Below are 112,343 nucleotides of genomic sequence, written 5' to 3'. Positions count from 1 at the left end.
CTCGCCCTTGTAGCGCAGACGCTGCGTGCTTTCCGTCTTCAACAGCTCCAGTGCACCGCCAAAATCCTGATCCGCCGGCACGAATGCCGCGTTTGCAGCACCGTTATAGCTGGGAGAGCCCGGCGTCCCGTCGCTACTGGAATATTGGTCAAGCCCGTTCGCATACGGAGACGGTGTCAGTTGAATCCCGTCGGTGATCGCCTTGTTCATTGAAATCCCTTTCCCACGTGGTCCGGCGCGACAGGGCCGGTCGGGGAAAGGAGATATCAACGTGCTCTTAACGCGGGCCTAGGCGCCCGTGACGGTGGGTGTTGCGTCAGACCGCAGCGCCCGGCGCATCGAGGATCTGCACGCCGTTGATGCGCCAGCCGCTCTCAAGCTGCTGCATACGGTATTCGAGCACGTGAAACCGGCCCTTTTTGTCGGTGATCTGCACCTTTTGCCAATAGGTACCGCCCTCTTCGCGCAGTTCCAGAAACATCACCTGCGCGGGGCGCCAGACCATGGGATAGCCTTGGGTGACCATGCGGCCAAAATTCTCGGGCGTTTGAAAAAACGTCTGCAAGGTGGGGCTGGCAAATTCAAAGGCGGAGGCAAAATCATCCGCCTTGAATGCCTCGAATTGCTGGCTGATCGTGCCTTGGATTTCCGCCTCCTGAGCTTGCGCGCCAAATGCGCCCAGTACACAGAAAACCATCGCGTGCAGTACCGTTTTCATCGCCGTCTCTCCCGCTGCTGACCTGACTTGAGGTAATTCACGCGGCAAAGACGGCAAGAGTTTCAGCCTGTCACCAGCTCTCCGGCCAGTGCGGCGTCGATCAGTGCGATGGTCTCCTCGACGCCGTACAGCGCGATGAAACCACCAAATCGCGGTCCCTGGCTCGCGCCCAGCAGCACTTCGTACAGCGCCTTGAACCAATCACGCAGAGGGTCGAACCGCTCACGGCCGCAGGCAAAGACCTCCGACTGCAACGCCTCCGCGTCAAGGCCCCCGTCCCACGCAACCAACCGCGCGCGCAGATCCTCCAGCGCCTCGCGCTCCAGATCGCTGGGCGCACGGTACACCTTGGCCGGTTTCACGAAATCGTTGAAGTACCGCACCGCATAGCCCGCCGCCGCGTCCATACCGGGATTGCCCTCGGGCGTCGCTTCAGGCGCATAACGCTGGATAAAGCCCCACAGCTGCGATTTGTCCTCCGCCTGCGACACCGACGCGAGGTTCAGCAGCATCGAGAACGGCACAACCATGTCCGACACCGGCACGTCCCCGCCGTGGATGTGCCACACGGGGTTTGCCAGACGGCCCTTTTCGTCTTGGGTCTCGTAGGCGCGCAGTTGCTGGTGGTATTCGTCCATCGCCTTCGGGATCACATCGAAGTGCATCCGCTTGGCGGTCTTGGGTTTGAGAAACATGAAATACGACAGCGATTCCGTGCTGGCATAGCGCAGCCATTCATCAATCGAGATCCCGTTGCCCGAAGACTTGGAAATCTTCTGCCCGTTTTCGTCCAGAAACAGCTCATAGCTGAAATGCTCGGGCTTCTTGCCGCCGAGGATTTCACAGATCCGGTCGTAGATCGCCGTATTGGTCGCGTGCTCTTTGCCGTACATCTCGAAATCAACGCCAAGTGCTGCCCAGCGCGCGCCGAAATCCGGCTTCCACTGAAGCTTCACATTGCCGCCGGTGACGGGCAGCGTCATCTCCGTGCCGTCCTCATCATCAAAGGTCACGGTGCCCGCTTCCGCATCGACGTGTTTGATCGGCACATACATCACGCGGCCCGTTTCGGGATGGATCGGCAAAAAGATCGAATAGGTCTGGCGCCGCTCCTCGCGCAGGGATTTCAGCATCACCTCCATGATCTGATCGTACCGCTCTGCCGCGCGCAGAAGGATCTCGTCGAAATGCCCCGCGCGGTAGAACTCCCGCGCCGAGTAGAACTCATATTCGAACCCGAAAGTATCCAGAAACCGCCGCAACATCGCGTTGTTGTAATGGCCAAAGCTCTCAAACTCGCCGAAGGGATCAGGCACGCTCGTCAGCGGCTTGTGCATGTGCTCGGCCAGCATATCCTGCTGCGGCACGTTGCCGGGCACCTTGCGCATCCCGTCCAGATCGTCGGAAAAGCAGATCAGCTTGGTCGGGATGTCGCTGATCTCTTCGAACGCGCGCTTGATCATGGTGGTGCGCAGAACTTCGCCGAAGGTCCCGATATGCGGCAGGCCCGAGGGGCCATAGCCCGTCTCGAAAAGAACAAACCCCTTCTCGGGCGGCTTGTTCTGATAGCGTTTGAGCACACGGCGCGCCTCTTCAAAGGGCCAGGCCTTGCTTTGCATCGCGGCGTCACGTGTGGTGGACATATCAGTTCCCAAATTCATCGCCGGAGCCCCATCGCGCCCGGATCGGCATCATCTATTGCGTAGCCCCCGCGCCGTCAATATTCTGCACCGCAACATAGCTCCCGGCCCCAAGGATCCCAAAATGCCAGATGACCCATCTCTCGCGCTCAGCGCGCAGGACTGCCTTGTTGCTGTAATGGTCGCCGTCTCCGCCTCGGACGAGGATATCGGCACCACCGAGCTGATCAAGATCCAAGCCGCCGTGAACCTGCTTCCCATCTTCGCCGGATACGACGCCGACCGGATCAAGGTCGTCAGCCAGATGGTGTTCGATTTGTTCGAGCAGGAAGACGGGCTCGACGCGCTGTTCGGTCTCGTGCGCGAAGGGCTGCCCGAGCGCCTGCACGAAACGGCCTATGCGCTGGCCTGCGACGTCGCCGCCGCAGATGGCACGCTAGAGGAAACCGAACTGCGCCTGCTCGAAGAGATGCGCTATGAGCTGACCATCGACCGGCTGCACGCCGCCGCGATCGAACGCGGTGCGCGCGCGCGCCACCTTACCTAAGCGCCGTAGAGGACGCCCCAGCGTTCGATCAACGCCTGTTGCAGCCGCTTTGATCGCCGGTTCCACGTGCGCCCGCCCGCCGGGCCTTCCCGCTCGGCACGCGTGATCGTGGCGCGGATCGCCGGATCGGCGGTGAAGATCGCGAATGCCATCTCGGTCCCGTCCGGCCCGGTAAGATACCCCGCGAGGGTCGAGACGAAATTCAACGTACCGGTCTTTGCATCCACGCGGATCGGATGATCCTGGATCACGCGCCGGTTTTCATCGCGCATCGCAATCGGTTTGAGGATGTCGCGCAGACCCGTATCGCGGACCTGCACCAGGGCAGTGACCATGTCAGCCGTGCTCAACAGGCTGTCATCGCCAAGGCCGGAGTGATCGACCAGCGCAGGAGCCTCCATCCCCAGCGCCGTCTGCGCCCAGGCGTTCATCTGCGCGGCCGAGGCTTTCAACGTGTCGACCTCGACACCGCGTGCGCGTGTGGCCGCAAGCCCCAGCATCTCGGCGGTGAGGTTCGTGGACCACTTCAGCATCTCGCGCGCGATGGTACGCAGATCGCGGCTGCGATCGGTCACGATAGCATCCGCTTCCGGGAGGGTGTCGACGAAACCCGGAACGCCCAGCGCGATGCCTTCCGCCCCGGCCAACACCGCAAAGACCTCTGCCGCGTAGAGCCCCGGCTTGCGCACCGGCAGCCAGCGCGCGCCACCGTTGCCCAACGCGGGCCGCGCAACGGTCCAGTTATCGCGCCCTTCGCCGTCGGCGTAGGTGTAGATCGGGCTTTGCCGATCGACCACGCGCATGGCGGCAAATCGCACGGCGGGGCGCAACCTCTCCGATCGGCCATCCATCGTCACGGCATAGCCGTTGCCGCCGCGCTTCCATTCGAAATGCACCCGGTTGTAGTTCAACGCCAGCCCCGAAACCCCGGGGTTATAGCCGACCTGATCTGGCTGCTCTGGGTCAATGCGGTCAAGACGCGGCAGCGCTTTGTCAAAAACCTTGAACGCGCCCTTCACCCCGGTGACGCCCAACGCCTTGAGCTGCGCAGCCATTCCGGCAAGACGATCCGTGTCGAGCGTGGGATCCCCCCCGCCCGCAAGGATCAGATCGCCCTGAACCACTCCGTCGACAATGCCGCCCGTGGTCATCAGCCGTGTCTCGAACCGGTGTGTGGGACCAAGAGCGTCCAGTGCATACAAGGCGGTCAACGCCTTGGCGACGCTTGCCGGGGGCTGGGCCACGCCGGCGGTGCGCTGCTCCAGTCGCAGGCCGGTCGCCGCATCGGCCACGGCGAACGAGACATCACCGCTCAGCTTTGCCTCGCGCAGGATCTCATCGACCGAGCGTACCGCGCGCTTGAAAAAATCTTCGCCCCGCAGCACGGGCCGCAGGGATGCGGCAGGAGGTGCCGCATGCACCACACCGGCCATCACGGGCCAGGCGGCTGCTGCGCCAAGGAATCTGCGTCTGGAATACTCTTGAGCCATGGCAAAGACATAGCGCAGGGTCCCGCGACTTCACAAGCGCCCGATATTCACGATACCGCAGCCCGCGCAATCGTGATAGCGCGGCGGCCATGCACCGCGCCGTACTCATCATGTTTGTTGCCATGTCGCTGATCCCGGCGGGCGACAGTGCGGGCAAATTGCTCAGCGGAACGCTGGGCGTCGCACCCATTTTTGTTGCGTGGTCACGCTTTGCCATCGGGATGGTGTGCCTGATCCCGTTTGTGCCGCACGATGCCTATGGGCTGCTGCGTGACTGGCGCATCTGGGTCCGCGCCGCCACGCTTGCCGCCGGGATCAGCTGTATTCAGGTCGCCCTGAGTACCGAGGAAATCGCCACCGTTTTTGCAGCGTTCTTTGTCGGTCCACTGGTGAGCTACGTGCTAGCCGTGATTTTCCTGCGCGAAAGCGTCACGTGGCTGCGCTCCGCGCTGATCCTCGCGGGCTTTGCCGGGGTGCTGATCGTGGTCCGACCGGGCGGGGAGACGGGCATCGGACTTCTTTGGGCGCTCGCCGCGGGCGGATGCTACGGCGTTTTTCTGACCCTGTCTCGCTATCTGGGCGGCGTCGGCACACCGCTGGCCCTGACCCTGACGCAACTATTGATTGCCGGTCTGATCCTGTTGCCCTTCGGCCTGTCAAACTGGCCGCAAATCACGCCACAGATTGCTGCGCTGACGCTTGCCTCGGGGCTCTTTTCGATGCTGGGCAATCTGCTGCTGCTCTTTGCCTACCGTCTTGCGCCCGCCACCCGACTTGCCCCGCTCGTTTACTTTCAGCTGATTGCGGCCGTCACGCTGGGGTGGCTCATCTTCGGTGATCTGCCTGATGCGGCTGTCTGGACGGGTCTGGCCCTCATCATCGGCGCCGGTCTCGCTTCGGCGCGCCTACGCTGACCACGCGCCTGCAGCACGGATCGCCGAAGACGACACATCCATCATCGGCACATTCACAAAACACCACGCGGGCGCCTGTGCGGTGCGAAGCGTGCGCGACATCCGCCCCGGGATCCGCGCGGGCGCATAGAGCGCAGCCGCCCTGCTCATCCGCGCCGAGATCCGCTCGCCCGGACGCGCGAGCACGCCGACGGGCGTCGTGTCCATGATAGCTCGCCAGTCCTGCCACAGATGGAACTGCGCAAGGTTGTCGGCCCCCATCAACCACACAAAGCGCTGCGTGGGATATAGCGCCGTGATCGCCCGCAAAGTCTGCGCCGTGTAGCGCGTGCCCAACCGTGCTTCGATCCCCGTGATGGTCACGCGCGGGTGCTGCATCACCGCGCGAGCATGCGCCAAACGGCGCTGCATCTGCGCGGGCCCGCGTTCTTTCAACGGGTTGCCGGGCGAGACAAGCCACCACACCGCGTCCAGCCCGAACCGTTTGAGCGCCTCGCGCGTGATGTGTACATGGCCCGCGTGCGCGGGATCGAACGATCCACCCAAAAGCCCGATAACCTGACCGGGTGCGGCAAAGGGAATGTCATGGCGCACCAGCACGGCCTCCGGCAAAAACAGCGCGAGCGTGCGGGGATCGCGCGGCCGTTGTCAACCGCCTCAGCGGACTTGTTGCGCCTGCGCGATCCCGCTATTGCACACCCAAACACACATTCGCACCAAGGAGGACCGTCATGGCGGCCTATCAATACGTCTACCACATGCAGGGCGTGTCCAAGACATACCCCGGCGGCAAGAAATGTTTCGAGAACATCCACCTCAACTTCCTCCCCGGGGTCAAGATCGGTGTCGTCGGCGTCAACGGCGCGGGTAAATCCACCCTGATGAAGATCATGGCCGGCCTCGACAAGGATTTCACCGGCGAGGCATGGGTCGCCGAGGGCGCACGCGTCGGCTATCTGCCGCAGGAGCCAAAGCTCGACCCGGAACTGACCGTGCGCGAGAACGTGATGCTCGGCGTGGCGAGCAAAAAGGCGATCCTCGATCGCTATAATGAGCTGGCGATGAATTACTCCGACGAGACCGCCGATGAGATGGCCGCGTTGCAGGATCAGATCGACGCGGAAAATCTGTGGGATCTCGACAGCCAGATCGACGTGTCGATGGAGGCGCTGCGCTGCCCGCCGGACGACGCCAACATCGCCGATCTTTCGGGCGGGGAAGCGCGCCGCGTGGCGCTGTGCAAACTGCTGCTCGAAGCGCCCGAAATGCTGCTGCTCGATGAGCCGACCAACCACCTTGATGCGGAAACCATCGCGTGGCTGCAACAGCACCTGATCGACTACAAGGGCACGATCCTGATCGTCACCCACGACCGCTATTTCCTCGACGACATCACCGGCTGGATCCTTGAGCTCGACCGCGGGCGCGGCATCCCCTACGAGGGCAACTATTCCGATTGGCTGGAGCAGAAGGCCAAACGCCTCGCCCAGGAAGCGCGCGAGGATAAATCCCGCCAGAAAACGCTGGAGCGCGAATTGGAATGGATGCGTCAGGGCGCCAAGGCGCGACAATCCAAATCCAAGGCCCGGATCAAATCCTACAACGAGATGGCCGATCAGTCAGAGCGTGAAAAGCTGGCCTATGCCCAAATCGTCATCCCCTCGGGCCAGCGCCTCGGCTCCAAGGTGATCGAGGTCGAAGGGCTGACAAAGGCGATGGGCGACAAGCTGCTGGTCGAAGGGCTCGATTTCTCTCTGCCGCCCGGCGGTATCGTGGGCGTCATCGGCCCCAACGGCGCGGGTAAATCGACGCTCTTCAAAATGCTGACGGGTCAGGAAAAACCCGACGCAGGCACGGTCGAGATCGGCGACACGGTCGAGCTGTCCTACGTCGATCAGTCCCGCGACGATCTGAACCCCGATGACAACGTCTGGCAGGCGATCTCAGGGGGGGCCGAACTGATTCAGCTGGGCGATGCGGAGGTAAATTCCCGCGCCTATTGCTCGTCCTTCAACTTCAAGGGCGGCGATCAGCAGAAAAAGGTCGGGCTGCTGTCGGGCGGGGAGCGCAACCGCGTGCACATGGCCCGTCTGCTCAAATCCGGCGGAAACGTGCTGTTGCTTGACGAGCCGACCAACGATCTGGACGTCGAAACCCTGCGCGCGCTCGAAGATGCGCTGGTCGATTTTGCCGGCTGCGCGGTGGTGATCTCGCACGACCGCTTCTTCCTCGACCGGATCTGCACCCACATCCTCGCGTTCGAGGGCAACTCCCACGTGGAGTGGTTCGAAGGGAACTTCGAGGACTACGAGGAGGACAAGAAACGCCGTCTGGGTGCCGACGCGCTGGAGCCAAAACGCCTCAAGCACAAGAAATTCGTGCGCTGACCGTGCACCGGGGGGCGGCCAGGCGGCTGCCCCTTTTTTTCGGTTCTATCCGGTGAGCAGTTTGGACGTCAGCCGTTCGAACAGACCGTTCACTTCCACAGGCTCGGCAGGCTCCGTCAGGTCGGCGCGGCCCTGAAAACTGCGCAGGGCTTCCGCAGCCGACAGACCGGACCACAATCGCTGCTCTCCGATCTGTGCCACGTTGATCGCGGGCGCATCCCCTGCCCAATGCGCCTCAAGCGATGCTTGCGCCATCTCGCTCAGCGCTTCTAGGTCCACACGTTCCCGGCTGTAGACGACCGCCACAAAGGTGCCACGCCCACCGTGGGCAAAACGGGTTGTGTCACTATCGATTGCCTCTGACACGGCGCGCGCGGTGGTCTGCATGCCATGGCGGTAAGCCGTCGCGGATTGCGCGCGAAACAGATCCTTCGCACCAGTAAGCTCGACCCGAAACAGCGTCATCGCATACAGTGCCTCTCCACGGCGCAAGAGATCATTCTCAAGCGTCAGGAAAGGTTTGAGACCCGGCGTTGCCATCAAATCGAAACGGTCGTCAAAAGAGATTGTCGTCAGATGCGTCAAGGCATCAAGCCGGTCCTGGCTTTCCCGCTCGCGCCGCAGACTGTCGGTCAACAGGGCGGCCATATTGATGCGCGTCCCCAGTTCCAGACCGTCGAACGGCTTGCTCACATAATCCGTCGCTCCCGCATCAAAGGCGCGCGACATGCTGTCGTGTTGGCGGTCGCCCGTGATCATGATGATCGGCGCGCTGCGGTACTCCGGGAGGGCGCGCAAGCGCTCGCACAGGGCAATCCCGTCGATTCCCGGCATCATGATATCGAGAAGGAAGGTATCGAACGGCTCTGACGCGTCCGCAACCGCCTGCAACGCCTCTTCACCGCTCGCGGCAAAGCTGATGGCGCCAAATCCCGATTGCCGCATTGCACTGTCCAGCAAGTCCCGGGTGACCGGGTCATCGTCCACGGCAAGAATACGCATAAGGTCTCCTACATTCCTGCATGGCTCGTCCTTCTGGCACGCGCCACGCATCGTTCCCATCAGGGTCGCTGGGAAAAAGGGCGCCTTTACGGCGTTTGAGAGGAGTCTTCGGGGGCTCACCGTGGCAAGAAGCGGTACTGTACCTCATGGCTGTAGACTTCACCGGGGAGGATCGTGATCCCGGGAAAGCCCGGATTGTTTGGCGCGTCGGGCCAGCCCTGCGCCTCAAGAGCGAGGCCCGCACGCGGGCCAAGGCGGCGACCGTCAGCGGCGCGCGCGTCAATCCCCGCGCCGTCATAGACATGCAACGCGGGCTGGGTTGTCCAGATCTGCAGCCGTGGCCCGGCCCCGGCCGCCAGCCCGGCGGCAAAGCGCAATCCGCGCGCCCGGTCCCGATGCAGGCACAGGCTGTTGTCATAGCTCTGCGCGGCGACAGCGCGCCCGGCACGGAAATCGAACGCCGTTCCCGCGACCGGCGCGATCTCTCCGGTCGGCAGCGCATCCGCATCGGCGGGCAGATACTGCGTGGCCGGGCATTCCAACACGTGCCCCGCAATCGTTGGAGCGCCATCAAGGTTGAAATACGGGTGGTGACATAGGTTCATCAGGGTGCGTCGCGTGCAGGTGGCCGTCAGCGTCAGCGCAAGCGTACCCTCGCCGGAAACGCGATATCGCGCATAAACGATTGTCCCCGCCGGGTAGCCATTTTCCCCCGCGCGCATCCGCGCCCGCAGGGTCAGCGCATCCGGGGTTACCGCGACAGGCGTCCACACCCGGTGCGACAGCGCGCCGGATCCTCCGTGCAGATGATGGGCGCCTCCGTTGCGGTCAAGGGCGACCGACCGGCCGCCGATACACGTGCGCGCCTGCGCTATCCGCCCGGCCACAGGCCCCACAATCGCACCGGCATAGAGCGACGCTGCCGCACCGGGGTAATCGCCATCCGGCAGGCTCAGCACGAGGGGATTCGCAATGCCGTCGAGCCTCAGGTCCTGCAAACTTGCCCCAAAACTGAGGATCCGCGCCCGCAAACCACCCGCAGAGATGACAAAGGACGCGGTGCCATCACCCGGCATCATTGCATTATTTTGCATATACTTATCCAATTCCGCCTCTGTATACCGGCCGCCTGAGCCCGGCCATTTGGTCCCCGGCGTGATGCGAAATACTTGATATGCCGGAATCGCGCTGGCATATTTTTCGGGCTGACGTTTGATTTATCAAGACCACTGCCTGCGCTACCGCGATCAGTCTCTCGATGACAGACTTGATAAGCCGGGCCATCGCATATCGCGGATGGCAGCAACAGGAGAGGACGACATGGCCACAGGCACAGTCAAATGGTTCAATACGACAAAGGGTTACGGGTTTATTGCCCCCGACGGCGCGTCAAAGGATGTGTTCGTGCACATCTCGGCTGTCGAGCGCGCGGGGCTGACCGGTCTGGCTGACAATCAAAAAGTGACATTCGATATCGAGGCCGGCCGCGACGGTCGCGAATCCGCCACGAATATCGCCTTGGCCTAGGCGCGCGCAGTCGGCCAAACACCCGCCTCGGGCGATCACACGCTTAAGTGATCGGACAATCTGCAACGGTTGTCCGGTTTTTGATCATCAGCCTTGAAAAAAGACCTCTTTTTACGGCATGAAAGATGTGAATCTGCCAGAAAGGGTCTCTCATGCGCCGTCGTACGTTCCTCGCAAGCTCACTTGCCGCCACCGCAACGCCACAGCTCGTCTCGGCCCAGGCCGCGGCTTTCGATCCGACGCCACAAGCCGTTCGGATCAAAAAATCATATCAGGTCGGTGAATTGCTGATCCTGCCGCGCAGCTATTACCTGTATTTTGTTACCGCACCCGGTCAGGCAATGCGCTACGGCGTGGGCGTGGGCCGGGCCGGTCTGGAGTTCACGGGGACCGCCACCATCGCAGTGAAAAAGGAATGGCCAACCTGGCGTCCGACCAACGAGATGATCGAGCGTGAGCCTGCCAAATACCAACGCTTCATCGGCAACACCGAAGCGCAGCCCGGTGGCCCCGGCAACCCACTCGGCGCGCGTGCGCTCTATCTTTTTCAGAACGGTGTGGACACGTATTTCCGCATCCACGGCACCACGGCGCCCCGCTCAATCGGGCGCTCGGTCTCCAACGGCTGCATCCGGATGCTGAACGAACACGTCAAGGACCTTTACCAGCGCGTGCCAATCGGGACAAAAGTTACCGTCCTCTGATTCACACAACGCAAACGCACAAAGGGTCGGCATGATCGCCGACCCTTTTTTTGTTGGGCATCCCGCACGCGCATAGCGCTTACCACAGGAACAATCAGATGAGTGGCCCCGAAGACCCACGCTGGAGTGACGCCTACTACAGGTCTGGAATGCAGACCCTGCATGCCCAACAGGCCGACGCACGAAAAAGACAGCAGTTGATCGAACAAGAACGCGAAAAGCACCTTGCAAGGGCCGCAAGCGCTCAGGGCAACCGCACCGCCATCACCGCCCGATCTGACTGGGCTTTTCGCGGATTTGAGCGCTGGATCGATTGCGGGCGTGGCAGGATCATTGTCCTTGTGATCTTGGCGCTCGCGGCCCTGTCAGGCGCAGTCGTTCAGACACGGCAGGCGGCGGCTTTCGACTGGGGTGAGGTTCTGATTGCCGCGTTTCTCGGCGCGCTGGCGGTTCCGTTGCTGTACGCTCTGCTCCGGCTTGTCGTGGCACTGGCGACCGTCCTCGCCGTTGCGCTCTGGCGATTGCTGGTCTTTGCCCTCGTGTTGGGGGCCGTCGTCATGGTCATCGCAGGGCTCAGCGGCGTTGAGTTCTGAATGTAAAAGGGGCCGACACGCAGGTGCCAGCCCCTCTTTTTCACGTCGTGCGTCGCTTACTGCAGCGCCTGATCCGTGATGACGCTGGTCCACGCGCCTTCGGGCGCCTTGGAGATCACCGGGTCAGACCCGCCTGCCAGCAGCGTATCGACCGTGCGCTGGTAATCCGCCTCATCCAGCGATCCGTCGGAGCCTGCCGTCAGCTTTGCAATTTCCTTCATCATACGGATCTGTGCCTCCTCGGACTGGGCACCCGTCTCATCGTTTTCGACCACGATTCCACCCGCCTCTTCCGGGTTTTCCTCGGCGTATTTCCAGCCCTTCATCGAGGCACGCACGAACCGCACCATCTTGTCGACAAACACCGGATCCTCGAGGTTCTCTTCGAGCACGTAGATGCCGTCCTCCAGCGTCGCGACGCCCTGATCCTCGTACTTGAACGTCACCAGCTCGTCTGGGTTCACGCCCGCATCCAGCACCTGACCGTATTCATTGTACGTCATGGTCGAGATGCAGTCGGCCTCGCGTTGCAGCAGCGGATCGACGTTGAAGCCCTGCTTGAGAACCGTCACACCGTCCTCGCCGCCCTCGGTCGAAATCCCCTCCTGGCTCATCCAGCTCAGGAACGGGTATTCATTGCCAAAGAACCAAACGCCGATGGTCTTGCCCTTGAAATCGGCCACTTCCGTGATGCCGGTATCCTTCCAGCAGGTCAGCATCAGGCCAGATGTCTTGAACGGCTGGGCGATGTTGACGACCGGAAGGCCTTTTTCGCGTGCGGCCAGCGCCGAGGGCATCCAGTTCAGCATCGCATCCGCGCCGCCGCCCGCAAGCACCTGCGGCGGTGCGATATCAGGGCCGCCCGGCAGGATCGTCACATCCAGCCCCTCTTCTTCGTAAAATCCCTTGTCCTGCGCCACGTAGTAGCCCGCGAACTGGCTCTGCGTGACCCACTGCAGCTGCAGCGTCACGGTATTTGCGTGGCCGTCCGCCATCAGCGGTGCCGCCGCCAGACTGGCCGCAAAGCTTGCGGCGATCATCATCTTTTTCATTGGTAACCCCTCCAGGTTGGTTGATGCCCCGTTCGGGGCGTTTTGTTTATCTTTGCGACGGATGCCAGAACGTCACCCGTTTCTCGATCAGGACCATGATGCCATAGAACGCCGATCCCGCCAGCGCCGCCACCACAATTTCGGCCCAGACCATGTCGAGCGCAAGCTGCCCGAAACTGGTCGAGATGCGAAACCCCATGCCCACCGTTGGCGAGCCGAAAAATTCAGCAACAATCGCGCCGATCAGCGCCAGCGTCGTGCCGATTTTCAGACCGTTGAAGATGAACGGCGCGGCCGACGGTAGCCGCAGCTTGAACAGCGTCGGCCAATAGCCCGCCGCGTAGGTGCGCATCAGATCGCGCTGCATGGCCGACGTATCCTTAAGCCCCGCCACCGTGTTCACCAGGATCGGAAAGAATACCATCACCCCCACCACGGCGGCCTTGGATTCCCAATCGCTGCCCAGCCACTTCACAAAAATCGGCGCCGTCCCCACGATCGGCAGCGCCGCCATGAAGCCCCCGACAGGCAGGATGCCGCGAGTCAAAAACTCCGACCGGTCCGCAAGGATCGCCACGGCGAAGGCCGCAGCAGCCCCCAGCACATACCCCACAAGCGCCCCTTTGAGGATCGTCTGCCGGAAATCGGCCCACAGTGTCGCACCGGAAGAGCCGATCCGTTCGATTACATCCGTGGGCGCGGGCAGGATCACCGGGCTGACCTCGAACCCGCGCACCATCAGCTCCCACACGACCACGATTGTCAGGCCAAAGATCAACGGCACGGCGACCCGTGCGCTCACGGTGTCCGACGCGGCCCCGTTGGCCAGTCGCACATTGATCCACCAGCCAAGGATCCAGACGGCAATGCCCAACGCCACATACATCATGCCGCCTGCATCCCCATGCGTTTCAGGGTCATCCGCTCGATCAGGCCGAACAACCCGACAAGCGCCGCCGCCGTCAGCGCCGCGGCAAAAAGCGCGGCCCAGCTAACCAGCGGCTGCCCGTATTGATCCCCCACAAGCATCCGCGCGCCAAAGCCCGCGCGCGCGCCCGTCGGCAGCTCCGCCACGATTGTGCCCACCAGAGAGGCCGAAATCCCGATCTTGAGCGAGGCGAACAGATACGGCACCGACGCGGGCAGGCGCAGGTTCCAGAACCCCTGCGGCTTGGACGCATTATAGGTGCGCAGCAGATCCAACTGCATCGCGTCAGGGCTGCGCAGCCCCTTCACCATGCCCACGACAACAGGGAAGAACGACAGATAGGCCGCAATCAACGATTTCGGGAACAAACCTTGTATCCCCATCGACCCCAGCACCACGATCACCATCGGCGCCAGCGCCAGAATGGGGATCGTCTGGCTGACAATCGCCCAGGGCATCACGCTGCGGTCCATCACCCGGCTGTAGACGATGCCCACCGCCAACAAAATCCCCAGCCCCGTGCCAATCGCAAACCCCAGCAAGGTCGGCGCCAGCGTCACCCAGCCATGATACACCAACGAGCGTTTCGAGGTGACGCTGCGGCCAAAGATCGTATCCACCATCTCGCCGGCGACTTGCTGCGGCGCGGGCAGGCGCGGGCGTTGGAAATCATAGGTCAGCGGGATCAGATGCACGTTTTTCAGTGCCAGCCCGACGCCGCTCAAATCCTGCCGCGCGGTCGGCGTATCGGGCGTGACCACGGCCCCGTCGCGCTGCGCCTGATCAGCCACCAGATGCATGTTCATCGGAATGACGGCCAAAAGCCAGAACCCAAGGATCCCGGCCACCACCGTCAGAACGGGCAGGATCGACCTCATTCGCGCGCTCCCTTGCGGGAGGGCGGGCGGGACGTCGCCGCAGGCGCGTGTCGCGCGGCCTTACCCATCTGCATGCCCCGCGCGCAGCCCCTCGCGCACCCGGTGCGCGATCTCCAGAAACTCCGGACTTTCGCGGATCTCCAAAGGGCGCTCCTTGGGCAGCGGGCTGTCGATCACATCCGTAATCCGGCCCGGTCGCGGGCTCATCACGACGATCTTGGTGCTCAGATACACCGCCTCCGGGATCGAATGGGTGACAAAGGCGATGGTCTTGCCCGTGCGCTCCCAAAGCTTGAGCACCTGTTCATTCAGGTGATCGCGTACAATCTCGTCCAGCGCGCCAAAGGGTTCATCCATCAGCAGGATATCCGCGTTGAAGGAAAGCGCGCGCGCGATACTCGCCCGCTGCTGCATGCCCCCCGACAGCTGCCAGGGAAACTTGCGCTCGAACCCGCTCAGCTCCACCAGATCAAGAACGCGGGCGACCCGTTCCGCCTGCTCGGCCTTGGGGATCCCCATGATCTCAAGCGGCAGGCGGATGTTGCCGCCAATCGTGCGCCAGGGATACAGCCCCGCCGCCTGAAACACATAGCCATAGGCGCGCGCACGCCGCGCCTCGCCGGGTGAGACCCCGTTGACCGTGATCTCCCCACCCGTCGGCTGCTCAAGGTCGGCCATCACCCGCAGGAACGTCGTCTTGCCGCAGCCGGACGGCCCGATGAAGCTGACAAAATCCCCCTGCGCGATTTCAAGGTTCACACCCTTGAGCGCGTGCACGGGGCCGTCGTTGGTCTGGAAAGTCAGATCCAGATCGCGCGCACTGATGACACTTTGCGGAGGTCTCAAGACAATTCGCCCTTCTTGATCGGCAATGCCTCAGATCCCCGCCGGGATGTTCAACGGATCACGCTTGATCATCTTGGGAGAGTTCAGCTCTTTCCACTTGCTCAGCGCGACATTGGCGGATGGGAATGCGGGCCGCGGGATAAACTTCCCCCGTCCCGGATTGGGCTGGCTGTTCTGCCCCCAGGCCCAGATTACCTCCCCACGGCTCAAGGTAAAGCGCGATTGCGCCGTGACCTCAAAACCCTCGAAGACATTGTAGTCGAGCACCGAATGGTGGTTCGCGGGCGAAATCGTCTTGGTGATCTTCGGATCCCACACGACGATATCCGCGTCGGCCCCCTCAACAATCGCGCCCTTGCGCGGGTAGATATTGAGGATTTTCGCCACATTGGTCGAGGTCGCCGCGACGAACTCGTTCGGCGTCAGACGACCCGTTTCCACCCCTTCGGTCCACAGAACCGACAGGCGCTCCTCCAACCCGTTCGAGCCGTTGGGGATGATGCGGAAATCATCCCGCCCCGCGCGCTTCTGCTCGGTCGAGAACGCCGCGTGATCCGTCGCGACCACCTGCAGCGACCCGGCCTGCAACCCCGCCCACAGGCTGTCCTGATGATCTTTGGATCGGAACGGTGGCGACATCACGCGGCGCGCGGCGTGGTCCCAATCCTTGTTGAAATACTCACTCTCGTCGAGCGTCAGGAACTGGATCAGCGGCTCACCGTAGACGCGCATCCCCTTCTGGCGCGCGCGGCGGATGGCTTCATGCGTCTGCTCGCAGCTCACATGCACGATATAAAGCGGCACGCCCGCCGTATCCGCGATCGTGATCGCCCGGTTCGCCGCTTCGCCTTCCAGCTCCGGCGGGCGGGAATAGGCGTGCCCCTCCGGCCCGGTGATGCCCTGATCGAAATACTTCTGCTGCAACTCGGCGACCAGATCGCCGTTCTCGGCGTGCACCATCGGCAGTGCACCCAGCTCCGCGCAGCGCTTGAAGGAGGCGAACATCTCGTCGTCCTCGATCATCAGCGCGCCCTTGTAGGCCATGAAGTGCTTGAACGAATTGACACCCATGTCCACGGCGTCCTTCATCTCGTTAAAGACGTTCTCGTTCCAGCCGGTGATCGCCATGTGGTAGCCAACGTCCGAGCAGATCTGCGGCGCGCTCTTGCGGTGCCATTCGTTGATCGCGTTCTTGATCGAGCCATCGGCGCCCGGCAGGCAGAAATCCACGATCATCGTGGTCCCGCCACAGGCGGCGGCCCAGGTGCCGCTCTCAAATGTCTCGGCGGCGGTGGTGCCCATGAAGGGCATCTCCAGATGCGTATGCGGATCGATCCCGCCGGGGATGACATAGGCGCCCTCGGCGTCGATGTATTCATCCCCAGCCAGATCCTCGCCGATACGCACGATCTTCTCGCCCTCGATCAACACATCCGCTTTCCACGTGCGATCTGCCGTGACGACCGTGCCGCCCTTGATGACCTTGCTCATGTCCCGTCTCCCCGTCCGTTCCGTCTCAATTCAGTTGCACCAGGCATCGGAATTTTTCAAAAATTCCGGCCGTTTTCTTTGAAAGAAAACGATCCTTGCCTCACCCGACAATCTCCGCCGTCTCCACGACCGCGTGCAGCAGCACATCCGCGCCCGCCATGGCCCAATCCTTGGTGATCTCTTCGGCCTCGTTGTGCGAAAGCCCGTCCACGCAGGGGCACATCACCATCGCAGTCGGCGCCACCCGGTTGATCCAGCAGGCATCGTGCCCCGCCCCCGAAATCAGATCCATGTGGCTGTAGCCCAGCCGCTCCGCCGCGTCGCGCACCGCGCGTACGCAGCCTTCGTCAAAGGCGACGGGATCAAACCCGCCCACCTTCTCGAATGCGATCTCCAGCCCCATGTCATCCGCGATCCGCTGCCCCTCGACCCGCAGCCGCGCCTCCATATCTTCGATCACGCTCAGCTCGGGAGAGCGGAAATCGACGGTAAAAACGACCTTGCCGGGGATCACGTTGCGCGAATTTGGATAGACGTCGATATGGCCCGCTGCGCCCACCGCGTGAGGTTTGTGCGACCACGCGATCTCGTCGACCTTGTCGAGGATCCGCGCCATGCCAAGGCCCGCGTTGCGGCGCATGGGCATCGGGGTCGATCCGGTATGCGCGTCCTTCCCGGTGATCGTCACCTGCGTCCAGCTGAGGCCCTGTCCATGGGTGACGACCCCAATGTCCTTCGCCTCCGCCTCCAGGATCGGCCCCTGTTCGATGTGCAGCTCAAAGAACGCGTGCATCTTGCGCGCGCCCACCTCTTCCTCTCCGCGCCACCCGATGCGACTCAGTTCATCGCCGAATGTCTTGCCTGCCGCATCCGTCTTGGCATAGGCCCAATCCTGCGTGTGTACCCCGGCAAAAACGCCCGACGACAGCATTGCGGGGGCGAAGCGTGTGCCCTCTTCATTGGTGAAATTCGTCACGACGATCGGGTGCTTTGTCTTCACTCCAAGATCATTGAGAGTGCGCAGGATCTCCAACCCACCAAGGACACCAAGCACACCGTCGTACTTGCCGCCCGTTGGCTGCGTATCGAGGTGGCTGCCGACATACACCGGCAACGCTTCGGGATCAGTCCCCTCGCGCTGCGCAAACATATTGCCCATCTGGTCAAGACCCATCGTGCAGCCCGCCGCCTCGCACCACCGCTGGAACAGCGCGCGACCCTCGGCATCCTCGTCCGTCAGGGTCAGGCGGTTGTTGCCGCCCGCCACGCCGGGCCCGATCTGCGCCATCTCCATCAGGCTATCCCAGAGCCTGTCCGGGTTGATCTTGAGGTTCTCTCCGGGCGCTGGCATCGGCGGGCTCCTGTGCTATAGGTTGAGCGGGTGATCGCGATCAATTTTTTACCAATTGGTAAAGCCACGATTGCGCGCACCCCGGTTTCTGTCAAGAACTGCTTTGAAAACTTATATAACAGCCCGCCAAGATCGCCTAATTTGGCAGCACACCTCCGGAGCCCCCCTTGACCGAGACCGAGCCGAAACGCCCCAGCCGAATCCAGATGCGCAACCGCAGGCTGATCCTTGATTCCGCGCTCGAAGAATTTTCCCGCGACGGCTACGGGGGCGCCACGCTTGACGCGATCGCGCGGGGCGCTGGGTTGAGCAAGCCAAATCTACTCTATTATTTCGACGGCAAGACCGAGATCTACGTCACGCTTCTCAGCCAGTTGGTCGAAACCTGGCTGGACCCGCTGATCGAACTCGACCCCGACGGCGATCCGGTCGAGGAACTGCTCGGCTACGTGCGCCGCAAGCTGGAAATGTCCCGTGACATGCCCGCCGAAAGCAAACTCTTCGCCGGGGAAATCCTGCAAGGCGCGCCGCGGATCGGGGACCATCTACGCAATGAGCTCAAACCCCTGTTTGAGAAGAAATGCGCGGCGATCCAAGGCTGGATAGACGACGGACGCCTTGCTCCGGTGGATCCGGCGCATCTGTTGTTCACGATCTGGTCGACGACGCAGCACTACGCGGATTTCGAGGCACAGATCAGCGTTTTGCTCGGCGGCGATGCACCGCATGCCCGGGCGACGGCGCATCTGGACCAGATGTTTCGCCAGCTTCTGACACCGGCCAACAATTAATCGAATCTTCACGCTTTGGATCTTACGGTGCTGCTGGGTGGTGGGCTCTGTTCTTCTTTGGAAGGGGCTCTCATGTCTATTATTCTCGCAACGCCAGTCGCATCCGCCCAACCGGCAACGCTGCCGCCTGTCATCGCTGCACCCGATACCTCTGTGGCGCTCGCCCCGGATCAGGTCGTCGCCTCTGCATCCGGTGGCGCCGCCGCAGACGGGCAGACAGGGTTTGAGCGGGGACGCAGCCCTGCGCTAGACCTCACACGTTACGGACAAAAGGGCCCCGGCAGCGCCACGTCCGCATCGATCGTCAATGCACAGATCTCCGACGCCCCGCCGCGCGACATCTTCGAAAAACTTGCGCTGCCGGATCCTTTGCCGACAGCGCCCATTCTCAAGAACCTCGCGCAGACCGAGGGCTGATCACTCCGCCGCCGTCGAGGCAGGGTTATTGGGATGGGTCGTCCAGTTGGCATACTCCGGCTGGACGGTCTTCCCGGTCCGCGGGTCTACCGTCCCCGCCGCCATTGGCACCATGGTGATGCAATCCTCAACCGGGCAGACCTCAACGCACAGATTACAGGCCACACATTCGGCATCAATCACGCTGAACGTACGGTCATCGGACATGGCGATCGCCTGATGCGAGGTATCCTCACACGCCGCATAGCAGCGCCCGCATTTGATGCAGTCATCCTGATTGATCGACGCTTTCGACACGTAATTGAGGTTAAGATACTGCCAGTCGGTCGTGTTCGGCACCGCCGCCCCGCAGAAATCGGCAATTGACGTATGCCCCTTTTCGTCCATCCATTCGCTCAAACCCGAGATCATCTCCTGAACGACCTTGAAGCCATAGGTCATCGCCGCGGTGCAGACCTGCACGTTGCCGCAGCCCATGGTGATGTATTCTGCCGCGTCGCGCCAGGTGGTCACGCCCCCGATGCCACTGATCGGCATCCCGGCGGTGGCCGGCGCGCGGGCGATCTCGCTGACCATGCTCAGCGCGATGGGTTTGACCGCCGGGCCGCAATAGCCGCCGTGCGTGCCTTTGCCGTCAATTGACGGGTGCGGCGACATGGTGTCCAGATCGACCGAAACGATGGAGTTGATCGTGTTGATCAGGCTCACCGCATCGGCGCCACCGCGCCGCGCCGCCTCCGCCGGTTTGCGGATGTCGGTGATGTTGGGCGTCAGCTTCACGATCACCGGCTTGGAGTAATATTGCTTGCACCAGCGCGTGACCATTTCGATGTATTCGGGCACCTGCCCCACGGCAGCCCCCATGCCCCGCTCGCTCATCCCGTGCGGGCAACCAAAGTTCAGCTCGATCCCGTCGGCGCCCGTCGCCTCGACCTTGGGCAGGATATCCTTCCACGCCTGTTCCTCGCAGGGGACCATGATGCTGACGATCATCGCGCGGTCGGGGTAGTCGGCCTTCACCCGCGTGATCTCATCAAGGTTGGTTTGCAGATCGCGGTCGGTGATCAACTCGATGTTGTTGAGTCCCAGCACGCGGCGGTCCGCCCCGTGGATCACGCCGTAGCGCGGGCCGTTCACGTTCACCACAGGCGGCCCTTCGGAGCCGAGGGTCTTCCAGACGACCCCGCCCCAGCCCGCTTCGAACGCGCGGCGCACATTGTATTCCTTGTCCGTCGGCGGGGCGGAGGCCAGCCAGAACGGATTGGGGCTTTTGATGCCCAGAAAGTCGGTTGTCAGATCAGCCATGTGCTTCACCCTTCGTTTGATGAGATGCGCAGAAATAGGACGTGCGCCCGCCCACTGTTTTCTTTTCGATTGTCCCGTCGCAGCGTGTGCAATCGTCACCCGCGTTGCGGTGGTGGATCAGCCAGTCGCCCGGCAGTCTGGAATAATCCGCACCCGTATCGACCACCGCTTGCAGGATATCGCGCGAGGCTGTGTGCATCTCGCCGATGCGGCCCGCGTCCAGATCACAGGCCCGTGCCTCGGGGTCGACGCCAGTCCGGTAAAGCGTCTCATCCGCCCAGAGATTGCCGATGCCCGCGAGCTTGCGCTGGCTCAGCAGCGCCGATTTCACCGCCCCGCGCGTACCGCCAATGGCTTGGGCAAAGGCGTTGTCCCCGATGCTGAGCGCGTCCGGCCCCAGCCCCTTGCCCCCGATAAAGGCATCGACGTCCTCGATCAGTTCTACATGGCCAAACTTGCGCGGGTCGCGGAAGTGCAGCCGGTGATCGCCTTCGAACACAACGGTAAAGCGCACGTATTTCGGCAGATCCGCCCCCGCCTCGCACACCCGGATGGAACCGGCCATGCCAAGGTGAATGTGCAGCCACGGCCCGCCCTTTGAGCCGACAAAGATATACTTCCCGTGGCGATGGGTGCGGGTGAATTGCGTGCCGATCAGACGCGCCCGCGCGTCCGCGTCGGGCATGTCCATGTGGCTGACCTCGCCCAGCTCAATCGCCTCGATGGTGCGGTTCAGCGCCCCATCCGCGATGCGCGCCCGCGCCGCTTCGGCTTCGGGAAGCTCAGGCATCGCCCGTCAGCGCCGCGTGCATGTCCATCGCGGCATCGCGCCCCTCGGCCACCGCCGTCACGGTCAAATCGTCACCGCCTGCGGCGCAATCGCCCCCGGCCCAGACACCGGCGACAGAGGTGCGGCCTCTGCCATCCACGGCGATCTTCTTGCCGTCCAGCTTGGGCAGGCCTTCGCCCACCAGTGTCTGGCCAATCGCCTTGAACACCTGATCCGCGGGCAGGCGGAGCGTCTCACCCGTGGGCGTCATGTCATCGCCGACATAGTCGAACTCGATCTCGCGCACGGCACCGTTGCCATGCACGGCCTTGGGCACGGCATGGGTCACGATGCGCACGCCCTTGGAGGCCGCCAGATCCTGCTCGAACACGCTCGCGTTCATCCGGTCCCGGCCCCGGCGATACACCAGCGTGACGTTCAGCGCGCCCAGCAGTTTCGACTGCACCGCCGCGTCCACCGCCGTCATCCCGCCGCCGATCACGACCACGTCGCGGCCCACGGGCACCTGCGCAAAATCGTTTGCTTGCCGCAGATCGGCGATGAAATCCACCGCGTCCAGCACGCCGTCTTTCTCCTCGCCCTCGGCGCCCAGCGCGTTCACACCGCCCAGCCCCATGCCCAGAAACACCGCGTCGAAATCTTCGCGCAGCCCGTCCAGCGTCACCTCAGCGCCCAGCGCCATTTCGTGCTTCAGGGTGATCCCGCCGATCTTGAGAAGCCAATCGACTTCCTCCTGCGCAAAGCCGTTCGGCGTCTTGTAGGTGGCGATGCCGTATTCGTTCAGCCCGCCGGGTTTTGCGCGGGCGTCAAAGACGGTGACGTCGTGGCCCAGCATCGCGAGCCGGTGCGCAGCACTCAGGCCCGCAGGGCCTGCGCCGACAACCGCAACGGTCTTGCCCGTCGCCTCGGCGCGGGTGAACGGATGGATCCCCTGCGCCTGCAGATGATCGGTGGCATAGCGTTGCAGCTGCCCGATCAGCACCGGCTTGCCCTCGGCCACCTCGCGCACGCAGACCTGCTCACACAGATCCTCTGTCGGGCAGACGCGGGCGCACATGCCGCCCATGATGTTCTGACTCAGGATCGTCTTGGCAGCGGCGTCAGGCGTGTCCGTCGCGATCTGGCGGATAAAGAGCGGGATGTCGATGTCCGTCGGGCAGGCCGTCACGCAAGGCGCGTCATGGCAGAAATAGCACCGGTCGGCGGCAACCATCGCTTCATGCGCGTCAAGCGGCGGATGCAAATCCGAAAACTGGTCCTTGTAGGACTGTGGCTCCAACCGACCGGCCTGCACGCCGGGCTCAAACATCTTCTGCGCCATGCGCGGCTCCTCATCCATGAAAACTCTAGGTTGAGTGAAACGCTGGCACGGAGCTGAAATTTTATCAACTGGTAAATTTTTGGCGAAAGCGTTTTTTGGCGACGCTGCTCAATTTTGCGGCAACGCTTCGGCAGCCTCGATCAGATCCAGAACGCTCGGCCCCATTCCCGCAACGATCCGCTCCACCCCTTCGGCGTTGGGATGGATGCCGTCGCTTTGAAACCATTCGCGCAGCGTTGACGGATCCGGTGCCGCGTCGCCCTGCGTAAGGCCGACAAAGAAGCTGCTGAGGTACAGCGTTCCGAATTCAGCCGCCAGCTCGGGGTAAATCGCGTCGAACGCCTCCTTATAGGCGGCGCCAAAATTGCCCGGCGCCTGCATGCCGACCAACAAGACCTCGATCCCCTGCGCCTGCGCCTCCTCAAGGATGCCGCGGATGTTGGCGCGCGCCTGCGCCGGATCCAGCCCGCGCAGCAGATCGTTGCCTCCCAGCGCCACGATCATCGCGTCGACCTCGGGCGTGAGCGTCCAGCCCACGCGCGCGAGCCCGCCCGCCGTCGTATCGCCTGACACGCCCGCGTTGATCAGCGCCACATCGACACCCTGGGCCGTCAGCCAGTCCTCCAATTGCGGCACCAGACCATCCTCGGCGGGCAATCCGTAGCCCTGCGTTAGGCTGTCACCCAACGCGGCGATGGTGACCGTCTCGGCCACCGCCGCCACGGGCATCAGCCCCAAAACAATCGCCAGTCCAGCCTTGCGCATCCGCTCGATCCCTCCATATCCCAAGGGGACAGCAAAGGCGGCCCCGATGAGTGATCCGATATTCTCCCTTACAGATGCATCCCTGCGGCTCGATGGCAATGCCGGCCCGGTCGAGATCCTGCGCGGCATCTCGCTTGAGGTTGCGGCAGGGGAGAGTGTCGGGCTGATCGGCCCCTCCGGCTCCGGCAAATCCTCCCTGCTGATGGTCATGGGCGGATTGGAGCAGGCAACCGGCGGGAAGGTGCACGCCATGGGCCAAGATCTGACCGCATTGGACGAGGACGCGCTCGCCCTATTTCGGCGCGACCGGATGGGTATCGTGTTCCAGTCGTTTCACCTGATCCCCACCATGACCGCGCTTGAGAATGTCGCGACCCCGCTTGAGCTTGCCGGTCACGCGGATGCCTTTGCGCTTGCCGAGGCGGCGCTGGATACCGTAGGGCTTGCGGCGCGCGCGGGCCATTACCCCGCACAGCTGTCGGGCGGCGAGCAGCAGCGCGTCGCACTTGCCCGCGCCACCGCCCCGCGCCCGGCGATCCTGCTCGCGGATGAGCCGACCGGCAATCTCGACAGCACCAATGGCAGCGCAATCATGGATCTGCTGTTTGATCTGCGCGACCGGCACGGCGCGACCCTCGTGCTGGTCACCCATGACGACCGGCTGGCCCAGCGGTGCGACCGGGTTATCAGCCTGCGTGACGGTCGCCTCGCATGAGCCTTGCGCAGGCCTCCCGCCTCGCCCGGCGCGAGCTACGCGGCGGTTTGCGCGGGTTCCGCCTGTTTCTCGCCTGTCTCGCCCTCGGGGTGGCCGCCATCGCCGCCGTCGGCTCCGTTCGATCCGGCATCGAGGCGGGGCTGGCGCGCGAGGGTGCGGCCCTTCTGGGTGGCGACGCTGAGCTTGAGCTGACCTACCGCTTTGCCGACGCGCAGGAGAGCGCATGGATGGCCGCGCGCGCCACTGCGGTGTCCGAAATCGCCGAGTTTCGGTCCATGGCCGTCGCGGGCGACGACCGTGCGCTGACACAGGTGAAGGCGGTCGATGATCTTTATCCACTTGTTGGGTCCGTCGCCCTGTCACCAGAAATGTCCCTCGACGCAGCACTCGCTGTGCAGGACGGCACCCCCGGCGCGGTGATGGAGCGCGCGTTGATCGACCGCCTTGGCCTTGCCGTGGGGGATACCTTCCGACTGGGAGAGCAGGCCTTCCGTCTGAGCGCGGAAATCACGCGCGAGCCCGACAGCGCCGCGGCAGGCTTTGCCCTCGGGCCCCGCACGCTGGTGCGGCGGGGTGCGCTTGATGCTTCCGGCCTGCTGGCGCCGGGCACGCTTTTCAACAGTAAATACCGGCTCGACCTGCCCGATGGCGCCGACCTGCCCGCGCTTGAGGCCGACGCCAAGGCGCGGTTTGCAAATTCAGGCATCCGCTGGCGCGATGCGCGCAACGGGGCGCCGGGGGTGGCGCAATTCGTTGACCGGCTCAGCGCGTTCTTGATCCTTGTGGGGCTGTCCGGCCTTGCGGTGGGCGGCGTTGGCGTCTCAGCGGCGGTGCGCAGCTATCTTGCCCGAAAGACCGAGGTCATCGCGACACTCCGGGCGCTTGGTGCCGACCGGCGCACGATCTTTGCGACCTATTTCATCCAGATCGGGCTGTTGACCCTGCTGGGTGTGACCCTTGGCGTGGTCCTGGGCGGGGTCGCGCCGATCCTGCTCTCCCCGATCCTTGAGGCGCGCCTGCCCGTGCCCGCCGCCTTCGGCCTCTTCCCCGCGCCGCTGGTCGAGGCGGCGCTGTACGGGTTGCTGACTGCGTTCATCTTCACGCTCTGGCCGCTGGCGCGGGTGGATGAGGTGCGCGCGGCAACGCTGTTCCGCGATGCCTGGTCGGGTGCGGCGCGCCTGCCGCGTCTGCCCTATCTGCTGATCACCGGCGGGGCCGTGGCGGCCCTTGTGGCCCTTGCGGGCTGGTTCAACGGCAGCTGGTGGCTGACGCTCTGGACGCTGGGCGGGATCGCGGGTGCGCTGGTGCTGCTGGTCATCGCCGCCGCCGGGATCCGTGCGCTGGCCCGCCGCCTCGCCCCGCGCCTGCACGGACGCCCCAGCCTGCGCTGGGCCATGTCGGCCATCGGCGGCACCGGCGAAGGGGCGGGCGCCGTTGTGCTCTCGCTTGGCCTTGGCCTGTCGGTGCTGGCTGCCGTGGGCCAGATCGACGGCAACCTGCGCCAGGCCATCGCGGGCAACCTGCCCGAGGTCGCGCCCTCGTATTTCTTTGTCGATATCCAGCGCGACCAGATGCCCGGCTATACCGAACGGCTGGAAAACGACCCCGCCGTGCGCCGTATCGATAGCGCGCCGATGCTGCGCGGCGTCATCACCCAGATCAACGGCCGCCCCGCGCGCGAGGTCGCGGGCAATCACTGGGTGCTCGACGGCGACCGCGGCGTCACCTACGCCGAGGCGCCGGGCGAGGACGCGATCATCACACGCGGCGACTGGTGGGAGCCGGGCTACAGCGGTCCGCCGCAGATCAGTTTCGCCGCGGAAGAAGCCGGAGAGATGGGGCTCACGCTCGGCGACCGCCTCACCGTCAACATCCTCGGGCGCGACATCACCGGAGAGATCACCTCGTTCCAGGAAGTCGATTATTCCAACGCTGCCATCGGCTTTATCATCACCATGCCGCCTTCCGCGCTCGCGGGCGCGCCGCATACCTTCATCTCGACCGTCTATGCAGAACCCGAGGCCGAGGCCGCCATCCTTCGCGATCTGGTGCAGGCCTACCCGAACGTCACCGCCATCCGTGTCAAGGACGCAATCGACCGCGTGGCCGATGTGCTGGCGGGGCTGGCGGCGGCGACATCCTACGGCGCGGCGGCAACCTTGCTCACCGGCTTTCTCGTGCTGATCGGCGCAGCGGCGGCGGGGGCCGACGCACGTACCTTTGAGGCGGCGGTGCTGAAAACCATGGGCGCCACCCGGCGCAGCATCGCCATCAGCTTTATCCTGCGCGCCGCCTTTCTGGGTCTCGCCGCCGGTGCAGTAGCGCTGCTGGCAGGGATCCTCGGCGGCTGGGCCGTCTCGACCTTCATCATGGAGACCGATTACGCCGTCATCTGGCCCTCGGCGCTGATGATTGTCGCGGGCGGGATCACGGCGACCGTGCTCGCGGGCCTGGGCTTTGCCCGCCGCGCGCTCACCGCGCGCCCCGCAGGCGTTCTGCGGGCACGGGAGTAGCCCATTCCCCTTGAACCCCGCAGACCGTCACGCGATACCTGCGCCAACCTCAGGAGGCCACTGCCATGACCGATTCCCCCACCGATGACCTGCCTGCCCCCCTGCCCCCGGCGCTGACGCCCGCGCAGCGGCAGAACGTCGTCAACATCGTGCGCCGCGCAGCCCGCGCTGAGATCGTGCCACGCTTTCGCCGCCTGTCATCGGGCGACATCGCGACAAAATCCTCCCCCATCGATCTGGTGACCGAAGCCGATACCCGCGCCGAGGCGATGATTACCCGTGCGCTGCAAATCGCATTTCCCTCCGCGCTGATCGTGGGTGAGGAAGCCTGCGCCAAAAAGCCCGACCTGCTGGACAAGGTTGCGGATGCCGCGCTCGCCTTCATCATCGATCCCGTGGACGGCACATGGAACTTCGCTCACGGGCTGGCAAATTTCGGCGTGATCGTCGCGGCGACACGGTTCGGCAAACCGGTGTTCGGCCTGATCTATGATCCGATGAACGACGACTGGGCCATCGCTGACGAAGAGATGACGCCGCAGATGCAGCGCCCCATCGGCGCGCCGAAAACGCTGGCAGCGGCACCGGCAAAACCGCTCGACGAGATGACCGGCAACTTCCCGGTGCATATGTTCGACAAGGCGATGCAGCCACGTCTCGCCGCCCTGATCCCCGATTTCAGGGCCATCGTGAACCAGCGCTCCTCGGCCGTCGAATACCGCCTGCTGGCGCAAGGCCATCAGGATTTTGCGCTCACCGCGCTGCTGCACCCGTGGGACCACGCCGCAGGTGCCCTGATCTGCCAGCGTGCGGGCTGCCATGTGCAAATGCTCGACGGCGAGGACTACACGGCGGCCCGGCACGAGGGTTTCCTGCTGGTGGCCCCCGACAAAGCAAGCTGGAGCAAACTGAAAAAGAAATTCGCCTTCCTGCTGGAAGACAGTGCTGCCCCTAGCGAATGAATTTCTGGTAGGCGCCCTCGCTCATGAGGGCGTCCATCTCGGACGGATCGTCCAGCACCATCTTGAACAGCCATGCCTCGCCCTGCGGATCCTCACTGATCACCTCTGGCGCGTCGATCAGGCGGGTGTTGACCTCCACGATCTCCCCGTCGAGCGGGGCAAGCACGTCCAGCGCATCCTCACTGCCCTCGATCACCGCGACCTGTTCGTCGGCAGAGACCGTATCGCCCTCTTCCGGCAGCTCGATGAACTTGGCCTCGCCCAATTCGGCGGCGGCAAAAGCCGACAGGCCGACGCTGACCTCCTCCTCGCCATCCTCAATCCGTAGCCACAGATGCTCTTCGGTGAATTTCATGACCGGTCTCCTCGCTTGCGCAAACTTTTGCCAAAGGCATCGGCTTTTGACAACATCGCAGACGCAGCTTAGGGCAGGATGAAACGACACGGAAAAAGGTTCCTCCCCATGCATCCCTGCTTTTTCGGCTACGGCAGCCTCGTGAACCGCGACACCCATGTCTACGAGAACGCCCACCGTGCTCGGCTCAAGGGCTGGCGCCGCGCGTGGGTCAAGACCGAAGGTCGGGATCTCGCCTACCTCAGCGTGCTCCCCGACGCGCACACCACGATCGAGGGACTCATTGCCGAAGTACCCGGCGGTGACTGGGCCGCTCTTGACGCGCGCGAGCATGGCTACGCCCGTCTGCTTTCGGGCAGCGCGGTCGAGACCGATCTAGACCCGCGCCCGGACGTCTCCCACTACAGCGTCCCGCCTCAGACCCACGTCACAACCGGCCCCCACGGAATCTTGCTCAGCTATCTCGACGTGGTCGTTCAGGGATATCTGCGCGAGTTCGGCGCCGCGGGCGTCTCGCGCTTCTTTGACACGACCGATGGATGGCACACCCCGGTGCGCAACGATCGCGCCGCACCGCACTACCCGCGCGCACAACGTCTGAGCACACAGGAAACCGCGCTCGTCGATCAGCACCTCGCCCTGCGCGGCACGCCGGTGACGTCACTCTAGCGCGACACGCCCCCTGCACCCTTTTCCAAATACCTGAATCCGACCGCACCCCAAAGGCATACCCCACGAAAAAAGGGCCGCCCTCTCAGGCAGCCCCCTATTTCGGTGTGGCAATGTCTCAAACCGCGTCGCGCGCCTTGACCACCTGCAACAGCGGCATCATCTGGCCCATGTCCGGCCCGTTGGGCATGCCCGTCAGCGCGTGGCGCAGCGGCATGAACAGGCCCTTGCCCTTGCGCCCGGTCTTTTCCTTGACCGCCGCAGTCCAGCTCGCCCAGGTATCGTCGTCAAAGGCACCTACGGGCAGCAGCTCCAGCGCTTGCGCCACAAATTCACGGTCCTCATCGGCGATGACCGGATCGGCGCCCTGGGTGAACAGCGTCCACCAGCCCTCCAGATCGTGCAGGGTGGTGATGTTTTCGCGGGTCACGGCCCAAAACCGCTCTGCCTGATCGGCAGGCACGCCCAGCGCCGCGATCTCATCGGACACATCCGCCGCACTCAGCGTCTGCAAATAGCGCGCGGTCAGCGGCTTGAGGTCTTCGGCGTCGAATTTCGTCGGGGCAGAGCCAAAACGCGAAATGTCGAAGCCGTCGATCAGCTCCTGCATCTCGACGCGCAGCTCGACCGGATCACTCGATCCAAGCCGCGACATCAGGCTCAGCAAAGCCTGCGGCGCGATGCCCTGCTCGCGCAGATCCTTCAGGGCCAGTGTGCCAAGACGTTTCGACAGCGCCCCGCCCTGCGGATCGGTCAGCAGCGAATGATGCGCGAACGACGGCGGCGTGCCGCCCAGCGCTTCCATGATCTGGATCTGCGTGCCGGTGTTGGTGACGTGGTCAGACCCGCGCACCACATGGGTCACCCCCATTTCGGTATCGTCCACCACCGAGGCCAGCGTATACAGGATTTGCCCGTCCGCCCGGATCAGCACCGGATCGGACACCGACGCGCCGTCGATGCTGACCTCGCCCAGGATCCCGTCCTGCCAGACGGTCCGGCTTTGATTGAGCTTGAACCGCCAGGCCCCCGCACCCCGTTCGGCGCGCAGCGCGTCGCGTTCTGCGTCGCTAAGGTTCAGGGCCGCGCGGTCATAGACCGGCGGGCGCCCCATGTTCAGCTGCTTCTTGCGCTTGAGGTCCAGCTCGGTGGGCGTCTCGAACGCTTCGTAAAAGCGCCCCATCTCCCGCAGCTTTTCCGCCGCTTCCTCGTATTTCTCCAGCCGCGCCGATTGCCGCTCCACCCGGTCCCAGGTGATGCCAAGCCATTCCAGATCCCGCTTGATCCCGTCGACGTATTCTTCTTTGGAGCGATTCTGATCCGTGTCGTCGATGCGCAGGATGAACTCGCCGCCCTGCTGCTGCGAAATGAGATAATTCATCAGCGCCGTGCGCAGGTTGCCCACGTGGATCCAGCCGGTAGGGGACGGGGCGAAACGGGTAATCACTTTGTCAGACATAGGGGCCTCCTGTTGCGAGGCTGACTGTCATAGCGCCGCAGAATTGTCCAGCAACGCACGAAATACACCCCCCACGCCAATGTGATAAACTTCACACCGGAAAAGTTTGGGGACCGGGCTATGTGTGGTCTGTCACAACAGGAGACCGGATAATGAACACCCCCTTCAGACTTTCCCGACGCGCGGCCCTCACAGGCGCCGCCGCCCTTCCGCTTGCCGCCGCGACAGGCCAGATGGCGCGGGCAGCCGCCCCGATGATGGGCGCCGGCGGCGCGCCTTTCCAGCGGGTGACGCTGGGCCAGTTCGAGGTCACGACCCTGCTCGCAGGCACCCGCGCGGTAGAAAATCCGCACAGCATCTTCGGCCTCAACGTCGATGATGCCGCCTTTGCCGAGGCGTCCGAGGCCGCGAACATTCCCACGGATGTCTCGCAGTTCTTCTTTACCCCCACTGTGGTGAACACCGGGGAATCGCTGATCCTTTTCGATGCGGGCCTGCAAGGCGCCGCTACCGTCGCGGCCCTTGAGGCGGCAGGCTACACCGCCGATCAGGTCGATACGGTCGTGATCACCCACATGCACGGCGATCACATCGGCGGGCTGACGGGCGACGACGGCGCGCGCACCTTTGCCAACGCCAGCTATGTCACCGGCTCGGCTGAGTTCGACGCCTGGGCCGCGCAGGGCAGTGATCCGTTCGAGGCCAAGGTCCGCCCGCTGGCCGATGAGATGACGATGCTCGACGATGGCGGAAGCGTCGCATCGGGCGTCACGGCAATGGCCGCGTTTGGTCACACGCCCGGGCACATGACCTACATGCTGGAGTCAGACGGTCAGCAGCTTGTGCTGGGGGCGGACTTTGCCAACCACTACGTCTGGTCGCTGGCGCATCCCGACTGGGAGGTGAAGTTCGACATGGACAAGACCGCCGCCGCGGCCACCCGTCGACGCATCCTCGGGATGCTTGCGGCCGACAAGGTGCCGTTTGTGGGCTACCACATGCCCTTCCCGGGCATTGGCTACGTCGCGTCAAAGGACGACGCTTTCGAATACGTGCCGCACAGCTACCAATTGTTGCTGTAACATCCCGCTCCCCGTCCCGACAGCGGGATGGGGAGCGCCCGGCGGGCAGCGATCGGCCTGCGGCCTAGAGCTGCCCCGCCGCCTTCAACCGCTCGATCCCGTGGGAAAGGTATTCGGTCCGAAACGAATGGCCCCCTCGAAAAGGCAGAACTCCAGTATATCACCACGCGCGTTCCCGCGTTCCTCGCAGCGCAGATCGCCGTGCCGCGCGCTCTGCGCCGGGCCGAAAGCACCGATCGCGACGTACTGCGCCAAAGCTGCCGACACCTCGCCCTGCTTCGTCCCCCCGATGGGGCGCCCGTTCAGCGGTACGGTGCGGTCACTGTCACCGTGGATGTGCACAAGGCTCGCCGCGGGTGTTTCGCAGCTGTCGGGCGGGCGCAGCCAATAGGTGCCCGAAACGGGAATGAACCCGGCAAAACTGTCCGGCCGCTTGCACGCCAGATACCATGTCACCATGCCGCCCGCGCTGAACCCGCTGGCGATCAGGCGGTCGGTATCGACGGCAAACCGCTGCGCCGCATCGGCGATAACCGCCTCGAAATACGCAAACTCCTCCGCACCCGTGCTGTCAAAGGTACGCGGGCCCAGTGGCAGATCCCACGTGCCGCCCACACCCTGCATCGCGATCAGCGCAAGCCCGTGATCGTGCACCATCCGTTTGAGCGACCCGTTGCGCATCACCCCAGCCGACGAGCCGCGATAGCCGTGCGACCACAGCAGCGCGCCGATCGGCGCGCCCGCCTCGTGCCCTTCTGGGAAGGAAATCTGATAATGCCGCTCACCGACCGGGCAGACGCTCGTCTCTCCGCAGGCCAAGGCCTGCGTGGCGGCGCATAGGGCGAAAATTGCGGATAGCACGCGGATCATCGGCATGTTCCTTCCTCTGGTTCCGGTAAGGGTGCGGCAGCCCCGGACGGATGGCAAGTCACGCGCCCGTGTGCGCGTTGATCCGCGCGGCGACGTCTGTTGCGGCAACCGGCAAGGCCCGCGCCGATACGAACGCGGATCCCGGCATCAACGCAGCGTTCATCTGCGCCCATCGTCTGCGCAACGGCCCCATCCGCGCAAGATATGCACCGGGATCACGGGCGTGCAGCACCAGAAAAATCTCGCCCGAAGACCGGTATACCTCGGCGCCGCCAAATTCCTCCCACCCCATGAAGGGATACTGCCAGATGAATATCCCCGCATCGACAAGCGCGACAATCGGCTTGCGCCGCAGCGCGCCTGCGATGATTACCGCCAGACACGCGCCAAAGAACACGATCCCCGCAATGCCCACCGGCGGCATCACCAGTGTGGCCACGCCGGACACCGCGATCATGACGACAGCAAGCCCCACCAGAACCCACATCCGCGCACGCGGCGCGTACCAGGCCACGGGCGCGCGCATCTCAGCTGGGATCGCGCCAGCGGTTCACGATGGGATAGCGACGGTCAAGCCAGAACGCCCCCTTCGTCAACCGCGCACCGGGCGCGGACTGAAAGCGTTTGTATTCCGAGATATAGACCAGATGCTCGACCTTCTTGACCGTCTCGCGGGCGAACCCGGCTGCAACCGCATCGGCCACCGATCCCGCCTCATCCACGAGGATTTCCAGGATCGCGTCCAGTTCGGGATAGTCGGGCAGGCTATCGCTGTCCTTTTGATCCTCGCGCAGTTCCGCCGAGGGGGGTTTGTCGATGATCGCGGGCGGGATGACCTCGCCCGCGGGGCCCATCATCCAGTCATGGTGGTTTGCGTTGCGCCAGCGGCAGGTCTCGAACACCCGCATTTTGTACAGATCCTTGATCGGGTTATAGCCGCCCGACATATCGCCGTAGATCGTGGCATAGCCCACCGCGACCTCGGACTTATTGCCGGTGGTCAGCAGCATCTCACCGAATTTGTTGCTCAGCGCCATCAACAGCAGACCGCGCAGGCGCGACTGGATGTTCTCCTCGGTCAGCCCTTCGTCGGTGCCTTCGAACAGGGGGGCGAGGGTATTGGTGATCGCCTCGCGTCCTTCCTTGATCGGCACGAAGTCATAGCGCGCGCCCAGCGCCTGCGCGCAGGCCTTGGCATCGTCGAGCGAGCCTTGCGAGGTATATTCCGATGGCAGCATCACGCAGCGCACGTTGTCTGCACCCAGCGCATCCACGGCAATCGTCGCGACCAAGGCGGAATCGATGCCGCCGGACATCCCCAGTAGCACCTTTTTGAACCCGGTCTTGCGCATGTAGTCGCGCAGCGCCGTCACCATCACCCGGTAATCCTGCGTCCAGTCGTCGGGCTGCGCCACGATCTCGCCCTGCGCGATGCGCCAGCCTTCCGGGCCGCGCTCGAGATCAACGTGAGAGATGGCACTATCGAACGCAGGCATCTGAAACGCCAGCTTGCCGCCGGGGTTGAGACCAAAGCTCGCCCCGTCGAAAACCTGATCGTCCTGCCCGCCCACCATGTTGAGGTAGATCAGCGGCAGATCGGTCTCTACCACCCGGCTGACCATGTGGCTCAGCCGCGTGTCGAACTTGCCCCGGTAGTAGGGCGAGCCATTGGGCACCAGCAAAAACTCCGCGCCCGTCTCCGCCAGCGTTTCGGCCACGTCCTCGTGCCACGCATCCTCGCAGATCGGGGAGCCGATGCGCGTATTGCCCACCGAATAGGGGCCGCCCAGCGGGCCACTGTCGAATATCCGCACCTCGTCAAAGACGGTCTCGTTCGGCAGATGATGCTTGAGCACGCGGGACGCAATCTTGCCGCCCTTGAGAATGAGATAGGCGTTATAAAGCGCGGCCCCCTCGGCCCAGGGCGCCCCGATGGCCAGCGCGGGGCCGTCGGCACAATCCGCCGCAAGCGCCTCGATATGCGTCATCACATCCAGCTGGAAGGCCCGGCGCATGACCAGATCCTGCGCGTTGTAGCCGGTGATAAACATCTCGGGCAGCGCCACCAGATCGGCACCCGACTGCTTGCCCGCCTCCCACGCCTCGCGCGCAAGGGCGGCGTTGCCCGCCAGATCCCCGACGGTCGGGTTCAGCTGCCCCAGGGTGATGCGAAACCGGTCTGCCATAGCTGTCCCTTCCTCGTGCGTTACCGCTGATGTAGCAGATCACGGGGCCGGGGAAACCCCTGCGGCACCGCACCGCCGCCGCACGCAAAAGGCGTTGCCCCCCGCGACCGCCCCGCTTACTCTTGCGCTGACCCAAGCGGCGCACCGGACGCCCGCCAGACAGACGACAGGACAGCCATGACCCTTCGCCCGATCCTCTTCGCGCTTGCCGCGCCCCTCCTGCTCGCCACGCCCGTGCACGCGCAGAACACACAGGTGCTGAGCAAGCAATACGACGATGGCGGCGTCTATGAGGGCACGTTCAAGGACGGGTTGCAGCACGGCACGGGCACCTACACCCTGCCCAACGGCTACCAATACACCGGCCAATGGGTCGAAGGCGAGATCCGCGGCAGCGGGGTGGCGCGGTTCGCCAACGGCTCCGTCTACGAGGGCGAATTCGCCAAGGGCAAGCCCGAAGGCATCGGCAAGATCACCATGGCGGATGGCGGCACCTATGAGGGCGAGTGGCAGGCCGGCACGATCGTCGGTCAGGGCGTGGCGATCCACGCCAGCGGAGAGCGTTACGAAGGCAGCTTTCGCAATGGCAAACGCCACGGGAAGGGCGTGCTGCAACTGCCCTCGGGCTACGAATATCGCGGCGATTGGGTCGATGGCGCGGCCACCGGACAGGCGGTCATCAAGGACGCCGAGGGGGCGGTCTATGAAGGGACGGTCGTGAACGGCACCCGCTCGGGGGAGGGCACGCTCACCCACCCCGACGGCTTCACCATGAGCGGCCAGTGGTCGGGAGGGCAGCTCAACGGCAAGGGCAAGATCACGCAGGCCAATGGCGACACCTACGAGGGTGATTTTGTCGACGGGCGCCGCGAGGGCATCGGTACCTCGACCACGGCTGCCGGTGACACCTACACGGGCGCCTATCTGGACGATCAGCGCCACGGCACCGGCACGTTCACCGGTGCGGATGGCTATATCTACGAAGGCGAATGGGTCGAAGGCCGCGCCGAAGGGCAAGGGACGGTGACCTACCCCGATGGATCGGTCCAGACCGGCCAGTTTCGCGATAATCTCGCCGAAGGACCGGGGAAGATCACCTATCCCGACGGCTCCACCTACGAAGGGGATTGGGCCGCCGGCGTGATCGAGGGGCAAGGCACGGCAACCTTCCCCAACGGCATGGTCTACGAGGGCGGTTTCGTGAACGCCCGCAACGAAGGGCAAGGGCGGCTCAGCTACCCCGACGGGCGTGTCTATCAGGGCGGTTGGAAAGACGGTCTGCGCCACGGCACGGGTGTGGCAACCTACCCCGATGGCACGGTCTACGAAGGCGCGTTCCGTGACGGGCTGCGCCACGGCGAGGGCAAGATCACGATGCCTAGCGGTTTTGTCTACGAAGGATCCTGGGCGGACGGGCAGATCGACGGCGACGGCCGCGCAACCTACGCCAATGGCGACATCTACGTGGGCAGCTTTGCCGACGGCAAACGTCAGGGCGTGGGCACCATGCGCTACGCGAGTGGCGAGGAAGCTTCAGGCAACTGGGAAAACGGCGCGCTCACGTCGCCCGCACCCGATGCGGAAACCGAAACCGAGAGCGAAAGCGACGGCTGACGCCCTCCAAAACGTCCTGATCGCAGAACGCCTGATCCCGCTCTCCCCAGCATACCGGTGAAACGCTAGATCCGGAACGCCGCCTCAAATGCCCGCGCGCCTTCGGGGGTGAACAGTACCGCCCGGCTGCCCCGCGCGCGCCGCGCCCAGCCCAGCGCCTCCATCCGCGCCAGCATCGCGCGGCCCAGACTGCCCGCCAGATGGCTGCGCCGGGCACTCCAATCCAGACAGGGGCGGCATAGAACGGCGCGCCCCTTGCTCAAACCCTCCAGATCAACGCCGAATTCCGCGACAAAGCTGCGCCCCCGCTCGGTGAGGTCAACAGCGTCCCGGTCCAGCCGCAGATCCCCCCGCGCCACCATCGCATCGAACATTGCAATGCCCCGCGCGCCCGCAAGATGATTATAACACACCCGCGCCTCGCGCAGTGCCGCGTCGCGGGGGCCGGTGCGCGTGCGCAAATGACCCTGCCCTGCGGCCAACCCCATCAGCGCCTCCAGCACGGCACCGACCTCGGGCCCGGCGAGCGAGATGTATTTGTGCCGTCCCGACCGCCGCACGTGTGTCAGCCCGCCGCGCTCCAACTGCGCGAGGTGGCTGCTGGCGGTCTGTGCGCTCACCCCCGCCTCGGCGGCAAGCTCGGTCGCGGTCAGGGCCTTTCCGCTCATCAACGCGGCAAGCATATTGGCCCGCGCGGGATCCCCTATCAGTGCGGCGATGCGCGAAATGTCCGGCCCTTCCTTCATACTTCGAGCGTAGCCGAAGCATCTCCGCGCCACAATCCGCTATTCCTGACGCAGCTCAAAAAGGAGACCGCCATGCTGACCTGCATCATCCGCTACCAGATCGATCCCACGAAACGCGCCGAGTTCGGGCAATACGCCCGCAACTGGGGTCAGGCGATCCCGCGCTGCGGTGCGGATCTGATCGGCTATTTCGCCCCGCACGAAGGATCCTCGACACTGGCCTACGGGATCTACAATATCCCCTCGCTCGCCGCCTATGAGGTCTACCGCGCCCGCCTGGCGGAAGATCCGCTGGGCCGCGAAAACTATGCCTTTGCGCAATCGCAGCGATTCATCTTGCGCGAGGACCGAACGTTTCTCAAACTCGCCTCGACCCCACACGGAGCGCCCGCATGATTGCCGTTATCTTCGAAGTCGAGCCGCACGCCGACAAGAAACAGAACTACCTCGACATGGCCGCCGAAATGCGGCCCCTCGTCGAGGAAATTGACGGGTTTCTGTCGGTCGAACGCTTCCAAAGCCTCACCAACCCCGAAAAGCTGCTGTCGCTGTCGTTTTTCCGCGACGAGGCCGCACTTGACGATTGGCGCAGGCTGACGAAACACCGCGCCGCCCAGCGCGCCGGGCGCACGGATTTCTTTGCCGACTACCACCTGCGCATCGCCCATGTGATCCGCGACTACGGCATGTTCGACCGCGATGAAGCGCCCGCCGACAGCCGCGCGCTGCACGGTTAGGCCGCGCGCGTGCCCTCGAATGTGCCCTTGGCAAAGATCCCGAATTTGACCGTGCCCGACAGCTGATCGCCGTCAACGGTGCCGTCGAATTTCATCTTCATCGGCATCGGTTTTTCGATCTGTGTAGCCCAGCGCAGGCTATCGCCGTCTTGCTGCAAATCGAGCATCGGGCCTGCGCCATTCTTGCCCGCCATCTCTCCGCCGTCGTCGGTGATCCGCAAGGTGGCACGGAAATTGCCCGTCGGTGCGGTGATCTCGATATTCCAGATTTGCATGGCGTCTCCTTTGGCTGGGGGCTTGGTGCGGCCCTAAAGCGCCGCGTGCAAGCCTGTCGCCGCGTCACGCGCCCATAGACATCCAGCCAAGTGTCGCATCGGTATCGCCACCGGGCTTGTACTCAGCCCCCAGCGGCGCGTCCCAGCCCAGCCGCGCCAGTTCGGCAAAGACGCTGGCATAATCGACCTCACCGTGATCCGGCGCCCCCCGGTCGGGGACGGAAGCGAATTGCACGTGACCGATCAGCGGCAGATGCGCATTGAGCCGGTCAATCACGTCGCCCTCGGTCCGGCCCACGTGGTAGCAATCGAACATCAGCCTCAGGTTGGGTGCGTCAACCTCCGCAATGATATCTGCCGCCAGCGCGGTGTCGCGCAGGAAATAGCCCGGTGCGTCATGGGCGTTCAGCGGCTCAATCAGGATCGTCAGCTCAGCGGCCTGCGCGCAGGCATGGCGCAGGTTGCCGACAAACGCCGCGTGGGCCTGCGGGCCCTCGGCAAAGCCGGCCATGACGTGGATCGCGCCCGTACCCGTCGCCCGCGCGTAGGAAATCGCCTCGTCAATCGCCGCGCGGGCCTCCTCTTCGCGTCCGGGCAGCGCCGACAGCCCGTTCTCCCCGCCCGCCACATCGCCGCGCCGGGTGTTGAGGCCCAGCATCGGCAGGCCGGTCTCCTCCAGTGCTGTGCGCACATCGGCGGCGGGCGTGTCATAGGGCCAGTGGCATTCAACCGCGTGAAACCCCGCAGCCTTTGCCGCGCGGATCGCATCCGGCAGGGGGCGGTCCATCCACAAGAACCCCAGGTTGGCCGAGAATCGCGTCATCCATCCCACTCCACATCAAATTTGGTCACCACCGCGCGCAGCTGGTCGTCGGTCAGCCCACGCGCCTCTACCCCGCGCAGCATCATGGCGAGCCGCGCGGTCTCCTCCAGCTCTTCGACGGCGTTGCACGCGGCCTCCACGTCCTTGCCCGCAACGACGGGTCCGTGATTGGCCAGCATCACCGCGCTGCGCTTGCCCGACAGGCCACGCACCGCCGCCCCCATTGCCGGATCGCCCGGCAGAAAGAACGGCAAAAGCTTCACCCGCCCCAGCTTCATCACCGCATAGGGCGTGAGCGGTGGCAGAAAATCATCGACATCCGCATCCGGCATCATCGACCAGGCGACCGAATGGCAGCTGTGCAGATGCACCACCGCGCCGGCACTGCTGCGCGTGTCGTAAAACGCGCTGTGCAGCGGCATTTCCTTGGTCGGTGCATCGCCTGAAATCAGCGTCCCGCCCGCGTCAAACCGGCTAAGCCGTCCGGGATCCAGCCTGCCAAAGCTGGTCCCCGTCGGCGAGACAAGCAATCCGCCGTCCCCCGTGCGCGCCGAGATATTACCGGTGCTGCCGTGGGTCAGCCCCCGGTCAAACAGCGATTTGGCCAGCAGGCAGATCTGTTCGCGCAGCCTCGCCTCGCTCATGGGGTGCCCCCAGCACGCGGTCCGCCTTGGCAAAGAAATCCTCGGCCCCGAAGTTACCGGATTTCAGCGCGACCACCAGATCGGGGCGCGCGCGCAGCGCAGGCACGCCGGGGTCGATCTCTGGTCCGATTTCGAGCGTTTCCAGCGCCAGCCCCTCGACAACCGCGCCAGAGGTTTCCCCCCCGGCGGTGATGATCCGCGTGGCGCCTTTGGCGACCGCGTGCCGGGCCACATCGGCAAAGAACGCCTCCAGCGCCTCCGACGCGCGCGCGCCGCCAAAGGTCTCTTGCACCTGTGCCACGGCCTGTGGATCGGCAGAGCTGTAGGCCAGCGGCACACCCTCGGCTGCGATCAGCCAATCGGCGATTTCCTCGGCGCTCAGGCGCCCCTCGATCACATCGGCGGCGATGATTTCGCGCGCGGGGTGCGTGCGGGCGTGATGCGCCACCTGCGCGCGCGTCGCGTTTGAGCATGATCCCGACAGCGCCACCGCCTTGCCCCCTTGCCCGGTCCATGGCACCTGCGCGGCGGTGCAGCCGAAATTCGCAGGCAGCCCCAGCGCCACGCCAGAGCCGCCGGTAATCAACGGCAGATCCCGTGCCGCCTTCCCGATCTCAAGCAGATCGGCGTCGCGGATCGCGTCCACCACGATCAAACGGTGCCCCGCCTCGTGCTGCGCCTCCAGCGCCGTCCCGATCTGGGCAGCCCCGGCAAAGACATCCCCCGCCCCGACATGGCCGACCGAAAACCGCGTCTGCGGCGCGAGCCAGCGGCGAATGTCGGCGTCAGTCATGGGGGTGACGGGATGGTTCTGCATCCCGCTTTCGCTCAGCAGCGTGTCGTTGACGAACAGATGCCCCTGATAGATCGACCGCCCCGTGCCCGGAAACGCGGGGCAGACGATCACGCGGTGCGCGTCCAGCGCGTCCGCCAGCGCATCCGCGACGGGCCCTATGTTGCCTAGAGGGGTCGAATCAAAGGTCGAGCAGTATTTGAAGAAGAACTGCGTGCACCCCTGCGCCCGCAACCACTCCAGCGCCGCCAGCGATTGCGCCACCGCCTCGCGCACGTCGATCGAGCGGGATTTGAGCGCGACCACGCCCGCCTGCACATCCGCCGCCGCGTCCCGCGTGGGCACGCCGGTATATTGCACCGTGCGCATCCCGCCCTTGGCCAGCGTGTTGGCCAGATCGCTTGAGCCCGTGAAATCGTCGCCAATGCACCCCAGCAGCATCAGCCCTCTCCCGGCAGGGTCAGACCCGCGTTGCGCGCATAGACCTTGGCGACGGCGGCGTCATCCTCGGCCCCCAGCCCCATGCCGGCGGCGGCCAGGTATTGCTGCATCGCCGCCGCCGTGATCGGCGCGCTGAATTGCGCGGATTTTGCGATATCCAGCACGATGCCCAGATCCTTGGGCCAGATGTTTACCTGACTGTGCGGGGTATAGTCGCCCTCGACGATATGCGGCGCGCGGTTCTCCAGCATCCAGCTGGTGCCCGCACATTGGCTGATGACCTCGACGAACTTGTCGGGCGCCACGCCCTGCGTCATGCCAAAGGTCAACGCCTCGGCCATGGTCGCGATATGCACGCCGGCAAGCAGCTGATTTACCGCTTTCATCGCCGATCCGGGGCCGGCAGTATCCCCCAGCGTGAATACCGTCTCGGCCACCGCCTCCAGCGCCGGAGCGGCGGCGGCAAAGGCTGCGCCCGTCCCCGCCGCCATCACCGACAATTGACCCGTGGCCGCCTTGCGCGCGCCACCCGAAATCGGGGCGTCGAGGTAATGTACGCCAGCCTCGGCGCAGCGCGCTTCCATCCTCTGAGCGAATTCCGGTGGTACCGTCGCGCAGGCAATCACGACCGCCCCTCGCGCAGACCAGCGACAATCCCGCCCTCACCAAAAAGCACGGCTTCGGTCTGGGCCGCGTTCAGCACAACGATCATCGCCGCGTCCAGCATGCCCAGATGCCGGGCAAGCCCGCCGTCCGCCCCGCCCTCGGACCGGAAACGCGCTTCCTGCGCCGGTACAACATCAACGCCGATTGTCTGATGACCCGCGCGCAGACACGATTGCGCCATCCCGTATCCCATCGATCCCAGGCCGATCACGGCTGTCTTGGGGGTGTCGGCCATTTTGCTGATCCTTTACTGAGACAATTCCGGTGCATGTTAACGCTGACGGGATACAAGCCAAGCCCACCGTCGGAAAAACTTTGCGCCGGACAAACCCCGGCGCGCCCCTTTGCAGCCGACACCCGCACGGCTATACCTGTTTGCGCACGCAAAGGAGCCTTGGATGAGTAAAATATTCACCACCACGAGAGAACTGCGATTTGGTGATTGCGACATCTCCGGCACGGCGTATTTCCCGGCCTATCTCGACATCCTCAACGGCGTGAACGAGGAATTCTGGACCCACATTGGCTATCCTTGGCACGAGATTATCTGGAAAGACCGCTGGGGCACACCGACCGTGCATCTAAGCTGTGACTTCTCCAGCCCGTCGCTTTTCGGGCAAACGCTGACATTCGAGCTGCGGGTCGTCAAAGTCGGTCGCTCTTCGGTGACGCTCAAGCACGAGATCAGCTGCGAGGGGGAGCCGCGCTGGCGCTCGACCCAGGTGCTGGCCGCGTCGGATCTCGACAAACACACTTCGGTGCCCTGGCCCGATGACGTCAAGGCCACGCTGGATGGCTGGTGCGCCGACGACTAGCCGCCGCGCCCGCGTTACACCACCTCGCCCGCATCCAGTCGCGCAAGAACCTTTTCCGCGTCGGCCAACACGGTCTCGCGGCGCTCTTCATCCATGCGGTCCCATGTGCGGTACATGTTGCCCATGCGGGCGTTGTTGGAAAACCGCGCCCGGTGGGTGATGAGGAAATGCCAGTAGAGCGTGTTGAACGGGCACGCCCCTTCACCCGTCTTCTTTGTCACCGAGTAATCGCAGCCCTTGCAGTAGTTCGACATCCGGTTGATGTAGGCACCCGAGGAAACATAGGGCTTTGACGCGATCACACCGCCGTCGGCGAACTGGCTCATGCCTACGACATTCGGCGCCTCGACCCATTCGTAGGCATCGGCGTAGACCTCAAGATACCATTCCGACACCTGCTGCGGATTGATCCCCGCGATAAGGGCAAAGTTTCCGGTGACCATCAGACGCTGAATGTGGTGCGCGTAGGCATGATCGCGGGTGGCCTCCACCGCCGCCGACATGCACGCCATCCGGGTCTCGCCGCCCCAGTACATTTGCGGCAGGTCGCGGGTCTGCTCCAGCCCGTTGCGCGCGGCATATTCGTCGCCTTCAAGGAAATAGATCCCCCGCATGTATTCGCGCCAGCCGATGATCTGGCGGATGAACCCTTCGACCGCATTGATGGGCGCATGGTCGTCGTTGTAGGCCCGCTCCGCCGCCTCGCAGACCTCCACCGGCCCCAGCAATCCGCAATTCATGTAGAACGACAGGATCGCGTGGAACATGAACGGCTGATCCTCGATCATCGCGTCCTGATAGTCACCGAAAGTGGGCAGGGAGTGTTCGATGAAATGATCCAGCGCCTGAAGCGCCTGCGCGCGGGTCGTGGCAAAGGTGAACGGGCGCAGGGTGCCGAAATGATCGCCGAATTCCGCCTCCACCAGTGCCAGCACGTCGCCGGTGATGTTGTCGGGCTCAAACGTCAGCGGCCCCTTGGGATCAATGTCGCCGGGGGCGGGCTTGCGGTTGTCGTGATCGAAATTCCACTGGCCACCTGCCGGGTCGTCACCCTCCATCAGCAGGCCGGTCTTGCGCCGCATCTCGCGGTAGAAATACTCCATCCGCAGGGCCTTGCGCCCCTCGGCCCAGTCCTCGAATTCCGCGTGGGAGCAGATGAACCGATCGTCCTGCAGGATATGCGTCTTGATCGGCGCGTGGGTGAGTTTGCTGATCAGGCGCCATTCACCCGGTTCGGTGCAGATCACGCCCTTGGCGCCCGTCTCCTCCGCACGGCGCAGCAATTCCCCGACGATGGAGCCCGCGTTGTCGGGATCATCGAGCCGGGAGTAGAGCACCGTCCAGCCATCATCCTCCAGCTCAGCCGCGAATTTGCGCATCGCGGCAAAGATCAGCGCGATCTTCTTGGGGTGGTGTTTGACGTAGGTCGCCTCCTCGCGCACCTCGGCCATCACCACGGTATCGCTGTCCTTGTCGGCCTTTTTCAGCGCCGACAGGCCCGGCGACAGCTGATCCCCCAGAACCAGAACCAACCGCGTCACCAGACGATCTCCTTGCCCGCGTAGTCATAAAAGCCGCCGGTCTGCGCGGGCGTGAGGGTGTCCAGCACCTCCAGCATGTTCTGAGCCGCCTCTTCGGGCGGCACCGAGGGGTGGCGCCCGAGGTATTTTTCGGTAAAGGGCGTGGCGACCGTGCCCGGGTGCAACGCGATCATCACCGCCTCGGAGTGGGTGCGCGCCAGCTCGATCGCCGTGGTGTGCACGATCTGGTTCGCCGCGGCCTTGGCGGCGCGGTAGCTGGTCCAGCCGCCGATGCGGTTGTCCCCGATGGAGCCCACCCGCGCCGTCAGCACCGCACAGACCGACCGCCCCTCCCGCGGCAAAAGGCGCGGCGCGTGGCGCAGGATCAGCGCGGGGCCGATGGCGTTGACCGCGAATTGATCCGCCATCGCCTTGGCGGTGATCGCCTTGACGGTCTTTTCCGGCTCCGCCCCGTCGATCTCAAGCGCGCCGGTCAGCACGAGGAGTGCGTCAAACGGCCCCTCAAGCGCGCCCAAATGCGCCTCGACCGACGCTTCATCCGTCACGTCCAGCCCGTCGCCCGACCGCGACAGCCCCGTCACCCGCGCGCCCCGCGCCTCAAGTGCGCTCACCATTGCCGAGCCGATACCGCCCGACGCTCCGATCACCAAAACCTGTTTCATATCCCGCCAGCTAGGGCGTCACCGTTTCACCGCAAGCCCCACAAACCCCCTTTCCAATCGCCGCGGCGTTTGTATAACTATCCCCATGTTGATCGCAGCCCATATCCCGACCTCCGCACGCCTGCCCGTGCGCGCGCTGCGCCCCCTGCTGCTAGCCCGCCTCTGAGCGTGCCGTCGGGCGCGCCCGCTCAGAGGACCCGTGCCGCGCGCCAGACATCAGCAAATCAGACAAATCGAAAGCCAGACCCATGACAGACCAGACCCAAGACCGCGTCTTGATCTTTGACACGACCCTGCGCGACGGCGAGCAATCGCCGGGTGCCACCATGACCCACGCCGAAAAGCTGGAAATCGCGCAGCTGCTCGACGAGATGGGCGTTGACGTGATCGAGGCCGGGTTCCCCATCGCCTCCGAAGGCGATTTTGCCGCCGTCTCGGAAATTGCGCGCCAATCGCAGAACGCGCAGATCTGCGGGCTCGCCCGCGCGCAATTCCCCGACATCGACCGCTGCTGGGAGGCGATCAAACACGCGCGGCGCCCGCGCATCCACACCTTTATCGGCACTTCGCCGCTGCACCGCGCGATCCCGAACCTCGATATGGATCAGATGGCCGAGCGGATCCACGATACCGTCACCCACGCGCGCAACCTGTGCGACAACGTGCAATGGTCGCCGATGGACGCCACCCGGACCGAGCTTGACTACCTCTACCGCGTGGTCGAAATCGCGATCAAGGCGGGTGCGACGACGATCAACATCCCCGACACCGTCGGCTACACCGCGCCGCGCGAATCCGCCGATCTGATCGCGAAACTGCTCGAAAACGTGCCGGGCGCGGATGAAATCATCTTTGCCACCCATTGCCACAACGATCTGGGCATGGCGACGGCCAACAGCCTCGCCGCGGTCGAAGCAGGCGCGCGCCAGATCGAATGTACCATCAACGGTCTGGGCGAGCGTGCGGGCAATACCGCCCTTGAGGAAGTCGTGATGGCACTGAAAGTGCGCAATGACATCATGCCGTTCCAGACGGGCGTCGACAGCACCAAGATCATGAACATCTCGCGCCGGGTCTCCTCCGTGTCGGGCTTTGCCGTGCAGTTCAACAAGGCCATCGTGGGCAAGAACGCCTTTGCCCACGAATCCGGCATTCATCAGGACGGCATGCTCAAGAACGCCGAGACCTTCGAGATCATGCGCCCCGAGGACGTGGGCCTGACCGAGACGAACATCGTGATGGGCAAACACTCCGGCCGCGCGGCCCTGCGCTCCAAGCTCGAAAACCTCGGGTTCGAGCTGGGGGACAACCAGCTCAAGGATGTGTTCGTACGGTTCAAGGAACTGGCCGACCGCAAAAAAGAGATCTACGACGAGGATCTGATCGCCCTGATGCGCACCGCCGCCGACCCGGAGGCGGACCGGATCAAGCTGAAATCCATGCATGTGGTCTGCGGCACGGACGGCCCGAACGAGGCGCGCATGACGCTGGTTGTCGATGGCACGGAGCACAGCACCGAGAAATCCGGCGACGGGCCGGTCGATGCGTCGTTCAACTGCATCAAGGCGCTGGTGACCCACTCCGCCCGCCTGCAGCTGTATCAGGTTGCCGCGGTGACAGAGGGCACGGACGCGCAGGCGACGGTGTCTGTCCGGCTCGAGGAAGAAGGGCGCATCGTGACCGGCCAATCGGCGGATACCGATACCGTGGTGGCCTCGGCGCGCGCCTATATCCACGCGCTCAACCGCCTGCTGGTGCGGCGTGAGCGCGGCGGCACCGACGCCAAGGATATCAGCTACAAGGTCGTCAGCTGAGCGCGGGGCAGACTTTGCCCGCAAAGTCTGGACACAAATCTTCGCCGAAGATTTGACACCGCCCGACAGAAACGCCGTGGCCGGAGTGATCCGGCCACGATCACGTCAAGCATAGGGATTTCGCGCGCCCCGGTCCTCGCTCAGCGACCCTTGGGAACGCTCGACGATCATCACGCAGGCATCGGCCAGATGTGCGCGCAGGATGTTGTTGTCGCCCCGCGCGACACGCAGCTTGTGCGCCTCCAGCATCACCTCGGCGTGGCTGGATCCGCGCGGCGGGATGAAAGTATAGCACGCAAGCTCGATCAGCAGGCCCAGCGGATCCTTGAAATAGATCGAATGCATGAAACCGCGGTCCTTCACGCCCGAATGGCCCACGCCCCGCGCCTCCAGCCGGTCGATCACCTGATCGAACATCGCGCGATCCACCTCGAACGCCACATGATGCACGCAGCCGGGATCGGTGGGCGTTCGGTCGTGCACGGGACGGCGCCCCTCATTGGTGAAGATCGTGATCAACCGCCCGTCACCGGGGTCGAAATACAGATGCCCCTCGTCGGGGTCATCCAGATTTGGCTGATCGAACAGGAACGGCATGCCCAGCGTGCCCTCCCAGAAATCAATGCTGGACTGCCGGTCCGCCCCGGTGAGCGTGATGTGATGCACGCCAAGTGTCTGAATTTTCTTCACGGTCGTCTCCTTCAACTTTTCCGGCACCCCGGCCTGTCCAACTCAATCTAGCGCAGCGGCCAAAACATGCCGAGCGGCTTTTGCACGCCCCCTTTAACCCGCTCCCGCCGGGCCCTATAAGGCCCCTAGCCAGCGCCTCGTCAGAGTCGCGGGACAATGGAATTTTATGCGCCCTTCGGCGTCTGTCAGGTGAGCCATGTCAATCTTCGGAAACTTCCGCGGTCTGTTTTCCTCAGATATCGCGATCGATCTCGGCACCGCAAATACGCTCGTCTACGTCAAGGGGCGTGGGATCATCCTGTCGGAGCCATCGGTGGTGGCCTATCACGTCAAGGACGGCGTGAAAAAAGTGCTCGCCGTCGGGGAGGATGCCAAGCTGATGCTGGGCCGTACGCCGGGCAGCATCGAGGCGATCCGCCCGATGCGCGAAGGGGTGATCGCGGATTTCGACACCGCAGAAGAGATGATCAAACACTTCATCCGCAAGGTGCACAAACGCTCGACCTTCTCCAAGCCCAAGATCATCGTCTGCGTGCCCCACGGCGCCACCCCGGTGGAAAAGCGCGCGATCCGTGAAAGCGTGCTGCGCGCGGGTGCACGGCGCGCGGGCCTGATCGCCGAACCTATCGCGGCGGCCATCGGCGCGGGCATGCCGATCACCGATCCCACCGGCAACATGGTCGTCGACATCGGCGGCGGGACAACCGAGGTCGCGGTGCTGTCGCTCGGTGATATCGTCTACGCCCGCTCCGTGCGCGTGGGCGGAGACCGCATGGACGAGGCCATCGTCAGCTACCTGCGCCGCCAGCAAAACCTGCTGGTGGGCGAGACGACGGCAGAGCGGATCAAGACCTCCATCGGCACAGCGCGCATGCCCGACGACGGGCGCGGCACCTCGATGCAGATCCGCGGTCGCGACTTGCTGAACGGTGTGCCCAAGGAAATTGAAGTCACCCAGGCGCAGATCGCCGAAGCACTTGCCGAACCGGTGCAGCAAATCTGTGAGGCGGTCATGACCGCACTTGAGACGACGCCGCCGGATCTGGCAGCCGACATCGTCGACCGTGGCGTCATGCTGACGGGCGGCGGCGCGCTGCTGGGCGATCTGGATCTTGCACTGCGCGAGCAGACCGGGCTGGCGGTCTCCATCGCCGACGAATCCCTCAATTGCGTGGCACTGGGCACCGGCAAGGCGCTGGAGTACGAAAAGCAGCTCCGCCACGCCATCGACTACGACAGCTAAGACCGGGCACCGCACGCGGCCCGGGGCTTGATCCGGGGTCGCGAAGGGCGGCACACTCCGGTTGACCCCCGCGCGCCGCCCCGGCGCCCCAACCGCAGAGAGCCATGGCCAAGGATCGCAGCACATCGCAGGACTACACCACCCCGCTAAGGCGGTTGCTGCTGGCCGTGCTGGTGCTGGCACTGGCGGGCGTGTTCGTGCTGTGGCGCATCGACAGCCCGCGGGTCGAACGGTTTCGCGCGCAGATCACCGACCGGCTGATGCCCAATCTCGATTGGGCCATGGCGCCCGTGACCGGCACCGTGAACCTCTTGCGCGACTTCCAAAGCTACCAACGCCTCGCCGAGCAGAACCAGGAACTGCGCTCTGAACTGCGGCGCATGCAGACCTGGAAGGAAGCCGCCCTCCAGCTGGAGCAGGAAAACGCACGACTGCTGGATCTCAACAAGGTGCGGCTGGATCCGCGCCTGACCAAGATCACCGGCGTGGTGCTGGCCGACAGCGGCTCCCCCTACCGGCAGTCGGTGTTGCTGAACGTCGGCGCGCGGGACGGCATCGTCGAAGGCTGGGCCACGATGGACGGGATCGGGCTGGTCGGGCGCATCTCTGGCGTGGGCGAAAATACCGCGCGGGTGATCCTGCTCACCGATGCCTCCAGCCGCATCCCGGCGGTGATCCAGCCCTCGGGCCAGCGCGCGATTGTGGCCGGTGACAACACCGGCGCGCCGCCGATCGATTTTCTGGAAAACCCCGATCAGGTGCGCCCGGGTGACCGCGTCATCAGCTCAGGCGACGGGGGCGTGTTTCCCGCAGGGCTGCTGATCGGCCAGATCGCCGCCGATCCGGGCGGGCGCCTGCGGGTCAGGCTGGCCGCCGATTTCGAACGTCTCGAATTCCTCAAGGTGCTGCGCCATCACGGCACCGCCCCGGTGCGCGACACCCCCTCGGTCATCAGTGACGGCCTCGACACGTCCGAGAATACCGCGCAGGACGCGCTGGTTGCCCCGGTGGAGTGAGCGGCGATGGATGAACTCTCCCCCATTCGGCTGTGGCTGATGCGCGCGGGCTTTGTCGTGCTCGCCCTGCTGATCCTGTTTTTCTACCTGCTGCCCATCGACACGCAGCCCATCGGCCTTTTTGCGCCCGAACTCTCGCCTCCGCTGGCCGAGATCGACCCGGCGGAAGCGCGCCTGCGGGCGCTGCTGGATCAGGGCGCGCCGCGTTTCTGGGTCGCCCCCGATCTGCTGATCTGCTTTGCCTTTGCCTGGTCGCTGCGCCGTCCCGAGTACGTGCCCGCGCTGTCTCTGGCGCTGGTGTTTCTGACCGCCGATCTGTTGCTGCAACGCCCGCCCGGCCTGTGGGCGCTGCTGGCGCTCTTGGCTTGCGAAAACCTCAAGATGCGCGGCCGGACCCTGCGCGACGGCACCTTTGGCGGCGAATGGGTCGCAGTCACGATGCTGCTGGTGGGGATTTTGCTCCTCAACCGGATCGTGCTATCAGTCCTGCTTATCCCGCCGCCGCAACTGGGGCTGAGCCTTCTGGAACTTGCGGCGACGATTGTGATCTACCCGGGCGTGGTTGCCATCACCCACACGGTCATGGGTGTGCGCAAATCCGCCCCCGGTGAACTGGATGCCCTTGGACAACGCGCGTAGGACGGAGACAGGATGAGACGCAGCAGAGCCGAAAAAGAGGCTATTCACGGCAAGCTGAGCCGCCGCGCCATCCTGCTGGGCGGTGCGCAGCTGTTGTTCATGGGCGGGCTGGCCGCGCGGATGCGGTATCTTCAGGTCGATCAGGCCGATCAATTCCGTCTGCTGGCCGAGGAAAACCGCATCAACATCCGCCTGATCCCGCCAAAACGCGGCGAGATTTTTGACCGTAACGGCGTGCAGCTGGCGCAAAACGTGCCCAGCTACCGCATCGTGATGGTGCGCGAGGACGCAGGCGACGTCGAGGACGTGCTCGACCGCCTGGCCACGCTGATCGACCTCACCCCGGAAGAGCGCGCCGATGCGCTGGCCGAAATCAAACGCTCCGCCCCGTTTCTGCCCGTCACGATCGCCGAGGACGTCAGCTGGGACGCGGTCAGCGCGGTGTCGGTCAACGCCCCCGCCCTGCCCGGTGTCTCGCCCGAGGTGGGCTCGACCCGCGTCTACCCGCGCGGATCGGATTTTGCCCATGTGGTGGGCCGCGTCGGGCGCGTCAGCCAGAAAGACCTCGACGCGTTGGAAGACCCCGACGCGGTGCTGCGCATCCCCCGCTTCAACATCGGCAAGATCAACGTCGAAGCCCGCGAGGAAGATCTTTTGCGCGGCGCGGCCGGCACCAAACAGGTCGAGGTCAACGCAACGGGTCGCGTCATGCGCGAGCTGTCGCGCCGCGAGGGGCAATCGGGCGCCGATCTGCAACTGACCGTCAGCGCCAAGCTGCAAAACTACGTGCAGGCCCGGCTCGAAGGCGAAAGCGCCGCCGTCGTTATCCTTGATTGCGAAAACGGTGACGTTGTCGCCAATTGCTCCGCCCCCTCCTACGATCCGAACCTGTTTATCGGCGGGATCAGTTCAAAGGATTACGACCCGCTGCTGCAATCGAAATACCGACCCCTGGTCAACAAGACCGTGCAAGGCGCCTACCCGCCCGGATCGACCTTCAAGATGATGACCGCCATGGCCGCGATCGAGGAAGGTATCGTCGGCCCCGATGAGACCGTCTATTGCCCCGGCCATCTGGAAATCGGCGGTCGCCGCTTCCACTGCTGGAAACGCGCGGGCCACGGCTGGGTCGATCTGGAAACCTCGCTGAAACGCTCCTGCGACGTCTATTACTACGATCTCGCCCTCAAGGTCGGGATCGAGAAGATCTCGGCCATGGCCCGGCGCTTCGGGTTGGGCGAACGGCATGATCTTGCGCTCAGCTCGGTCAATTCCGGGCTGACCCCCACCAAGGATTGGAAGCTTCAGAACCGCGGCGAAAGCTGGGTGATCGGCGATACCGTCAACGCCTCCATCGGGCAGGGTTTCATGCTGGCCTCCCCCATGCAGCTGGCCGTGATGACCGCGCGGCTTGCCACCGGGCGCGCAATTGCGCCGCGGCTGGTGAAATCGGTCAACGGGGTGGAACAACCGATCCTTGGCGGTGGCCCCCTGGGCATGAACGAAAACAACCTGCGAAAGATGCGCAAATCCATGTACGCCGTCGTCAACGACCGGCGCGGCACCGCCTACCGCAGCCGCATCATCGCCGACGGGCTGCGCATGGCGGGCAAGACGGGCACAAGTCAGGTGCGCTCGGCGGTGGTCAACAACAATGAGGTGCCGTGGGAGCAGCGCGACCACGCGCTTTTCGTCAGCTTTGCCCCCTATGACAATCCACGCTACGCCTGCGCCGTGCTGGTCGAGCATGGCGGCGGCGGCTCCACCGCGGCGGCCCCCATCGCGCGCGACGTGATGTTGCAGGCGCTCTACGACGGGGAACCCCCGCTTGAGGCCTATCCAACCGCCGACCGCGCCCGGATCAAGATACAGCAAAGCCGCCTGCGCGACGTCAAACCACAGGCGCGCATTGCCAAGGGCAAGGATCAGGCATGAGCTATCTTGAATCCACGGTCAAACACGTCCCCTCCGGATTTCGCAAGATCCTCTACCTCAACTGGCCGTTGATCCTGTTGCTGGCGGCGGTGTCGGGCACCGGTTTCCTGATGCTTTATTCCGTGGCCGGCGGAAACCTGTCGACATGGGCAGAGCCGCAGATGAAACGCTTTGGCGTGGGGCTGGCGTTGATGATCGCCGTGGGCCTCGTGCCGATCTGGATGTGGCGCAATCTGGCCGGTGTGGCCTATGGCGTATCGATCATGCTGCTGATCGCCGTCGAATTCTTCGGCGCCACCGGCATGGGCGCGCAGCGCTGGATCGATCTGGGCTTCTTCCGCCTGCAACCATCCGAGCTGACCAAGATCACGCTGGTGATGTTTCTTGCCGCCTACTACGACTGGCTTCCCGCGAAAAAGACCTCGCGTCCGCTGTGGGTGCTTCTGCCGATCCTGATCATCGTGCTGCCGACGCTGCTGGTCCTGCGCCAGCCCGATCTGGGCACCGCGATCCTGCTGCTGGCGGCGGGGGGCGGGCTGATGTTTCTGGCGGGTGTGCATTGGGCCTATTTCGCCTCCGTCATCGCGGCGGGGGCCGGGCTCATCGCGGCGGTGTTCCAGTCGCGCGGCACTGAATGGCAACTGCTCAAGGATTACCAGTTCCGCCGCATCGACACTTTCCTTGATCCAAGTTCCGATCCGCTTGGCGCGGGCTATCATATCACCCAGTCCAAGATCGCGCTTGGCTCGGGTGGCTGGACGGGCCGCGGTTTCATGCAGGGCACCCAGTCGCGACTGAACTTCCTGCCGGAAAAACACACCGACTTCATCTTTACCACGCTGGCCGAAGAGTTCGGCTTTATCGGTGGGATCTCCCTGCTGACGCTCTACGCGCTGGTGATCGTGTTCTGCGTGGTCTCTGCGGTGATGAACCGTGACCGCTTCTCATCGCTGCTGACGCTGGGGATCGCGCTCAACTTCTTCCTGTTCTTTGCGGTGAACATGTCGATGGTCATGGGCCTCGCGCCCGTCGTCGGCGTGCCGCTGCCGCTGGTCAGCTATGGGGGATCGGCGATGCTGGTTCTGCTGTTGGCCTTCGGCCTCGTGCAATCCGCCCATGTCCACCGTCCGAGGTAGCCCCATGTCGATCTTTCACTTCGCCTTCAACGTCAGCGACCTTGACGCCACGCGCGCCTTCTACGGCGGGCTTCTGGGCTGCACGGAGGGGCGCAGCACCGACACCTGGGTCGATTTCGATTTCTTCGGTCATCAGCTTTCGTGTCACTTGGGCCCCCTGATGGCCGTCGAAAACACCGGGCGCGTGGGCGATCACATGGTCCCGATGCCGCATTTCGGCGTGGTGCTGGAATACGACGATTGGCGCGCGCTCGCAGACCGGCTGAGCGCCGAAGGCGTCGCATTCGAGCTTGAACCGCAGACACGCTTTCCCGGAGAGTCCGGCGAGCAATCGACAATGTTCTTCCGCGACCCCTCCGGCAACCCGATCGAGGTGAAGGGCCTCGCCTCCATGGACCGGGCATTCGCGCGATGATCAACGTGCTATTCGCAGCGACACCCGCGCGCTGGGACAGCTACGAAGCGCCCCTGCGCGCGGCCCTGAACGACGCAGGGATAGACGCGCATCTGGCGCAGGACATCCCGCCCGCGGATGTCGATTACATCGTCTATGCGCCCAACAGCCCGCTACAGGATTTCACGCCCTACACGCGCGCCAAAGCGGTGCTGAACCTCTGGGCCGGGGTGGAAAAGATCGTGGGCAACAAGACGTTGCAGATCCCGCTCGCCCGAATGGTCGATCCCGGTCTGACGCAAGGCATGGTCGAATGGGTGACGGGCCACACGCTGCGCCATCACCTTGGCATGGACAGCCATGTCGTCAATCCGGGCCACCAATGGACGCCCAAGGCGCCGCCGCTGGCGTCCGAACGCTCGGTCGTGATCTTCGGGCTGGGCGCGTTGGGGCAAGCCTGTGCGCGGGCGCTGGTCGGGCTGGGTTTCCGCGTGTCCGGCTGGTCGCGCAGCGCCAAGACGCTTGAGGGCGTCGATTGCCTGCACGGCGACGCGGGACTGCGCGATGCGCTTGCCCGCGCCGAAATTGCCATTGCGCTACTGCCCGACACCCCCGCCACCGAAAACACCTTTGACGCGGGCGCCTTCGCGCAGATGCCGCGCGGTGCGTTTCTCATCAACCCCGGACGCGGGCCACTTATCGACGATGATGCCCTGATTGCAGCGCTGGACAGCGGGCAAATCGCCCACGCCACGCTGGACGTCTTTCGCGTAGAACCACTGCCCCGGGACCATCCGTTCTGGGCACATCAGCGGGTGACGATCACGCCCCACATCGCCGCCGACACCCGCGCAAGCACCGCCGCGCGCGTGATCGTGGAGAACATCCGGCGCGGCGAGGCGGGCGCGCCTTTCATCAACCTTGTGGACCGTGATCTGGGCTACTGACGCCCGCACCGCTGACCGGAATTTTGCAAAATTCCGGACCGAATTTTTCAAAAAATTCGGCTAGGCGGCCAGCCCGCGCCCCTTCAGCAACGCCTCGACCCCCGGCAGACGGCCCCGGAACGCGACATAGAGCTCTGCCGCATCGGCGCTGCCGCCGGTCGACAGGATATGCTCCTCCAGCGCCGCCGCACGTTCGGGGTCGAACGGGCCGCCCGCGTCCTCGAATGCCTCGAACGCGTCGGCATCCATCACCTCCGACCACATGTAGCTGTAATACCCGCTGGAATAGCCGTCGCCCGCGAAGACATGCGCAAAATGTGGCGTGGCATGGCGCATCACGATGGCCTCGGGCATCCCGATCCGCGCCAGAACCTCCGCCTGTTTCGCCATCGGATCCTCCGGCACGCCCTCGTCGTGAAACGCCAGATCCACCAGCGCCGAGGCCACGTATTCCACCGTCTGGAACCCCATGTCGTAGGTCGCCGCCCCCAACACCTTGTCGAGCAGCTCCTTCGGCATCGCCTCGCCCGTGCGCGCGTGGGTCGCGTATTCGCCCAGCACTTCGGGCACCTCCAGCCAATGCTCGTAGAGCTGGCTGGGCAATTCCACAAAATCGCGCGCGACCGACGTGCCGCTGACGCTTTCATAAGTCACATCCGACAACATCTGGTGCAGCGCGTGGCCGAACTCATGAAACAACGTGCGCGCGTCGTCATAGCTCAGCAGCGCGGGATCCGATTTGGCAAAATTGCACACGTTGATGACCACCGGCGCCTGCGCTTGCGGGAATTTCGCCTGGCTGCGCATGGCCGAGCACCACGCGCCCGAGCGTTTGGAGCCGCGCGCGAAATAGTCGCCGATGAACACCGCCACATGCGCCCCGTTCCGCGTCACCTCCCACGCCCGGCAATCGGGGTGATAAAGCGGCACGTCGAGCGGTTTGAACTCCAACCCGAAGAGCCGGTGCGCACAGGCGAACGACGCTTCGATCATGCGATCCAGCTGGAAATAGGGCTTCAGCGCGGCCTCATCCAGATCATGCTCCGCCGCGCGCCGCTTGGCCGAATAGTAATGCCAGTCCCACGGCGCCAGATCATCGTTGATCCCATCCGCGCGCATCATGTCCTGCAAAATGGCGCTGTCGGCCTCCGCCTGCGCTTTGGCGGGCGCCCAGACCGACATCAGCAGATCGCGCACCGCCTGCGGTGTCTTGGCCATCTCTGTTTCAAGCTTGTATTCGGCAAAATTGGCGTAGCCCAGCAGGGTGGCACGCTCCTGCCGCAGCTTGAGGATTTCGGCGGCGATGTCGCGGTTGTCCGTCTCGCCGCCGTTCGCCCCGCGCGAAACCCATGCGCGATGCGCGCGTTCGCGCAGATCACGGCGCGGGGAGGATTGCAGGAATGGCGTGATGAGCGAGCGCGACAACGTCACAACGGGGCCATCCACCCCTTTTTCAGCCCCGGCGGCACGGGCGGCATCGACGACAAAATCCGGCAGCCCTTCCAGATCCGCTTCGGTCAACTCCATGAACCACGACCGCTCATCCGCCAGAAGGTTCTGCGTGAACTGAGTGCCCAGCAGCGCCAGCCGCGCCTTGATCTCTTGCAGGCGGGTGTCCTCGGCGCCTTCCAGCGCGGCACCCGAGCGGACAAAACCACGGTGGGTCAGCATCAGCACCCGCGCCTGTTCATCCGTAAGGTCGAGGGAGTCGCGGCTATTCCAGACCGCGTCGATGCGCGCAAACAGCGCCTTGTTCGACGCAATCGCCGACGAATGGGCCGAGAGTTTGGGCGAGAAATCCCGCTGCATCGCCTCGCGCGCGGGATTGCTGTCGGCCCCCGCCACGGTAAAGAACACGCCCAGCACCTGGTCCAGCTGTCGGCCTGCGGCCTCAAGCGCCTCGATGGTATTGGCGAAGTCGGGCGTTTCGGGGTTCTGGGCGATCGCCGCGATCTCGGCTGCGTGGGCGGCCAGCGCGGTATCAAGCGCGGGGGCAAAATCGTCGTCGCTGATCCGGTCGAACGGCGCCAGGCCAAAGGACGTGTTCCAGGTCTCAAGCAGCGGGTTGGGCGATGTCATGGGCAGATCTCCTTTGCCCTCAACCTAAGCCGTCAGGCGCCCTGCGCAACGGGGGTGCCGCAGGTCGTGCAATCGGGCCGCCGGGTAATGCCGATCGTGCGGTTCTCGCCGTGGAGCGCATCAACGATCAGCATCTGACCGCGTAGCGGCGTGCCAGCGCCCGTCAGCACCTTGATCGCCTCCAGCGCCATCATGGATCCAACGATACCGGGCAAGGGCCCGATCACCCCCGCCTCCGCGCAGGAGGGCACCAGACCCGGTTCGGGCGCTTGCGGAAAGACACAAGAATAGCAGGGCGCATCGCCCGCAGGATCGAACACGCTCAGCTGCCCCTCCCACTGGGTCAGCGCGCCGGATATCAGCGGCACGCGCGCCGCGACGCAGGTCGCATTGACCAGATAGCGCGTGTCAAAATTATCCGTCCCGTCGAGCACCAGATCGTATTCCGCCACCAACTCAGGCGCGATGCTGTCGTCGAACCTGCGATTATAGGGGCGCACCATGACAAAGGGGTTTTGCGCCTCCATCTCGCGCTGCGCCGAGAACACCTTGGGCATTCCGATGGCATCGTCGCGGTGGATCACCTGCCGGTGCAGGTTCGTATTCTCCACCGTATCCGCATCGATCACGCCAATCGTGCCCACCCCCGCCGCCGCGAGGTATTGCAGCACCGGCGCGCCAAGGCCCCCGGCCCCGATCACCAGCACGGACGCATCCTTGAGCGCCTTTTGACCCGCGCCGCCCACCTCGCGCAGCGCGATGTGCCGCGCGTAACGGTTCAGCTCGACATCGGAAAAACGGTCGGGCTGCCCGGCCGGCAGGACAGGCGCGCGCACATCGACGCCGGTGCGCTCCCTGACCCCACGGATCACGCGCGAATACCCCCAGACGGCACCACCCAGCCCCGCAAGGATCAACCACGGCGCCGCCGACCCACCGGTCGCCGCGCGCAGCGGGTTGCCCTCCGGCAGTACGAGGTTCAGGGCGATCACGGCCACCAGCAACAGACCGATCATCGTCCACCGCGCAGGCCTTGGCGTGCCCATCGCCACGCCAAGGCCCCAGATCACCCCGGCCAAGATCAATACCAGCATCGCTACTCCGTTCCGGTCGAGCCAAAGCCGCCCGCGCCCCGCGCCGTCTCATCCAGCGCCTCCACAAGGGCAAAGCTAGCCTGCGGCGCCGGCGCGACCACCATCTGCGCGATGCGCATGCCGTGGGTGATGCGAAACGTCGCATCGCCCGCGTTCATCACGATCACCCCCAGCGGTCCACGGTAATCGGCGTCGATGGTGCCGGGGCTGTTGGGCAGTGTGATCCCGTGTTGCAGCGCAAGGCCCGAGCGGGGCCGGATCTGCGCCTCCCACCCCTCGGGCAGCGCGATCCGCAGACCGGTGGGCACCAGCGCGCGTTGCCCCGGTGCCAGCGTGATCGCCGTCCTGTCAGGCAGGTTGGCGCGCAGATCCGCACCCGCCGCCTGGGACGTTGCATAGGCGGGAAGCTCCAGCGACCGGTCGGCCCCCTCCTCCCACATCAGCCGCACCACGGGGCCGCTCACCCGACCAGCGCCTGCGCGATCCGCTCGGCCAGCTTGCGCGCGACGGCGTCCTTGGCCATGCGCGGCCACGTCTCCGCCCCGGCGTCGGTGATCAGCGTCACGGCATTCTCCGCCCCGCCCATGATCCCCGTCGCGGGAGAGACATCATTTGCCACGATCCAGTCACACCCCTTGCGCAGCCGCTTGGCGGTGGCGTTTTCGATCACGTCATCGGTCTCGGCGGCAAAACCTACAACCAGAGCGGGTCGGCCCTCCGCGCGCTGGCTGACCTCGCGCAGGATATCCGGGTTCTCCGCAAACGCGAGCGTCGGCAAACCGTCCTTTGATTTTTTCAGCTTGCGGTCCGTGGCGGTGGCCACGTGCCAATCGGCCACGGCGGCGGCAAAGACACCGGCATCCACGGGCAACGCGGCCGCGACCGCCGCCTGCATCTCGCGGGCAGTCTGCACGCGCACCACCTCAACCCCTTCGGGCGGAGGCACATCCGCCGGGCCGGTGATGAACACCACCCGCGCGCCCAGCGCCGCCAACGCCCGCGCCACCGCCGTCCCCTGCGCGCCGGACGACCGATTGGCGATATAGCGCACGGGATCAATCGGCTCATGCGTGGGGCCCGAGGTGACAAGCACCCGCTTGCCCTTCAGCGGCCCATCGGCCAGCCGCGCCTCGATCGCCGCCACGATCTCCAGCGGTTCCGCCATCCGTCCGGGGCCGTATTCCCCGCAGGCCATATCGCCCTCATTGGGCCCCACCACGGCGATGCCGTCCCCCTGCAGCGTCGCAAGGTTGCGCTGGGTGGCCGCGTGCTCCCACATCCGCACGTTCATCGCCGGGGCGATCAGCACGGGCGTGTCCGTCGCCAGCAACAGGGTAGAGGCCAGATCATTCGCGTGCCCCTGCGCCATCTTGGCCATCAGATCGGCGGTCGCCGGGGCCACGACGACCAGATCGGCCACGCGGCTCAGCTGGATATGGCCCATCTCCGCCTCATCACCCAGATCAAAGAGATCGCGAAACACCTTCGTCCCGGCCAGAGCAGAGACGGATAGGGGCGTGACGAACTCCTCGCCCGCGCGCGTCAGCACCGGCGTTACCGTGGCGCCGCGTTCGCGCAGACGCCGGATCAGATCCAGCGATTTGAACGCCGCGATCCCGCCGCCGATAATCAGCAGAACATGTTTGCCAGCCAGCATATCGTGCCCCTTCGCCCAATTTGCGCGCAGCATAGGCAGAGCGTGCAAGGCGCGCCAGTGCTGTCAGTCGCGAAAGGCCGCGCAGGGATCGCCGCTGGCGGGCGCGGGCGCATCCAACGTCAGCGATCCGCCCCCCGGCGGCGTGCCGCCAGCCTCCCCCTGCAAGAGCGAGAATACCGACACTTCGGGCGCCGCACGGACCACCAGCGCAGGCGCGCCCCAATCAAGCCGGGCGTGACCGTTGCCCGTAATCACCACCACCGGACCGCCCGTCTCATCGAGCGCGCGCAGCGCGGCATCGGCAAGCGTCATGTCACGCAGACGTTGCGCGTCCACCATCACGGGCAGCATTTCTGCCGGAAGCATCCCGCAATGCGCCGCGTCCTGCCCGGCCTCGCGCTGCGCCTGCTCGGCCTGCGGGGCCGGGCGATCCAGCCCATAGCGCGCCGATAGCGGGTTTTCGGCGAGAGGCCGTTCCAGCGCGCGTCGCACCTGCGCACGCGGCACACCCGCCCCGTAGAGCGCGGCATCCGGCGCGGCGCGGAATATCGGATGATACATCGCAAAATCGGGCCAGCCCGACGATTCCCACTCCAATGCGCCCTCCAGTGCGCGCGCATCCGCACGGTCCTCGCGGGCGCCGCGCTGCGCCTGCCGGGGCGTGAGCATTTCAAACACCAGCGCGCGCGGCGCAAGGGCCGCCACCCATTCAGCCTGCCGCGCATGGTGGTCGGGATTGTCGTGCTGTTCGCCCAGGAAAACGATATCAGCCGCGCGCGCGGTCGCCGGCACCTCGGCCAACAGCGTCTGCGCAAAGAAAAGCGCGGCCCCAAGGACCGCGCCAAATCTCAAAAAACCGCTACCCGTCTTCATCCGAGGAAATGGAACACCTCTTGCGACTGCATCTCAAGCGATTTGCGCATCTTGCCGAACGCCGCCGCTTCCAACTGGCGCACCCGCTCCTTGCTCAGGCTCAACTCCTGCCCGAGGCTTTCAAGCGTGCGGGGCTGATCGCGCAGCTTGCGTTCGCGGACGATGAACTGCTCGCGATCGTTCAGATCGGACAGCGCCGCCACCAGCCAGCCACGCAGCTTTTCCGTATCGTGGCTGTCCTCGACGCGCTCGGCGGCCTGCGCACTGTCGTCTTCCAGCGCGTCGATCCACTCGCGGCCCTCGTCCTCTGTCGACTGGGTCGCGTTCAGCGAATAGTCGGACCCAGAAAGGCGCCCTTCCATCATCTCGACATCGTGCAGCGGTACGCCGATCTCTGTCGAGATCATCTGCCGCAGCTGGTGCTTGTCGAGGGTCTCACCTACCGCGGCGGCTTCCCGCTCCAGCCGCGCCTGAACCCGGCGCATGTTGAAAAACAGGGATTTCTGCGACGATGTCGAGCCGGTGCGCACCATCGACCAATTGCGCATCACGTGATCCTGGATCGATGCCTTGATCCACCACACTGCATAGGTCGAAAACCGAACGCCGCGATCGGGGTCGAATTTATCGGCGGCTTTCATCAGGCCCAGCCCGGCCTCCTGGATCAGATCGTTCATCGGGGCGCCGTAGCGTTTGAATTTCGAAGCCATGGAGATTGCCAACCGCATGTAGGCGGTGATCAAACGATGCAGGCTCTGCTCGCATCGCTCATCCCGCCAGGCGTAGGCAAGCTTGAGCTCCGTCTCCGCATCCAGTAGTTCCGCCTTCATCGCTGTCCGTGTCAGCGAAAAATCTTGCGCCGTTCCTATCGCCATGTCGCTTCCCCTGAGGTTGAGTGCCACCTTATGGTGATCAATTACGGAGTATACGCACGAAAATGCACAAAGGTTCACGAAAGGTTACGAGAAATGTTGTCGAAAGGAACTTTCGTGTTAGGGGGCGCCGCCTCGGGCAAATCGGTATGGGCGGAAAACGTAATTCTTAACAATAGCATAACGGCAAATTACGTCGCGACGAGCACCATTCAGGACGACGAGACTTTTTTTCGGGTTAAAGTGCATAAAGACCGCCGCGACGCCCGCTGGACCACCCATGAAGCGGCGTTTGACCTCGCGCCAATTCTTGAAAATATCCCCCCGAGTCGCCCGTTCTGGTTGATTGCGCGACCATGTGGCTGACCAATCATCTGCTGGCTGAAAACGATCTGGCGGCGGCGCAAGACACGCTGATCGACGCGCTGCGGGCCTGCCCCGCGCCCTGGGTCGTCGTCTCTAACGAGGTTGGCCACGGCATCGTGCCGGACAATCGCCTTGCCCGGCAGTTCCGCGAGGCGCAGGGCCGGCTCAACATCGCGCTCGCCGCCGAAGCCGATCTGGCGGTGATGATCGTCGCGGGATTGCCCGTCGTCCTGAAAGGAGACCTGCCATGACCGTCTGGCACTGGGTGCGTCACGGCCCGACCCACGAAAAAACCTTTGTCGGCTGGCGCGATGTGCCCGCAGATCTCAGCGATACTGCCTTCCTCGCGCGGGTGCGCGCCGCGCTGCCCGGCCGTGCGCTGCTGATCTCTTCGGATCTGATCCGCGCACGCGACACGGCGGATGCGCTGGCCGGCCCCTCGCACACCCGCCTGCCCGACACGGCGGATCTGCGCGAAATCGACTTTGGCGTGTGGGACGGCATGCGCTTTGATGCCGTCGCCGCCCGTGATCCCCGGCTCAGCCGCGATTTCTGGGAAAAGCCGGGCGATGTTCAGGCGCCCGAGGGGGAATCGTGGAACCAGACGCGCGCCCGTGTCGATGCGGTCGTCGACCGGCTCAACGCTGCGCATCCCGATAGCCATATCATCGCCGTCGCGCATTTCGGCGTCGTGCTGACGCAGGTGCAACGCGCCCTCGGTGTGACCGCCTATGAAGCGATGGCGCACAAGATCGACAATATCTCGATCACGACGGTCGCGCATGACGCGGGGGACTGGCGCGTCGAGCGGATCAATCACGTCGCGTGATCCCACCCGGCGCAAAATTGAATTTGTCGCGCGTCCGGCCTCTGCGTAGGGTCACGCCATGACCTATGATCTTTATATCGGTGACCGGCTCTTCTCCAGCTGGTCCTTGCGCGGGTGGCTGATGCTGGAAAAATTCGGCCTGCCCTTCAACGAACACCTCGTCGGCCTTTACGCCGGGACGACAGCCGCCGATCTGGCGCATCTGGCGCCTGCGCGCACGGTCCCGACGCTGCGCACCCCCGACGGGATCGTCGTGGCGGAAACCATGGCCATGGCCGAAACCCTGGCAGAGCGTCACCCCGACGCGGGCCTGTGGCCCACGGATCCCGCCCGGCGCGCCCATGCCCGCTGGCTCTGCGCGGAAATGGCCGCGGGGTTCACCGCGCTGCGGGGCGCCTGCCCGATGCAACTGGCCCATGTCGATCGTGATTTTGCGCCCTCGGACGCTGTGTGGGCGGATCTTGCGCGGATTGAAACCCTTTGGGCCAGCGCGCGGAAAATGGCCGGATCCGGTCCGTGGCTCTTTGGCGAGTATACGCTGGCCGATGCGTTCTACGCGCCGGTTTGCGCCCGGATGATCGGATACAACCTGCCCATCTCGGACGCCGCGCGCCGGTATTGCGAGACAACCATCACCGATCCCGCCTTTGTCGCGTGGCGGGCCGACGGGTTGACGCAAACCTACGATCCCTTCCCCTATCCACCCGCCGGCGCCGCCGATCCCTGGCCTGCCTGACGTCCGTTAACCTTTCTTAAAGATTCCCTGCGCCATGGTTAACGCCGCCGGATCAGGGAGGCTCTCACATGGTCGCACGCGCGCACAGCGTCGCGTTTCAGGGCGTCGACGCGCGCCCGGTCGAAGTGCAATGCGCTGTCACCCCCGGCTTGCCCGCGTTCTCCATCGTGGGCCTGCCGGACAAGGCCGTGTCAGAGGCACGCGACCGGGTGCGCACCGCGCTGTCCTCGCTTGCCATCGCCCTGCCAAGCAAACGCATCACCATCAATCTCAGCCCCGCCGACCTGCCCAAGGAAGGCAGTCATTTCGATCTGCCCATCGCGCTGTCGCTGCTGTGCGCCCTCGAAATCCTGCCCGCCGACGTGATGGAAACGGTCGTCTCGCTCGGTGAGCTGTCACTCGACGGGGCGCTTGTGCCCGTCACCGGCGCCCTGCCCGCCGCCATGACCGCCGCAAGCGAGGATCGCAGCCTGCTGTGCCCCTTCGGCTCGGGGGCGGAGGCGGCGTGGGTCAATGCCTGTCAGGTCATCGCGGCGCAAACGCTGGGCGATGTGGTGCGGCACTTTACCGGTCAGGTGCCACTGGCACCGGCGGAACCGGGCGAGGTTGCAGCCCTGCCCACCGCACGCGATCTGCGCGACGTCAAGGGCCAGGAACGCGGCAAGCGCGCGCTGGAAATCGCCGCCGCCGGGCGACACCACCTGATGATGATCGGCACACCGGGCTCCGGCAAATCCATGCTCGCCGCGCGTTTGCCGTCGATCCTGCCACCGCTCACGGCGGTCGAGGCGCTGGAGACGTCGATGATCCACTCCATCGCCGGGCTGCTGGACGCGGGCGGCATCTCCCGCGCGCGCCCCTTTCGCGAGCCGCACCACACGGCATCCATGGCCGCGATCATCGGCGGCGGGCGGCAGGCAAAGCCGGGCGAAGCATCGCTGGCCCACAACGGCGTGCTCTTCATGGACGAGTTCCCCGAGTTTCCGCGCACCGTGCTCGAAACCCTGCGCCAACCCATCGAGACGGGCGAAGTCATGGTCGCCCGCGCCAACGCACACGTAAAATACCCGTGCAAATTCATGCTGATCGCGGCGGCAAACCCCTGCAAATGCGGCTATCTTCCCGACCCGGCCCGCGCCTGCGCCCGCGTGCCGCACTGCGGCGAGGACTACCTTGGCCGGATCTCCGGCCCCCTGATGGATCGGTTCGACCTGCGCGTGGACATACCGCCGGTCAGCTACGCCGATCTCGATTTACCGGCCGCGGGGGAGGGGTCGGCGGACGTGGCCGCACGCGTCGCCACGGCCCGCGCGCTTCAAGCCGCGCGCTTTGCCGGGATGGACGGTGTGACCTGCAATGCGGACGCCGAGGGCGACACGCTCGAACGCATGGCCAACCCCGACGCGGACGGGCGCGATCTGCTCAGCCGCGCGGCCGAGCGGTTTGGCCTCTCCGCGCGCGGCTACCACCGGGTGCTGCGGGTTGCGCGCACCATCGCCGATCTCGACGGGTCGGGCACAGTGGCCAAACCGCATATCGCCGAAGCGCTCAGCTTTCGTCTGCCCAACCCTGACGCGTCCTGATCCACGCGGCGAGGGCCGATAGCGTCTCCCGCGCTTCCGGCAGGATATTGTGAAAGATCGGCCAGACATGCGGGCAATCACGCGCCTCGATCAGCGTCACGTCGGCACCATCCCGGCGCAGGGCAGCCGCGAGGCCACGGGCATCGTCCTGCAGAATCTCCGTATCTCCCACCGTGATCCAAGCGGGGCATTCGGGGCCGAACGCGCCAAAGATCGGGCTGACGCGTGGATCGCGCGGATCAGCTCCACACAGGAACGTCTGCGCCAATTCATCCACGCGTTCCGCGGGCAGCAACACATCCGCCGCCGCGTTGCGCTGCAAACTCTCTGCGCCGTAGGTCAGATCGGTCAGCGGAGAGAATCCGAACGCCGCACCGGGCAACGCCATCCCCTCGACGCTCAGCGCAGCCAGAAGGCCAAACGCCAGCGCACCCCCCGCGCTATCCCCGCCCAGCACGACCTGCGCGGGGTCCACACCGCTGGCGATCAGCGCATCCCAGGCCGCACGCACGTCGTCCGGGGCGGCGGGGTACGGATGCTCAGGCGCGCGGCGGTAGCGCGGCAGAACAGCCCGCGCGCCAATCATGCCTGCCAGCGTGGCGGCCATGGCGTGATGGGTCTCGGGGCTGCCAAACACAAAGCCGCCCCCGTGAATGTAGAACAATACCCGCTCCGCGCGCGCCCCACGGGGCTCAAGCACCAGCGCGGGCACAGACCTCAAAGAGATGCGGCGCCGTACCGTGCCGCGCGGCGCAAAGAAGAACACCCGCGCCTCCACCTCGAGCGCGCGGCGCAGCTGATCCGGAGTCCCCCGCCGCAGACGCCGTTTTTCCACCCGGCGCAGCCAGCCATTCAGCAGACCGCGCCGACGGCTCATCCGCGCCGTGCCTCGATCGCGTCCCACACCTTGGCCGCGATGTTCACGCCATCGAACCGCTCAAGCTCCTGAATACCGGTGGGGGAGGTCACGTTGATCTCAGTCAGATAATCACCGATCACGTCGATCCCGACAAACACTTGCCCACGCTCTTTCAAAAGCGGGCCAATCCGGTCACAGATCTCGCGATCGCGCGCGGTCAGACCGACCTTCTCCGGCCGCCCGCCGACGTGCATGTTCGACCGCGTCTCCCCGGCGGCGGGCACACGGTTGATCGCACCGACGGCTTCCCCGTCGACGAGGATCACGCGCTTGTCGCCCTTGGACACATCCGGCAGGAATTTCTGAACGATCAATGGCTCCCGGCTGAACCCGGTAAACAGCTCATGCAGTGAGCTGAGGTTGCTGTCATCCTTGGTCAGCTTGAACACGCCCGCTCCCCCATTTCCGTAGAGCGGCTTGAGGATGACATCCCCGTGCCGCTCCCGAAAGGCGCGCAGCGTGGCGATGTCACGGGCGATGGCGGTGGGGGGGGTCAAGTCAGGGAAATCCAGCACCAGCAGCTTTTCGGGAAAGTTTCGGACCCAAAATGGATCGTTGACGACCAGTGTCGTCTGCTTGAGACGGTCCAGAAGATGGGTCGACGTGATGTAATGCATGTCGAACGGCGGATCCTGCCGCAGCCATACGACATCAAAATCGCTCAGATCCACTTCGCGCATCTCGCCCAGCACCGCCGGATCGCCTGCCACGCGCTGCACAGTCATGTCCTGACCGCGCGCCGTGATCCGCCCCTCCTGATAGGCAAGATGGTCTGGCGTGTAGAAAAACAGACTATGACCGCGCGCCTGCGCTTCCTCGGCCAGGCGGAAGCTGCTGTCTGCGTTGATATCGACGTCGCCGATGGGGTCCATCTGGAAGGCAATTTTCATGGGCTTATCCTTGCTGCTGCCATCTAGATGGCAAAGCGGACCGCCCTGTGCAATGCCTCAGCTGTGGCCGAAAGCGTTTTCGATGATCTGCGTCTCGCCGTAATCATTCACAAGTGCGACATCAAAGCGGACATCCGTAAGCGCGCCGCGTGGCTCTCCTCCCAGAAACTCTTCGGCGCTGGCGTATATGCGGTGCATCTGACGTTGCGTGATCCGCTGTGCCGCGCGTGCAAAGCTGCCACTTTGCTTCACTTCCACAAAAATCAGCCCATCCCCGTCGCGCAGGATCAGATCGATCTCCCCCGCACGCCCGCGCCAGCGCCGCCGCGCCAGTGAAAAGCCGCGCCGCTCGTAATCCTGCGCGATCCGGTGCTCTGCCGCAGCCCCTGCGTGATGGGCCATCGCCCCGCGATGTACCGCATTTGCCTTTGTCATCCTGTCATTCCTCCGCATCCCCGGACTGCCGCAGCGCAAGTGCTTTTTGATAGACCAATCGACGCGGTAGTCCCTGCGCCGTGGCCACCGCATCGACGGCGTCGCGCATCGACTGCCCTTCAAGCGCATGTTCCAGCATCATCTCTAAATCATCAAAGTTAACAGACTCTGAACGCCCCCGGTCCACCAGAACCACGATCTCGCCCTTGGGCTTTTCGGTCGCGTATGTTTCGGCCAGTTCGGCGAGGGTGCCCGCGCGTGTTTCCTCGAATTTCTTGGTCAATTCCCGGCAGACCACCGCCTGCCTCTGCACCCCGAGCGCCTGCGCCGCGTCGCGCAGCATTGCGCCCAACCGCTTGGGCGATTCGTAGAAGACCAGCGTTGCCTGGCACCCCGCCAGCGCACTCAGTGCCGTCAGCCGGGCGGCCTTCGCGTTGGGCAGAAATCCGGCAAAGTGAAAGGCATCCGTCGGCAAACCGGCGATGGCCAGCGCCGTCAGTACCGCCGACGCGCCCGGCGCGCAGGTCACCGGCACACCCGCCGCGCGCGCCGCGCGGCCCAGCTCGAACCCCGGGTCCGCGATCAGGGGCATGCCTGCCTCGGAGGCATAGGCCACCGATTGGCCCTCGCGCGCCGCGTCGACCAGCCGCTCGACCACGCCGTCGCCACTGTGATCGTGCAGCGCCACGATCCGGCGCCCGTCGAGCGCGACCCCGTGGATATCCATCAACTTGCGCAGGCTGCGGGTGTCTTCGGCCGCCAGGACATCGGCGCTCGCCAACGTGTCGAGGGCCCGCAGGGTGATGTCGCGCGCCGTACCGATGGGCACCCCGACAAAAATGATCCCGGCCGCCAGTTTCTGCCTATGGATATTCAACGCTGGACCCTCTCCGTGCACACTCTATGATGCCCGCAATTCGCGCGGGTTCAACGCCTATCGCGCCTTGTCTGGGGAGTACCGTATCCATGTTTGCCATCCGTCGCATCACGCAAAAATTCACGCGGCTGTTTACTCTGCCCGCGGCGCTGCTGGCGCTGGCGGCCTGTGATCCCGCAGCACTGGGCGGTCTTGGCGGATCCTCGGGCCCGCGCATCGATACATCCGCCCCCGTGCCGATCGCCCTTCTGGTGCCGCGCGGCGGTTCTGCGGCGGACAACCTGCTGGCCAAGAACCTCGAGAACGCGGCGCGCATGGCGATCCGCGATCTGGACGGGGTGCAGATCGATCTGCGCGTCTATGGCACCGCAGGGCAGGCCGGCACCGCAGGCACGGCCGCCGCGCAGGCCATTGCGGACGGGGCCAAGCTGATCCTCGGGCCAGTCTATGGCGAGGCGGCCAATGCCGCCGGTGTCGCCGCAGCACCCGCCGGGGTGAACGTGCTGTCGTTCTCCAACAACACGACAATCGCCGGCGGCAACGTCTTTGTGCTCGGGCCCACCTTTGACAATACCGCGCGCCGTCTGGTCGGCTATGCCAAGCGTCAGAACCGCGACCGGATCGTCGTGCTGCACGCCAATGACATCGGGGGGCAGCTGGGCCGCAACGCGATCCAGAAAGCGATCAACGCGAATGGTGCCACCCTCGCGGGCACGGTCGACTATGCGCTGAGCCAGGAATCCGTGCGCGCGGCAATCCCCCGGGTCAAGGCCGCCGTCGACAATGGCAACGCCAATGCGCTGTTCCTGACAGCCAATTCCGCCACCGCCCTGCCGCTCTTTGCTGATCAACTGCCCGGCGCCGGCGTGTCCCCCGACACGACCAAATACATCGGGCTGAGCCGCTGGGACATCCCGTCGCAAACCCTGTCGCTGCGCGGCATCCAGGAGGGATGGTTCGCCTTGCCCGATCCCGGTGCCTCCGCCGCCTTCTCGGCCCGCTACGCTCAGGCCTACGGGGAGCGTCCGCTGGACATCGCCGGGCTTGCCTTTGACGGGATCGCCGCCGTCGGGTCGCTTGTGAAGGCAGGCAAATCCAACGCGCTGTCCGGCGCCGCCCTGACGCAGGGCGCGGGCTTCAAGGGCGCGAGCGGGATCTTCCGTCTGCGCGCGGACGGCACCAACGATCGTGGCCTTGCCGTGGCGACCGTGCGCAACAACGCGGTCGTCGTGCTTGAAGGCGCGCCGCAGGCCTTCGGCGGCGCCGGGTTCTGAGCCCTTTGTGACCCAAACCGCCCTTCCCCCTTCGGCGCCCGCCCTTCTCGCGGCGCCGGAGGAGATATTCGACAGCGTCGGCATCGCCGCCCGCATCGCCGCCGTCACAGGCAAGGATGCGCGCGCGGCCATCCTCGACATCCTGCGTCACGCGCAACGCGACGCCCGCGCCCTGATCGCGGAACGCTTTGCACAAAGCCCGTTCGACGCCCGCGCCATGACCGGCGCCTACAGCTACCTGACCGATTGTCTGGTGCAGACCGTGCTGGAAACCGCCCGCGACAGGCTGGTGAAGGCACCGCCCGAATCCCCCTTCAGCGTGATCGCCGTGGGCGGCTACGGGCGCGGAGAAATGGCGCCCTTTTCGGATGTGGATCTGCTGTTCCTGACGCCCAGCCGCATCACGCCCGAAGCCGAGACGCTGATCGAGGCGATGCTGTATATGCTTTGGGATCTCAAGCTCAAGGTTGGCCATTCCAGCCGCACGATCCGCGATTGCGTAAAGCTTGGGGCAGAGGATTTCACCATCCAGACCTCCCTGCTCGAATACCGCTTTATCTGCGGGGATGCAGCACTTGCGCAGGATCTGGGAACGGCCCTGCGCGCGGATCTCTTTTCCGGCACGGGCCGTGATTTCATCGAGGCCAAATTGGCAGAGCGCGACAACCGTCACCTGCGGCAGGGCCAGCGCTATGTCGTTGAACCCAACGTCAAAGAAGGCAAGGGTGGGCTGCGCGATCTGCAATCGCTCTTCTGGATCGCCAAACATATCCACAAGGTGCACCACACGGTTGAACTGGTGACCGAAGGCGTCTTTCGACCCGAAGAATACGAGACCTTCACCGCCGCCGAAAACTTTCTCTGGGCCACGCGCGGCCATCTGCATCTGCTGACCGGCCGCGCGACCGAGCAATTGACCTTCGACATGCAGGTGCAGGTGGCCGAGGCCATGGGATACCAGGATCGGGGCGGTCGCCGCGCGGTCGAAGTGTTCATGCAGGCCTATTTCCGTCACGCCACCGCCGTGGGCGATCTGACCCGCATCTTCCTGACCAAGCTCGAAGACATGCACGTCAAATCAGAGCCCCTGCTGGAGCGGATCTTTCGCCGCAAGCCCCGGATCAAACCCGGCTATCTGGTCGTGCACAACCGCATTGCGATCGAGGATGACGCCGACTTTCTCGCCGATCCGATGAACCTGCTGCGCCTGTTCGAGGAAGCGCTGCGCACCGGCATGCTGATCCATCCCGATGCCATGCGCACGATCAAGGCAAACCTGCACCTGATCGACGACCAATTCCGCACCGCCCCCGAGGCGCAGCGCATCTTCCTGGATCTGCTGCTCAAGCACGGCAATCCCGAACGCGCCCTGCGGCGGATGAACGAATTGGGCGTGCTTGCCGCCTTCATCCCCGAGTTTGAGCCCATCGTCGCGATGATGCAGTTCAACATGTACCACAGCTATACCGTGGACGAGCATACCATCCAGACCATCGCCAACCTTGCGCGCATCGAAAAGGGCGAGCTGGAAGAAGAGCTGCCCGTCGCCTCCTCAATCCTCGCGCGCGGGGTGAACCGCCGCGTGCTGTACGTGGCGCTTCTGCTGCACGACATCGGCAAGGGCCGCGAGGAGGATCATTCGATCCTCGGCGCCCAGATCGCGCGCAAGGTGGCCCCACGTCTGGGCCTGCGGCAAGACGAGGTCGACACGGTCGAATGGCTCGTGCGCTACCACCTTCTGATGTCGGACATGGCCCAGAAACGCGACATCGCCGATCCGCGCACCGTGCGCGATTTCGCCAAGGCCGTGCGCGAGGTCAAACGCCTCGATCTTTTGTGCGTGCTGACGGTCTGCGACATCCGTGGCGTGGGGCCCGATACCTGGAACAACTGGAAAGCCGTGCTGATCCGCGCGCTTTACCGCCAGACAGACCGCGCGCTTGAGGAAGGGATGGAGGCGCTCAACCGCTCGAACCGCGGCGCGGAGGCCAAACAGGCCCTGCGTGCGGCGCTGCCCGATTGGCCGAAAAAGGCGCTGCGTGCCGAAACCGCGCGGCACTACGATCCCTATTGGCAGGGGCTGCACGTCACGGCCCATGTGGCCTTTGCCAAGATGCTGCGCGATCAGAACAAGGATGAGATCGTGATCGACCTCTTCCCCGACGAAGACCGCGACGCCACGCGCGCGTGTTTCGTCATGCCCGATCATCCCGGCATCTTTGCCCGGCTCGCGGGGGCCTTGGCGCTGGTGGGGGCCAATGTGGTCGACGCGCGCAGCTACACAACCAAAGACGGCTATGTCACCGATGCTTTCTGGATCCAGGACGCCGAGGACAACGCCTACGAGGCTTCCAAACTGCCCCGCCTGCGCCAGATGATCGAACGAACCCTGCGCGGTGAAGTCATCGCGCGCGACGCGCTGAAATCCCGCGACAAGGTCAAGAAACGCGAAAAAGCCTTCCGCGTGCCGACCTCCATCAGCTTCGACAACGACGGCTCCGAGATCTATACCATCATCGAGGTCGACACCCGCGACCGCCCCGGCCTGCTCTATGATCTGGCGCGCGCGCTGGCGGATTCGAACGTCTACATCGCCAACGCGGTGATCGCGACCTACGGGGAGCAGGTGGTCGATACCTTCTACGTCAAGGATATGTTCGGGCTGAAATACCACTCCGAAAGCAAACAGCGCACGCTGGAAAAGCGCCTGCGCGCCGCGATTGCCCAGGGGGTCGAGCGCGCGGAGGACTAAGCGTCGACAAGGCCCCCATCACCCTGCGCGCGCCAAGCCGTCGGCCCTTTTCCTCCCCCAATCATTCGTGCCCCAGCCCCTCGTTTGCGTCAAACCGCCGCCAACGGCCCTTTCCCAATGCCGCATCGCGCCCTACCCTCACGCGATGGATCCAAACCGCACCATCGCCGCCCTGCCGTGGTTCTACTTTCTCAACGGCATGCTGTTCTGGCAGGCGACGTGGTTCCTGTATTTCCAGGGCACACTTTCGGGCGCCGAGGCTATTGCGCTGTACGCCGTCTACGACATTGCCACGACCCTGATCGAAGTACCCTCCGGCGTTTTCTCCGACCGCATCGGCCGCCGCTTTACCCTCGCGCTCTCGGCGCTCTGCGGGGCACTCGGGTGCCTTGCGCTCGCGACCGGCGACAGCTTTGCCGTGTTTGCGCTAGGTCAGGCGCTGATCGGCGCCTCCACGGCCTTTCGTTCGGGCACCGATACATCGCTGTTGTACGAATCCCTCGACGCGGCGGGCCGCACGCAGGAGGTCGAGGCGCAGGAAATCCGGGTGCAGCGGTTTTCCTTCACCGGCTTTGCGCTCTCCGCCGTCATCGGCGGGGCCCTCGCACAGATCGCACCCACGCTGCCGTTCTACGCCACCGCGCTTGCCTTTCTCGCGGCCTTGGCACTCACCCTGCGCCTGTCAGAGCCGCCGCGCAGCCGTACCACCACCGCCCGCGCCGATCTGCGCGCGCTGACCGGCGCGCTCACCCATCCCGTGCTCGCCTGGCTCTTTGCGCTTGGCGTGCTGATGTACGGCTTCAGCCATTTGCCCTTTGTCTTTGGCCAACCGTTCATTCGCGAAACGCTCGACACCATCGGCCTTGCGGGTGAGGCGCCGCTGGTCAGCGGTGCGATCACGGCGGTCATGATGGCGATCTCGGTCGCGGTGTCCTTCGTGGCGCTGCCACTGCGCATCCGCCTCGGCCTGCCGCTCACGCTGCTTGCGGCCTTTGCGTTGCAACTCGCCCTGAACGCCACGCTGTCGCTGACGACCGCGACGCTCGCCATCGCCGTGCTTGCGCTGCGCATGGTGCCGGATGCGCTGGCCAATCCGTTCATCCTCGCGCGTATCCAGCCGCTTCTGCCCGCACAAACCCGCGCCACCTATCTCTCGCTCAAAAGCCTCGCGGGAAAGCTGGTGTTCGCCGCGACCCTCATGGCCGCCTCCACCACCGCAGAAAGCACGGGGCTGCTGCCCACCGCAGATCTGCAACGCATCCTTGGATGGTACACGCTGGCGGGCATTGCCTGCCTCGCAACGCTCGCGATCCTGGCGCGCCCCCTTCCGTTGGAGCGCGGGCCTGAAGCACCCGAGCAGTAGCCGCCCCCTCAGAAAACCCCGTGCGCGCCCAGATCCACCGTCGCCTGCCCCGCCAGAAGCGCCGCATAATGGTTCCGCAACGTATCGCTGCCAAACGTGGGCGTCGCCTGCGCGTCATAGCGCGCACCATCCCACACCAGCATCGATTCAGTCGCGTAATAGCGCCCGATGCGCGCCAACTGCGCCTTTTCGGCGGCGGGTGCATATAGCTTGCCCAGCGCGCCCAATCCCCCCGCAATCGTATCGAGCAAGGCCACCGGCACCCGACGCACCGGCACCGCACGCCCCAGCAAATCCGACAGCATTGCCACCTGGTCCAGCGGCGTGATCGCAGGCCCCGGCCCGCCAATCGGCAAAACCGCGTCCCACCGCGCCGGATCGTCCAGACAGCCAGCGATATAGCGCCCCAGATCGCGGTCGCTGATCGGCTTGCACGCGGTCAACCGACCGTCACCGAACACCATGAAAGGCCGCCCCGCCCGCACCCGCGCCACCTGCCCCGAGAGGGATTTGAAAAACGCCGTGGGCCGCACGATGGAATAGCGCAGCCCCGACGCGATCAGCGCCGCCTCGAACGCCAGCTTGGCCTGCTGAAACGCCAGCTTTGGCCGCTGCACGCAGATCGCCGAGAGCAGCACGAGATGCCCGACCCCCGCCGCCTGCCCCGCCGCCAGCACGGCCAGCTGCGCGCCGTGATCCACCGCCCAGGCATCGCGCGGCGCACCGCTGCGCGAGGCAAGACAGCTCACCACCGCCGTGATCCCGCGCCCCGCAAACGCCGCGCGCAGCTGGCGCGGATCCGTCACATCCCCGCGCACAAATTCCGCGCCGCCCTCCGGCGCGCTGCGGCCAAAGCACACGACCTCGTGCCCCGCGTCGCGCAGGCCCACCAGCGCCCCCGCACCCGCCGTGCCGGTGGCGCCAAACAACATGATCCGGTGTTTCGTCATCGCCGCGATCCTTCCCGCAATCACGCGCGCGCACAAGCGAAACCATTGCGCCCGCCCGCGCACAGGGCTACCCCCACTCCCAAGCGTAGCGCACGAGGCCCCATGAAACCCATCCGCCTGCTCACGGGCTTTTTCACCGTCGGTGTCTGGACGCTGCTCAGCCGCGTTCTGGGGTTCGTGCGCGAGGTGCTGATCCTGTCGCTGATCGGCCCCGGCCCGGTGATGGACGCTTTTGTTGCCGCCTTCCGCCTGCCCAACATGTTCCGCCGGTTCTTTGCCGAAGGGGCATTCAACGCGGCCTTCGTGCCGATGTTCTCCAAACGGCTGGAGGCGGGGGAAGATCCACAGGGCTTTGCCGTGCAGGCCCTCAGCGGGCTGGCGTTCGTGACGCTGATCCTCACCGGGCTCGGCATGGTTTTCATGCCGGGTCTCGTCTGGCTGACGGCCGAAGGGTTCACCGGCGACGCGCGGTTCGACATGACCGTGGATTACGGGCGCATCGTCTTTCCCTACATCCTTTTCATGTCCCTCTCGGCGCTGTTTTCCGGCATCCTCAACGCGACCGGGCGCTTTGCCGTGGCCGCTGCGGCGCCCGTGCTGCTCAATATCTTTGTCATCACCGCGCTCACGCTTGCCCATCTAACGCAAAGCCCGGCAATCACCTGGCTCGTCTGGTCAATCCCGCTGGCGGGCATCGCGCAGCTGGCGTTGACGTGGCGCGCGGCGGCGGGCGCCGGTTTCGCCATCCGCCCCCGCCGCCCAAGGTGGAGCCCGCAGATGCGCGATCTCGTCATAATCGCCCTGCCCGCCGCCCTTGCGTCGGGCGTGATGCAGATCAACCTTGTCGTGGGACAGCTTGTCGCCTCGCAATACGAAAACGCGGTCAGCTGGCTGTTTGCCGCCGACCGGCTTTATCAACTGCCCCTCGGCGTTGTCGGTATCGCGGTGGGCATTGTGCTGCTGCCCGATCTGTCCCGGCGCCTGTCCGCGGGGACGACACCGGCGCGCGCCACGCGTTGTCCCGCGCGGCGGAGGTCTCGCTGGCGCTGACGATCCCCTCGGCCATCGCGCTGATGGTGGTGCCGCTCACGCTGGTGTCGGTCCTGTTTGAGCGGGGCGCCTCCGGCCCCGACGACAGCGCGGCGATTGCCACGGCGGTGATGATCTACGGCTTGGGCCTGCCGGCCTTTGTGCTGCAAAAGATCGTGCAACCGATCTATTTCGCCCGCGCCGACACCAAACGCCCGTTCTATTTTGCGATCCTCGCCATGGTTATCAACGCGGGCCTTGCGGTGGGCCTTGCGCCGGTCGTGGGCTGGCTCGCCCCCGCCGTCGCCGCCACGGTGGCGGGCTGGGCGATGTACGCGGCCCTCGCCATCGGCGCGCGCCGCTGGGGGGAGACGGTGCGCATGGACGACCGCTTTCGCCGCCGCATCTGGCGCATCCTCGTCGCCGCCGTCATCATGGGCGCGGTCGTCTGGTTTGCCAATGTGCAGCTGACGACCCTGCTCGCCATGCCGGGGTGGAGCGGGCTGGGACTGCTACTGCTGATCGTCATCGCCGCCGTCAGCTATTTCGGATCGGGCCAGCTGATCGGCGCCTTCCGCTTGCAGGAATTCAAACAGGCCGTCCGGCGCAAGGGCTAACGCTGACGCAACCGCGTCAGGATCTTGGCCCATTCGCCGGGCGCTGCAATGAAACACAGCGCAAATCCGGTGACGAACCCGGCCAGCTCGGCCACCCATCCATTGCCCACATCGGCAAAAAGGCTCCACACCAGTTGCAGGCCCATCAGCACCCCGATGAGCGAGAACGCACGAAACTGCTGCGACCCGGTGCCCGCCAACCGGCGCCACAGCAGGAAGCTGTATCCGCCGATCAGCCCGTAGACCGCCGGGTAGGCGCCCACCAGCCAGACCGGATCGTCCAGCAGCAGCGCATAGGCCAACGCGCCGCCGATGCCCGACAGCACGAACAGCGCCAGCATGGCGAATTGCCCCATCACCTCGGCGCACATCTTGCCCAGCGCCAGCATCAGCACGATGGCGATGAGCGCGTGGGTGAATGTCAGGTGAATGAACGGATAGGTCAGCAACCGTGCGAGATGCTCCAGCGGCCAGCGCCCCTGCGACACCATCGCGTCAAAGATATCGCCCGAAAAGCCCCAGTCGCGCACCAACCCCAGCCGCCAGCCCACGGCCTGCGGCCCGCCGATCAGCCCCGCCTCGCCCAGCGTCAGCGCCGCCTCGACGCCCGCGATGATCAGGAACAGCACCACCACGACCGGCGGCAGCGGGTTGACCGGAGGCTCGAACGGAGGCTCATCATGTGCCATGGGATCTCTCACGTTGACGGGGAGTTGCGGCATGGGTAAGCCCATCGCGACCCATATTCCAGCCCCTTCGGAGTGCGCCATGAGCGAGACCACCTTCACCCCCGCGTCTTTTCCGGCATCCAGCCGTCGGGCGGGCTGACCCTTGGCAACTATCTGGGCGCGATCAAACGCTTTGTCGACATGCAGAACCAGGGCGATTTTGAAACCGTCTACTGCATGGTCGATCTGCACGCGATCACCGTCTGGCAGGATCCTGCGGATCTCAAACGCAACACGCGCGAGCTTGCGGCGGGCTTTATCGCGTCGGGCATTTCGCCGGAAAAGAGCATCCTCATCAACCAATCACAAGTGCCCGAGCACGCGCAGCTGGGCTGGATCTTCAACTGCGTGGCGCGCATGGGCTGGATGGGCCGCATGACCCAGTGGAAGGACAAAGCAGGCAAGAACGCCGAGGCCGCCTCACTGGGCCTTTTCGGCTACCCGGCGCTGATGGCCGCCGACATTCTGGTCTATCACGCCACCCACGTCCCCGTGGGCGAGGATCAGAAACAGCACCTCGAGCTGACCCGCGACATCGCGGCCAAGTTCAACCACGACTACGGCGTTGATTTCTTCCCGCTGACGGAGCCGGTGATCGAAGGGGCCGCGACCCGCGTGATGTCCCTGCGCGACGGCTCCAAGAAGATGAGCAAATCAGATCCGTCGGATGCCAGCCGCATCAACATGACCGACGACGCCGACACCATCGCCAAGAAGATCCGCAAGGCCAAGACGGACCCGGACGCGCTCCCCTCCGAGGCTGCGGGCCTCAAGGACCGCCCCGAGGCGCGCAATCTGGTGAACATCTACGCCGCGCTGAACGAACAGACCGTGGATCAGGTGCTGGCGGACGTAGGCGGGCAGCAATTCGGCACGTTCAAACCCGCGCTGGCCGAACTGGCGGTGGCCAAACTCGCCCCCATCTCGACCGAGATGGCGCGGCTGATGGATGACGTGGGCGAGATCGACAAGCTGCTGGCCAAAGGCGCAGAGCAAGCCCGCGAGATCACCGCGCCGATTCTGAAAAAGACCTACGAAATCGTCGGCATGGTCGGATAACCGGGCGTCAGCGCCACGGATTGCTGCGCTCCAACGCGGTCTGGTAATCCGCAACCGCCGACGAGGTATATTCCCCCTGCGGCGAACGCGGAAAGGCCGCGTCCATCGCCGCCATCGCAGGCTCCAATGCTTCATGCGCCGGTGGAACCTGCGGGCAATCGTCGGTCAGCACGTCGTAGGCCAACCCGACCATCGACCGAACGCCGCTTATGGTTGCGATCACGGCGATATCCACATCCGGTTTGCCTAGCTGTGCCTCGATCTGCCGCGCGATCCGCGCCACCTTCCCGGCAAGGTCCTGCACGTCCGCCGCTGTCACAGAAGGGCGCGCCAGACAGGCGGCCATCCGCGTCGCGGGGATCGCACCCGATTGCATCCCCGCGGCCAGCCGCTCCAGCCCGACCGCATAGGCGTCGAACGCGCGGATCGCGTTTTCAAAGGCGGGTTTTGGCGTCATTTGTCACACTCGTTCGGGTTGCCCGCACGCATCGACGCACGTGAGGGGCTGGTCGGCGCCCTGTCATTCCATCCGGTATGCCAGTAGTCCGTCACCTGATCCTCCCCGATCGCACCCTCACGCGGACCGGGGAGGAAGATCTGCTCGTCCCCGCCCCGCAGCATCATGTTCGGGTCCGCTTCGGAAATCTGTGGCGCGATGGGTCCGCGCAGTGCCGCCGGCGGCGGTGGGACCGTCGCCTTGATAAAGGCACCGCCTTCGTTCCAACCTTGCAGCACTGCATTCCTTGAGCGCCAGACCGCTTCGTCATCGTCGGGAATGTTGCGGCTCCAGAACCCGCCGGTGTGCCCGTCCGGCTTGTCGATCACCCGAAACAGCGCGCCATCGCCGGTCAGCGGAATTACCTCGGGTTTGCTCGAAAACGACGGCAGAACATTGTTGAGGTAGTAGCCCTCGCTTGCGCGCATATGCCGGGCGGACTCTTCAGGTAACTGGCGCAGAATATCGTCGTACCACTCCTTGAACAGCTCGGGCGTGCGCCGCGCAAGCGCCCTGGCAGCGTCATCAATCGGTTCGGCGCCGGCCTCCAGTGCCGTCTTGTCGAACCCGACCCGCCGCATTGTGTCCTGCCAGCTGTCGTAGGCGCGGCGCGTGGCCTGCATCGTACGGCGGATCACGATACCCTGGCCGGGCATGACCATCCACGCGCGCGACGCGAAATCGGCCAGGCCCCGCAGCAGTTTTTCCTGAATTTCGCGCGCCACGCGGGGAACATCTCGTTGGCCATCGCGCGCACGGTCTCGATCGTCTCGCGCAACTCGCCCCCGCCAAAGAAGGGGATGCGGTCAGTGCACATATCCAGAAATTCGTTGAATTTCTGCGTCACGAACGCAACGTGCCCCGGCAGCTCATCGGCAAGCTTTTTCAGGAAACGGTAGCCATTCACCTGCGGCATCCGCCTGTGCAGCGCCTTGTTGATGTAGATGAGGATCTTGCCAACCTCACCGGCCTGCCGCCAGACCAGCTTGATGACGCCCTTCGCCAGCGAGCCGAGACTTGGGATCAGGCCGATCAGGCAGGCAAAGACGCCGACCCACACGCCGATCTCGGTGTAGCGCTTGTCCCAGATCAACGCCTTGCCATTGGCCACCAGATCCCGCAGATCGGCGACCTGATCGATGCCGGGGACGGCCGTGACGATGGCATTCGTAATGATCTGCCCGGTCGTCATATCCTCGTTGAAATCGCCCTGAACCACGTCCCACGCCCAATCGGCGCCGCTCATGACTGCATCGGCCGCGCGGGCAAACCAGCCGCGCTCATCCTCGACGGGGGCGGGCTCAGTGTAGGGAACAGGCTCCGTCGGATCGTCAAAGACGAAGACCTCGACCGGACCAGCGTGATCGCCCAGATCCACATGCACATACTGATGCGGCGCATCCGGCCCGATCGAGATCACGCCTTCGGTGATGACATCGCCGCCCGGCTCTCCGCCGTTGGGGGTCTGAACCACATAAACCGCGTCGGTGACCGGATCGCCTTCGGTATATTCATAGCGAACGTGGATCCAGTTGCCCGTGTGGCAACCCGCACATCCGCCGCCCACGGCATCGCCGCTTTGCGAGGCAGCCGCCGCCTGTGCCGCATCATACCCGCCGTCAGCCACGCGCGGCCCTCCGCAAAGGATCGCGGGCCGCTGGCCGCCGACGGCAAGAGGGAACAGGGAATCTCATGACGCGTAGCCTAGCGCATACCAATCTGCACTGGAATGCATTTCGCCATTCCGTGTGTGCACGTGCGGTGTACACACGGTGCATACCCGGTGCACACCGCGAAATCCCGTTTGTGATGCCCTCCCGGAACGCCTATCTCTATCCCCGAACGACGGCGCGGATCGAAAGGCGGGGCGATGAGCACGGGATTTTTCTGGGACGAACGGACATTCTGGCACGCGGGCGGTGACTATGCCTTTACGCTGCCGCTGGGCGGGCTGGTGCAACCCATGGCCGCCGGCGGCCTGCCCGAAAGCCCCGAGACAAAGCGGCGCTTTCGCAATCTGATGGAAGTGACCGGCATCACCGCCGATCTGTCGATGCAGGGCGCCGATCCCGCCGACCGCGCAGCCCTAGAGCGGGTGCATCCCGCCAGCTATCTCGACCGGTTCAAGGAAGTCTCGGACGCGGGCGGTGGCGAGTTGGGGTATCACGCGCCCTTCGCGCAGGGCGGCTTTGAGGTCGCGGCGCTCTCGGCGGGGTTGGCCACCGCTGCGATGCGCGCCGTGGCGACCGGCGAGGTCGAGAACGCCTATGCCCTCAGCCGCCCGCCGGGGCACCACTGCGAACCCGACGCGCCGATGGGGTTTTGCCTGATGGCCAACCTTGCCATCGCGCTGGAAACCGCGCGCGCCGAGGGGCACATCACCCGCGCCGTCGTGCTCGATTGGGATGTGCACCACGGCAACGGCACCGAAAAGATCTACTATGACCGCGCCGATACGCTGACGATCTCGCTGCACCAGGAAGGCAACTATCCGCACCCCAAGGGCGCCTTTGCCGATCGCGGTGCAGGCGCCGGTGCGGGATACAACATCAACCTGCCCCTTCCCGCCGGCACGGGCGCGGACGGCTACCTGCACGCGCTTGAGCGGATCGTCATCCCGCAGATCCGCGCGTTCAAACCCGATCTCATCGCGGTGGCCTGCGGGTTCGATGCCGCCTGCCCCGACCCGCTCGCCTCGATGCAGCTGACCGCCGGCGCCTTTGGCGAAATGACCCGCCGGATCAAGGCGTTGGCCCGCGAGATCTGCGGCGGCAAGTTGATGCTGGCGCATGAGGGCGGCTATTCCGAGGTCTATGTGCCGTTTTGTGGCCACGCCGTGCTGGAGGCGCTGTCGGAAAGCCGCCACACCGCCCCCGATCCGCTTGGCGCCGCTTTCGACGGGCGCCAGCCCAACGCCCGCACCGCCGCCCTGACCCGCACGCTCATCGACGAGATGGCCGAAAAGCTGGAGAGCTGAGCTGATGCCGACCCCAAACCCCGACGCGCTGGAATTCCTGCAAACCCGCCGCTCGCGCCCGGCCAAGACGCTGACCGCCCCGGTGCCCGACCGTGATCTGCTGATGCCCCTGCTCACCGCCGCCGCCCGTGTGCCGGATCACGGCAAGCTTGAGCCATGGCGTTTCATCGTGATCGAACGCGACGCCATGGCCCCGCTGGCCGCGCTTGCGCAGGCGCGCGGAGAGGCGCTGGGGCTGGAGGCCGAACAGATCGTCAAGGGACGCGCGCAATTCGATCAGGGCACCCTCGCCGTGGCCGTGATCGAGGTGCACAAACCCTCCGAAAAGATCCCCGCGCTGGAGCAGACCTATTCCGCCGGCTGTGTCTGCCTGGGGCTGGTGAATGCCGCGCTTGCGGCGGGCTGGGGGGCGAACTGGCTCAGCGGTTGGGCCAGCCACGACCGCGAATTCATGCGCGCGGGGTTTGGCCTTGAGGAACACGAGCGCATCGCGGGCATCGTTCACATCGGCACCGCGCGCGCCGCCCCGCCCGAGCGTCCGCGCCCGGACCTCGAAAGCATCACGACATGGCTATAGGCGCGATTTTCCGGGCGTTTGGCCTGACCCTTGGCCAGATCGGCGATCCGCGCTTTGCCCGTGTGCTGGGCATCGGGATCGCGCTGACGGTCGCGCTGATGATCGCTGCCGCTGCAGGATTTGCCAGCCTGATCGGCTGGATCGCCGGCGACGAGGTGTGGATTCCAATGCTGGGCGAAGTGCAGTGGATTGATGACCTGCTCAGCTGGGGCGCGCTGGCATTGATGCTCCTGCTGTCGGTATTCCTGATGATCCCTGTCGCCTCGGCGATCACCTCGATGTTTCTCGACGATGTGGCCGACGCGGTCGAGGCGGAGCATTACCCCCATCTGGCCCAGAAACCCCGCACACCGTTCTGGGAAGCGCTGCGCGATACCGTGAATTTCCTTGGCGTGATCGTCGGGGTGAACGTGCTGGCGCTGATCCTCTACGTGGCCTTTGCGCCCGTCGCGATCTTTATCTTCTGGGCGGTGAACGGGTTTTTGCTGGGGCGTGAATATTTCATGCTGGTCGCCATGCGCCGTATTGGCCGGGTGAAGGCCAAACAGTTGCGGCGCAAACACTTTTTCACCGTCTGGGCGGCGGGCACGCTGATGGCGATGCCGCTGACGGTGCCGCTGCTAAACCTCGTGATCCCCATTCTTGGGGCCGCGACGTTTACTCACCTGTACCAGTTCGTGACGACGGAACGCCGCGGCCCACCCAGTTTTCCAGATCGTCCACGCTGATGATCTCCGACAGGATGATCGCCACGAAGATCGCCCAGAACAGGAAGGCGATCACGGTCGTCCAGATCGCTTTCTTGCCCAGATGATGATGCTCGGGCGCGCCGGCGTGGGTGCCCGGCACGATGTCATTCAGATCGCCCTGGGTTTTGACGCGGATCGGTAGGATCACGAGGAATGTCATGAACCAGCAAACGGCGTAGAGCACGAGGGCCGAGGTGACACCCATGCGCTCAGACCTGTTCCAGCTCGACGAGCGCGCCGTTGAAATCCTTGGGGTGCAGGAACAGCACGGGCTTGCCATGCGCGCCGATCTTCGGCTCCCCTGAACCCAGCACACGCGCGCCGGTGGATTTCAGATGGTCGCGGGCCGCGATGATGTCATCGACCTCATAGCAGATGTGATGGATGCCGCCGGCCGGGTTCTTTTCCAGAAAGCCGTTGATCGGGCTGTCGTCACCCAGCGGATAAAGCAATTCGATCTTGGTGTTGGGCAGCTTGATGAAGATCACCGTGACGCCGTGATCGGGTTCGTCCTGCGCGGGGCCGACATTGGCGCCCAGCGCGTTGCGGTACTGGTCCGCCGCGGCCTCAAGGTCGGGCACGGCGATGGCCACATGGTTCAGACGTCCGATCATGGCGGGGCTCCTCGTTTTGCAGTTGCGCCACGTTATGCGGCGCGCCGGGCAAAAGCGCAATGCGACGCGTTAACCTGTGATTAGCGATGCGGCCTTAACCATTAAGGGGAACCCCAGAATCGGAGACGCCCATGGCCCCCTTGATCCCTTTGCACCGACCTTCCCCGCCCCCACCGCGGCGCGTCCGCTTTTGGGCCTGACCGTGCTGGTCGTCGAAGACAGCCGCTTTGCCTGCGAGGCGATGCGTCTGTTGTGCCTGCGTTCCGGCGCGCGCATCCGGCGGGCCGATTGCATCCGCTCCGCCAGGCGGCATTTGCAGGTCTACCGCCCCACGGTGGTGATCGTCGACCTGGGCCTGCCCGACGGTTGCGGCACGCAATTCATCGCCGAACTTGTGGAAGCTGAGACGACCCAATCCATCGTTCTGGCAATCTCGGGCGACACCGAGCGCGAGGGCGAAGCCCTCGCCGCCGGGGCGCAGGGCTTTCTGGGCAAACCCATCACCTCGCTCGCGGCATTCCAGCAAGCGGTCCTGTCACAGTTGCCCGCCGACCGCCGCCCGTCGGGCCTGCGCGTGATTGAAAACGAAACGATCACGCCGGACGAGATGGCCTATCACGACGACATCAGCCATGCGGCGGATATTCTGGAAAACCTCCCCAATGAACACGCGCTGGACTATCTCGCCCAGTTTCTTCGGGGTGTTGCCCGCTCTGCCGACGATGATCCGATGGTGCAAGCCGCCCACGCACTCGCCGCGCGCCGTGCCGACGGTGGGGCCGCTGGGTCCGAAACCGCGCGCATCGCCGGGCTGATCCAGCAGCGACTGGCCGGGAAGGTCGCGATCTGACGCCCTAGCGCAGCGCCGGATCGGATCCCGCGCGCACAAGGCGGGTCATGTCGCCCAACCGCTCACGCTGCGCGCCGTCATCGTCAAAATTCGCGGGTGCGAGCCATGTGCCGAATGCCTCTTTCAGCGCGGGCCATTCGCTGTCGATCGCGGCGAACCACGCAGTATCGCGGTTGCGCCCCTTGACCACGGTCGCCTGCCGGAACACCCCCTCAAAGCTGAGGCCGAGCCGCTGCGCCGCGCGGCGGGACGGCAGATTGAGCGCGTTGCACTTCCATTCGAACCGGCGATAGCCCGTCTCGAACGCCCAGCCCATCATCAGATACATCGCCTCTGTCGCGGCGGGCGTGCGTTGCAGGGCGCCGCCAAAGCAGATGTGACCCACCTCGATGCTTCCCGCTTCAGGCGTGATGCGCAGAAAACTCGCCATACCCTCGAAAGCGTCGCTTTGCAGATTCTTGATCGCGTAGAACGCAGGGTCGTTCCCAGCGGCGATGTCGCGCACCCAGCGGTGAAACTGCGCAGACGACGAAAATGGCCCCGACGGCATGTAATCCCACAGCGCGTCCTGCTCGGCAAACGCGCGATACAGCAGCGCTGCGTGGGCCTGCGCGTCCAACCGCTCAAGCCGCGCAAAACGGCCCTGCAGGGGGGCCACGCCGGGCAGCGGGGGCGGTGTCCAGTCTGGAACAGGGGCGCCGATGGGCGCGCCGGAGGGAAGGCGATCGGTCATGGCGACAGTGATACGCAGCCTCCCTGCCCTGACAAGACCCAAACGCGCGGGAACCCTGCGCGATGCTGTAGCGTTCCCCTTCATCTGCACCGATCAGGAGACCTGCAATGCCTTCCATCTACGACGCCATCAAGGACGATCACGACGCCCACCGCACCCTTCTGGATGCGATTGCCGAAACCCAGGGCGACAGCGCAGAGCGCCGCGCGAAGTGGAAGGAATTCTACCGCGATGTGAAATCCCACGCCGCAGCCGAGGAAGAGACGTTTTATTCCAAGCTGATCTCGGAGACCTGGGGCCAGGACGCCGCGCGCCATTCGGTACACGAGCACCAGCAGCTCGACGACCTGATGGAAGAGCTCAACACCATGGACATGAGCAGCCCCGCCTGGCTGACCAAGTTCAAGACGCTCAAGCATGATTATGAGCATCACATCGAGGAGGAAGAGGACGAGGTATTCACCCGCGCGCGCGAAACCATCGGGGCCGAGCATAACGACGCCTTCGGCGCCCGCTTTGAAGAACGCAAACGCGAGGAGATGGGCCTGATCGAAGAAAAGCGCGCCGACAGTCTGGAAGACTGACCCGAAACGAAAAAGCGCCGCAGGATCCTGCGGCGCTTGTGTTTATTGGTCCTGCGGGATCACGCGCAGCCCCAGCTCCATCAGCTGATCGCTGGTCGGATCCGAGGGCGCGTTCATCATCAGATCCTCGGCGCGCTGGTTCATCGGGAACAGGATGACCTCACGGATGTTGCTTTCATCGGCCAGGAGCATCACGATCCGGTCGATGCCCGCGGCGCAGCCTCCGTGGGGCGGGGCGCCGTATTGGAAGGCGTTGACCATACCGCCGAAGCGCTTGCGCACCTCTTCCTCGCCGTAGCCCGCGATCTCAAAAGCTTTGAACATGATCTCGGGGCGGTGGTTCCGGATCGCGCCGGACACCAGTTCGTAGCCGTTGCACGCCAGATCGTACTGATATCCCAGCACCTCCAGCGGATCGCCCTCCAGCGCTTCCATCCCGCCCTGCGGCATGGAGAAGGGGTTATGCTCGAAATCGATCTTGCCGGTTTCGGCGTCCTTTTCGTAGATCGGGAAATCCACGATCCAGGCAAAGGCAAAACGGTCGGTGTCCGTCAGCCCCAGCTCTTCGCCGATGACATTGCGCGCGCGGCCTGCGACGGCCTCGAACGTCTTGGGCTTGCCGCCAAGGAAGAACGCCGCGTCGCCGGTATCGAGGCCGAGTTGCTGGCGGATCGCCTCCGTGCGCTCGGGGCCGATGTTCTTGGCCAGCGGGCCAGCGGCCTCGCGCCCCTCACCCTGATCGCGCCAGAAGATATAGCCCATGCCGGGCAGACCTTCCTTCTGGGCAAAGGCATTCATGCGGTCGCAGAACTTGCGGCTGCCGCCGGTGGGCGCGGGGATCGCGCGGATCTCGGTGCCTTCCTGCTCCAGCAGCTTGGCAAAGATGGCAAAACCGGAGCCCGCAAAATGCTCGGACACGACCTGCATCTTGATCGGGTTGCGCAGGTCGGGCTTGTCAGAGCCGTACCACAGCGCCGCGTCCTTGTAGGAGATCTGCGGCCAGTCCTGATCGACCTTCCGGCCCCCGCCGAATTCCTCGAACACGCCGGTCAGCACGGGCTGAATCGTGTCGAAAACGTCCTGCTGCTCGACAAACGACATCTCGAGGTCGAGCTGGTAGAAATCGGTGGGCGAGCGGTCGGCGCGCGGGTCTTCGTCGCGGAAACAGGGCGCGATCTGAAAGTATTTGTCGAAACCCGACACCATCAGCAACTGCTTGAACTGCTGCGGCGCCTGCGGCAGGGCGTAGAACTTGCCCGGATGCAGACGCGAGGGCACCAGAAAATCGCGCGCCCCTTCGGGGCTGGAGGCGGTGATGATCGGTGTCTGATATTCGCGGAAGTCCTGATCCCACATGCGTTTGCGCAATGAGGCCACAACGTCCGAGCGCAGCGCCATGTTGCGCTGCATCCGCTCGCGGCGCAGATCAAGGTAGCGGTAGCGCAGGCGCGTTTCCTCTGGGTATTCCTGATCGCCGAACACCTGCAACGGCAGATCGCCGTTCACCCGGCCTAGCACTTCGATATCGCGGGCGTAAACCTCGATCTCGCCGGTGGGCAGCTTGGGGTTCACCAACGCCTCATCGCGGGCCTTCACGGTGCCGTCGATGCGGATACACCATTCAGAACGGACCTTTTCGACCTCGGCAAACACCGGGCTGTCGGGATCGCACAGCACCTGCGTCATGCCGTAGGCATCGCGCAAGTCGATAAACAGAACGCCGCCGTGATCGCGCACCCGGTGCACCCATCCCGAAAGACGGACGGTATCGCCCACATTCGCGGCAGTGAGCGAGGCGCAGGAGTGGGTTCTGTAAGCGTGCATGGCGGTCCCTTTCGTCGCGCTGACGCGCGCCCCCATCGGCGCGCTGAAACTGCGCGCAGCTACACCGCGCGGGCGCGGTGAAGTCAAGGCCGGCAGGGCAGTTTAGATCAGCTTACCCATGGCAACCGCCGTATCGAGCATGCGGTTCGAGAACCCCCACTCATTGTCATACCAGCTAAGCACGCGCACCATGTTCCCGTCGAGAACCCGCGTCTGATCGAGATGGAACACCGACGAATGGGGATCGTGGTTGAAATCCACGCTCACCAATGGCTCATCGGTATAGCCCAGAATACCCGCGAGGCGCCCGTCGGCGGCGGCGATGATCGCCGCGTTGACTTCATCCACCGAGGTCGCACGCGACGCCTCAAACGTCAGATCCACGACCGAGACATTGGGCGTGGGCACGCGGATCGCTGTGCCGTCAAGCTTGCCGTTCAACTCTGGCAGCACCAGACCGACGGCCGCGGCGGCGCCCGTTGACGTCGGGATCATCGACAGCGCTGCGGCACGTGCGCGGTAGAGATCGCTGTGCATCGTATCCAGCACCGGCTGGTCGCCTGTATAGCTGTGCACGGTTGTCATCAGACCTTTCACAATGCCCACGGCATCATCCAGAACCTGCGCCACGGGGGCCAGGCAGTTCGTCGTGCACGATGCGTTCGAAACAACCAGATCGTCCGCCGTCAGGCTGTCGTGGTTCACCCCGTAAACGATGGTCTTGTCCACGTCCTTGCCCGGCGCGGAAATAAGCACACGGCTGCTGCCGTTCTCAAGGTGCGCCTTGCAATCGTCTTTCGAGCGGAAAACGCCCGTGCATTCCATCACGATATCCACATCGCTCCACGGCAAATCGGCGGGATTGCGCAGGCTTGTCACCCGAATCGGGCCTTGCCCTGCATCGATGGTATCCTCGGTCACGGAAATCTTGCCGGGGAAGCGCCCGTGCACGCTATCGTATTTCAGCAAATGCGCGTTGGTCTTGATCGGCGCAAGATCGTTGATCGCAACGACGCGGATATCCGTGCGCTCTGCCTCGATGATGGCGCGCAGGACGTTGCGGCCGATGCGGCCAAAGCCGTTGATGGCGACGTTGAGGGTCATGAAAGCCTCCGGGGTTCAGGATATTTGGCGGCAAACTAGATTGTTTGCGCTAACATCGCAACCCAAGAGTGCAGCCTTCCCGTTTGACGCAGCCCCCGGCCCGTGGTGACCTGACAGCATCCCACCCCAAGGAGCCGCCAATGACCCACGCGCCCGTCTACACCATCGACCCGCAGGCCTTCTGGCACGATCCCTACCCCGATCTGGCCGTCCTGCGCCGGGACGCGCCGGTTGCCTACGTGCCGCAGCTGGGGGCGACGCTCATCACCCGGCGCACTGACATCTTCGAGGTCGAGAAAAAGATCGCCTACTTCTCCTCCGAACAACCCGACGGGCTGATGACGCGGCTGATGGGGCAGAACATGATGCGCAAGGACGGGGCCGCGCATCTGGCCGAACGGCGCGCGATCTTTCCCACCGTGTCGCCACGCACGGTCAGGGATACCTGGCGGGCCCAATTCCAGACGATCACCGACCGCGCCCTTGCCGAGATCAAACCGCGTGGCCACGCCGATATGGCGCAAGACATCGCCAAACGTCTCTCGGGCGAGGCACTTGTGGCGATGACCGGCCTGCGCGACATGACGTGGCAAGAAATGGATCGCGTGAGCCAAGGCATGATCGATGGCTGCGCCAACTACGCGGGCGACGCGGAGATCGAAGCGCGCTGCCACGATTGCACCGCCTCGATCGACCGGCACATCGACGTGATGCTGCCAGTGCTGCGTGCTGATCCCGACGCGTCGCTTCTGTCGGTGCAGCTTGCGGCCGGACTGCCGATGGATCAGATCCGCGCAAACGTGAAACTCGCCATCTCCGGCGGCCAGAATGAACCGCGCGATGTGATCGCGGGCCTTGTCTGGGCGCTGCTGACCCACCCCGACCAATACGCACTGGTACAATCGGGGCACGCCAGCTGGATGCAGGCATTCGAGGAATATACCCGCTGGATGTCGCCTATCGGGATGAGCCCGCGCGAGATGGCACAACCCTACACGCTGCATGGGATCACGCTGGAAGCAGGCGCGCGGGTATTCCTGATGTTCGGTGCCGGCAACCGGGACGAAACGGTCTTTGCCCGACCGGATGTTTTTGACATCACGCAGGATGGCTCTGCCTCGATTGCCTTTGGCGCGGGGCCGCACTTCTGTGCCGGGGCCTGGGCCGCGCGCTGCCTGATCGGCGAGGTCGTGATGCCGACGCTTTTTGCGACACTTCCCAACCTGCGCCTCGCGGGCGCGGCGCGCTTTGGCGGCTGGGCTTTTCGCGGCCCGCTGAGCGTTCCGGTCGTCTGGAATACCTGAACCGAAACCCCAACGGCAAAATTTATTGCCGTATGCGCGCATTTCGCTTGAACTCCCCCGGCAGCTATCCTAATTCAACCGAACTTGGCGCGGGATGGAGCAGCCCGGTAGCTCGTCAGGCTCATAACCTGAAGGTCGTAGGTTCAAATCCTACTCCCGCAACCAAGGTAACCGACATGGCCCGTGCATATTGCGCGGGCCATGTCGTTTCTGCCTCCCGCAAAGTCAATATACCGGCCAATTCCCCGGCAAGTTCGATGTGATGACCGTTCGATGCGTCCGCATCAGGCACCATTCGTATCTCGGAAACCATCCCCCGCAGAGCTTCATTGGCTTCCATCTTGAGGTCCGGATCCTGAAGTGTAGTCGACCATTTGCGGATCGTGCTTTGGTAGAGGTCCGACAGGCTTGGTTGATACATCCCGGCCGCGTTAGCTGCGAGGGTGCCGACAATCTTCTTGTCGACCTGGCCCACGTCGCGGCGCTTCATCACAGACAATGGGCCGGATGTTCAAACCAACTGGATGAGCCAAAATCTCTTTTCGTTTTCAGCCGCACTTGGTGCCAAAAAACCTGACGGCGAACGGGTCACAATACCGCTCAACAGCCCCCCGTTCAGACGACGCACCATGCACAGTCAACGTGTCCAGGGCCCACACGTCCAGTTACACTATTGCGATCTCGCCAGGGGAGCGCGCCTCGACTTCAAACAACAAATAGCTCCAGCATTCCCGAAATCGGTCTTCCAACCCGAGGGTCATCTGTCTGCTCACGCCATGCCTGCCTGCGCTACCAGATCGGGCTTCCTGTGAAATCAGCTCTTTCAATGCCAGAGTATTTTTGGCGTCAAACAGGACCGCTCCGAGCTGCGCGTGATCGCACAGCCCGTCGATATTGCTGCACAACAGTTTTCGCCCCGCTGCCAGCGTCTCGATGGCCACCAAACCGTATGCTTCCCAGCGTGACGGCATGATCACCACGTCAACAGGTGCCAAAGCGGTGGCGGTGTTTTCCTGAAAGCCCTTGAATACGATGCGTGTATCGTCACCGGCGAGTTGTTTCAGGGTAGTCTCCTCCGCCCCCTCGCCGATAATATGCAACGCAATGTCTGGATCACTGCAGGCGCGGAATGCCGCGATCAGGGTATCAAATCCCTTCTGCCTATCCAGACGCCCGATTGCCGCAAAAACACGCGACGGGTTTTGAGGGACCGGCAAAGACCGAAAGCTGTCCAAGGCAACACAAGACTGGATTGTCGATAGTTTTTCACCGCGCAAAAGACGGTTAGCTACCATCCAGTCGGCCTGCCCGTTGCTGACGGCGACCACCCGGTCGAAAAGCCCATAGGCCAGTTCGAGCAGAAGGAGGAAGCGGCGTTTCCGGAGGACATTATGGGCGACGAAGCCATCGGTATAGCTATGCTCTACGTGGATCAAAGGTGTGCGGGCAAAGCGCGTGCGAAGGGCCAGCAACGCAGGCAACAACGACCAAGAGACCGTTTGGTGGGAGACAACCACATCGGCATACGCAAGGCGGGAAAGGATTGCGCCCCGTTTGACCTTTTCCACTTTGTGCGTTGCTGTTCGTGCCATTTCCGGATCGGAACGCAGGAAATCCAGCACCTGCATCACACCACCCGCAGTGGTGTCATCAATGAGGTGCAACACGACGGGAAGGGACTTCATGCTTTGCCCCCCCGCTGGGCCATCAGTACATCAACGGCCAACGGGCCGGCGATCCGCAAGACAAGTGCCGCCGCGATCGTAGAGAGCGATTTGCGCGGCTCTTCCCAGAAGGGCACCCATGACGCACCAACGGACTGGGCAATCAGATCAGAAGCGCGGTCTGTGTCTTTGTCGCTGATTGCACGGCGGGCGAGATAGCGGAGCTGATAGGCGCGTGCGGCTTTGGTATTCTTGGCAAAAAAGGCAGGGGCGATGCGCGTCAACTTGGCCACCATACGCTCCCAAGCGGCAAGTTGCAGATCGGTGGCAGAGGACAAGGCACCCGCGCTTATCCGGTATTGGGTCAGATGCCCGTCGATGCCTTCGAACTGCCAGCCCGTCGTAAGGGCGATGCGGAGCCAGCATTCGATGTCCTCTGACTGGCGGAATGTCTCGTCGAAGTACCAATCGCGGCATTTCTCTGATGCGGGGCGATGGGCGATGGCGTCAAACACGGCGCGGCGGATTACGGGGGCCGATCCGTTCCCGATAGGATTGCGCTTGAAAATATGGGCGGCGGTCAGGTTTTTCAGGCGCGGGCTTTGCGCGATGCCAAGCGATGCGCCGTCGTCGTCGATCAGGGACGAGCCGGAATAGCTGACACCGATGTGCGGTGCAGAGTCCAGATGTGCCACATGCGCTGCCAGCTTTTCCGGCAGCCACAGATCATCGGCATCACAAAAGCCGATGAATGCGCCACGCGCGGCCGCAATGCCAGAGTTGCGCGCGCCCGCGAGACCACGGTTGCGCTGGGTGATGACCTTGATCTGCGGGCGGTCGGCATAGTCTTGCAGCACGGCGGCGGTTCTATCGGTCGAGCCGTCATTGACCACGATGATCTCGACGTCACGAAATGTCTGGGCGCAAAGCGCATCCAGCGTGGCAGGCAGGGTGTCTTCCACGTTGAACGCAGGCACGATGATTGAGGCGATGGGCATGGGATGCTCCTGTGAGGTGGGTTTAACGGGAAAAGAGGGCTTGAGAGAGCCGGGAGGGAAGAACGGGGACGAGAAGAGCCCCCGCCAGCGTGGCAAGGCCGCGTCGCGGGGGGCCGAAGAACCCGCAGGGGCTTCGCAGGACGCCTTGAAGGGCAAAGCGAGCCGGCAGAAGACGCCCCTGCCCCAAGCGCAACGCACGGCGGGACAAGTACCGCAGAAAGATTGCGTCCGAACGTCGTGTCGGCATGTGGCCAAAGCGGGCGGCAGTCCAGATCGCCTCTTCGCGGCCCTGTTGCATGGCGCGTAGATTGGCGGACAGGCCGTAGGGACTGCTGCGATACCATGTTTGCAGCGCATCAATGCCCTGAACACGGGCGCCGCTGCCGACAAGACGGATCAACCATTCGAGGTCTTCGTTATGTACCAATTCCTCGTCAAAGCCGCCCGTGCGCAAGAAGGCTTCGCGGCGGACAGCAAGGTTTGACATGGTGCAAACGGGGTTTTCACCAAGCAGCATGGGAATGCTCACAGGCGTGTCGGGCACCGTAGACAGTGCCGAAACCTGCGACGGATCATCTTGGAAAAAGGCGATCTGGCCAAAGGCTGCGTCGATGTCAGGGTCGGCAAAACAGGCGCTTAGCTGGCCGAGTTTTTCCGGCCCCCAGATGTCATCCGCATCGCAAAAGGCGATCACGTCACCCTTTGCAAAGGAGAGCGCACCGAGGTTGCGGGCGCGGCTTGGGCCTTTGCCCTCGTTGTGGATGACGCGGATACGCGGATCGGTGTCGCGCGCTTTGTGCAGCACCTCCAGTGTTGCATCCGTTGAGCCGTCATCCACGCAAATGACTTCCCAGTCGCCACAGGTCTGGGCCTCAATGCTGTCCAATGTCGCCCGGAGGGTGGCAGCGGCATTGAAGCACGGAATGATGATTGAGAAATTTGTCATGGTTGGACCTCAGGGGAGGAAGGGACAAGATCGCCTTGAAGTGTGCAAAGAGCGCCGAGGAGCATGAGCCCCCCCGCTACAGCGAGATATCCGACCGCCATTGCATTCAGACCGAAGGGGGCAAGGAGCAGCGTGCTGGCCAGCACAGCGAGGGCAAGAACAGCCGTCATCCACAGCTCGACCTGCGGTTTGCCCTGCACACGCAGCCAGCCGGCGGCCGTGGCCCAAAGCGTGGTGGGGATCGCCACAAGGCAAAGGATCGAGACCAGTGGGGCAACGTCCTCCCACCCCTGACCCAGCAGCGCAGGAACGTACAAGGAGGCGAGTGCGGATTGCACCATAACGATTGGCGCAATGAGGCAGAGGCCCACGACAATGCTCTGTCGCATGGCAGCGACGGGATCATTGGATTGGCTCAGATGGGGAAAGACAACCGTTGAGAAAGCCGTTGCGAAGGCGTTGGAAAGGCTGAGCCCCGCGTTGAAGGCCATGAAGTAGAGGCCAAGCGCTTGGGGGCCGAGGGTAAGACCGACCACGATCTTGTCGCCTTGCAAGCGGAGCACTTTGACGATTTCAACACCGAGGACTGCCCAGCCATAGGCGATGAAAGGGCCCAGCGGCGCGGGTTTTGTGCCTGCCTCTGGCGCCCAGGGATGCAGCGCGCGGACAGCGCACAGCCAGATCGGCGCGGACAGCACGCGTGGTAGAATAAGCGCGAGAGCGGAGGGAAAGATCAGCACAAACAGGACCGAGAGCAGGTTTGCGCCCACCACCTGCGCGCCGCCGATGGCTGCCGTCTGGCGCAGCTTGCCTGCGCGCATGGCCAGCGCCACCTGAACCAGACCTGCGGGCATGAAGAGATACTCAAGCCCCATGAGCAGGATCAGCCCCGCGAGCACTGTGCTGCCCCCCGACAGGTAGAGTGCGCTCGCGATAAGGGCTTGCACGGCAAAAAGACCGATACACCAAAGCCAGAAGATGCGCCGGGCGGCAGTGCAAGTCGCCTCAAGCGTCGCGTCGCCGGCGGCTATGATCCGTTGGCCCACACCGTTCTCGGTGAGGGCCTTGAGCAGATCACCTGCCGCCATTGCCGATGCGGCGATACCAATCTGTGTGAGGTCCAACGTGCGGGCCACGGCCACCACAACAAGGAGCCGCGAGGCTTTGGCAGCCACTTCCGATGCGCCGTAGGCGATCAGGTTGGTGGCGAATGATTTTGTCGTCTTGGCTAGAGGCATTGCGTGGGCTTTCGTTTGGATGGGCTGAGCCTAGCGCGGGGCAATGCCAGCTGTCCCGGCCCCCGCAGGACAGGCCTCGGGGGCAAAAGGAGCGGACCCTACCCGTCAGGATAGGGGGATTAACCTGATGCCTCCTCGCGTACGTAACCTGTTGAAATTATGGTGCCCTCAACCAATTTCAGGAGGCCATCATGGCAAAACGATCCACTCTGTCCGGCGCGATCAGCGCATTGCTCATGACCAGTGCATGTGCCGGTTTCGATCAACCAGACAACCTTGAGCCTGTGGCGCAGGGAGACGGCTATCAGGCTCAATACCGCCAGCCCGATGTCACGCGCAGACAGGCGGAATTGCTACGCTCCGAAGAGATCAACGTGCAGAAATGTCTGCCCCTTGGCGGGAGTGCCGGCAAAGGCTCCAGCATCGCGGCGAGCGCGCTGAAAGGTGAGCGTTTGTCGCGCAACGATCTGCTGGATGTGCGGGTGGCCGAGGATGATACCTTCAACGGCAGCTATGTCGTCTCGCGCGACGGGATGCTCAAGCTGCCGTTCCTGCCGCCCATCCGTGCCCAGGGGCGCAGCACCGCAGAGGTCGAGGCAGATATTGCAGCAGCATTGGTTGCCGATCAGTTCTATCAGACCCGCCCCAGAATATCAGTGCGCGCGACCGATTTCGCCTCCGTCTCCGTGGGCGTATCTGGCGCTGTATTCGAGCCGCATGTGGTCGAGATCGGCGGCGTGCGCGGTGACACCGTAGACAGCCAGCGACAGGGCGCCTCGGGCGCCTCGACCGAAGCGCGCAACCTCTCCGCAGCCTTGCGCGCCGCAGGTGGCGTACGGCCCGATGCGGATATCTCGGCAGTGGAAGTGCGGCGGGGCAGTCAGGTCTACCGCCTCGACATGCGCGGCGTGTTCGAGGGCAGCAACGGTGTCGACATCATGCTGTTGACAGGCGACGAAGTGCGCGTGCCAAGCCGCCAGTGTTTTCAGGATGATTTGATGCGCCCCAGCCCGATCAGCCCTCCGGGGGTGAGCCTGTTTCTCTCCAACCTGACCCAGCCTGCCCAGAACAATGCGGCCTCGGCTGTGGGGCAAACGGTGCGTCAGGTGCCGTATGGATCGCGGTATATGCAGGCGGTGATTGATGCCAACTGTGTCGGTGGCGCACGGACCACCAGCGCGAACCGCTCTGCTGTGCTCTTCTCGCGCAATCCTGTGACGGGCGTTTCTGTGGTGATCGAGCGCAACATCGAGAACCTGCTGCGCCGTGCAGACCGGGATGACTATGACCCCTATCTGCTGCCCGGTGATGCGATGGCCTGTTATGACAGCACCGTGACCAATCTGGCCGAGATCGGTCGCGTCGTCGGCATGATGACCCTTATTCCGTGAGCGCGATCTCGGACAATGCCTTTTTGCTGCGCTTCCACAGATCGGGGAGCGTGGCAATGGCGGCCCTGACCTGTGCATCCTCGCCCGCCTTTGCTGCCTCTTCGAGAGAAAGCAGTTTAGCGCGGAAGGACGTAGCACCGAACATGGCGGCGCTGCCTGCAATCTTATGGGCCTGCTGCGCAATCTCGACACGGTCAAGACGTGCATCGCTGTGCAGCCATGCGATCATTTGCTCCACTTCACCGCCGTAGCGGGCAAGCAATTTGTGAAATTTCTCGGGACCGACGACCTCAAGGGTTTCCCTCATATGCGCGTGGTCAACGAGGTCCGAAAAGTCTTTCGGAGCAGGCTGGGATTCCTCCCCCATCGCCATGCGGAGATCCGATTTTCTCAGTGGCTTGGTGAGGACGTCGTTCATACCGTGCGCCAGAAAGTCCTCCCGCTCCGCGGCCATCGCATTCGCAGTCAGGGCGATGATGCGGGCATGGGCCGATGCCCCATTGCTTTCTCTGATGCGACGCGTGGCACTGCGTCCGTCAAGCACAGGCATGCTGATATCCATGAGGATAAGATCGAATTTCTCGGCGGCGGCCATATCGACGCCCTGTTGGCCGTCGTGGGCCTCTGACACGTGGTGACCATCGGCCTGCAGCATCTCGCGCACGACAAAGCGGTTGATCTCGTTGTCCTCTACGATCAGCACACGTTGCGGTGCTGTCGCGACATTGCTGTTATTGTCGCGATCATTTTGAGGCGTGGCTTGCGCTTTGGTCGCGGGCAGGGTCACGCGGAAGGTGCTCCCCTCTCCCATCACACTGGCGACGTCGATTTCACCGCCCAGGACATGGACAAAGCGTTTCGCGATGCTGAGGCCAAGGCCGGAGCCGCCCACTTCGCGGTCATAGGCGGCGTTGCCCGTGACAAAATCATCGAAGATGCGGTCCTGCAGATCTTCGGGAATACCTGCGCCCGTGTCCTCGATTTCGAAGGTGATCTGGTCATTTTCCCACCCTACGGTGACGGAAACACGCCCGCGCTTGGTGAATTTGACCGCATTGCCGACGAGGTTCATCAACACGTGCTGGAGGCGGTCGCTGTCGGAGGTAATCCAATGCTGTGCGGGGCCATTCCACCCCCAATCCAATGTGGTTTCCTGGGTTGATGCCATGCCGCTCTGGCTGTCGATGATATCCTGCAGCAGGTCCGAGATATTCACTGGCTCAAGTTTTGCGCTGACTTTACCGGAATCGTATCGGGTGATGTCGAGTACGTCCGAAACATGGCTGAGCAGCAGGCGGCCCGACGTCTCCATATTCCGCATATAGGTGTCTTGTTTGGTACTCACGGGCGTATCGCGAAGGAGGCTGAGATTGCCCAACAGACCGTTGAGCGGCGTGCGGATCTCATGGCTCATGGTGGCCAGAAACTCCGAGCGGCTTTTCTCTCCTGCGATGGCTTTGTCGCGGGCATCTACCAGTTCGGCCTCATCCGCCTTTTGCTGGGTGATGTCGCGCAGAAACGCGATGAAGATATCGCCCTGCGGCGTGACGGCAGACTGGATCGCCAACTCCACGGGAAAAATCGATCCGTCTGCGCGCTTTGCCTCAAGCTGGACGCGGCCCTTGCCCACCACCCGTTTTTCGCCGCCCTTGCGCATCCGCTCCATACCCGCATCATGGCCTGCGCGCATGTGGTCGGGCACAATGATCGCACCAAGTTCATGGCCGATCACATCCTGCGCACGATAGCCGAAGATCTCTTCGGCGGCGGGGCTGAATTCGAGTATTTGGCCTGCATCATCACTCACGATCACACCGTCGAGCGATGTATTGAGCACCGTGTTCATGCGCGTGGCCGTCTGACGCTGCTCGCTTTCCTTGCGCAACAGTCTTTTGTTGAGACGGACAAGATGCAACACCGATAGGCCAAGCGCTGCGATCAAGGCGGCCAATGCCAGTGCGAGTTCGGTCAGGGTGCGCGCGACATCCGAGCGCTGCCTGTCCGCATTGCGGGCAAAGATACCGAGGCCAGAGTTGGACAGCTTGCGGACTTCGGGCCTGATGTCCTGTACCAGCCCCGCCAGCCTTGGCATGTTGCCCGTCAGCTCGACATCACTCGCATCGATGTAGGGGACTGTCGTGTCGAGCCAGGTTTGAATTTTATTCAAGGTGGCACTGAACTCCGGATCCTCGCGCAATTCCTCGAAAACCTGCGCCGTAGATACGGTACCGATCCTGCTGTAGAAAATATCGAACCGCCTGCGCACCCCGGCAAGGTCCGCGCCAACCCGTATACGGCTTGAGAATTCCTGAAATTCGACTTCGGATTGCGAAAGTGACCATTGCACGTTGTCCGAACTGGCCGAGCTGAGCTCCTCGATCTCGCTGCGCACGCTCCATGCCAGGAAGGCAATGGCGAGCACAACGACAAGTCCGGCCACGGCGATAAACGCCTGGCCGGGTTTGATGCGGGTCTTGGTTGGGTTCGCCACAAGTGTACCTGCTTTGTGGATCATGCCTCCAGGGAGTTACTGGACCACTTCAATCCTGTCGAGTTGCCAGATGCTCCGCGAGTAGATGACTTCGGTACGGTAATCGGCGTTTGCGTCATAGGGATAGATGATCCAGAGCGGCCCCTTGTCACGGACCGACATTTCCTCGCCGTTCACGCGCATGGCGATGACAGGCCCGTTTTCAGTCGCATCGGACAGCGGGATTTCAATGGTATAGTCATTGATCGCCGTCGCAAGAAACTTGCCTTCTGTCGCCCCGATCTCAGCGGCGAGTACGGCCAGCGACACACCCTCGAAACGCTGCACCCCTTCGGTCCAGATCGTGGATGTCTCGACAACCTCAAGGCCGAGCTTTTCAAGTGCAGCGGCGTCGAAGCTATGGGTTTTCCCATCAAACGTGACCGTCAAAAGGGTGTTTTCGGCTTTGGCCGATGTGCCAAGGCCGATGACCAATGCCATTGCGACCAGACAGGCGGAAATGCGGTGTAGCATGGATAACTCCTGAATACTGTTGTTGCCTGCTTGATGTCACAGCAGCGAGGTGGCCGCATCTGGGCATCGGGATAGCCCCCTATCCTTTCGGATAGGGGGTGCTCTTGGGCCGGTGCGAACGCGGCGGTGCGAAGCTGTGTCCTGATCTATTTCCTGATGTGCGGCTTAATGTGCGCCGCGGCCTGTCAGGACCACGCGGAATGTGAGGGCGATGAGGATGAGGTCGAGGGCGATATTGCGCTTGCTCGCATAGGCGAGGTCCATTTCGACCATCTGGTCAAAACCCACCTCAGCACGGCCCGACACCTGCCAGACGCCCGTGATGCCCGGTTTGACCGCAAGGCGGCCAAAGGCGCGTTCGGGATAGGCGTCAACTTCGCAGGGCAAGGCCGGGCGGGGCCCGACAATCGACATCTGCCCCAGCAGAACATTAACGAGTTGCGGCAATTCGTCGATCGACGTGCGGCGGATGAAGCGGCCCACGCCCGTGATGCGGGGATCCGATTTCGACTTGAAGCAGATGCCTTCGCGGTCCGAGCGTGCCAGAACGTCTGCGCGCAACGCTTCGGCTTCCCAGACCATTGAGCGGAATTTGAGGATGGTAAAGGGGCGACCGTTCTGACCGATGCGGGTTTGGGTGAACAAGGCAGGGCCCTTGCTTTCGGCCTTCACGGCGAGGGCGGTCATGGCGAGCAGCGGCGAGAGCAGCACCAGCGCTGTCAGCGATAGTGTGATATCGAGCGCGCGGCGCACGATAGCGGCAGGGGTGAGCGTTCCTGCCGCCTGCTTTGCCGCGCGGGCCAGAAAGCTGGGGTTGCCCGCAAGATAGCGCTTTGCCAACCGGCGCGGCTCCATCGCCAGCCGCCAGACCCATTCGCATTTTGCCTTGCGCACCCAAAGAGGGGCTCGCACCACATTGCCGGCAAAGAAATCCAGTGCCGCCCCAACGCCCATAGTCAGGTCCGCATTGATGTAGGGTGCATTTCGGTGCAGCCAGAGTTCTTGCATCGGAACACCAAGTGCGACCAGAACGATATCGGCACCGCTGGCATTGATGTCTGCGATGATCTCGGCGTCGTTTCCGGCCTGGGCATACCCATCGCGCACACCGGCGATCCGCAAGGCGGGGATTTTGAGGATCAGATGATGCGCCGCCTTTTCTGCGGTTCCAGCGGTGCCGCCGAATAGATAGACGGATTTCCCGCGCTGTGCGGCCTCGCGCAGCAATGCAGGAATGAAGTCGGTCCCGTTCAGGTTTTCAGCAAGCGCTTGGCCTGTCATTTTGGCTGCAAGGGCGACACCGATGCCGTCTGGCAGCAGATAGTCGGCGCTGTTCACTGCTGCTGCATAGTGTCTGTCGCGGGCCATTACGTTGAAGCAATGGGCATTCATAAAGTTCACACGCCGCGTGCCAGGCGCCAAAAGTGCTGCAATCGTTTGGGGCGTGGTGGCATCGACCAGTGTCGCGCGCAGGCTGGGCAGATAGGTTTCGCGCAGGGCGGTGGCAGGTGTAAGTGGGCCGTCGAACGTGGGGAGATATGTCATGGTGGCAGTCCTTGTTGATCAAAAGCATTGGCAAAGTGATCAACGAAAACATGTGCTTGGCGCAACTGAGCGGGCGGACAGGTACGGGGAGCTTTTGGTTGATGGCTCTCCCCGTTTGGGTGCGCAACGGGCACAGGCTGGTGGCGACCCTATCCTTTTGGGAGCAGCGTTAGCCCTATTTCCCCGCGATTGCGCCTTTGAAGCACCTCAATCAGAGGTTATCATGCCTTAACGCTCAAAGGACACGACATGAGAGTACTGGTTGCCGACGACCACGATCTGCTGCGCGACACGCTCGTGATGTTTCTCGAAGGAGAGGGGCAGATGGAGACCGCGAGCGCGGGCACATTTGCAGAAGCTTGTGCGCGCATCGAGAGTGATACGCCGTTTGATCTGATCCTGCTTGATTATAACATGCCGGGGATGAACGGGCTGGAAGGGCTGCGCCGTGCGATTGCCCTCAAGAACGGGCAGCGGGTTGCGCTGATCTCGGGGGAGGCAACGCGCCAGATTGCCGAAGCCGCGCTGGAAGCCGGGGCCGCGGGATTCGTGCCCAAATCACTGCCCGCCAAATCCCTGGTGAATGCGGTCAAATTCATGGCCATGGGCGAGCAATATGCGCCCATTGATTTCATGACCGCGATTGAAGAAGTTCCGACAAATGCGCTGGCCGAGAAACTGACACCACGCGAGTTGCAGGTTCTAAAGGGGCTGACGGAAGGCAAGGCCAACAAAGAGATCGCGCGTGATCTGGACATCACCGAACCGACGATCAAGCTGCATGTCAAAACCCTTTACCGCAAAGTGGGGGCTGCCAACCGCACCCAAGCCGCATTGATCGCACGCGAAGCGGGCCTGTTCTGATCTATCCAAAGGGATAGGTGGCGGGCCAAATGCCCTCGACCTCTGCCCCTTCGCCCACAAGATAAATCCGGCGCACCCAGATAGATCATCGGTGAAGGAGCCACCGATGATCACATTCACATTTCCATTCACTGCCCCGCACCGCCCCCCTGCGGGAGGGGTCGTCAAGCGTGTCGTCATGGGCGGCAAGCTGGGTGATCTAAAGCGACTGCCGCGCTATGTGGCCACAGGCATTCTGGGGATGACCCTGATTTGGGCGCCGTTGCTGGGATATCTCAAGACCGCTCCGCTCAGCTATCGCTCGACGACCTCGCTTATCATGCCCGGCTCTGGTGCCTCTGCGTCGATGAATCTGAACGGCATCGGGCAAGCGAGCTCCTATGCCAACTCAGCCTTTGCCAGCAATGCCGTCAGCCCGACCGAGACCTACAAGCGGCTGCTCGGTGCCGACCGGATCGTGGATGCGGCGGCGGCCTCGCTGAATATCCGCCGCAGTGAATTGGGCCAACCGCGCGTGCGACTGGTGGACCAGACCAGCCTGATCCACTTCGAGACGACAGGGCGCACGCCCGAGGATGCCCAAGCACGCGGCGATGCCATTCTGGCGGCATTCTTTGCAGAGCTGGACGCGCTGCGCACGGATGAGGTCGACACCCGTCAGGATAGCGGCCTGCAAGCGATTTCGGATTATCGCGCCTCAGTGGCCGATACGCGCCGCCAGATCGAGGCGTTGCAAACGGCGACCGGCCTGCTTTCGGTGGATCAATATGATGTTCTGCTAGAACGACATCTGGCGCTGGATGACCAAATCCAGACCCAGCGCGCAGCCCTGAGCGATCGCGCGGCAGCCACAGAGGCATTGGAGGCGCAATTGGGTCTGGATGCTTCTGTCGCAGCAGCGACGCTCAAGCTCTTTGCCGATGGCGCTTATATTGCCCTGCTGGACGAAGTTGCCCGGACCGAAGTGGCCTATACCGAGGCCAGTGCGCGCTATGGTGCGCGTCACCCGCGTGTGCAGGCCGCCCAGGCGGCACGGGACCGCGCGGCCTCGATGGCCTTGTCCATGGCACAATCCATTACGGGTCTGGACGCGCAGGCGTTGAGTGCATTTGATCTCGCCCCCGACGGTGCGCGGGCAGAGCTATTGGCCGAGCTGGTGCGCATGCACGTGGATGTCTCCGGTGCGCGGCAGCAGTTGGCGACCCTTGAGCGGCAGAAAGCCGAGGGGCAAACCATGCTGGACAGCTTCGCGCCGGCAGCCGCCAAGATGAAAGACCTCGAGCGTGATTTCTCGGTGGCCGAGGCCGTGTTTGCCTCAGCCATCGCACGGACCCAATCAAGCAAATCGGACGTGTATGCCTCCTACCCTCTGGTGCAAGTGCTTGAGAACCCGTCCCTGCCCGAAAAGCCCTCTTCCCCCAACCGCAAGCTGGCCGTGATGGCGGGGATCGCTGCGACGCTGATGCTGTTGATCAGCCTTGCGATGGGCTGGATCAGGATCGCGCTGATCTCGCGTCTGTTGACCAAACCCGAGGTGAAGCCGTGACCCCCCAAAACCCGATTGAGCGGATGGTCTACCGTGCGCTTGTCTGGACATGGCCATTTTATGCGGTGGGCGCACTCTACATCGTGGGGCCCGTGCTGGCGTGGGTGCTGGGCGGGTTGGCTGTTCTGGTGCTCTATCTCGGTCCGGCAGTGCGCGAGGACATGCGCGCAACGGGAAGCATTCCACCAGTGATCTGGGGCTGGATTGCGGGGATGTTCGTGATGCTGGTTGCACTTTGGATCGGGCATCTGGATTGGGGCCTTGGCACGGTAAAGACAATCAAATCCTCAATAGGCTGGGCAAAAGGCTGGGCGCTCCTGGCCCTTTTCCCGCTGGCAGGCGCCGTGCTGCCCATTCGCCGTGAGGTACTGGTACGGGCGCAATGTGTGGTGGGTTTATGGACATTGATCCTCGCGCCTGTCCTGCTGGCCGCACCCTACATCGGCCTGCCAGAGAAGATTTTTACTTCCCCCTTCAAGGCTGTCGGCGGTCCCGGACCTGAATATTTCTCGGTCTATTTCTACACGTGGGATCCCGCAAGCTGGACGCCCCGCTGGCAGTTTTACGCACCTTGGTCGCCTTTTGCCGCACTTTTGGGGACGGTGATGGTGCTGTTTGCGCTGGAAGAAAAAGACATCAAATGGCGCAGTATCGGGATCGCGGCGGGCGCCGTCATGATCTTTGCCTCCAAATCCCGCATGGGGTTGGTCGGGCTGGTGGCTTGTACGATCGGGCCGCGCCTGTTGCCGCTGATCCTGCGTGGCTGGGCTTGGCAGGTGTTGGCGGCCTTTACCGCTTCCATGGCAGTATTGGGCACGACACTGGCCACGGCGGCAGCAGACGCCGTAGCAGCGTTCAAAGGCGCGCGGGCAGACAGTACGCGGGTGCGCGAGACCCTTCAGCGGATCGCAACGGAGCGCTGGCAGACAGACGGATATTGGTTCGGACATGCTACCGTGCAACCGGGCAGCCATGCGGTGGAATACATGCCGATCGGCAGTCATCATACGTGGTACGGGTTGTTGTTTGTAAAAGGCCTTGTCGGGTTTCTGGCCTTTCTTGTTCCCTTTGCGTGGCAGATGGCGCTGGCCCTAAAGGATGCGGCAATGGGACCACGCGGGCGTTTGCCCTTGGGGATCATGATGACCCTTATGCTTTTGTCCTTTGGAGAGAACATCGAAATTGAAGCCTACCTGCTGTGGCCTGCACTGATCGTCTTGGGCATTCACGCCCGCGAGTTGGCGCAACCTGCATGAATACTGTCCTGCTCCCCTGAAAAGCCCTCGAATTTTGGTAAGCCTGTTCTCCAACTGGGGAGACAGACGATGAAGAGAAGCCGTTTCAGCGGAGAACAGATCCTTCATTGCCCGGCAGGGTATTGCGCAGCAATGTCCCGAGAGGGGCATTCTGAAGGAGTATCAAGCCGGGCTGGGGGCGAAGGAACTGTGGGGACAATCTTAAGTCTAACGGCTGAGCAAACAGCAGGGATTTCCAGACGTCCACTTTGCAACTGCCCTACAGGGAATCCGTAATGCAACGGTTGCAGACTTTGGCGCAGCCGCAGCGTACGGCCACATTTCGTGCAATTCGCTGGATTAACCCGTACCCTGGATCGACGCAGTGGTAGGCTACGACGATTGCGCCCTCCCGCAACCAGGAAAACAAACGCCCCGCAGCAACATCCGCGGGGCGTTGTTCATTTCATCTAACTTGATCCGCTTTTGTCGTCGTCGGGCGGACGAAGAGGCTCCGCGCCGTCCGGGGCAAAACGTGATTTTCGCCTTATCCCAGTGACCGCAACAATTCCTGCGAAGGCGTGCCCGTCGCAGGCAAACCACGGCTCGCTTGATAGGCGCGGATCGCGGCTTCGCTTTTGGGGCCCAGCACGCCGTCAGCGCCACCTGTATCGAACCCTGCGCGCGTAAGTCGCTGTTGCAGCGCCACGCGGTCATCCTTGGTCAGGCCGTTGGCATCCGGCGGGAAAGACGCACGCAGGGGGCCCGCCCCACCGATCCGGTCGGCCAGATGCCCCACCCCGATCGCATAGGCGTCGGAGTTATTGTAACGCTTGATGACACGGAAATTGCCCGTCGTGGCAAATCGCGGTCCACCGGGCTGCGGCTGCAAACCGCCAGACGTCGACTCCCGGCCCCATGAAACGCCGCGCTGCCAGCCGTTGCGTTGAAGATAGGCCGCCGTCGAGGCCAGCGCGTCCGTTGGGTCCGCTGACCAGATGTCGCGTCGGCCGTCCCCGGTGAAATCGACAGCAAATGCCTGATAGGACGTCGGGATGAATTGGGTGTGCCCCATCGCCCCGGCCCAGCTGCCGGTCATGCGCGCGGGCGTGATGTCGCCGTTTTGCAGGATCTTCAGGGCCGCGACGAGCTGTTTCTCAAAGAAGGCCCCGCGCCGCCCGTCGTAGGCCAGCGTCGATGTGGCCGAGATGACCGGTACGTCGCCTTTGCGCTCCCCGAACTGGGATTCAAGCCCCCAGATCGCACAGATGATTTCTGCATCAACGCCGTAGCGCCCTTCGAGCGTTTGCAACGTGCCACTGTGGCGCGCGAACGCCGCGCGCCCCTTGGCCACACGTTCGTCCGAGGCGGCGATGGCCAGATAATCCTCAAGACTGCGTTTGAATTCTGTCTGGTTGCGGTCCCGCTTGATACAGCCGGGCAGGTAGCCCGTTCCACGAAAGGCCGCATCCAATGTGGCCTGGCTGATCCCCTGCCCAGCTGCACGCGTGCGAAAGCTCGCGACCCAAGTGTCATAGCCCGCATTCGGGACCGGACGCAGGTCAGCGGGAAGCCCGCCGGAGGTGGTCGCGGACGGACCGGACGTAAGGCCGCCGCCGCATGCGGTGAGCGACAGGGCGCCAAGGCCCAAACCAAAGAATCGTCGTGAGATATGCATACTGCTGCGCGCCCGTTTTGCCGGATTTTCACGGTATGCTACGCGAAAATGCGGATGTGGCAACAGCCCATGGGCGGGCTGTTGCCGACCGGTCAGGCCGCAGAGACCGCTTGCCAATCCTCCGCCCGTGGCGCACCGCCGAAATCATGCCCGACGGTGTTCTGATTTGGGTAGACCACGCAGGTGATGCCAGCGGCCTGGGCCGCCTGCATGCCCGGTACGTTGTCCTCGACCGCGATGACATCGGCGGCCTCAAGCCCCAGCGCGTCGAGCGCGTGCAGATAGATTGCCGGATCGGGTTTGCCTGCAGACACGGTATCCGCGTCCGTGACCAGCGCGAGCTTCAGCGCGTCCTGCCCCCCAAAGCCCTGCATCACCGCATCAAGGTTCTCGCGCGATGTGGTCGAGACAAACGCCGTCTTGATCCCGGTCTCATCGGCGAAATCCATCATTTCGAGTGTCACGGGGCGCAACCCGATGTCACTGCTGCGCAGAGCGTCCTGAAAAATCTCCGATTTGCGGGCGTGCAGCGCGGCGACATCCACAGTATCGCCCCGGCCCTCGGCGTAATCGGCAATCCGGTCACGGCCCCCGGAAGCTGTGAGCAGATCACGATACAAATCCGGCGTCCAATCCCAATCGAGCCCGGCTTCGCGGAACGCGGTATTAAAGGCGGTGCGCTGCAGTTCAGACGTATCGACAAGCACACTCAGGGAACCAAAAAGGATTGCTTTCATTGGAATTTTCCTTTGATCGAGAAGAACGAAACAGGCAATATAATGCATAAATCACCGTCGGCGAGGCCTTGACGATCAGTCATTTGCACTAGCGGTTGGCACGTAAAGCGGCACGGTGGACATCGACATCTTGGCCGACCCGTTCTGCACGTCGCGCGCGTGACTGATGTAGATCAGCGTCTGGCGTTCCTCGTCGAAAATACGCTTGACCCTCAATGATTTGAAAATGATCGAGCGACGCTCGCGAAAGACATCCTCGCCGCCCTTGCTGCGGTTGATATCGCCAATCCTGATCGGGCCGGTTTGGCGGCAGGAGATTGATGAATTCGACGGGTCCTCGAACCAATTGCCCTTTTGCAGCCGGTCAATGATGCCCCGCTCAAAGTAAGTGATGTGGCAGGTCACCCCCTCCACATCCGGGTCTGCCAACGCTTCGACGATCAGATCATTGCCCAACCAATCCACATCGATTTCCCCCACCGTTTCAGCGTTGGCGGCCAGAGGCACAAGCAGGGCGAGCGGAAAAAGAATTTTCTGGATCATACACGCAAACACGCTGCAGACATGGACGTTCCCCCCGCACCGGAAAAAATGTCGCAGCTTTTGCGCACTTGCCGGGTGCGCTGTGGAACATTATAAGAACACCATGGCAAAATTGACTCTTCAGGAAAAGCTGGCGCTTCTGAGCGATGCAGCAAAATACGACGCCTCCTGCGCGTCGTCGGGCACCACGCGGCGCAGCTCTGCCGATGGGAAGGGGCTGGGCAGTACCGAAGGGTCGGGCATCTGCCACGCCTACGCACCCGACGGGCGCTGTATCTCGCTGCTCAAGATCCTGATGACGAATTTCTGCATCTACGATTGCGCCTATTGCATCAACCGCGTCTCCTCCAACGTCGAACGCGCGCGCTTTTCCGTCGAAGAAGTCGTGCATCTGACGACCGAATTCTATCGCCGCAACTATATCGAGGGGCTGTTTTTATCCTCCGGCATCATCAAGAGCCCCGATGACACCATGGCCGACATGGTGCGCATCGCCCGCGAGCTGCGCCAGACCCACAACTTCCGCGGCTACATCCACCTCAAGACGATTCCCGACGCGTCGCCCGAGCTGATCGAGGAGGCTGGGCTGCTCGCCGATCGTCTGTCGATGAACATCGAACTCCCCACCGATCGCGGGATTGAGACGTACGCGCCCGAAAAGAACGCCAATGAGATTCGCCGCGCCATGGGCAAGGTCGAGCTGCGCAAACAGGCCGCGCGGGAACGCACACATACCGGGCGGCGCGCGGCCAAATTCGCGCCCGCAGGCCAATCCACCCAGCTGATCGTCGGCGCCGACGGGGCCGATGACGCCACAATCCTGCAAAGCTCGACGCGGCTCTACAGCTCTTACAAGCTCAAGCGGGTCTATTATTCGGCGTTTTCGCCGATCCCCGACAGCACCGCCGCGCTGCCGCTGATCAAACCACCGCTGCAACGTGAACACCGGCTTTATCAGGCCGATTGGCTCTTGCGGTTCTACGGCTATCAGGCGGATGAGATCGCGGGCGCCGCGTCGGGCGGAATGCTGGATCTGGATATCGATCCGAAACTCAGCTGGGCCTTGGCCAATCGTCAGGCTTTTCCGGTGGATGTGAACCGCGCCGGGCGTGACATGCTGCTGCGGGTGCCGGGCTTTGGCACCAAATCGGTGGGTCGTATCCTGTCCGCGCGGCGGTCCGGCGCGCTGGGGTTTGGTGATCTCAAACGCATCGGCGCGCTGGTGAACAAGGCCAAGCCCTTCATCGTCACCCGCGACTGGTCGCCCGGTGGGCTGACCGATGCCGCCAATCTGCGCGCGCGTTTCGCCCCGCCCCCCGAACAGCTGAGCCTCCTGTGATCTACGCGCCCCGCCTGCCCCGGCTTGGCACGTTCGACGCCTGGCGTGAAGCGGCGCGCGCGCTGGCCAGCAATGGCGTGCCGGACGACAGTGTCACTTGGGCGATGGAGGGCGAGGATGAGGGGCTCTTCGCCGCCCAAGGCGCGCCCTTGCCCGCGCCGCAAGAGATCAGCGTGCCAAAATCCATCATCCCACTTGCCAAACTCCTTTGCGCCAGCCGCGCACCCGGCGCCCATGCGCTCGCCTACCGGCTGCTGCTCCGCTGCACCCAGACCCGCGGCCTGCTCGGCAATCGCGCCGACCCGGATGTGCAGCGCGCCGAAGAGCTGGCCAAGAATATCCGCCGCGACATGCACAAGATGAAAGCATTCGTGCGCTTTCGCGAGGTCACCCCGCAGGGCGCCAACCGCCGCCAGTTTCTCAGCTGGTTCGAGCCGGATCACCGCATCGAAGAATTGATCGCGGGATTTTTCCAGCGTCGTTTCGGCGACATGGACTGGGTCATCGTCACCCCCGAGGTCACAATGCGTTTCGAAGGGGAGCGGATGTCGTTCGAGGCCATCGCCAGCGAGCGGCTCGACCTCAGCGACGAGACCGAAGAACTGTGGAAAACGTACTACGCCAACATCTTCAATCCTGCCCGGCTGAAGATCAAAGCCATGCAATCGGAGATGCCCAAGAAATACTGGAAGAACCTTCCCGAAGCGGCCCTGATCCCCGATCTGATCGCCGGTGCCGAGGCCCGCGTGGCGCAGATGCGCGCCGAAGCGCCCAGCCTGCCCCCCTGCGCGCGGAACGTATCCTCGACACCCTCCCCGAACGCGGGCCGCAAGACGCACTGAACGCCTGCACCCGCTGCCCGCTGGGTCGCGCGGCGACACAGGCCGTGGCGGGTGAAGGGCCAATCGACGCGCCCCTGATGATCGTGGGCGAGCAACCCGGCGACCGCGAAGACCTCGCCGGGCGCCCGTTTGTCGGCCCTGCCGGTCAGCTCTTTGACAGTGTCGCGGTCGAGGTTGGGCTCGACCGGCGCGCGGTCTTCATCACCAATGCGGTCAAGCACTTCAAATTCACCCCGCGCGGCAAACGCCGCATCCACCAATCGCCCAACAAGGGCGAAATCGCGTCCTGCCGTCCGTGGTTGATGCAGGAAATCGCGCAGGTTTCCCCCGCGCTGATCATCGCCATGGGCGCCACGGCTGTACATAGCCTCACGGGCGATGGCATGCGGCTCATGCAACGGCGCGGCACGGTCGAACAGAGCCCAGACGGCGTGCCCGTGCTCATCACTCTGCACCCATCTGCCGTACTGCGCGCACCGGACGACGCCAGTTTGCGCGATCTGTTTGCCAAAGACCTCGCGCGCGCTGTCACCATGCGCGACCAGATCGCCGCACTGGAGGCTAGGACATCGGCAATTCAATAGACAGTGGCGATCCCGGAAGGACTCGAACCCTCAACCCCCTGATTAGAAGTCAGGTGCTCTATCCGGTTGAGCTACGGGACCACAAACCGGTGATAGCGCCTCGTCCGGCCCTTCTCAAGCCATTGCAGCAGCGAGCCTACGCGCGGCTGAACCATTCAGGCAGATCCGTGCGGCAGACGTAGTTGATGAACGGCGGCTTCACGATGCCGCGCTCTGAATCACGCACGGGATTTCCGCGGATCTGCTCGTAGCCACGCGCGATGGCCGCATCCCATTCCAGATACTCCGCCTTTGCGAGCTTGCGAAAGAACCGCTTGGCCCTGAAATCCGCCTTGGCCCATCCCGTCACATTCCATTCCTCACCAACCGTTTCGGCCACGGATTGGCGCACCTCATTGGCATCTTCCAGCGCACCGCGATGGGCATGCTTGAGATGCACGAAAAAGACACCGTCCGGCATCACGAACGGAAACTTATGCGCCCGTTTATAACCGCAAAAGACGCCGTGCCAGCGCAGCGCCATCCCGTTTGATACCGCCCACGCCTTGGAGTAATTGCCCGTCACACACGCCGTTTTCCGGTATGAAAAAACATTCGCCCCCTCCGGCATCTCCGGATCGTCCTTTGCCTCCGCCAGGTTCAGGCCAAGACCGAACAGCACCGGCGCCTCAGCCGTTGCAAAAAGATCCGCGAATGAGGCGTGCTGGTCCGGGTTGAGACACACCAACTCGTCCGTGTCCGTCTGGATCACCCAGTCATACACGTTGCCAAGGCCCGATTGGATATCGTTCATCAACCGCAAGCGCACACGATCAAAGTGTTTCAACTCATCGCGGGGGATGGTGATGATACTGGCCTCAGGGCAGATCTCGGCAATTCTCGGGTCGTGGCCGTGGGCAATGACATAAAGGTTGCGCGGCCCAAGGTGGCCGCCGTAATGCCGGTACCACTGCGCCAGTGCCCAGTAGTCCCGGTAGACCATCGTCATTGCACAGATCTTCATGGGCGCTCCTTTGTCCCTGCGCTACAGGAAGACTCTGGCACATTTAAGGAAACTCTGGGATTCATGCGCGCGGGCTCACATCAAAATTGAGGCCGTAGCCAAACTGCGCCTCCAGATCGAGATCAAGCCCGTCGAGGATAAATGTGCGGTCCTCCGGCGAGATATCGGCAGCCGTCAGCGTCTTCGGATTGCTCTTGTTGCCGACATAGTCGTCAATCCTGTGCCACGTCAGCACGGCCGGTAGTGCAAAATGATCCCGCAACAGCGGCAGCATCTCATCGGGCTGGTCGCGCAAATCCTCGTGTCGCACCACCGCCGCATGGCTGACCCGCCGCGTCAGCCCCAAAAGCGCGCGGAGTTTCACCTGGCGCAGTTCCAAAATATTCCGAAACGCCCGTCCCTCGATCGGGTGGCGGTCGAACTGCAGAACCTCATTGCGCAGCTTCATGTCCTGGCGAAAGCCGGCCGCCCGCCATCCCTGTCCGCCGGGGCGCGCAATACTGTCCCATTCCGCACGGATAAAGTCGGAAAAGCTCAGGTCTTTCAGCCGAGGCACAACCGCAAAGGGGGTCGCGTGCATGCTGATGAGCCAGTCAATCGGATTGCGAGCGACCCCAACCAAGAGCACGTGAGATCCCACCGCCGGGACCGACAGAAAGCCGTGCTTCCACCCGTAGTGGAAGACAGGCTCAAGCGCAAAGTTTCGCTCGATCAGAAGGCGGGTGAAATTCGTCCCCGAACGCCGCTCTCCGAACACCTGGAATTGCGACACTTGGGAGTCATGGGACGGGGTCGAGGCGACCATTGCGGGTTTTTGCAAGTGGCTGTTTCCTGATGCGGTTCACGTTGCGCAAGTATGTCGGGCAGAACGCTTCAGGTCCAACTCAGAGTCAGGCGAATGCGAAACCTTCCGGCTTTCGACGGCCCGAAGAACCGTCCCAATCACAGCCCGTTGGGCTTCAGTGTTTGAGCTGATGTTATCGTATAGAGAGATACTGTGGGATCTTATTAGGTTTGGCGATGACCTACTCTCCCACGTCTTAAGACGCAGTACCATTGGCGCAGTAGCACTTAACTGCCGGGTTCGGGATGGGACCGGGTGTTTTGCTTACGCTATGATCACCAAACCAAATAAAATCCCCCATGTGCTGTTTGAGGTCCCTGTTTTGGGGTTTCAAACAGCGTGTGTTGTCCAAGCCGAGTACGGCTAATTGTGTGTGTATGCTTTTGATGCGTGACAGGGAGACAAGTCTCTCTGTTACTGGATCAAATCAAGCCTATCGAGCCATTAGTACCAGTCAACTGAACACATTACTGTGCTTACATCTCTGGCCTATCGACGAGGTGGTCTACCTCGGCTCTCAGGGATACCTTGTTTTGAGGGGGGCTTCCCGCTTAGATGCCTTCAGCGGTTATCCTTTCCGATCATAGCTACCCTGCACTGCTGCTGGCGCAACAACAGGTCCACCAGTGGATCGTTCACCCCGGTCCTCTCGTACTAGGGGCAACTCCTCTCAAGTATCCTACACCCACGGAAGATAGGGACCGAACTGTCTCACGACGTTCTAAACCCAGCTCACGTACCTCTTTAAACGGCGAACAGCCGTACCCTTGGGACCTGCTCCAGCCCCAGGATGAGATGAGCCGACATCGAGGTGCCAAACACTGCCGTCGATATGGACTCTTGGGCAGTATCAGCCTGTTATCCCCGGCGTACCTTTTATCCGTTGAGCGATGGCCCTTCCACTCGGGACCACCGGATCACTATGGCCGTCTTTCGACTCTGCTCGACTTGTCAGTCTCGCAGTCAGGCTGGCTTCTGCCATTGCACTCAACGAGCGATTTCCGACCGCTCTGAGCCAACCTTCGCGCGCCTCCGTTACGATTTAGGAGGCGACCGCCCCAGTCAAACTACCCACCACACAGGGTCCCGGATCCGGATAACGGACCGCGGTTAGACATCAAGCAGAACAAGGGTGGTATCTCAAGGGAGGCTCCACAGGGACTGGCGTCCCTGCTTCAAAGCCCACCACCTATCCTGCACATGTTCGGCCTAATGCCAGTGTGAAGTTGTAGTAAAGGTGCACGGGGTCTTTCCGTCTAACCGCGGGTAACCTGCATCTTGACAGGTAATTCAATTTCGCTGAGTCGATGTTGGAGACAGCGGGGAAGTCGTTACGCCATTCGTGCAGGTCGGAACTTACCCGACAAGGAATTTCGCTACCTTAGGACCGTTATAGTTACGGCCGCCGTTTACCTGGGCTTCAATTCAAGGCTCTCACCTCTCCTTTTAACCTTCAGGCACCGGGCAGGCGTCAGACCCTATACGTCGTCTTGCGACTTCGCAGAGCCCTGTGTTTTTAATAAACAGTCGCCACCCCCTGGTTTGTGCCCCCAGCCCCTAGTTGCCTAGGAACCGGGCCTCCTTCTCGCGAACTTACGGAGGTATTTTGCCGAGTTCCTTCAACATCGTTCTCTCAAGCGCCTTGGTATTCTCTACCAGTCCACCTGTGTCGGTTTAGGGTACGATCTTATGATGGAGCTATTTCCAGG

The 112,343-nt window shown here is 63.7% G+C and carries 106 protein-coding genes, 2 tRNA genes, 2 rRNA genes and 4 pseudogenes (2 of these 114 only partly in view); 48 read left to right on the top strand and 66 right to left on the bottom strand.

Features of this window, described 5'->3' with window-relative positions:
• From KDD17_RS00845 to KDD17_RS00835, 3 genes are all read right to left on the bottom strand, one after another.
• Positions 1–210: the beginning of a glycosyl hydrolase family 28-related protein gene (locus KDD17_RS00845; RefSeq protein ID WP_212704853.1), read on the bottom strand. Its footprint begins 2,085 nt before the window's first position; 210 of the gene's 2,295 nt are visible here — the first part of the coding sequence; the start codon lies at positions 208–210; its stop codon lies beyond the left edge, outside the window.
• Between the two features lie 106 nt (positions 211–316).
• Positions 317–718 carry a DUF4864 domain-containing protein gene (locus KDD17_RS00840; protein ID WP_212704852.1) on the bottom strand — a complete coding sequence of 134 codons (402 nt, stop codon included), beginning with the start codon at positions 716–718 and terminating at the stop codon, positions 317–319.
• A 62-nt stretch (positions 719–780) separates the two neighbouring features.
• Positions 781–2,361: a lysine--tRNA ligase gene (locus KDD17_RS00835; protein ID WP_212704851.1), complete on the bottom strand. Its 1,581-nt coding sequence runs from the start codon at positions 2,359–2,361 to the stop codon at positions 781–783.
• Between the two features lie 121 nt (positions 2,362–2,482).
• On the opposite strand from KDD17_RS00835, the gene KDD17_RS00830 reads away from it, so the two are divergent.
• Positions 2,483–2,905 carry a tellurite resistance TerB family protein gene (locus KDD17_RS00830; RefSeq protein ID WP_212704850.1) on the top strand — a complete coding sequence of 141 codons (423 nt, stop codon included), beginning with the start codon at positions 2,483–2,485 and terminating at the stop codon, positions 2,903–2,905.
• On the opposite strand, the gene dacB is transcribed toward KDD17_RS00830, so the two are convergent.
• Positions 2,902–4,395: a D-alanyl-D-alanine carboxypeptidase/D-alanyl-D-alanine endopeptidase gene (gene dacB, locus KDD17_RS00825; RefSeq protein ID WP_212704849.1), complete on the bottom strand. Its 1,494-nt coding sequence runs from the start codon at positions 4,393–4,395 to the stop codon at positions 2,902–2,904. The genes KDD17_RS00830 and dacB overlap by 4 nt on opposite strands.
• Positions 4,396–4,484: 89 nt before the next feature.
• Between dacB and KDD17_RS00820 the strand changes: the two genes are divergently transcribed.
• Positions 4,485–5,309 (top strand): DMT family transporter, encoded by an 825-nt coding sequence (locus KDD17_RS00820; protein WP_212704848.1) that lies wholly within the window; start codon positions 4,485–4,487, stop codon positions 5,307–5,309.
• On the opposite strand, the gene KDD17_RS00815 is transcribed toward KDD17_RS00820, so the two are convergent.
• On the bottom strand, positions 5,301–5,903 hold the full coding sequence (locus tag KDD17_RS00815) for a nicotinate-nucleotide adenylyltransferase (protein WP_212704847.1): 603 nt from the start codon (positions 5,901–5,903) through the stop codon (positions 5,301–5,303). The two genes, KDD17_RS00820 and KDD17_RS00815, sit on opposite strands and share 9 nt — an antisense overlap.
• A gap of 137 nt (positions 5,904–6,040) precedes the next feature.
• On the opposite strand from KDD17_RS00815, the gene ettA reads away from it, so the two are divergent.
• Positions 6,041–7,696 (top strand): energy-dependent translational throttle protein EttA, encoded by a 1,656-nt coding sequence (gene ettA / locus KDD17_RS00810; RefSeq protein ID WP_212704846.1) that lies wholly within the window; start codon positions 6,041–6,043, stop codon positions 7,694–7,696.
• A gap of 45 nt (positions 7,697–7,741) precedes the next feature.
• Here ettA and KDD17_RS00805 read toward each other — a convergent pair whose 3' ends face one another.
• Positions 7,742–8,698 (bottom strand): response regulator, encoded by a 957-nt coding sequence (locus KDD17_RS00805; protein ID WP_212704845.1) that lies wholly within the window; start codon positions 8,696–8,698, stop codon positions 7,742–7,744.
• Positions 8,699–8,814: 116 nt separating this feature from the next.
• On the bottom strand, positions 8,815–9,792 hold the full coding sequence (locus tag KDD17_RS00800) for an aldose epimerase family protein (RefSeq protein WP_212704844.1): 978 nt from the start codon (positions 9,790–9,792) through the stop codon (positions 8,815–8,817).
• A 226-nt stretch (positions 9,793–10,018) separates the two neighbouring features.
• On the opposite strand from KDD17_RS00800, the gene KDD17_RS00795 reads away from it, so the two are divergent.
• The 3 genes from KDD17_RS00795 (at position 10,019) to KDD17_RS00785 (ending at position 11,522) form a co-directional block, all read left to right on the top strand.
• A complete protein-coding gene (locus KDD17_RS00795; protein WP_212704843.1) occupies positions 10,019–10,225 on the top strand; it encodes a cold-shock protein in 207 nt (68 codons plus the stop codon).
• 152 nt (positions 10,226–10,377) lie between these two features.
• A complete protein-coding gene (locus tag KDD17_RS00790) occupies positions 10,378–10,929 on the top strand; it encodes a L,D-transpeptidase (protein WP_212704842.1) in 552 nt (183 codons plus the stop codon).
• A 98-nt stretch (positions 10,930–11,027) separates the two neighbouring features.
• Positions 11,028–11,522, top strand: coding sequence for a hypothetical protein (locus tag KDD17_RS00785; RefSeq protein ID WP_212704841.1), 495 nt, complete (start codon positions 11,028–11,030; stop codon positions 11,520–11,522).
• Positions 11,523–11,578: 56 nt separating this feature from the next.
• On the opposite strand, the gene KDD17_RS00780 is transcribed toward KDD17_RS00785, so the two are convergent.
• From KDD17_RS00780 to KDD17_RS00755, 6 genes are all read right to left on the bottom strand, one after another.
• Positions 11,579–12,574, bottom strand: coding sequence for an ABC transporter substrate-binding protein (locus KDD17_RS00780; RefSeq protein ID WP_212704840.1), 996 nt, complete (start codon positions 12,572–12,574; stop codon positions 11,579–11,581).
• A 46-nt stretch (positions 12,575–12,620) separates the two neighbouring features.
• Entirely contained in the window at positions 12,621–13,463 is an 843-nt protein-coding gene (locus KDD17_RS00775) for an ABC transporter permease (RefSeq protein WP_212704839.1), read from the bottom strand.
• On the bottom strand, positions 13,460–14,380 hold the full coding sequence (locus tag KDD17_RS00770; RefSeq protein WP_212704838.1) for an ABC transporter permease: 921 nt from the start codon (positions 14,378–14,380) through the stop codon (positions 13,460–13,462). Before KDD17_RS00770 ends, KDD17_RS00775 begins: the two co-directional genes overlap by 4 nt.
• Before the next feature lie 60 nt (positions 14,381–14,440).
• Positions 14,441–15,226 carry an ABC transporter ATP-binding protein gene (locus tag KDD17_RS00765; protein ID WP_212704837.1) on the bottom strand — a complete coding sequence of 262 codons (786 nt, stop codon included), beginning with the start codon at positions 15,224–15,226 and terminating at the stop codon, positions 14,441–14,443.
• Positions 15,227–15,256: 30 nt separating this feature from the next.
• The gene (gene hydA / locus KDD17_RS00760) at positions 15,257–16,717 is read right to left on the bottom strand and encodes a dihydropyrimidinase (RefSeq protein ID WP_212704836.1); all 1,461 of its coding nucleotides are present in this window, start codon (positions 16,715–16,717) and stop codon (positions 15,257–15,259) included.
• A 100-nt stretch (positions 16,718–16,817) separates the two neighbouring features.
• A complete protein-coding gene (locus KDD17_RS00755) occupies positions 16,818–18,068 on the bottom strand; it encodes a Zn-dependent hydrolase (protein ID WP_212704835.1) in 1,251 nt (416 codons plus the stop codon).
• Positions 18,069–18,274: 206 nt separating this feature from the next.
• On the opposite strand from KDD17_RS00755, the gene KDD17_RS00750 reads away from it, so the two are divergent.
• Together KDD17_RS00750 and KDD17_RS00745 are read left to right on the top strand one after the other, a co-directional pair.
• A complete protein-coding gene (locus KDD17_RS00750) occupies positions 18,275–18,859 on the top strand; it encodes a TetR/AcrR family transcriptional regulator (protein WP_212706104.1) in 585 nt (194 codons plus the stop codon).
• A gap of 72 nt (positions 18,860–18,931) precedes the next feature.
• Positions 18,932–19,276 carry a hypothetical protein gene (locus KDD17_RS00745; RefSeq protein ID WP_212704834.1) on the top strand — a complete coding sequence of 115 codons (345 nt, stop codon included), beginning with the start codon at positions 18,932–18,934 and terminating at the stop codon, positions 19,274–19,276.
• On the opposite strand, the gene preA is transcribed toward KDD17_RS00745, so the two are convergent.
• The 4 genes from preA to KDD17_RS00725 form a co-directional block, all read right to left on the bottom strand.
• A complete protein-coding gene (gene preA / locus KDD17_RS00740) occupies positions 19,277–20,581 on the bottom strand; it encodes an NAD-dependent dihydropyrimidine dehydrogenase subunit PreA (protein ID WP_212704833.1) in 1,305 nt (434 codons plus the stop codon).
• A complete protein-coding gene (locus KDD17_RS00735) occupies positions 20,574–21,371 on the bottom strand; it encodes an Fpg/Nei family DNA glycosylase (protein ID WP_212704832.1) in 798 nt (265 codons plus the stop codon). The genes preA and KDD17_RS00735 overlap by 8 nt, the downstream gene beginning before the upstream one ends.
• On the bottom strand, positions 21,364–22,692 hold the full coding sequence (locus KDD17_RS00730) for an NAD(P)-dependent oxidoreductase (protein WP_212704831.1): 1,329 nt from the start codon (positions 22,690–22,692) through the stop codon (positions 21,364–21,366). Before KDD17_RS00730 ends, KDD17_RS00735 begins: the two co-directional genes overlap by 8 nt.
• Positions 22,693–22,800: 108 nt before the next feature.
• Positions 22,801–23,457 (bottom strand): arylesterase, encoded by a 657-nt coding sequence (locus tag KDD17_RS00725; protein ID WP_212704830.1) that lies wholly within the window; start codon positions 23,455–23,457, stop codon positions 22,801–22,803.
• A gap of 46 nt (positions 23,458–23,503) precedes the next feature.
• Between KDD17_RS00725 and KDD17_RS00720 the strand changes: the two genes are divergently transcribed.
• The 3 genes from KDD17_RS00720 to KDD17_RS00710 all read left to right on the top strand — a co-directional run bounded on the left by KDD17_RS00720 (position 23,504) and on the right by KDD17_RS00710 (position 27,647).
• The gene (locus KDD17_RS00720; protein WP_212704829.1) at positions 23,504–24,172 is read left to right on the top strand and encodes an ABC transporter ATP-binding protein; all 669 of its coding nucleotides are present in this window, start codon (positions 23,504–23,506) and stop codon (positions 24,170–24,172) included.
• On the top strand, positions 24,169–26,685 hold the full coding sequence (locus KDD17_RS00715) for an ABC transporter permease (protein WP_212704828.1): 2,517 nt from the start codon (positions 24,169–24,171) through the stop codon (positions 26,683–26,685). The genes KDD17_RS00720 and KDD17_RS00715 overlap by 4 nt, the downstream gene beginning before the upstream one ends.
• A gap of 65 nt (positions 26,686–26,750) precedes the next feature.
• Positions 26,751–27,647 carry an inositol monophosphatase family protein gene (locus KDD17_RS00710; protein WP_212704827.1) on the top strand — a complete coding sequence of 299 codons (897 nt, stop codon included), beginning with the start codon at positions 26,751–26,753 and terminating at the stop codon, positions 27,645–27,647.
• Here KDD17_RS00710 and gcvH read toward each other — a convergent pair.
• Positions 27,637–28,002 carry a glycine cleavage system protein GcvH gene (gene gcvH / locus KDD17_RS00705; RefSeq protein WP_212704826.1) on the bottom strand — a complete coding sequence of 122 codons (366 nt, stop codon included), beginning with the start codon at positions 28,000–28,002 and terminating at the stop codon, positions 27,637–27,639. The two genes, KDD17_RS00710 and gcvH, sit on opposite strands and share 11 nt — an antisense overlap.
• A gap of 108 nt (positions 28,003–28,110) precedes the next feature.
• Here gcvH and KDD17_RS00700 point away from each other — a divergent pair, with 108 nt between their 5' ends.
• Entirely contained in the window at positions 28,111–28,671 is a 561-nt protein-coding gene (locus KDD17_RS00700) for a gamma-glutamylcyclotransferase family protein (RefSeq protein WP_212704825.1), read from the top strand.
• Between the two features lie 118 nt (positions 28,672–28,789).
• Here the strand turns inward: KDD17_RS00700 and gltX are convergent, their stop codons facing one another.
• Positions 28,790–30,130, bottom strand: a complete 1,341-nt coding sequence (gene gltX / locus KDD17_RS00695) for a glutamate--tRNA ligase (protein WP_212704824.1) — start codon at positions 30,128–30,130, stop codon at positions 28,790–28,792.
• A gap of 152 nt (positions 30,131–30,282) precedes the next feature.
• Here gltX and KDD17_RS00690 point away from each other — a divergent pair, with 152 nt between their 5' ends.
• On the top strand, positions 30,283–31,212 hold the full coding sequence (locus KDD17_RS00690) for an MBL fold metallo-hydrolase (protein WP_212704823.1): 930 nt from the start codon (positions 30,283–30,285) through the stop codon (positions 31,210–31,212).
• 84 nt (positions 31,213–31,296) lie between these two features.
• Here the strand turns inward: KDD17_RS00690 and KDD17_RS00685 are convergent, their stop codons facing one another.
• From KDD17_RS00685 to KDD17_RS00675, 3 genes are read right to left on the bottom strand one after another with little or no spacing between them, the layout of a single operon-like run.
• Positions 31,297–32,082 (bottom strand): CE1 family esterase, encoded by a 786-nt coding sequence (locus KDD17_RS00685; RefSeq protein WP_254796840.1) that lies wholly within the window; start codon positions 32,080–32,082, stop codon positions 31,297–31,299.
• A gap of 58 nt (positions 32,083–32,140) precedes the next feature.
• Entirely contained in the window at positions 32,141–32,608 is a 468-nt protein-coding gene (locus tag KDD17_RS00680; RefSeq protein ID WP_212704822.1) for an STM3941 family protein, read from the bottom strand.
• 1 nt (position 32,609) lies between these two features.
• Positions 32,610–34,268, bottom strand: coding sequence for an NAD+ synthase (locus KDD17_RS00675; protein ID WP_212704821.1), 1,659 nt, complete (start codon positions 34,266–34,268; stop codon positions 32,610–32,612).
• A 177-nt stretch (positions 34,269–34,445) separates the two neighbouring features.
• On the opposite strand from KDD17_RS00675, the gene KDD17_RS00670 reads away from it, so the two are divergent.
• The gene (locus tag KDD17_RS00670; protein WP_212704820.1) at positions 34,446–35,882 is read left to right on the top strand and encodes an MORN repeat-containing protein; all 1,437 of its coding nucleotides are present in this window, start codon (positions 34,446–34,448) and stop codon (positions 35,880–35,882) included.
• A 65-nt stretch (positions 35,883–35,947) separates the two neighbouring features.
• Here KDD17_RS00670 and KDD17_RS00665 read toward each other — a convergent pair whose 3' ends face one another.
• Complete coding sequence (locus KDD17_RS00665; protein WP_212704819.1) at positions 35,948–36,628, bottom strand: ArsR/SmtB family transcription factor; 681 nt, start codon at positions 36,626–36,628, stop codon at positions 35,948–35,950.
• Positions 36,629–36,700: 72 nt separating this feature from the next.
• Here KDD17_RS00665 and KDD17_RS00660 point away from each other — a divergent pair, with 72 nt between their 5' ends.
• Together KDD17_RS00660 and KDD17_RS00655 are read left to right on the top strand one after the other, a co-directional pair.
• On the top strand, positions 36,701–37,024 hold the full coding sequence (locus KDD17_RS00660; protein WP_212704818.1) for an NIPSNAP family protein: 324 nt from the start codon (positions 36,701–36,703) through the stop codon (positions 37,022–37,024).
• Positions 37,021–37,365: an antibiotic biosynthesis monooxygenase family protein gene (locus KDD17_RS00655; RefSeq protein ID WP_212704817.1), complete on the top strand. Its 345-nt coding sequence runs from the start codon at positions 37,021–37,023 to the stop codon at positions 37,363–37,365. Before KDD17_RS00660 ends, KDD17_RS00655 begins: the two co-directional genes overlap by 4 nt.
• Here the strand turns inward: KDD17_RS00655 and KDD17_RS00650 are convergent.
• The 5 genes and pseudogenes from KDD17_RS00650 to ltnD all read right to left on the bottom strand — a co-directional run bounded on the left by KDD17_RS00650 (position 37,362) and on the right by ltnD (position 41,242).
• Entirely contained in the window at positions 37,362–37,640 is a 279-nt protein-coding gene (locus KDD17_RS00650; protein ID WP_212704816.1) for a hypothetical protein, read from the bottom strand. The genes KDD17_RS00655 and KDD17_RS00650 overlap by 4 nt on opposite strands.
• Before the next feature lie 64 nt (positions 37,641–37,704).
• Positions 37,705–38,463, bottom strand: a complete 759-nt coding sequence (locus KDD17_RS00645) for a hydroxypyruvate isomerase family protein (RefSeq protein WP_212704815.1) — start codon at positions 38,461–38,463, stop codon at positions 37,705–37,707.
• Entirely contained in the window at positions 38,460–39,107 is a 648-nt protein-coding gene (gene otnC, locus KDD17_RS00640; protein WP_212704814.1) for a 3-oxo-tetronate 4-phosphate decarboxylase, read from the bottom strand. Before otnC ends, KDD17_RS00645 begins: the two co-directional genes overlap by 4 nt.
• On the bottom strand, positions 39,052–40,341 hold the full coding sequence (gene otnK / locus KDD17_RS00635; RefSeq protein ID WP_212704813.1) for a 3-oxo-tetronate kinase: 1,290 nt from the start codon (positions 40,339–40,341) through the stop codon (positions 39,052–39,054). The genes otnC and otnK overlap by 56 nt, the downstream gene beginning before the upstream one ends.
• Positions 40,341–41,242: pseudogene (gene ltnD, locus KDD17_RS00630) on the bottom strand (L-threonate dehydrogenase). The gene otnK and the pseudogene ltnD overlap by 1 nt, the downstream one beginning before the upstream one ends.
• Before the next feature lie 163 nt (positions 41,243–41,405).
• On the opposite strand from ltnD, the gene KDD17_RS00625 reads away from it, so the two are divergent.
• Entirely contained in the window at positions 41,406–41,822 is a 417-nt protein-coding gene (locus KDD17_RS00625) for an acyl-CoA thioesterase (RefSeq protein WP_212704812.1), read from the top strand.
• A gap of 14 nt (positions 41,823–41,836) precedes the next feature.
• On the opposite strand, the gene KDD17_RS00620 is transcribed toward KDD17_RS00625, so the two are convergent.
• Positions 41,837–43,363 (bottom strand): cryptochrome/photolyase family protein, encoded by a 1,527-nt coding sequence (locus KDD17_RS00620; RefSeq protein WP_212704811.1) that lies wholly within the window; start codon positions 43,361–43,363, stop codon positions 41,837–41,839.
• Complete coding sequence (locus KDD17_RS00615) at positions 43,360–44,025, bottom strand: SDR family NAD(P)-dependent oxidoreductase (protein WP_212704810.1); 666 nt, start codon at positions 44,023–44,025, stop codon at positions 43,360–43,362. Before KDD17_RS00615 ends, KDD17_RS00620 begins: the two co-directional genes overlap by 4 nt.
• Before the next feature lie 248 nt (positions 44,026–44,273).
• On the opposite strand from KDD17_RS00615, the gene KDD17_RS00610 reads away from it, so the two are divergent.
• Positions 44,274–45,839, top strand: coding sequence for a 2-isopropylmalate synthase (locus KDD17_RS00610; RefSeq protein ID WP_212704809.1), 1,566 nt, complete (start codon positions 44,274–44,276; stop codon positions 45,837–45,839).
• Positions 45,840–45,944: 105 nt separating this feature from the next.
• Here KDD17_RS00610 and KDD17_RS00605 read toward each other — a convergent pair whose 3' ends face one another.
• Positions 45,945–46,529: a VOC family protein gene (locus tag KDD17_RS00605; RefSeq protein ID WP_212704808.1), complete on the bottom strand. Its 585-nt coding sequence runs from the start codon at positions 46,527–46,529 to the stop codon at positions 45,945–45,947.
• 196 nt (positions 46,530–46,725) lie between these two features.
• Here KDD17_RS00605 and KDD17_RS00600 point away from each other — a divergent pair, with 196 nt between their 5' ends.
• The 7 genes from KDD17_RS00600 (at position 46,726) to KDD17_RS00570 (ending at position 53,839) form a co-directional block, all read left to right on the top strand.
• Positions 46,726–47,772 (top strand): rod shape-determining protein, encoded by a 1,047-nt coding sequence (locus KDD17_RS00600; protein ID WP_284438384.1) that lies wholly within the window; start codon positions 46,726–46,728, stop codon positions 47,770–47,772.
• Between the two features lie 104 nt (positions 47,773–47,876).
• On the top strand, positions 47,877–48,788 hold the full coding sequence (mreC, locus tag KDD17_RS00595) for a rod shape-determining protein MreC (RefSeq protein WP_212704807.1): 912 nt from the start codon (positions 47,877–47,879) through the stop codon (positions 48,786–48,788).
• 6 nt (positions 48,789–48,794) lie between these two features.
• Positions 48,795–49,427 carry a rod shape-determining protein MreD gene (locus KDD17_RS00590; protein ID WP_212704806.1) on the top strand — a complete coding sequence of 211 codons (633 nt, stop codon included), beginning with the start codon at positions 48,795–48,797 and terminating at the stop codon, positions 49,425–49,427.
• A 12-nt stretch (positions 49,428–49,439) separates the two neighbouring features.
• Positions 49,440–51,362: a penicillin-binding protein 2 gene (mrdA, locus tag KDD17_RS00585; RefSeq protein ID WP_212704805.1), complete on the top strand. Its 1,923-nt coding sequence runs from the start codon at positions 49,440–49,442 to the stop codon at positions 51,360–51,362.
• Entirely contained in the window at positions 51,359–52,498 is a 1,140-nt protein-coding gene (rodA, locus tag KDD17_RS00580; RefSeq protein WP_212704804.1) for a rod shape-determining protein RodA, read from the top strand. Before mrdA ends, rodA begins: the two co-directional genes overlap by 4 nt.
• A gap of 4 nt (positions 52,499–52,502) precedes the next feature.
• A complete protein-coding gene (locus tag KDD17_RS00575) occupies positions 52,503–52,913 on the top strand; it encodes a VOC family protein (protein ID WP_212704803.1) in 411 nt (136 codons plus the stop codon).
• Positions 52,910–53,839: a 2-hydroxyacid dehydrogenase gene (locus tag KDD17_RS00570; protein WP_212704802.1), complete on the top strand. Its 930-nt coding sequence runs from the start codon at positions 52,910–52,912 to the stop codon at positions 53,837–53,839. Before KDD17_RS00575 ends, KDD17_RS00570 begins: the two co-directional genes overlap by 4 nt.
• A gap of 60 nt (positions 53,840–53,899) precedes the next feature.
• Here KDD17_RS00570 and KDD17_RS00565 read toward each other — a convergent pair whose 3' ends face one another.
• From KDD17_RS00565 to KDD17_RS00540, 6 genes are all read right to left on the bottom strand, one after another.
• Positions 53,900–55,918: a M3 family metallopeptidase gene (locus tag KDD17_RS00565; protein ID WP_212704801.1), complete on the bottom strand. Its 2,019-nt coding sequence runs from the start codon at positions 55,916–55,918 to the stop codon at positions 53,900–53,902.
• 32 nt (positions 55,919–55,950) lie between these two features.
• A complete protein-coding gene (locus KDD17_RS00560) occupies positions 55,951–57,012 on the bottom strand; it encodes a HesA/MoeB/ThiF family protein (RefSeq protein WP_212704800.1) in 1,062 nt (353 codons plus the stop codon).
• Positions 57,013–57,014: 2 nt separating this feature from the next.
• Entirely contained in the window at positions 57,015–57,452 is a 438-nt protein-coding gene (gene dut, locus KDD17_RS00555; RefSeq protein ID WP_212706102.1) for a dUTP diphosphatase, read from the bottom strand.
• Between the two features lie 20 nt (positions 57,453–57,472).
• On the bottom strand, positions 57,473–58,669 hold the full coding sequence (gene coaBC, locus KDD17_RS00550) for a bifunctional phosphopantothenoylcysteine decarboxylase/phosphopantothenate--cysteine ligase CoaBC (protein WP_212704799.1): 1,197 nt from the start codon (positions 58,667–58,669) through the stop codon (positions 57,473–57,475).
• Between the two features lie 63 nt (positions 58,670–58,732).
• Complete coding sequence (locus KDD17_RS00545; protein ID WP_212704798.1) at positions 58,733–59,542, bottom strand: ChaN family lipoprotein; 810 nt, start codon at positions 59,540–59,542, stop codon at positions 58,733–58,735.
• Complete coding sequence (locus KDD17_RS00540; RefSeq protein WP_431358134.1) at positions 59,539–60,372, bottom strand: RNA polymerase factor sigma-32; 834 nt, start codon at positions 60,370–60,372, stop codon at positions 59,539–59,541. Before KDD17_RS00540 ends, KDD17_RS00545 begins: the two co-directional genes overlap by 4 nt.
• Positions 60,373–60,447: 75 nt before the next feature.
• On the opposite strand from KDD17_RS00540, the pseudogene cobU reads away from it, so the two are divergent.
• From cobU to KDD17_RS00520, 4 genes and pseudogenes are all read left to right on the top strand, one after another.
• Positions 60,448–61,031, top strand: a pseudogene (gene cobU / locus KDD17_RS19200) (bifunctional adenosylcobinamide kinase/adenosylcobinamide-phosphate guanylyltransferase).
• Positions 61,028–61,609: a histidine phosphatase family protein gene (locus tag KDD17_RS00530; protein WP_212704796.1), complete on the top strand. Its 582-nt coding sequence runs from the start codon at positions 61,028–61,030 to the stop codon at positions 61,607–61,609. The pseudogene cobU and the gene KDD17_RS00530 overlap by 4 nt, the downstream one beginning before the upstream one ends.
• Before the next feature lie 58 nt (positions 61,610–61,667).
• Complete coding sequence (locus tag KDD17_RS00525; RefSeq protein ID WP_212704795.1) at positions 61,668–62,345, top strand: glutathione S-transferase; 678 nt, start codon at positions 61,668–61,670, stop codon at positions 62,343–62,345.
• A 68-nt stretch (positions 62,346–62,413) separates the two neighbouring features.
• Positions 62,414–63,928 carry a YifB family Mg chelatase-like AAA ATPase gene (locus KDD17_RS00520; protein WP_212704794.1) on the top strand — a complete coding sequence of 505 codons (1,515 nt, stop codon included), beginning with the start codon at positions 62,414–62,416 and terminating at the stop codon, positions 63,926–63,928.
• Here KDD17_RS00520 and KDD17_RS00515 read toward each other — a convergent pair.
• Genes KDD17_RS00515 through rsmI form a run of 4 tightly spaced genes read right to left on the bottom strand, consistent with a single transcriptional unit; the run spans position 63,894 to position 67,049 of the window.
• Positions 63,894–64,805 (bottom strand): alpha/beta hydrolase fold domain-containing protein, encoded by a 912-nt coding sequence (locus KDD17_RS00515; RefSeq protein WP_212704793.1) that lies wholly within the window; start codon positions 64,803–64,805, stop codon positions 63,894–63,896. The two genes, KDD17_RS00520 and KDD17_RS00515, sit on opposite strands and share 35 nt — an antisense overlap.
• Entirely contained in the window at positions 64,802–65,737 is a 936-nt protein-coding gene (gene gshB / locus KDD17_RS00510; RefSeq protein ID WP_212704792.1) for a glutathione synthase, read from the bottom strand. Before gshB ends, KDD17_RS00515 begins: the two co-directional genes overlap by 4 nt.
• Before the next feature lie 57 nt (positions 65,738–65,794).
• Entirely contained in the window at positions 65,795–66,172 is a 378-nt protein-coding gene (locus tag KDD17_RS00505; RefSeq protein ID WP_212704791.1) for a YraN family protein, read from the bottom strand.
• A gap of 4 nt (positions 66,173–66,176) precedes the next feature.
• Positions 66,177–67,049: a 16S rRNA (cytidine(1402)-2'-O)-methyltransferase gene (rsmI, locus tag KDD17_RS00500; RefSeq protein WP_212704790.1), complete on the bottom strand. Its 873-nt coding sequence runs from the start codon at positions 67,047–67,049 to the stop codon at positions 66,177–66,179.
• 89 nt (positions 67,050–67,138) lie between these two features.
• On the opposite strand from rsmI, the gene KDD17_RS00495 reads away from it, so the two are divergent.
• The 3 genes from KDD17_RS00495 to KDD17_RS00485 all read left to right on the top strand — a co-directional run bounded on the left by KDD17_RS00495 (position 67,139) and on the right by KDD17_RS00485 (position 72,438).
• The gene (locus tag KDD17_RS00495; RefSeq protein WP_212704789.1) at positions 67,139–68,323 is read left to right on the top strand and encodes a penicillin-binding protein activator; all 1,185 of its coding nucleotides are present in this window, start codon (positions 67,139–67,141) and stop codon (positions 68,321–68,323) included.
• Positions 68,283–71,075, top strand: a complete 2,793-nt coding sequence (locus KDD17_RS00490) for a [protein-PII] uridylyltransferase (protein WP_212704788.1) — start codon at positions 68,283–68,285, stop codon at positions 71,073–71,075. The genes KDD17_RS00495 and KDD17_RS00490 overlap by 41 nt, the downstream gene beginning before the upstream one ends.
• 145 nt (positions 71,076–71,220) lie before the next feature.
• On the top strand, positions 71,221–72,438 hold the full coding sequence (locus tag KDD17_RS00485; protein WP_212704787.1) for an MFS transporter: 1,218 nt from the start codon (positions 71,221–71,223) through the stop codon (positions 72,436–72,438).
• A gap of 8 nt (positions 72,439–72,446) precedes the next feature.
• Here the strand turns inward: KDD17_RS00485 and KDD17_RS00480 are convergent, their stop codons facing one another.
• Positions 72,447–73,388 (bottom strand): NAD(P)H-binding protein, encoded by a 942-nt coding sequence (locus tag KDD17_RS00480; RefSeq protein WP_212704786.1) that lies wholly within the window; start codon positions 73,386–73,388, stop codon positions 72,447–72,449.
• Positions 73,389–73,490: 102 nt separating this feature from the next.
• Here KDD17_RS00480 and murJ point away from each other — a divergent pair.
• Positions 73,491–75,034: pseudogene (gene murJ, locus KDD17_RS00475) on the top strand (murein biosynthesis integral membrane protein MurJ).
• Here the strand turns inward: murJ and KDD17_RS00470 are convergent.
• Complete coding sequence (locus tag KDD17_RS00470; RefSeq protein ID WP_212704785.1) at positions 75,031–75,723, bottom strand: rhomboid family intramembrane serine protease; 693 nt, start codon at positions 75,721–75,723, stop codon at positions 75,031–75,033. The pseudogene murJ and the gene KDD17_RS00470 overlap by 4 nt on opposite strands.
• 79 nt (positions 75,724–75,802) lie before the next feature.
• Here KDD17_RS00470 and trpS point away from each other — a divergent pair.
• Positions 75,803–76,821: pseudogene (gene trpS / locus KDD17_RS00465) on the top strand (tryptophan--tRNA ligase).
• A 7-nt stretch (positions 76,822–76,828) separates the two neighbouring features.
• On the opposite strand, the gene KDD17_RS00460 reads toward trpS, so the two are convergent.
• Genes KDD17_RS00460 through KDD17_RS00450 form a run of 3 tightly spaced genes read right to left on the bottom strand, consistent with a single transcriptional unit; the run spans position 76,829 to position 78,944 of the window.
• Entirely contained in the window at positions 76,829–77,278 is a 450-nt protein-coding gene (locus KDD17_RS00460) for a hypothetical protein (protein ID WP_212704783.1), read from the bottom strand.
• A complete protein-coding gene (locus KDD17_RS00455; protein ID WP_212704782.1) occupies positions 77,275–78,042 on the bottom strand; it encodes a hypothetical protein in 768 nt (255 codons plus the stop codon). Before KDD17_RS00455 ends, KDD17_RS00460 begins: the two co-directional genes overlap by 4 nt.
• On the bottom strand, positions 77,952–78,944 hold the full coding sequence (locus KDD17_RS00450) for a hypothetical protein (RefSeq protein WP_212704781.1): 993 nt from the start codon (positions 78,942–78,944) through the stop codon (positions 77,952–77,954). The genes KDD17_RS00455 and KDD17_RS00450 overlap by 91 nt, the downstream gene beginning before the upstream one ends.
• A gap of 243 nt (positions 78,945–79,187) precedes the next feature.
• Here KDD17_RS00450 and KDD17_RS00445 point away from each other — a divergent pair, with 243 nt between their 5' ends.
• Genes KDD17_RS00445 through KDD17_RS00435 form a run of 3 tightly spaced genes read left to right on the top strand, consistent with a single transcriptional unit; the run spans position 79,188 to position 81,599 of the window.
• On the top strand, positions 79,188–80,294 hold the full coding sequence (locus tag KDD17_RS00445) for a class II histone deacetylase (protein ID WP_212704780.1): 1,107 nt from the start codon (positions 79,188–79,190) through the stop codon (positions 80,292–80,294).
• A gap of 4 nt (positions 80,295–80,298) precedes the next feature.
• Entirely contained in the window at positions 80,299–80,871 is a 573-nt protein-coding gene (locus tag KDD17_RS00440) for a nitroreductase family protein (RefSeq protein ID WP_212704779.1), read from the top strand.
• The gene (locus KDD17_RS00435; protein ID WP_212704778.1) at positions 80,862–81,599 is read left to right on the top strand and encodes an EI24 domain-containing protein; all 738 of its coding nucleotides are present in this window, start codon (positions 80,862–80,864) and stop codon (positions 81,597–81,599) included. The genes KDD17_RS00440 and KDD17_RS00435 overlap by 10 nt, the downstream gene beginning before the upstream one ends.
• Here the strand turns inward: KDD17_RS00435 and KDD17_RS00430 are convergent.
• Positions 81,529–81,825: a DUF1467 family protein gene (locus KDD17_RS00430; protein ID WP_212704777.1), complete on the bottom strand. Its 297-nt coding sequence runs from the start codon at positions 81,823–81,825 to the stop codon at positions 81,529–81,531. The two genes, KDD17_RS00435 and KDD17_RS00430, sit on opposite strands and share 71 nt — an antisense overlap.
• A gap of 4 nt (positions 81,826–81,829) precedes the next feature.
• The gene (gene mce / locus KDD17_RS00425) at positions 81,830–82,234 is read right to left on the bottom strand and encodes a methylmalonyl-CoA epimerase (RefSeq protein ID WP_212704776.1); all 405 of its coding nucleotides are present in this window, start codon (positions 82,232–82,234) and stop codon (positions 81,830–81,832) included.
• A 202-nt stretch (positions 82,235–82,436) separates the two neighbouring features.
• On the opposite strand from mce, the gene KDD17_RS00420 reads away from it, so the two are divergent.
• On the top strand, positions 82,437–83,084 hold the full coding sequence (locus KDD17_RS00420; RefSeq protein WP_254796838.1) for a response regulator: 648 nt from the start codon (positions 82,437–82,439) through the stop codon (positions 83,082–83,084).
• A gap of 4 nt (positions 83,085–83,088) precedes the next feature.
• On the opposite strand, the gene KDD17_RS00415 is transcribed toward KDD17_RS00420, so the two are convergent.
• Entirely contained in the window at positions 83,089–83,817 is a 729-nt protein-coding gene (locus tag KDD17_RS00415) for a GNAT family N-acetyltransferase (RefSeq protein WP_212704775.1), read from the bottom strand.
• 107 nt (positions 83,818–83,924) lie between these two features.
• Between KDD17_RS00415 and KDD17_RS00410 the strand changes: the two genes are divergently transcribed.
• Positions 83,925–84,401: a hemerythrin domain-containing protein gene (locus tag KDD17_RS00410; RefSeq protein WP_212704774.1), complete on the top strand. Its 477-nt coding sequence runs from the start codon at positions 83,925–83,927 to the stop codon at positions 84,399–84,401.
• A 42-nt stretch (positions 84,402–84,443) separates the two neighbouring features.
• Here KDD17_RS00410 and aspS read toward each other — a convergent pair whose 3' ends face one another.
• Both aspS and gap read right to left on the bottom strand, forming a co-directional pair.
• On the bottom strand, positions 84,444–86,225 hold the full coding sequence (gene aspS / locus KDD17_RS00405) for an aspartate--tRNA ligase (RefSeq protein ID WP_212704773.1): 1,782 nt from the start codon (positions 86,223–86,225) through the stop codon (positions 84,444–84,446).
• A 102-nt stretch (positions 86,226–86,327) separates the two neighbouring features.
• Entirely contained in the window at positions 86,328–87,329 is a 1,002-nt protein-coding gene (gap, locus tag KDD17_RS00400; RefSeq protein WP_212704772.1) for a type I glyceraldehyde-3-phosphate dehydrogenase, read from the bottom strand.
• Between the two features lie 140 nt (positions 87,330–87,469).
• On the opposite strand from gap, the gene KDD17_RS00395 reads away from it, so the two are divergent.
• Together KDD17_RS00395 and KDD17_RS00390 are read left to right on the top strand one after the other, a co-directional pair.
• Positions 87,470–88,633 carry a cytochrome P450 gene (locus tag KDD17_RS00395; RefSeq protein ID WP_212704771.1) on the top strand — a complete coding sequence of 388 codons (1,164 nt, stop codon included), beginning with the start codon at positions 87,470–87,472 and terminating at the stop codon, positions 88,631–88,633.
• An 88-nt stretch (positions 88,634–88,721) separates the two neighbouring features.
• Positions 88,722–88,798: transfer RNA gene (locus KDD17_RS00390), tRNA-Met, on the top strand.
• A gap of 500 nt (positions 88,799–89,298) precedes the next feature.
• On the opposite strand, the gene KDD17_RS00385 is transcribed toward KDD17_RS00390, so the two are convergent.
• Genes KDD17_RS00385 through KDD17_RS00370 form a run of 4 tightly spaced genes read right to left on the bottom strand, consistent with a single transcriptional unit; the run spans position 89,299 to position 93,479 of the window.
• On the bottom strand, positions 89,299–90,318 hold the full coding sequence (locus KDD17_RS00385; protein ID WP_212704770.1) for a glycosyltransferase: 1,020 nt from the start codon (positions 90,316–90,318) through the stop codon (positions 89,299–89,301).
• Positions 90,315–91,295: a glycosyltransferase family 2 protein gene (locus KDD17_RS00380; RefSeq protein WP_212704769.1), complete on the bottom strand. Its 981-nt coding sequence runs from the start codon at positions 91,293–91,295 to the stop codon at positions 90,315–90,317. Before KDD17_RS00380 ends, KDD17_RS00385 begins: the two co-directional genes overlap by 4 nt.
• A gap of 22 nt (positions 91,296–91,317) precedes the next feature.
• Positions 91,318–92,241, bottom strand: a complete 924-nt coding sequence (locus KDD17_RS00375) for a glycosyltransferase family 2 protein (RefSeq protein ID WP_212704768.1) — start codon at positions 92,239–92,241, stop codon at positions 91,318–91,320.
• Entirely contained in the window at positions 92,238–93,479 is a 1,242-nt protein-coding gene (locus tag KDD17_RS00370; RefSeq protein WP_212704767.1) for an oligosaccharide flippase family protein, read from the bottom strand. The genes KDD17_RS00375 and KDD17_RS00370 overlap by 4 nt, the downstream gene beginning before the upstream one ends.
• A 191-nt stretch (positions 93,480–93,670) precedes the next feature.
• Between KDD17_RS00370 and KDD17_RS00365 the strand changes: the two genes are divergently transcribed.
• Positions 93,671–94,870, top strand: a complete 1,200-nt coding sequence (locus tag KDD17_RS00365) for a polysaccharide biosynthesis/export family protein (RefSeq protein ID WP_212704766.1) — start codon at positions 93,671–93,673, stop codon at positions 94,868–94,870.
• Here the strand turns inward: KDD17_RS00365 and KDD17_RS00360 are convergent.
• The 3 genes from KDD17_RS00360 to KDD17_RS00350 form a co-directional block, all read right to left on the bottom strand.
• Positions 94,860–97,385, bottom strand: a complete 2,526-nt coding sequence (locus KDD17_RS00360) for an ATP-binding protein (RefSeq protein WP_212704765.1) — start codon at positions 97,383–97,385, stop codon at positions 94,860–94,862. The genes KDD17_RS00365 and KDD17_RS00360 overlap by 11 nt on opposite strands.
• 12 nt (positions 97,386–97,397) lie before the next feature.
• The gene (locus tag KDD17_RS00355; RefSeq protein WP_212704764.1) at positions 97,398–97,874 is read right to left on the bottom strand and encodes a putative pterin-binding protein; all 477 of its coding nucleotides are present in this window, start codon (positions 97,872–97,874) and stop codon (positions 97,398–97,400) included.
• A 165-nt stretch (positions 97,875–98,039) separates the two neighbouring features.
• Positions 98,040–99,419 (bottom strand): sugar transferase, encoded by a 1,380-nt coding sequence (locus KDD17_RS00350; protein ID WP_212704763.1) that lies wholly within the window; start codon positions 99,417–99,419, stop codon positions 98,040–98,042.
• A gap of 249 nt (positions 99,420–99,668) precedes the next feature.
• Between KDD17_RS00350 and KDD17_RS00345 the strand changes: the two genes are divergently transcribed.
• The 3 genes from KDD17_RS00345 (at position 99,669) to KDD17_RS00335 (ending at position 103,085) form a co-directional block, all read left to right on the top strand.
• The gene (locus KDD17_RS00345) at positions 99,669–100,283 is read left to right on the top strand and encodes a response regulator transcription factor (RefSeq protein ID WP_212704762.1); all 615 of its coding nucleotides are present in this window, start codon (positions 99,669–99,671) and stop codon (positions 100,281–100,283) included.
• 106 nt (positions 100,284–100,389) lie between these two features.
• Positions 100,390–101,829: a GumC family protein gene (locus tag KDD17_RS00340; protein ID WP_212704761.1), complete on the top strand. Its 1,440-nt coding sequence runs from the start codon at positions 100,390–100,392 to the stop codon at positions 101,827–101,829.
• Positions 101,826–103,085, top strand: coding sequence for an O-antigen ligase domain-containing protein (locus tag KDD17_RS00335; protein ID WP_254796837.1), 1,260 nt, complete (start codon positions 101,826–101,828; stop codon positions 103,083–103,085). Before KDD17_RS00340 ends, KDD17_RS00335 begins: the two co-directional genes overlap by 4 nt.
• A gap of 526 nt (positions 103,086–103,611) precedes the next feature.
• Here KDD17_RS00335 and KDD17_RS00330 read toward each other — a convergent pair.
• From KDD17_RS00330 to KDD17_RS00320, 3 genes are all read right to left on the bottom strand, one after another.
• Positions 103,612–104,742, bottom strand: coding sequence for a lytic murein transglycosylase (locus KDD17_RS00330; protein WP_212704760.1), 1,131 nt, complete (start codon positions 104,740–104,742; stop codon positions 103,612–103,614).
• A gap of 92 nt (positions 104,743–104,834) precedes the next feature.
• Positions 104,835–105,479 (bottom strand): HAD family hydrolase, encoded by a 645-nt coding sequence (locus tag KDD17_RS00325; RefSeq protein ID WP_212704759.1) that lies wholly within the window; start codon positions 105,477–105,479, stop codon positions 104,835–104,837.
• Positions 105,480–105,554: 75 nt separating this feature from the next.
• On the bottom strand, positions 105,555–106,022 hold the full coding sequence (locus KDD17_RS00320; protein WP_212704758.1) for a CreA family protein: 468 nt from the start codon (positions 106,020–106,022) through the stop codon (positions 105,555–105,557).
• A 103-nt stretch (positions 106,023–106,125) separates the two neighbouring features.
• On the opposite strand from KDD17_RS00320, the gene KDD17_RS00315 reads away from it, so the two are divergent.
• From KDD17_RS00315 to KDD17_RS18650, 3 genes are read left to right on the top strand one after another with little or no spacing between them, the layout of a single operon-like run.
• Positions 106,126–107,361: a putative DNA modification/repair radical SAM protein gene (locus tag KDD17_RS00315; protein ID WP_212704757.1), complete on the top strand. Its 1,236-nt coding sequence runs from the start codon at positions 106,126–106,128 to the stop codon at positions 107,359–107,361.
• Positions 107,358–108,203 (top strand): TIGR03915 family putative DNA repair protein, encoded by an 846-nt coding sequence (locus KDD17_RS18655; RefSeq protein WP_254796836.1) that lies wholly within the window; start codon positions 107,358–107,360, stop codon positions 108,201–108,203. Before KDD17_RS00315 ends, KDD17_RS18655 begins: the two co-directional genes overlap by 4 nt.
• Positions 108,204–108,247: 44 nt before the next feature.
• On the top strand, positions 108,248–108,787 hold the full coding sequence (locus tag KDD17_RS18650) for a UdgX family uracil-DNA binding protein (RefSeq protein ID WP_254796835.1): 540 nt from the start codon (positions 108,248–108,250) through the stop codon (positions 108,785–108,787).
• A 4-nt stretch (positions 108,788–108,791) separates the two neighbouring features.
• Here the strand turns inward: KDD17_RS18650 and KDD17_RS00305 are convergent.
• The 5 genes from KDD17_RS00305 to KDD17_RS00280 form a co-directional block, all read right to left on the bottom strand.
• A tRNA-Arg gene (locus tag KDD17_RS00305) sits at positions 108,792–108,868 on the bottom strand.
• Between the two features lie 55 nt (positions 108,869–108,923).
• Positions 108,924–109,790 carry a glycosyltransferase family protein gene (locus tag KDD17_RS00300; RefSeq protein WP_212704756.1) on the bottom strand — a complete coding sequence of 289 codons (867 nt, stop codon included), beginning with the start codon at positions 109,788–109,790 and terminating at the stop codon, positions 108,924–108,926.
• 61 nt (positions 109,791–109,851) lie between these two features.
• Positions 109,852–110,610 carry a hypothetical protein gene (locus KDD17_RS00295; protein ID WP_212704755.1) on the bottom strand — a complete coding sequence of 253 codons (759 nt, stop codon included), beginning with the start codon at positions 110,608–110,610 and terminating at the stop codon, positions 109,852–109,854.
• Between the two features lie 192 nt (positions 110,611–110,802).
• Positions 110,803–110,917 (bottom strand): 5S ribosomal RNA (rrf, locus tag KDD17_RS00290).
• A 140-nt stretch (positions 110,918–111,057) separates the two neighbouring features.
• Positions 111,058–112,343, bottom strand: a 23S ribosomal RNA gene (locus tag KDD17_RS00280) (it continues 1,537 nt past the right edge of the window).

Source organism: Sulfitobacter albidus (assembly GCF_018200035.1).
In the GTDB taxonomy this organism is placed as follows: domain Bacteria; phylum Pseudomonadota; class Alphaproteobacteria; order Rhodobacterales; family Rhodobacteraceae; genus Sulfitobacter; species Sulfitobacter albidus.
Note: the sequence above shows the minus strand (reverse complement) of the source record. Positions and strands in the feature narration are given on the sequence as shown.

Bases quoted from the DNA above. Each gene is read 5' to 3' on its own strand.
- mrdA (WP_212704805.1), top strand. From the start codon at position 49,440: ATGAGACGCAGCAGAGCCGAAAAAGAGGCTATTCACGGCAAGCTGAGC.
- KDD17_RS00645 (WP_212704815.1), bottom strand. From the start codon at position 38,463: ATGACGCGATTCTCGGCCAACCTGGGGTTCTTGTGGATGGACCGCCCC.
- KDD17_RS00300 (WP_212704756.1), bottom strand. From the start codon at position 109,790: ATGAAGATCTGTGCAATGACGATGGTCTACCGGGACTACTGGGCACTG.
- KDD17_RS00720 (WP_212704829.1), top strand. From the start codon at position 23,504: ATGAGTGATCCGATATTCTCCCTTACAGATGCATCCCTGCGGCTCGAT.
- preA (WP_212704833.1), bottom strand. From the start codon at position 20,581: ATGGCTGATCTGACAACCGACTTTCTGGGCATCAAAAGCCCCAATCCG.
- KDD17_RS00495 (WP_212704789.1), top strand. From the start codon at position 67,139: ATGTTTGCCATCCGTCGCATCACGCAAAAATTCACGCGGCTGTTTACT.
- KDD17_RS00795 (WP_212704843.1), top strand. From the start codon at position 10,019: ATGGCCACAGGCACAGTCAAATGGTTCAATACGACAAAGGGTTACGGG.
- KDD17_RS00470 (WP_212704785.1), bottom strand. From the start codon at position 75,723: ATGGCACATGATGAGCCTCCGTTCGAGCCTCCGGTCAACCCGCTGCCG.
- KDD17_RS00750 (WP_212706104.1), top strand. From the start codon at position 18,275: ATGCGCAACCGCAGGCTGATCCTTGATTCCGCGCTCGAAGAATTTTCC.
- KDD17_RS00670 (WP_212704820.1), top strand. From the start codon at position 34,446: ATGACCCTTCGCCCGATCCTCTTCGCGCTTGCCGCGCCCCTCCTGCTC.
- otnK (WP_212704813.1), bottom strand. From the start codon at position 40,341: ATGCTGCTGGGGTGCATTGGCGACGATTTCACGGGCTCAAGCGATCTG.
- KDD17_RS00780 (WP_212704840.1), bottom strand. From the start codon at position 12,574: ATGAAAAAGATGATGATCGCCGCAAGCTTTGCGGCCAGTCTGGCGGCG.
- KDD17_RS00680 (WP_212704822.1), bottom strand. From the start codon at position 32,608: ATGCGCGCGCCCGTGGCCTGGTACGCGCCGCGTGCGCGGATGTGGGTT.
- KDD17_RS00730 (WP_212704831.1), bottom strand. From the start codon at position 22,692: ATGGCGCAGAAGATGTTTGAGCCCGGCGTGCAGGCCGGTCGGTTGGAG.
- KDD17_RS00650 (WP_212704816.1), bottom strand. From the start codon at position 37,640: ATGCAAATCTGGAATATCGAGATCACCGCACCGACGGGCAATTTCCGT.
- gltX (WP_212704824.1), bottom strand. From the start codon at position 30,130: ATGTCTGACAAAGTGATTACCCGTTTCGCCCCGTCCCCTACCGGCTGG.
- KDD17_RS00700 (WP_212704825.1), top strand. From the start codon at position 28,111: ATGCATCCCTGCTTTTTCGGCTACGGCAGCCTCGTGAACCGCGACACC.
- KDD17_RS00325 (WP_212704759.1), bottom strand. From the start codon at position 105,479: ATGAAAGCAATCCTTTTTGGTTCCCTGAGTGTGCTTGTCGATACGTCT.
- KDD17_RS00360 (WP_212704765.1), bottom strand. From the start codon at position 97,385: ATGATCCACAAAGCAGGTACACTTGTGGCGAACCCAACCAAGACCCGC.
- gap (WP_212704772.1), bottom strand. From the start codon at position 87,329: ATGACCCTCAACGTCGCCATCAACGGCTTTGGCCGCATCGGCCGCAAC.
- KDD17_RS00590 (WP_212704806.1), top strand. From the start codon at position 48,795: ATGGATGAACTCTCCCCCATTCGGCTGTGGCTGATGCGCGCGGGCTTT.
- KDD17_RS00790 (WP_212704842.1), top strand. From the start codon at position 10,378: ATGCGCCGTCGTACGTTCCTCGCAAGCTCACTTGCCGCCACCGCAACG.
- KDD17_RS00410 (WP_212704774.1), top strand. From the start codon at position 83,925: ATGCCTTCCATCTACGACGCCATCAAGGACGATCACGACGCCCACCGC.
- KDD17_RS00625 (WP_212704812.1), top strand. From the start codon at position 41,406: ATGAGTAAAATATTCACCACCACGAGAGAACTGCGATTTGGTGATTGC.
- KDD17_RS00375 (WP_212704768.1), bottom strand. From the start codon at position 92,241: ATGACAAATTTCTCAATCATCATTCCGTGCTTCAATGCCGCTGCCACC.
- KDD17_RS00370 (WP_212704767.1), bottom strand. From the start codon at position 93,479: ATGCCTCTAGCCAAGACGACAAAATCATTCGCCACCAACCTGATCGCC.
- KDD17_RS00710 (WP_212704827.1), top strand. From the start codon at position 26,751: ATGACCGATTCCCCCACCGATGACCTGCCTGCCCCCCTGCCCCCGGCG.
- aspS (WP_212704773.1), bottom strand. From the start codon at position 86,225: ATGCACGCTTACAGAACCCACTCCTGCGCCTCGCTCACTGCCGCGAAT.
- KDD17_RS00540 (WP_431358134.1), bottom strand. From the start codon at position 60,372: ATGAAGGCGGAACTACTGGATGCGGAGACGGAGCTCAAGCTTGCCTAC.
- KDD17_RS00575 (WP_212704803.1), top strand. From the start codon at position 52,503: ATGTCGATCTTTCACTTCGCCTTCAACGTCAGCGACCTTGACGCCACG.
- KDD17_RS00330 (WP_212704760.1), bottom strand. From the start codon at position 104,742: ATGCATATCTCACGACGATTCTTTGGTTTGGGCCTTGGCGCCCTGTCG.
- mce (WP_212704776.1), bottom strand. From the start codon at position 82,234: ATGATCGGACGTCTGAACCATGTGGCCATCGCCGTGCCCGACCTTGAG.
- KDD17_RS00830 (WP_212704850.1), top strand. From the start codon at position 2,483: ATGCCAGATGACCCATCTCTCGCGCTCAGCGCGCAGGACTGCCTTGTT.
- KDD17_RS00365 (WP_212704766.1), top strand. From the start codon at position 93,671: ATGGCAAAACGATCCACTCTGTCCGGCGCGATCAGCGCATTGCTCATG.
- gshB (WP_212704792.1), bottom strand. From the start codon at position 65,737: ATGAAAATTGCCTTCCAGATGGACCCCATCGGCGACGTCGATATCAAC.
- KDD17_RS00600 (WP_284438384.1), top strand. From the start codon at position 46,726: ATGTCAATCTTCGGAAACTTCCGCGGTCTGTTTTCCTCAGATATCGCG.
- KDD17_RS00570 (WP_212704802.1), top strand. From the start codon at position 52,910: ATGATCAACGTGCTATTCGCAGCGACACCCGCGCGCTGGGACAGCTAC.
- KDD17_RS00545 (WP_212704798.1), bottom strand. From the start codon at position 59,542: ATGAAGACGGGTAGCGGTTTTTTGAGATTTGGCGCGGTCCTTGGGGCC.
- KDD17_RS00485 (WP_212704787.1), top strand. From the start codon at position 71,221: ATGGATCCAAACCGCACCATCGCCGCCCTGCCGTGGTTCTACTTTCTC.
- KDD17_RS00610 (WP_212704809.1), top strand. From the start codon at position 44,274: ATGACAGACCAGACCCAAGACCGCGTCTTGATCTTTGACACGACCCTG.
- KDD17_RS00735 (WP_212704832.1), bottom strand. From the start codon at position 21,371: ATGCCTGAGCTTCCCGAAGCCGAAGCGGCGCGGGCGCGCATCGCGGAT.
- rodA (WP_212704804.1), top strand. From the start codon at position 51,359: ATGAGCTATCTTGAATCCACGGTCAAACACGTCCCCTCCGGATTTCGC.
- KDD17_RS00560 (WP_212704800.1), bottom strand. From the start codon at position 57,012: ATGCTGGTATTGATCTTGGCCGGGGTGATCTGGGGCCTTGGCGTGGCG.
- dacB (WP_212704849.1), bottom strand. From the start codon at position 4,395: ATGGCTCAAGAGTATTCCAGACGCAGATTCCTTGGCGCAGCAGCCGCC.
- KDD17_RS00665 (WP_212704819.1), bottom strand. From the start codon at position 36,628: ATGAAGGAAGGGCCGGACATTTCGCGCATCGCCGCACTGATAGGGGAT.
- KDD17_RS00415 (WP_212704775.1), bottom strand. From the start codon at position 83,817: ATGACCGATCGCCTTCCCTCCGGCGCGCCCATCGGCGCCCCTGTTCCA.
- KDD17_RS00725 (WP_212704830.1), bottom strand. From the start codon at position 23,457: ATGCGCAAGGCTGGACTGGCGATTGTTTTGGGGCTGATGCCCGTGGCG.
- KDD17_RS00515 (WP_212704793.1), bottom strand. From the start codon at position 64,805: ATGAGCCGTCGGCGCGGTCTGCTGAATGGCTGGCTGCGCCGGGTGGAA.
- KDD17_RS00460 (WP_212704783.1), bottom strand. From the start codon at position 77,278: ATGACGCCAAAACCCGCCTTTGAAAACGCGATCCGCGCGTTCGACGCC.
- KDD17_RS00690 (WP_212704823.1), top strand. From the start codon at position 30,283: ATGAACACCCCCTTCAGACTTTCCCGACGCGCGGCCCTCACAGGCGCC.
- KDD17_RS00660 (WP_212704818.1), top strand. From the start codon at position 36,701: ATGCTGACCTGCATCATCCGCTACCAGATCGATCCCACGAAACGCGCC.
- ettA (WP_212704846.1), top strand. From the start codon at position 6,041: ATGGCGGCCTATCAATACGTCTACCACATGCAGGGCGTGTCCAAGACA.
- KDD17_RS00440 (WP_212704779.1), top strand. From the start codon at position 80,299: ATGCCGACCCCAAACCCCGACGCGCTGGAATTCCTGCAAACCCGCCGC.
- KDD17_RS00445 (WP_212704780.1), top strand. From the start codon at position 79,188: ATGAGCACGGGATTTTTCTGGGACGAACGGACATTCTGGCACGCGGGC.
- KDD17_RS00430 (WP_212704777.1), bottom strand. From the start codon at position 81,825: ATGGGTGTCACCTCGGCCCTCGTGCTCTACGCCGTTTGCTGGTTCATG.
- KDD17_RS00715 (WP_212704828.1), top strand. From the start codon at position 24,169: ATGAGCCTTGCGCAGGCCTCCCGCCTCGCCCGGCGCGAGCTACGCGGC.
- KDD17_RS00745 (WP_212704834.1), top strand. From the start codon at position 18,932: ATGTCTATTATTCTCGCAACGCCAGTCGCATCCGCCCAACCGGCAACG.
- KDD17_RS00770 (WP_212704838.1), bottom strand. From the start codon at position 14,380: ATGAGGTCGATCCTGCCCGTTCTGACGGTGGTGGCCGGGATCCTTGGG.
- KDD17_RS00345 (WP_212704762.1), top strand. From the start codon at position 99,669: ATGAGAGTACTGGTTGCCGACGACCACGATCTGCTGCGCGACACGCTC.
- KDD17_RS00840 (WP_212704852.1), bottom strand. From the start codon at position 718: ATGAAAACGGTACTGCACGCGATGGTTTTCTGTGTACTGGGCGCATTT.
- gcvH (WP_212704826.1), bottom strand. From the start codon at position 28,002: ATGAAATTCACCGAAGAGCATCTGTGGCTACGGATTGAGGATGGCGAG.
- KDD17_RS00685 (WP_254796840.1), bottom strand. From the start codon at position 32,082: ATGATCCGCGTGCTATCCGCAATTTTCGCCCTATGCGCCGCCACGCAG.
- KDD17_RS00340 (WP_212704761.1), top strand. From the start codon at position 100,390: ATGATCACATTCACATTTCCATTCACTGCCCCGCACCGCCCCCCTGCG.
- otnC (WP_212704814.1), bottom strand. From the start codon at position 39,107: ATGAGCGAGGCGAGGCTGCGCGAACAGATCTGCCTGCTGGCCAAATCG.
- KDD17_RS00805 (WP_212704845.1), bottom strand. From the start codon at position 8,698: ATGCGTATTCTTGCCGTGGACGATGACCCGGTCACCCGGGACTTGCTG.
- KDD17_RS00350 (WP_212704763.1), bottom strand. From the start codon at position 99,419: ATGACATATCTCCCCACGTTCGACGGCCCACTTACACCTGCCACCGCC.
- KDD17_RS00800 (WP_212704844.1), bottom strand. From the start codon at position 9,792: ATGCAAAATAATGCAATGATGCCGGGTGATGGCACCGCGTCCTTTGTC.
- KDD17_RS00530 (WP_212704796.1), top strand. From the start codon at position 61,028: ATGACCGTCTGGCACTGGGTGCGTCACGGCCCGACCCACGAAAAAACC.
- KDD17_RS00615 (WP_212704810.1), bottom strand. From the start codon at position 44,025: ATGAAACAGGTTTTGGTGATCGGAGCGTCGGGCGGTATCGGCTCGGCA.
- KDD17_RS00835 (WP_212704851.1), bottom strand. From the start codon at position 2,361: ATGTCCACCACACGTGACGCCGCGATGCAAAGCAAGGCCTGGCCCTTT.
- KDD17_RS00505 (WP_212704791.1), bottom strand. From the start codon at position 66,172: ATGACAAAGGCAAATGCGGTACATCGCGGGGCGATGGCCCATCACGCA.
- KDD17_RS00435 (WP_212704778.1), top strand. From the start codon at position 80,862: ATGGCTATAGGCGCGATTTTCCGGGCGTTTGGCCTGACCCTTGGCCAG.
- KDD17_RS00385 (WP_212704770.1), bottom strand. From the start codon at position 90,318: ATGAAGTCCCTTCCCGTCGTGTTGCACCTCATTGATGACACCACTGCG.
- KDD17_RS00395 (WP_212704771.1), top strand. From the start codon at position 87,470: ATGACCCACGCGCCCGTCTACACCATCGACCCGCAGGCCTTCTGGCAC.
- KDD17_RS00315 (WP_212704757.1), top strand. From the start codon at position 106,126: ATGGCAAAATTGACTCTTCAGGAAAAGCTGGCGCTTCTGAGCGATGCA.
- mreC (WP_212704807.1), top strand. From the start codon at position 47,877: ATGGCCAAGGATCGCAGCACATCGCAGGACTACACCACCCCGCTAAGG.
- dut (WP_212706102.1), bottom strand. From the start codon at position 57,452: ATGTGGGAGGAGGGGGCCGACCGGTCGCTGGAGCTTCCCGCCTATGCA.
- KDD17_RS00525 (WP_212704795.1), top strand. From the start codon at position 61,668: ATGACCTATGATCTTTATATCGGTGACCGGCTCTTCTCCAGCTGGTCC.
- KDD17_RS00675 (WP_212704821.1), bottom strand. From the start codon at position 34,268: ATGGCAGACCGGTTTCGCATCACCCTGGGGCAGCTGAACCCGACCGTC.
- KDD17_RS00655 (WP_212704817.1), top strand. From the start codon at position 37,021: ATGATTGCCGTTATCTTCGAAGTCGAGCCGCACGCCGACAAGAAACAG.
- KDD17_RS00355 (WP_212704764.1), bottom strand. From the start codon at position 97,874: ATGCTACACCGCATTTCCGCCTGTCTGGTCGCAATGGCATTGGTCATC.
- KDD17_RS00820 (WP_212704848.1), top strand. From the start codon at position 4,485: ATGCACCGCGCCGTACTCATCATGTTTGTTGCCATGTCGCTGATCCCG.
- KDD17_RS00565 (WP_212704801.1), bottom strand. From the start codon at position 55,918: ATGACATCGCCCAACCCGCTGCTTGAGACCTGGAACACGTCCTTTGGC.
- hydA (WP_212704836.1), bottom strand. From the start codon at position 16,717: ATGAGCAAGGTCATCAAGGGCGGCACGGTCGTCACGGCAGATCGCACG.
- KDD17_RS00775 (WP_212704839.1), bottom strand. From the start codon at position 13,463: ATGATGTATGTGGCGTTGGGCATTGCCGTCTGGATCCTTGGCTGGTGG.
- KDD17_RS00520 (WP_212704794.1), top strand. From the start codon at position 62,414: ATGGTCGCACGCGCGCACAGCGTCGCGTTTCAGGGCGTCGACGCGCGC.
- KDD17_RS00480 (WP_212704786.1), bottom strand. From the start codon at position 73,388: ATGACGAAACACCGGATCATGTTGTTTGGCGCCACCGGCACGGCGGGT.
- KDD17_RS00785 (WP_212704841.1), top strand. From the start codon at position 11,028: ATGAGTGGCCCCGAAGACCCACGCTGGAGTGACGCCTACTACAGGTCT.
- KDD17_RS00320 (WP_212704758.1), bottom strand. From the start codon at position 106,022: ATGATCCAGAAAATTCTTTTTCCGCTCGCCCTGCTTGTGCCTCTGGCC.
- coaBC (WP_212704799.1), bottom strand. From the start codon at position 58,669: ATGCTGGCTGGCAAACATGTTCTGCTGATTATCGGCGGCGGGATCGCG.
- KDD17_RS00380 (WP_212704769.1), bottom strand. From the start codon at position 91,295: ATGCCCATCGCCTCAATCATCGTGCCTGCGTTCAACGTGGAAGACACC.
- KDD17_RS00755 (WP_212704835.1), bottom strand. From the start codon at position 18,068: ATGCCAGCGCCCGGAGAGAACCTCAAGATCAACCCGGACAGGCTCTGG.